Source organism: Acidocella sp. C78 (genome assembly GCF_907164655.1).
In genome coordinates, this window is the sequence record NZ_CAJQZK010000011.1 from 1 (window position 1) to 96,816 (window position 96,816).

Annotated in this window: 84 protein-coding genes, 2 tRNA genes and 4 pseudogenes; 51 read left to right on the plus strand and 39 right to left on the minus strand. The window is 69.7% G+C overall.

Features of this window, described 5'->3' with window-relative positions:
- The 3 genes and pseudogenes from ACIDOCELLA78_RS000000104370 to ACIDOCELLA78_RS000000104380 all read left to right on the plus strand — a co-directional run.
- Window positions 1–705 (plus strand): oligosaccharide flippase family protein (locus tag ACIDOCELLA78_RS000000104370; protein ID WP_283770830.1); only part of this gene is annotated, 705 nt, incomplete at its 5' end.
- Window positions 627–812: pseudogene (locus tag ACIDOCELLA78_RS000000104375) on the plus strand (polysaccharide biosynthesis protein); the annotation flags it as partial. The gene ACIDOCELLA78_RS000000104370 and the pseudogene ACIDOCELLA78_RS000000104375, both read left to right, overlap by 79 nt.
- Before the next feature lie 97 nt (window positions 813–909).
- A complete protein-coding gene (locus tag ACIDOCELLA78_RS000000104380; RefSeq protein WP_249675718.1) occupies window positions 910–1,545 on the plus strand; it encodes a hypothetical protein in 636 nt (211 codons plus the stop codon).
- Between the two features lie 5 nt (window positions 1,546–1,550).
- Here ACIDOCELLA78_RS000000104380 and lipB read toward each other — a convergent pair whose 3' ends face one another.
- On the minus strand, window positions 1,551–2,237 hold the full coding sequence (gene lipB / locus ACIDOCELLA78_RS000000104385; protein WP_201728547.1) for a lipoyl(octanoyl) transferase LipB: 687 nt from the start codon (window positions 2,235–2,237) through the stop codon (window positions 1,551–1,553).
- A 24-nt stretch (window positions 2,238–2,261) separates the two neighbouring features.
- On the opposite strand from lipB, the gene ACIDOCELLA78_RS000000104390 reads away from it, so the two are divergent.
- The 5 genes and pseudogenes from ACIDOCELLA78_RS000000104390 to ACIDOCELLA78_RS000000104410 all read left to right on the plus strand — a co-directional run bounded on the left by ACIDOCELLA78_RS000000104390 (window position 2,262) and on the right by ACIDOCELLA78_RS000000104410 (window position 8,900).
- Window positions 2,262–2,347, plus strand: a tRNA-Leu gene (locus ACIDOCELLA78_RS000000104390).
- 146 nt (window positions 2,348–2,493) lie between these two features.
- Window positions 2,494–4,766, plus strand: a pseudogene (locus tag ACIDOCELLA78_RS000000104395) (NADP-dependent malic enzyme).
- 96 nt (window positions 4,767–4,862) lie between these two features.
- Complete coding sequence (gene acs / locus ACIDOCELLA78_RS000000104400; protein ID WP_201728548.1) at window positions 4,863–6,797, plus strand: acetate--CoA ligase; 1,935 nt, start codon at window positions 4,863–4,865, stop codon at window positions 6,795–6,797.
- Between the two features lie 23 nt (window positions 6,798–6,820).
- Window positions 6,821–7,657 carry an alpha/beta fold hydrolase gene (locus tag ACIDOCELLA78_RS000000104405; protein ID WP_249675721.1) on the plus strand — a complete coding sequence of 279 codons (837 nt, stop codon included), beginning with the start codon at window positions 6,821–6,823 and terminating at the stop codon, window positions 7,655–7,657.
- Between the two features lie 490 nt (window positions 7,658–8,147).
- Window positions 8,148–8,900 (plus strand): HpcH/HpaI aldolase/citrate lyase family protein, encoded by a 753-nt coding sequence (locus tag ACIDOCELLA78_RS000000104410; protein WP_201728549.1) that lies wholly within the window; start codon window positions 8,148–8,150, stop codon window positions 8,898–8,900.
- A 72-nt stretch (window positions 8,901–8,972) separates the two neighbouring features.
- Here the strand turns inward: ACIDOCELLA78_RS000000104410 and ACIDOCELLA78_RS000000104415 are convergent, their stop codons facing one another.
- The 3 genes from ACIDOCELLA78_RS000000104415 to ACIDOCELLA78_RS000000104425 form a co-directional block, all read right to left on the minus strand.
- Window positions 8,973–11,468 (minus strand): TonB-dependent receptor, encoded by a 2,496-nt coding sequence (locus tag ACIDOCELLA78_RS000000104415; protein WP_249675724.1) that lies wholly within the window; start codon window positions 11,466–11,468, stop codon window positions 8,973–8,975.
- A gap of 79 nt (window positions 11,469–11,547) precedes the next feature.
- A complete protein-coding gene (locus ACIDOCELLA78_RS000000104420) occupies window positions 11,548–12,837 on the minus strand; it encodes an adenylosuccinate synthase (protein ID WP_201728550.1) in 1,290 nt (429 codons plus the stop codon).
- A gap of 4 nt (window positions 12,838–12,841) precedes the next feature.
- Window positions 12,842–13,978 carry an ATP phosphoribosyltransferase regulatory subunit gene (locus tag ACIDOCELLA78_RS000000104425; RefSeq protein ID WP_201728551.1) on the minus strand — a complete coding sequence of 379 codons (1,137 nt, stop codon included), beginning with the start codon at window positions 13,976–13,978 and terminating at the stop codon, window positions 12,842–12,844.
- Between the two features lie 150 nt (window positions 13,979–14,128).
- Between ACIDOCELLA78_RS000000104425 and ACIDOCELLA78_RS000000104430 the strand changes: the two genes are divergently transcribed.
- Together ACIDOCELLA78_RS000000104430 and ACIDOCELLA78_RS000000104435 are read left to right on the plus strand one after the other, a co-directional pair.
- Window positions 14,129–15,586 carry an MBOAT family protein gene (locus ACIDOCELLA78_RS000000104430; RefSeq protein WP_201728552.1) on the plus strand — a complete coding sequence of 486 codons (1,458 nt, stop codon included), beginning with the start codon at window positions 14,129–14,131 and terminating at the stop codon, window positions 15,584–15,586.
- Window positions 15,586–16,656, plus strand: coding sequence for a hypothetical protein (locus tag ACIDOCELLA78_RS000000104435; protein ID WP_201728553.1), 1,071 nt, complete (start codon window positions 15,586–15,588; stop codon window positions 16,654–16,656). Before ACIDOCELLA78_RS000000104430 ends, ACIDOCELLA78_RS000000104435 begins: the two co-directional genes overlap by 1 nt.
- On the opposite strand, the gene ACIDOCELLA78_RS000000104440 is transcribed toward ACIDOCELLA78_RS000000104435, so the two are convergent.
- Together ACIDOCELLA78_RS000000104440 and ACIDOCELLA78_RS000000104445 are read right to left on the minus strand one after the other, a co-directional pair.
- A complete protein-coding gene (locus ACIDOCELLA78_RS000000104440; protein WP_201728554.1) occupies window positions 16,550–17,110 on the minus strand; it encodes a nucleoside 2-deoxyribosyltransferase in 561 nt (186 codons plus the stop codon). The genes ACIDOCELLA78_RS000000104435 and ACIDOCELLA78_RS000000104440 overlap by 107 nt on opposite strands.
- Window positions 17,107–19,104, minus strand: coding sequence for a sigma-54-dependent Fis family transcriptional regulator (locus ACIDOCELLA78_RS000000104445; RefSeq protein WP_201728555.1), 1,998 nt, complete (start codon window positions 19,102–19,104; stop codon window positions 17,107–17,109). Before ACIDOCELLA78_RS000000104445 ends, ACIDOCELLA78_RS000000104440 begins: the two co-directional genes overlap by 4 nt.
- Before the next feature lie 296 nt (window positions 19,105–19,400).
- Between ACIDOCELLA78_RS000000104445 and ACIDOCELLA78_RS000000104450 the strand changes: the two genes are divergently transcribed.
- From ACIDOCELLA78_RS000000104450 to ACIDOCELLA78_RS000000104475, 6 genes are all read left to right on the plus strand, one after another.
- Entirely contained in the window at window positions 19,401–21,248 is a 1,848-nt protein-coding gene (locus ACIDOCELLA78_RS000000104450) for a methanol/ethanol family PQQ-dependent dehydrogenase (protein WP_249675729.1), read from the plus strand.
- A gap of 152 nt (window positions 21,249–21,400) precedes the next feature.
- On the plus strand, window positions 21,401–22,285 hold the full coding sequence (locus ACIDOCELLA78_RS000000104455) for a quinoprotein dehydrogenase-associated putative ABC transporter substrate-binding protein (protein ID WP_201728556.1): 885 nt from the start codon (window positions 21,401–21,403) through the stop codon (window positions 22,283–22,285).
- Between the two features lie 42 nt (window positions 22,286–22,327).
- Complete coding sequence (locus ACIDOCELLA78_RS000000104460) at window positions 22,328–23,077, plus strand: c-type cytochrome (protein WP_201728557.1); 750 nt, start codon at window positions 22,328–22,330, stop codon at window positions 23,075–23,077.
- Window positions 23,078–23,299: 222 nt separating this feature from the next.
- Window positions 23,300–23,872: an S-(hydroxymethyl)glutathione synthase gene (gene gfa, locus ACIDOCELLA78_RS000000104465; protein WP_201728558.1), complete on the plus strand. Its 573-nt coding sequence runs from the start codon at window positions 23,300–23,302 to the stop codon at window positions 23,870–23,872.
- A gap of 92 nt (window positions 23,873–23,964) precedes the next feature.
- A complete protein-coding gene (locus tag ACIDOCELLA78_RS000000104470; protein WP_201728559.1) occupies window positions 23,965–25,074 on the plus strand; it encodes an S-(hydroxymethyl)glutathione dehydrogenase/class III alcohol dehydrogenase in 1,110 nt (369 codons plus the stop codon).
- Window positions 25,074–27,179 (plus strand): TonB-dependent receptor, encoded by a 2,106-nt coding sequence (locus ACIDOCELLA78_RS000000104475; protein WP_201728560.1) that lies wholly within the window; start codon window positions 25,074–25,076, stop codon window positions 27,177–27,179. Before ACIDOCELLA78_RS000000104470 ends, ACIDOCELLA78_RS000000104475 begins: the two co-directional genes overlap by 1 nt.
- A 23-nt stretch (window positions 27,180–27,202) precedes the next feature.
- On the opposite strand, the gene ACIDOCELLA78_RS000000104480 is transcribed toward ACIDOCELLA78_RS000000104475, so the two are convergent.
- Window positions 27,203–28,609, minus strand: a complete 1,407-nt coding sequence (locus ACIDOCELLA78_RS000000104480; RefSeq protein ID WP_201728561.1) for an FAD-binding oxidoreductase — start codon at window positions 28,607–28,609, stop codon at window positions 27,203–27,205.
- Between the two features lie 194 nt (window positions 28,610–28,803).
- Here ACIDOCELLA78_RS000000104480 and ACIDOCELLA78_RS000000104485 point away from each other — a divergent pair, with 194 nt between their 5' ends.
- Together ACIDOCELLA78_RS000000104485 and ACIDOCELLA78_RS000000104490 are read left to right on the plus strand one after the other, a co-directional pair.
- Window positions 28,804–30,468 carry a PQQ-binding-like beta-propeller repeat protein gene (locus ACIDOCELLA78_RS000000104485; RefSeq protein ID WP_201728562.1) on the plus strand — a complete coding sequence of 555 codons (1,665 nt, stop codon included), beginning with the start codon at window positions 28,804–28,806 and terminating at the stop codon, window positions 30,466–30,468.
- Window positions 30,468–31,712, plus strand: a complete 1,245-nt coding sequence (locus ACIDOCELLA78_RS000000104490) for a c-type cytochrome (RefSeq protein WP_201728563.1) — start codon at window positions 30,468–30,470, stop codon at window positions 31,710–31,712. Before ACIDOCELLA78_RS000000104485 ends, ACIDOCELLA78_RS000000104490 begins: the two co-directional genes overlap by 1 nt.
- A gap of 85 nt (window positions 31,713–31,797) precedes the next feature.
- Here ACIDOCELLA78_RS000000104490 and ACIDOCELLA78_RS000000104495 read toward each other — a convergent pair whose 3' ends face one another.
- From ACIDOCELLA78_RS000000104495 to ACIDOCELLA78_RS000000104515, 5 genes are read right to left on the minus strand one after another with little or no spacing between them, the layout of a single operon-like run.
- Window positions 31,798–33,471 carry an NADPH-dependent assimilatory sulfite reductase hemoprotein subunit gene (locus tag ACIDOCELLA78_RS000000104495; RefSeq protein ID WP_201728564.1) on the minus strand — a complete coding sequence of 558 codons (1,674 nt, stop codon included), beginning with the start codon at window positions 33,469–33,471 and terminating at the stop codon, window positions 31,798–31,800.
- A gap of 29 nt (window positions 33,472–33,500) precedes the next feature.
- Complete coding sequence (locus ACIDOCELLA78_RS000000104500; protein ID WP_201728565.1) at window positions 33,501–34,184, minus strand: phosphoadenylyl-sulfate reductase; 684 nt, start codon at window positions 34,182–34,184, stop codon at window positions 33,501–33,503.
- Entirely contained in the window at window positions 34,184–35,932 is a 1,749-nt protein-coding gene (locus ACIDOCELLA78_RS000000104505; RefSeq protein ID WP_201728566.1) for a sulfite reductase flavoprotein subunit alpha, read from the minus strand. The genes ACIDOCELLA78_RS000000104500 and ACIDOCELLA78_RS000000104505 overlap by 1 nt, the downstream gene beginning before the upstream one ends.
- A gap of 4 nt (window positions 35,933–35,936) precedes the next feature.
- Window positions 35,937–36,728, minus strand: coding sequence for a uroporphyrinogen-III C-methyltransferase (gene cobA / locus ACIDOCELLA78_RS000000104510; RefSeq protein WP_201728567.1), 792 nt, complete (start codon window positions 36,726–36,728; stop codon window positions 35,937–35,939).
- Window positions 36,725–37,285: a bifunctional precorrin-2 dehydrogenase/sirohydrochlorin ferrochelatase gene (locus ACIDOCELLA78_RS000000104515; protein WP_201728568.1), complete on the minus strand. Its 561-nt coding sequence runs from the start codon at window positions 37,283–37,285 to the stop codon at window positions 36,725–36,727. The genes cobA and ACIDOCELLA78_RS000000104515 overlap by 4 nt, the downstream gene beginning before the upstream one ends.
- Window positions 37,286–37,436: 151 nt before the next feature.
- Between ACIDOCELLA78_RS000000104515 and ACIDOCELLA78_RS000000104520 the strand changes: the two genes are divergently transcribed.
- Window positions 37,437–37,946, plus strand: a complete 510-nt coding sequence (locus tag ACIDOCELLA78_RS000000104520; protein ID WP_201728569.1) for an Lrp/AsnC family transcriptional regulator — start codon at window positions 37,437–37,439, stop codon at window positions 37,944–37,946.
- Window positions 37,947–37,976: 30 nt separating this feature from the next.
- On the opposite strand, the gene moaB is transcribed toward ACIDOCELLA78_RS000000104520, so the two are convergent.
- Window positions 37,977–38,516, minus strand: coding sequence for a molybdenum cofactor biosynthesis protein B (moaB, locus tag ACIDOCELLA78_RS000000104525; RefSeq protein WP_201728570.1), 540 nt, complete (start codon window positions 38,514–38,516; stop codon window positions 37,977–37,979).
- Between the two features lie 98 nt (window positions 38,517–38,614).
- Between moaB and ACIDOCELLA78_RS000000104530 the strand changes: the two genes are divergently transcribed.
- The 5 genes from ACIDOCELLA78_RS000000104530 (at window position 38,615) to ACIDOCELLA78_RS000000104550 (ending at window position 42,282) form a co-directional block, all read left to right on the plus strand.
- Window positions 38,615–39,415 (plus strand): DUF1295 domain-containing protein, encoded by an 801-nt coding sequence (locus ACIDOCELLA78_RS000000104530; RefSeq protein ID WP_201728571.1) that lies wholly within the window; start codon window positions 38,615–38,617, stop codon window positions 39,413–39,415.
- Window positions 39,416–39,483: 68 nt separating this feature from the next.
- Window positions 39,484–40,509, plus strand: a complete 1,026-nt coding sequence (locus ACIDOCELLA78_RS000000104535) for a cyclopropane-fatty-acyl-phospholipid synthase family protein (protein ID WP_201728572.1) — start codon at window positions 39,484–39,486, stop codon at window positions 40,507–40,509.
- Entirely contained in the window at window positions 40,509–41,075 is a 567-nt protein-coding gene (locus ACIDOCELLA78_RS000000104540; RefSeq protein ID WP_201728573.1) for a hypothetical protein, read from the plus strand. Before ACIDOCELLA78_RS000000104535 ends, ACIDOCELLA78_RS000000104540 begins: the two co-directional genes overlap by 1 nt.
- Before the next feature lie 70 nt (window positions 41,076–41,145).
- A tRNA-Val gene (locus ACIDOCELLA78_RS000000104545) sits at window positions 41,146–41,220 on the plus strand.
- Window positions 41,221–41,571: 351 nt separating this feature from the next.
- Complete coding sequence (locus tag ACIDOCELLA78_RS000000104550) at window positions 41,572–42,282, plus strand: EAL domain-containing protein (protein WP_201728623.1); 711 nt, start codon at window positions 41,572–41,574, stop codon at window positions 42,280–42,282.
- A 28-nt stretch (window positions 42,283–42,310) separates the two neighbouring features.
- On the opposite strand, the gene ACIDOCELLA78_RS000000104555 is transcribed toward ACIDOCELLA78_RS000000104550, so the two are convergent.
- The 7 genes from ACIDOCELLA78_RS000000104555 to ACIDOCELLA78_RS000000104585 all read right to left on the minus strand — a co-directional run bounded on the left by ACIDOCELLA78_RS000000104555 (window position 42,311) and on the right by ACIDOCELLA78_RS000000104585 (window position 46,107).
- Window positions 42,311–42,787: a hypothetical protein gene (locus ACIDOCELLA78_RS000000104555; RefSeq protein WP_201728574.1), complete on the minus strand. Its 477-nt coding sequence runs from the start codon at window positions 42,785–42,787 to the stop codon at window positions 42,311–42,313.
- Window positions 42,788–42,833: 46 nt separating this feature from the next.
- A complete protein-coding gene (locus ACIDOCELLA78_RS000000104560; protein ID WP_201728575.1) occupies window positions 42,834–43,601 on the minus strand; it encodes a DUF3047 domain-containing protein in 768 nt (255 codons plus the stop codon).
- Window positions 43,562–43,750 carry a hypothetical protein gene (locus tag ACIDOCELLA78_RS000000104565; protein WP_201728576.1) on the minus strand — a complete coding sequence of 63 codons (189 nt, stop codon included), beginning with the start codon at window positions 43,748–43,750 and terminating at the stop codon, window positions 43,562–43,564. The genes ACIDOCELLA78_RS000000104560 and ACIDOCELLA78_RS000000104565 overlap by 40 nt, the downstream gene beginning before the upstream one ends.
- 191 nt (window positions 43,751–43,941) lie before the next feature.
- Window positions 43,942–44,211, minus strand: a complete 270-nt coding sequence (gene nrtS / locus ACIDOCELLA78_RS000000104570; protein WP_201728577.1) for a nitrate/nitrite transporter NrtS — start codon at window positions 44,209–44,211, stop codon at window positions 43,942–43,944.
- A gap of 190 nt (window positions 44,212–44,401) precedes the next feature.
- Window positions 44,402–45,076: an NrsF family protein gene (locus tag ACIDOCELLA78_RS000000104575; protein WP_201728578.1), complete on the minus strand. Its 675-nt coding sequence runs from the start codon at window positions 45,074–45,076 to the stop codon at window positions 44,402–44,404.
- On the minus strand, window positions 45,066–45,629 hold the full coding sequence (locus tag ACIDOCELLA78_RS000000104580) for an RNA polymerase sigma factor (protein ID WP_201728579.1): 564 nt from the start codon (window positions 45,627–45,629) through the stop codon (window positions 45,066–45,068). The genes ACIDOCELLA78_RS000000104575 and ACIDOCELLA78_RS000000104580 overlap by 11 nt, the downstream gene beginning before the upstream one ends.
- A gap of 235 nt (window positions 45,630–45,864) precedes the next feature.
- The gene (locus ACIDOCELLA78_RS000000104585; RefSeq protein WP_214006279.1) at window positions 45,865–46,107 is read right to left on the minus strand and encodes a hypothetical protein; all 243 of its coding nucleotides are present in this window, start codon (window positions 46,105–46,107) and stop codon (window positions 45,865–45,867) included.
- Here ACIDOCELLA78_RS000000104585 and ACIDOCELLA78_RS000000104590 point away from each other — a divergent pair.
- The 3 genes from ACIDOCELLA78_RS000000104590 to ACIDOCELLA78_RS000000104600 all read left to right on the plus strand — a co-directional run bounded on the left by ACIDOCELLA78_RS000000104590 (window position 46,084) and on the right by ACIDOCELLA78_RS000000104600 (window position 49,110).
- Complete coding sequence (locus tag ACIDOCELLA78_RS000000104590; protein WP_201728580.1) at window positions 46,084–46,368, plus strand: hypothetical protein; 285 nt, start codon at window positions 46,084–46,086, stop codon at window positions 46,366–46,368. The genes ACIDOCELLA78_RS000000104585 and ACIDOCELLA78_RS000000104590 overlap by 24 nt on opposite strands.
- Before the next feature lie 139 nt (window positions 46,369–46,507).
- The gene (locus ACIDOCELLA78_RS000000104595; RefSeq protein WP_201728581.1) at window positions 46,508–47,863 is read left to right on the plus strand and encodes a nicotinate phosphoribosyltransferase; all 1,356 of its coding nucleotides are present in this window, start codon (window positions 46,508–46,510) and stop codon (window positions 47,861–47,863) included.
- Window positions 47,860–49,110 carry a phosphotransferase gene (locus ACIDOCELLA78_RS000000104600; protein ID WP_201728582.1) on the plus strand — a complete coding sequence of 417 codons (1,251 nt, stop codon included), beginning with the start codon at window positions 47,860–47,862 and terminating at the stop codon, window positions 49,108–49,110. Before ACIDOCELLA78_RS000000104595 ends, ACIDOCELLA78_RS000000104600 begins: the two co-directional genes overlap by 4 nt.
- A 16-nt stretch (window positions 49,111–49,126) precedes the next feature.
- On the opposite strand, the gene ACIDOCELLA78_RS000000104605 is transcribed toward ACIDOCELLA78_RS000000104600, so the two are convergent.
- Window positions 49,127–49,270 (minus strand): hypothetical protein, encoded by a 144-nt coding sequence (locus ACIDOCELLA78_RS000000104605; protein WP_201728583.1) that lies wholly within the window; start codon window positions 49,268–49,270, stop codon window positions 49,127–49,129.
- On the opposite strand from ACIDOCELLA78_RS000000104605, the gene ACIDOCELLA78_RS000000104610 reads away from it, so the two are divergent.
- Window positions 49,269–50,228, plus strand: a complete 960-nt coding sequence (locus ACIDOCELLA78_RS000000104610; protein WP_201728584.1) for a ribose-phosphate pyrophosphokinase — start codon at window positions 49,269–49,271, stop codon at window positions 50,226–50,228. The two genes, ACIDOCELLA78_RS000000104605 and ACIDOCELLA78_RS000000104610, sit on opposite strands and share 2 nt — an antisense overlap.
- An 18-nt stretch (window positions 50,229–50,246) precedes the next feature.
- Here the strand turns inward: ACIDOCELLA78_RS000000104610 and ACIDOCELLA78_RS000000104615 are convergent, their stop codons facing one another.
- Entirely contained in the window at window positions 50,247–50,906 is a 660-nt protein-coding gene (locus ACIDOCELLA78_RS000000104615) for a phosphoribosyltransferase (RefSeq protein ID WP_201728585.1), read from the minus strand.
- 329 nt (window positions 50,907–51,235) lie between these two features.
- On the opposite strand from ACIDOCELLA78_RS000000104615, the gene ACIDOCELLA78_RS000000104620 reads away from it, so the two are divergent.
- Window positions 51,236–53,341: a bifunctional diguanylate cyclase/phosphodiesterase gene (locus tag ACIDOCELLA78_RS000000104620; RefSeq protein WP_201728586.1), complete on the plus strand. Its 2,106-nt coding sequence runs from the start codon at window positions 51,236–51,238 to the stop codon at window positions 53,339–53,341.
- A 25-nt stretch (window positions 53,342–53,366) separates the two neighbouring features.
- Here the strand turns inward: ACIDOCELLA78_RS000000104620 and ACIDOCELLA78_RS000000104625 are convergent, their stop codons facing one another.
- Entirely contained in the window at window positions 53,367–53,837 is a 471-nt protein-coding gene (locus ACIDOCELLA78_RS000000104625; RefSeq protein ID WP_201728587.1) for an Lrp/AsnC family transcriptional regulator, read from the minus strand.
- On the opposite strand from ACIDOCELLA78_RS000000104625, the gene ACIDOCELLA78_RS000000104630 reads away from it, so the two are divergent.
- From ACIDOCELLA78_RS000000104630 to ACIDOCELLA78_RS000000104650, 5 genes are all read left to right on the plus strand, one after another.
- Window positions 53,821–53,961: a hypothetical protein gene (locus ACIDOCELLA78_RS000000104630; protein ID WP_214006280.1), complete on the plus strand. Its 141-nt coding sequence runs from the start codon at window positions 53,821–53,823 to the stop codon at window positions 53,959–53,961. The genes ACIDOCELLA78_RS000000104625 and ACIDOCELLA78_RS000000104630 overlap by 17 nt on opposite strands.
- Complete coding sequence (locus ACIDOCELLA78_RS000000104635; RefSeq protein ID WP_201728588.1) at window positions 53,958–56,342, plus strand: transketolase; 2,385 nt, start codon at window positions 53,958–53,960, stop codon at window positions 56,340–56,342. The genes ACIDOCELLA78_RS000000104630 and ACIDOCELLA78_RS000000104635 overlap by 4 nt, the downstream gene beginning before the upstream one ends.
- A 140-nt stretch (window positions 56,343–56,482) precedes the next feature.
- Window positions 56,483–57,670, plus strand: coding sequence for an MFS transporter (locus tag ACIDOCELLA78_RS000000104640; RefSeq protein ID WP_201728589.1), 1,188 nt, complete (start codon window positions 56,483–56,485; stop codon window positions 57,668–57,670).
- A gap of 56 nt (window positions 57,671–57,726) precedes the next feature.
- Window positions 57,727–58,995: a DUF445 domain-containing protein gene (locus ACIDOCELLA78_RS000000104645; RefSeq protein WP_201728590.1), complete on the plus strand. Its 1,269-nt coding sequence runs from the start codon at window positions 57,727–57,729 to the stop codon at window positions 58,993–58,995.
- Window positions 58,996–58,997: 2 nt separating this feature from the next.
- Window positions 58,998–59,978, plus strand: coding sequence for an NAD(P)-dependent oxidoreductase (locus tag ACIDOCELLA78_RS000000104650; RefSeq protein ID WP_201728591.1), 981 nt, complete (start codon window positions 58,998–59,000; stop codon window positions 59,976–59,978).
- Here ACIDOCELLA78_RS000000104650 and ACIDOCELLA78_RS000000104655 read toward each other — a convergent pair.
- Window positions 59,972–60,646: a YggS family pyridoxal phosphate-dependent enzyme gene (locus tag ACIDOCELLA78_RS000000104655; protein ID WP_201728592.1), complete on the minus strand. Its 675-nt coding sequence runs from the start codon at window positions 60,644–60,646 to the stop codon at window positions 59,972–59,974. The genes ACIDOCELLA78_RS000000104650 and ACIDOCELLA78_RS000000104655 overlap by 7 nt on opposite strands.
- Here ACIDOCELLA78_RS000000104655 and ACIDOCELLA78_RS000000104660 point away from each other — a divergent pair.
- From ACIDOCELLA78_RS000000104660 to ACIDOCELLA78_RS000000104695, 8 genes are all read left to right on the plus strand, one after another.
- Window positions 60,645–61,250 carry a thiamine phosphate synthase gene (locus tag ACIDOCELLA78_RS000000104660; RefSeq protein WP_201728593.1) on the plus strand — a complete coding sequence of 202 codons (606 nt, stop codon included), beginning with the start codon at window positions 60,645–60,647 and terminating at the stop codon, window positions 61,248–61,250. The two genes, ACIDOCELLA78_RS000000104655 and ACIDOCELLA78_RS000000104660, sit on opposite strands and share 2 nt — an antisense overlap.
- A 170-nt stretch (window positions 61,251–61,420) precedes the next feature.
- Window positions 61,421–62,692: a porin gene (locus tag ACIDOCELLA78_RS000000104665; protein WP_201728594.1), complete on the plus strand. Its 1,272-nt coding sequence runs from the start codon at window positions 61,421–61,423 to the stop codon at window positions 62,690–62,692.
- 173 nt (window positions 62,693–62,865) lie between these two features.
- On the plus strand, window positions 62,866–63,402 hold the full coding sequence (locus ACIDOCELLA78_RS000000104670; protein ID WP_374223249.1) for a DUF3576 domain-containing protein: 537 nt from the start codon (window positions 62,866–62,868) through the stop codon (window positions 63,400–63,402).
- Window positions 63,403–63,405: 3 nt separating this feature from the next.
- Entirely contained in the window at window positions 63,406–66,000 is a 2,595-nt protein-coding gene (gene leuS, locus ACIDOCELLA78_RS000000104675) for a leucine--tRNA ligase (RefSeq protein WP_201728596.1), read from the plus strand.
- Window positions 65,984–66,505, plus strand: coding sequence for a hypothetical protein (locus tag ACIDOCELLA78_RS000000104680; protein ID WP_201728597.1), 522 nt, complete (start codon window positions 65,984–65,986; stop codon window positions 66,503–66,505). Before leuS ends, ACIDOCELLA78_RS000000104680 begins: the two co-directional genes overlap by 17 nt.
- Before the next feature lie 4 nt (window positions 66,506–66,509).
- Window positions 66,510–67,523, plus strand: coding sequence for a DNA polymerase III subunit delta (gene holA, locus ACIDOCELLA78_RS000000104685; protein WP_201728598.1), 1,014 nt, complete (start codon window positions 66,510–66,512; stop codon window positions 67,521–67,523).
- 72 nt (window positions 67,524–67,595) lie between these two features.
- The gene (gene uvrA / locus ACIDOCELLA78_RS000000104690; RefSeq protein ID WP_201728599.1) at window positions 67,596–70,469 is read left to right on the plus strand and encodes an excinuclease ABC subunit UvrA; all 2,874 of its coding nucleotides are present in this window, start codon (window positions 67,596–67,598) and stop codon (window positions 70,467–70,469) included.
- Window positions 70,469–71,545: a bifunctional 2-polyprenyl-6-hydroxyphenol methylase/3-demethylubiquinol 3-O-methyltransferase UbiG gene (locus tag ACIDOCELLA78_RS000000104695; RefSeq protein ID WP_201728600.1), complete on the plus strand. Its 1,077-nt coding sequence runs from the start codon at window positions 70,469–70,471 to the stop codon at window positions 71,543–71,545. The genes uvrA and ACIDOCELLA78_RS000000104695 overlap by 1 nt, the downstream gene beginning before the upstream one ends.
- A 114-nt stretch (window positions 71,546–71,659) precedes the next feature.
- Here the strand turns inward: ACIDOCELLA78_RS000000104695 and ACIDOCELLA78_RS000000104700 are convergent, their stop codons facing one another.
- A complete protein-coding gene (locus ACIDOCELLA78_RS000000104700) occupies window positions 71,660–73,948 on the minus strand; it encodes an FdhF/YdeP family oxidoreductase (protein ID WP_249675749.1) in 2,289 nt (762 codons plus the stop codon).
- Window positions 73,949–74,269: 321 nt separating this feature from the next.
- On the opposite strand from ACIDOCELLA78_RS000000104700, the gene ACIDOCELLA78_RS000000104705 reads away from it, so the two are divergent.
- The 6 genes from ACIDOCELLA78_RS000000104705 to ssb all read left to right on the plus strand — a co-directional run bounded on the left by ACIDOCELLA78_RS000000104705 (window position 74,270) and on the right by ssb (window position 79,938).
- Window positions 74,270–75,202, plus strand: coding sequence for a LysR family transcriptional regulator (locus ACIDOCELLA78_RS000000104705; RefSeq protein ID WP_201728601.1), 933 nt, complete (start codon window positions 74,270–74,272; stop codon window positions 75,200–75,202).
- 50 nt (window positions 75,203–75,252) lie between these two features.
- Complete coding sequence (locus ACIDOCELLA78_RS000000104710) at window positions 75,253–76,164, plus strand: bestrophin family protein (protein WP_201728602.1); 912 nt, start codon at window positions 75,253–75,255, stop codon at window positions 76,162–76,164.
- 72 nt (window positions 76,165–76,236) lie between these two features.
- Window positions 76,237–76,875 carry a GbsR/MarR family transcriptional regulator gene (locus tag ACIDOCELLA78_RS000000104715; RefSeq protein WP_201728603.1) on the plus strand — a complete coding sequence of 213 codons (639 nt, stop codon included), beginning with the start codon at window positions 76,237–76,239 and terminating at the stop codon, window positions 76,873–76,875.
- Window positions 76,872–78,290 (plus strand): cytochrome ubiquinol oxidase subunit I, encoded by a 1,419-nt coding sequence (locus ACIDOCELLA78_RS000000104720; RefSeq protein ID WP_201728604.1) that lies wholly within the window; start codon window positions 76,872–76,874, stop codon window positions 78,288–78,290. Before ACIDOCELLA78_RS000000104715 ends, ACIDOCELLA78_RS000000104720 begins: the two co-directional genes overlap by 4 nt.
- Before the next feature lie 5 nt (window positions 78,291–78,295).
- Window positions 78,296–79,321 carry a cytochrome d ubiquinol oxidase subunit II gene (cydB, locus tag ACIDOCELLA78_RS000000104725; protein ID WP_201728605.1) on the plus strand — a complete coding sequence of 342 codons (1,026 nt, stop codon included), beginning with the start codon at window positions 78,296–78,298 and terminating at the stop codon, window positions 79,319–79,321.
- A 125-nt stretch (window positions 79,322–79,446) separates the two neighbouring features.
- Entirely contained in the window at window positions 79,447–79,938 is a 492-nt protein-coding gene (gene ssb / locus ACIDOCELLA78_RS000000104730) for a single-stranded DNA-binding protein (protein ID WP_201728606.1), read from the plus strand.
- A gap of 46 nt (window positions 79,939–79,984) precedes the next feature.
- Here the strand turns inward: ssb and ACIDOCELLA78_RS000000104735 are convergent, their stop codons facing one another.
- From ACIDOCELLA78_RS000000104735 to ACIDOCELLA78_RS000000104790, 12 genes are all read right to left on the minus strand, one after another.
- Window positions 79,985–80,758 (minus strand): ABC transporter ATP-binding protein, encoded by a 774-nt coding sequence (locus ACIDOCELLA78_RS000000104735; protein ID WP_201728607.1) that lies wholly within the window; start codon window positions 80,756–80,758, stop codon window positions 79,985–79,987.
- Window positions 80,755–81,519 carry an ABC transporter permease gene (locus tag ACIDOCELLA78_RS000000104740; RefSeq protein WP_201728608.1) on the minus strand — a complete coding sequence of 255 codons (765 nt, stop codon included), beginning with the start codon at window positions 81,517–81,519 and terminating at the stop codon, window positions 80,755–80,757. Before ACIDOCELLA78_RS000000104740 ends, ACIDOCELLA78_RS000000104735 begins: the two co-directional genes overlap by 4 nt.
- Complete coding sequence (locus ACIDOCELLA78_RS000000104745) at window positions 81,516–82,589, minus strand: ABC transporter substrate-binding protein (protein ID WP_201728609.1); 1,074 nt, start codon at window positions 82,587–82,589, stop codon at window positions 81,516–81,518. Before ACIDOCELLA78_RS000000104745 ends, ACIDOCELLA78_RS000000104740 begins: the two co-directional genes overlap by 4 nt.
- A 252-nt stretch (window positions 82,590–82,841) precedes the next feature.
- Complete coding sequence (locus ACIDOCELLA78_RS000000104750; RefSeq protein ID WP_201728610.1) at window positions 82,842–83,285, minus strand: Rrf2 family transcriptional regulator; 444 nt, start codon at window positions 83,283–83,285, stop codon at window positions 82,842–82,844.
- A 31-nt stretch (window positions 83,286–83,316) separates the two neighbouring features.
- The gene (locus tag ACIDOCELLA78_RS000000104755; RefSeq protein ID WP_201728611.1) at window positions 83,317–84,327 is read right to left on the minus strand and encodes a 2Fe-2S iron-sulfur cluster binding domain-containing protein; all 1,011 of its coding nucleotides are present in this window, start codon (window positions 84,325–84,327) and stop codon (window positions 83,317–83,319) included.
- Between the two features lie 64 nt (window positions 84,328–84,391).
- Window positions 84,392–86,065, minus strand: coding sequence for a hydroxylamine reductase (gene hcp, locus ACIDOCELLA78_RS000000104760; protein ID WP_201728612.1), 1,674 nt, complete (start codon window positions 86,063–86,065; stop codon window positions 84,392–84,394).
- Between the two features lie 123 nt (window positions 86,066–86,188).
- The gene (locus ACIDOCELLA78_RS000000104765; protein WP_201728613.1) at window positions 86,189–87,295 is read right to left on the minus strand and encodes an ABC transporter permease; all 1,107 of its coding nucleotides are present in this window, start codon (window positions 87,293–87,295) and stop codon (window positions 86,189–86,191) included.
- A 6-nt stretch (window positions 87,296–87,301) separates the two neighbouring features.
- Window positions 87,302–88,426, minus strand: a complete 1,125-nt coding sequence (locus tag ACIDOCELLA78_RS000000104770; RefSeq protein ID WP_201728614.1) for an ABC transporter permease — start codon at window positions 88,424–88,426, stop codon at window positions 87,302–87,304.
- On the minus strand, window positions 88,423–90,207 hold the full coding sequence (locus ACIDOCELLA78_RS000000104775; protein WP_374223250.1) for an ATP-binding cassette domain-containing protein: 1,785 nt from the start codon (window positions 90,205–90,207) through the stop codon (window positions 88,423–88,425). The genes ACIDOCELLA78_RS000000104770 and ACIDOCELLA78_RS000000104775 overlap by 4 nt, the downstream gene beginning before the upstream one ends.
- On the minus strand, window positions 90,161–91,210 hold the full coding sequence (locus tag ACIDOCELLA78_RS000000104780) for an efflux RND transporter periplasmic adaptor subunit (RefSeq protein ID WP_201728615.1): 1,050 nt from the start codon (window positions 91,208–91,210) through the stop codon (window positions 90,161–90,163). The genes ACIDOCELLA78_RS000000104775 and ACIDOCELLA78_RS000000104780 overlap by 47 nt, the downstream gene beginning before the upstream one ends.
- Before the next feature lie 171 nt (window positions 91,211–91,381).
- A complete protein-coding gene (locus ACIDOCELLA78_RS000000104785) occupies window positions 91,382–91,606 on the minus strand; it encodes a hypothetical protein (protein ID WP_201728616.1) in 225 nt (74 codons plus the stop codon).
- Window positions 91,607–91,775: 169 nt separating this feature from the next.
- Window positions 91,776–92,663, minus strand: a complete 888-nt coding sequence (locus ACIDOCELLA78_RS000000104790; protein ID WP_201728626.1) for a LysR family transcriptional regulator — start codon at window positions 92,661–92,663, stop codon at window positions 91,776–91,778.
- Between the two features lie 109 nt (window positions 92,664–92,772).
- Between ACIDOCELLA78_RS000000104790 and ACIDOCELLA78_RS000000104795 the strand changes: the two are divergent.
- Window positions 92,773–94,270: pseudogene (locus ACIDOCELLA78_RS000000104795) on the plus strand (CoA-acylating methylmalonate-semialdehyde dehydrogenase).
- Window positions 94,271–94,367: 97 nt separating this feature from the next.
- Here ACIDOCELLA78_RS000000104795 and thpR read toward each other — a convergent pair.
- Complete coding sequence (gene thpR / locus ACIDOCELLA78_RS000000104800) at window positions 94,368–94,970, minus strand: RNA 2',3'-cyclic phosphodiesterase (protein ID WP_201728617.1); 603 nt, start codon at window positions 94,968–94,970, stop codon at window positions 94,368–94,370.
- Window positions 94,971–95,091: 121 nt separating this feature from the next.
- Window positions 95,092–96,039, minus strand: coding sequence for an N-acetyl-gamma-glutamyl-phosphate reductase (gene argC, locus ACIDOCELLA78_RS000000104805; protein WP_201728618.1), 948 nt, complete (start codon window positions 96,037–96,039; stop codon window positions 95,092–95,094).
- An 83-nt stretch (window positions 96,040–96,122) separates the two neighbouring features.
- On the opposite strand from argC, the gene secB reads away from it, so the two are divergent.
- Both secB and ACIDOCELLA78_RS000000104815 read left to right on the plus strand, forming a co-directional pair.
- Entirely contained in the window at window positions 96,123–96,623 is a 501-nt protein-coding gene (gene secB, locus ACIDOCELLA78_RS000000104810; RefSeq protein ID WP_201728619.1) for a protein-export chaperone SecB, read from the plus strand.
- 61 nt (window positions 96,624–96,684) lie between these two features.
- Window positions 96,685–96,816 (plus strand): annotated as a pseudogene (locus tag ACIDOCELLA78_RS000000104815) (hypothetical protein); the annotation flags it as partial.

Below are 96,816 nucleotides of genomic sequence, written 5' to 3' on the forward strand. Positions count from 1 at the left end.
CAGGATGTAATCTTCGGGCATGATGATTTGCGGATATCGCGCCCGCGCGGCGGCGAGGGGCGCGGCGTGAGCCTGCAGCGCGGCGCGGCGAGGGGAACGGCGTGGAACCTGCTGACCGTGCTCGGCGAGCGGAGTTTCGGTTTCGCCGTGCTGGTGATCCTGCTCCGCCACGTCTCGGCGCAGGATGTCGGCACCGTCGCCCTCGCCTCGGCGATTTCCGAACTCGCCCGCATGGTCACCGCCGGCGGCGCCGGCGAGCAGGTGGTCGCCGCGCCGGGGGATCGGGTGGTCGAGGCCGGGGCGTTCTGGGCGCAGCTCATCCTTGCCGTGCTGGTCACCATCCTGCTCTTCGCCGCCGCTGCGCCGATCGCCGCCTATTACCGCGCCCCCGCCCTCGGCTGGGTAACCCGCGCGCTCTCGCTCAACATCCTGCTCGGCGCCTTCCTGATCGTCCCGGCGGCGCGGCTGTCGCAGGCGTTCAGGTTCCGCGCCCTCAGCCTCATGTCGGTCGGCAGCACGGTGCTGGGCGGGGCCGTGGCGCTGGCGCTGGTGTTTCGTGGCTATGGCTGGCGGCGCTGTTGGTGCAGCGCATGGTGGGGATCGGGTTTTACGCGCTGGCCGCATCCATCGCCGCCGGATGGCGACCGCCGGCGCCGCCGCGCTGGGCAGCGCTGGCCGCCGCCCTCAGCTTCAACCTGCCGATGATGGGGGCGGCCTTCGTCGATTACCTCGCCCATACCGGCTATGTCGTGCTGGTCGGCATGCGCGTGCCGGTGGTGGCGGTGGGCGAGTTCCGGATCGCCCAGCGGCTGGCCGAGGTGTTGCAGGAACTCGCGATCCTGCCGGCCAGCAAGGTGTTCCTGCCGATTTTTCGTCGCGGTCCGCGAGGACCCGGCGCGGCGCTTCGCGGTGGCATTGGCGCTGATGGACATTCTCGCCATTCTCTCGCTCGGCGCCGCGTCGGTGAGCGGCGCGGTGGCGGGGCCGCTGGTGGTGCTGATGTTCGGCGCGCGCTGGGCCAGCGCGGCGCCGGTATTCGCGGCGCTCAGCCTGATCGTCCCCGCCTCGACCATCTATGCCTTCGTCAAGCCGATGCTGACGGCGCTGCGCCGGCCGGGGCTGGTTTCGGCCTTCGCCGCGATGAATGCCGGCACCATCGCGTTCGCCGCCTGGTTCGCGGCGCCGTTCGGGCTGGTGCCGCTCGGCTGGGCGCTCTCCGCCCGCGGGCTGGTGGTGGCGCTGCTGATGCTGCCGGCGCTGTCGATCGGGATCGGCCAGCCGGCCTGGCCGCTGCTGCGGCTGATGGGCGCACCGGTCGCGGCGCTGATCGGTGCGCGGCTCGGCACCGCCGCGCTGATGGCGGCGCTGGCGCGGGAGTTCGGTCTCGCCTTCGGGCTGCGGCTGCAACTCTTGATTGGCGGCGGCGCGGCGGGGGTGATTTTCCTCGCGGTGATGCTGGCGCTTGCGCCAAGGCGGATGACCGGCATGGCGCGGCGGCTTGCCGCCGCCTTCCGCCGCGCCCCGGCGGTGCCGGTCGCCGGCTGAGCGGCTCAGACCGGCCGCGCCGCGGCGCCGAAAACCCCGGCGAAGGCATCGGCCAGCGCGGCATCGACCGCCTCCATCGGCGCGGCGATGCCGAGTGCGGCGAGCGAGGTAACGCCGTGCTCGCTGATGCCGCAGGGCACGATGCCGCCGAAGCGGCCGAGATCGGGCGCGACATTGAGCGCGATGCCGTGATAGCTGACCCAGCGCGATACCCGCACGCCGATCGCCGCGATCTTGAACTCGCGGCCGGCGGCATCGGCAACCCAGATGCCGACCCGGTCGGCCCGGGTTTCGCCGCGCACGCCGAATCCGGCCAGTGCGGCGATCAGCCAGGATTCGAGCCCGGTGACATAGCCCCGCAGGTCGCGCGGCGGGACCGTGCCATGCGGCCGCGACAGGTCGAGCATGACATAGGCGACGCGCTGGCCCGGCCCGTGATAGGTCCACTGGCCGCCGCGCCCGGTGCGGAAAACCGCGGCATCGCCGGCGCGCAGCAGATCCGCGTCGCGCGCCGAGGTGCCGGCGGTGTAGAGCGGCGGATGCTCGACCAGCCAGACGCGCTCGGCCGCCGCGCCCGCGTGGATCGCCGCCGCCCGGACCTGCATTTCCGCGAGTGCCGCGGGATAATCGGTCAGGCCCGGCGCTTTTGCCCATTCGATGTGGTCATGGGTTGTTGATACGGCGCGCGCCATCGGCTATAGCGCTCCCGCTGCGAGGCGGTCGTGGCGGAATGGTAGACGCGCAAGCTTGAGGTGCTTGTGGGGGAAACCCTGTGGAAGTTCGAGTCTTCTCGACCGCACCAACGCTCCGGGACATGCCCGGAGCGCCCCGAGGGGCCGGAACAGCCCGGTATCTGACAAACTCTTCATCGCTATCCTGCCATGTGAAAGCCCGGTTGTCCGGGCGACCCTGATCGCGCATTCTGGCCCGACCCAGGAGGGACCGGACATGGATGAAGCGTTACGCAAGGCCGCACTCGATTACCACCGCCATCCGCGGCCGGGCAAACTCGCGATCACGCCGACCAAGCGGATGGAAACCTCGCGCGACCTCGCGCTGGCCTATTCTCCCGGCGTCGCGGCGGCGTGCCTCGCCATCAAGGACGATCCCGACACCGCGTTCGACTACACCACCCGCGGCAATCTCGTCGCCGTGATCACCAACGGCACGGCGGTGCTCGGCCTCGGCAATATCGGCGCGCTCGCCTCCAAGCCGGTGATGGAGGGCAAGGCCGTATTGTTCAAGAAATTCGCCGGGATCGACACGTTCGACATCGAGGTCGACCAGCCGGACCCGGACAAGTTCATCGAGGTGGTCGCCGCCCTCGAGCCGAGTTTCGGCGGCATCAACCTCGAAGACATCAAGGCGCCGGAGTGCTTCCGCATCGAGCAGACGCTGCGCGAGCGGATGAACATCCCCGTGTTCCACGACGACCAGCACGGCACCGCCATCATCGTCGGCGCCGCCGTGCAGAACGCGATGATCGTGCAGGGCAAGACGATCGACGATGTCAGGATCGTTACCTCCGGCGCGGGGGCGGCGGCGATTTCCTGCGTGCGCATCCTGATCGCGCTCGGCGCCAACCCCGAGAACATCGTGATGACCGATATCGAGGGGGTGATCTACAAGGGCCGGCCGAACCTGAACGAGACGCTGGAGCCCTTCGCCCGCGACACCGCGGCGCGCTCCCTGCCGGAGGTGCTCGACGGCGCGGACATCTTCCTCGGCCTGTCCGCCCCCGGCGTGCTCAAGCCGGACTGGCTGGACAAGTTCGCCGCCAATCCGCTGATCCTCGCCCTCGCCAACCCGGAGCCGGAAATCCGCCCCGAGCTGGTGGCCGAGCGCCGGCCGGATGCGATCGTCTGCACCGGGCGGTCGGATTTTCCGAACCAGGTCAACAACGTGCTCTGCTTTCCGTTCATCTTCCGCGGCGCGCTCGATGTGGGGGCGACCGCCATCACCGAGGGATGAAGCTTGCCGCCGTCACCGCCATCGCGGAGCTGACGCGGATCGAGGCGTCCGAGACGGTGGCGGCGGCCTATGGCGGCGTCGCGCCGGTGTTCGGGCGGGACTACATCATTCCGAAACCGTTCGACCCGCGGCTGATCCTGCACATCGCCCCCGCCGTCGCGCGGGCGGCGATGGATGAGGGGGTGGCGCGGCGGCCGATCGCGGATTTCGACGTCTATCAGCACGATCTCGAACGGCTGGTGTTCCGCTCGGGCCTGCTGCTGCGCCCGGTGATCGAGGTCGCGCGCTCGGCGAAGGTGCGGATCGTCTATGGCGAGGGCGAGGACGAGCGGACGCTGCGCGCCGCCCAGAGCGTGATCGACGACCGGATGGGCACGCCGCTGCTGGTCGGCCGCACCGCGGCGATCATGCAGCGGATCGCGGCCCTCGGCCTGCGGATGAAGCCGGAGCAGGATTTCCGCATCATCGATTTCGAGCGCGAGCAGGGCCTGTTCCGCCGGCTGCTGGAAAACTACCAGCACATCGTCAATCGCCGCGGCGTGCCGCCGGATGCGGCCCAGCGCCAGCTCTCCCGCCGGCCGACCGTGGCCGCCGGCATGCTGCTCGCCGCCGGCGAGGCGGATGCGGCGATCTGCGGCGGGCTCGGCGACTGGTCGCGCCAGTTCCGCTACGCGATGCCGATCATCCCGCGCAAGCCGGGCATCAAGCGGGTTTCGGCGATGACGGCGCTGATCCTGCAAAGCGGCAACCTGTTCTTCTGCGACACGCATGTGAACGAGGACCCGTCCTCCGAAGACATCGCCGAGATGACGCATCTCGCGGCGGAAATGGTGTCGCATTTCGGGATTGCGCCGAAGGTCGCACTGCTGTCGCACTCGAATTTCGGGGCGTCGAACTCGGCCTCGGCGCGCAAGATGCGCCGGGCGCTGGCGCTGATCCACGCGCAGGACCCGGAACTTGAGGTCGATGGCGAGATGCACGCCGACGCCGCGCTGTTCGAGCCGATCCGCGCCCGCGCGGTGTGCGACAGCCGGCTGACCGGCTCGGCCAACCTGCTGGTCATGCCCTCGATCGACGCGGCGAATATCGGCTTCAACCTGCTCAAGGCGGCGGGCGAGGCGGTGACGGTGGGGCCGTTCCTGCTCGGCCTGTCAAAGCCGCTGCATATCGCGATCCCGAGCGTGACGGCGCGCGGCCTCGTGAACATGAGCGCGGTGGCGGCGATGGAAGCGGCGCTGATGGCCGGTTAGGCAACGGTTTTTTGCAGCGCAATACTTTCGGATGCCGCACAAACATGCCATACCGGTAAAAAAAAATGGCTTAATAAATTTGATGAGGAACCGAGCATGTCGCAGCCCGAAATCATTCCCGTAAAGCCGGAAATCGCCGCCGGCGCGCTGATCAACCGCGCGAAATATGACGACATGGCAAGCCGCGCGGCGGAGAACCCGGAGGCGTTCTGGGCCGAGGAGTGCAAGCGCATCACCTGGATGACGCCGCCGACCCGGATCAAGGATGTCAGCTTCACCGGCAACGTCTCGATCAAGTGGTTCGAGGATGGCGTGCTGAACGCCTCCGCCAACTGCCTCGACCGGCATCTCGCCACCCGCGGCGACCAGGTCGCCATCATCTGGGAAGGCGACGATCCCAGCGAACAGCGGCACGTGACCTATCGCGAGCTGCACGCCGAAGTCTGCCGCATGGCGAACGTGCTGAAATCGCTCGGCGCGCGCAAGGGCGACCGGGTGACGATCTACATGCCGATGATCGTCGAGGCCGCGGTGGCGATCCTCGCCTGCGCGCGGATCGGCGCGATCCATTCCGTGGTGTTCGGCGGGTTCTCGCCGGACAGCCTGGCCAACCGCATCCAGGATTGCGACAGCTCGATCCTGATCACCGCCGACGAGGGCCGGCGCGGCGGCCGCAAGGTGCCGCTCAAGGCCAATGTCGACGCCGCGGCGAAATCCTGCCCGATGCTGAAGAAGGTCGTGGTGGTGAAGGCGACCGGCGGCGCTGTGGACATGCAGGACGGCCGCGACGTGTGGTATCACGAGGCGGCCGCGACCATGCCGCTCGACTGCCCGCCGGAGCCGATGAACGCCGAAGACCCGCTGTTCATCCTCTACACCTCCGGCTCGACCGGCAAGCCCAAGGGCGTGCTGCACACGACCGGTGGCTACATGGTCTGGGCGAGCTTCACCCATCAATACGTGTTCGACTATCACGAGGGCGAGGTGTACTGGTGCACCGCCGATGTCGGCTGGGTGACGGGGCACACCTATATCGTCTACGGCCCGCTCGCCAATGGCGCGACGACGCTGATGTTCGAGGGAATTCCGAACTACCCCGACACCAGCCGCTTCTGGCAGGTGGTGGACAAGCACAAGGTCAACATCTTCTACACCGCCCCGACCGCGATCCGCGCGCTGATGCGCGACGGCGAGGGGCCGGTGAAGAAAACCTCGCGCGCCTCGCTGCGGGTGCTGGGCTCGGTCGGCGAGCCGATCAACCCGGAAGCCTGGCTGTGGTATTACCGCGTCGTCGGCGACCAGCGCTGCCCGATCGTCGATACCTGGTGGCAGACCGAGACCGGCGGCATCCTGATTTCGGCGCTGCCCGGCGCGATCGACCAGAAGCCGGGGTCGGCGACGCTGCCGCTGCCCGGCGTGAAGCCGGTTCTGGTCGATGGCGACGGCAACGTGCTGGACGGCGCGACGGAAGGCAATCTCTGCCTCGCCGATAGCTGGCCTGGGCAGATGCGCACCGTCTATGGCGATCACGAGCGCTTCATCCAGACCTATTTCTCGACCTTCCGCGGCTTCTATTTCTCCGGCGACGGTGCGCGCCGCGACGAGGACGGGTATTACTGGATCACCGGCCGGGTGGACGACGTCATCAACGTCTCCGGCCACCGCATGGGCACCGCCGAGGTCGAGAGCGCGCTGGTGGCGCACGCCATGGTGGCCGAGGCCGCGGTGGTGGGCTTCCCGCACGACATCAAGGGCCAGGGCATCTATGCCTATGTCACGCTCGTCGCCGGCCAGGAGCCGACCGAGGAGCTGCGCAAGGAACTGGTGATGTGGGTCCGCAAGGAGATCGGCCCGATCGCGGCGCCGGATGCGATCCAGTGGGCGCCGGGCCTGCCCAAGACCCGCTCGGGCAAGATCATGCGCCGCATCCTGCGCAAGATCGCCGCCAATGAGACCGACAGCCTGGGCGATACCTCGACCCTCGCCGATCCGGGGGTGGTGGACGACCTCGTGCGCAACCGGCTGGGCTGAGCGGCCGCGCGGCGGTGGGCGGAATGATCGAGCACGAGGCCGGCCGGGTCCATCGGGTGATGGGCTCGGGCGGCGTCGGGCTGCATGTGCGTGAATGGGGGCCGGAAGCGGCGCAGCCCATCCTGTTCATCCATGGCTGGTCGTCCTGCTATCTCGCCTGGCGCGGGCAGTTCGACAGCGCGCTGCGCGAGCGCTTCCGCCTGGTCTGCATGGACCTGCGCGGCCACGGGTTTTCCGACCGGCCGCTCGACCCTGAACTCTACCAGACCGGCGCGCACTGGGCGGACGACATCGCCGCGGTGATGATCGCGCTCGGCCTGCGCCGGCCGGTGCTGGTCGCGGCGAGCTATGGCGGCTACGTCGTCGGCGACTATCTCGCCCGGCACGGCACCCGCAATGTGAGTGCGGTGAATTTCGTCGGCGCCGCGGTGATTTCCTCGAACCCGCCAATGCATATCGGCCCCCGCTTCATCGAGGGCGCGGTGATGGCGGCCAGCGACGATCCGGCGGTGATGATCGAGGGCGCGCGCAGCGTGATCCACGCCACCACCCACCGGCCGCTGCCGGCGGCCGATGCCGAGCGGGCGCTGGCGGGCTTCGCGCTCACCCCGCCGGCGGTGCGCGCCTTCCTGCTGATGCGCACGCTCGACTTCACCGACACGCTGGCCGCGCTCGACCGGCCGGCGCTGGTCACCCAGGGCGAGGAGGACGATATCGTGCTGCCGGCAATGGCGCGGCATATCGCCGAAACCGTGCCGCAGGGGCGGCTCTCGCTCTACCCCGAATGCGGGCACACCCCGCAATACGAATTCGCCGAGCGGTTCAACCAGGAGCTCGCCGCCCTGGCCAGCGCGGCCTGAGCCGCGTTGCTGACATTCCGCGCGGCCTGAGCCGCGTTGCGGACATTAGACGCGGCCTGAGCCGCGTCGCAGACATTCAGGTTATGCGATAAGTTCATGGCGGCTTCATGCCGTCCCCCCTTTTCCGGGGCTCGCGGCGCATTATCTGCATGAGAGACGGGTTCGCCCGCTCAGGAGTTTCGGCAGCGATGCCGTTTGCCATCCGGTCCTGACCGACCGGATAGGGGTCTTCGGATCCCGACGTCTCCCAGACGTGAAGCCTCCCTGTTGACTGCCCCGCCGGTGTTCCGGCGGGGCTTTTTTTGTGTCATTTCAGTGAAATGTAGCCTCATCGATCGCCGATCGCAATCGCGCGATGGCAACCGGCGCGGTTTCGCGACGGAGTGTTGCAGGGCAGACACGCCGCGGATCACGAGGTGGGTGCCGATGCGGTTTGTCTCGCGCGGCCAGCTATGGAATGCTGCCGTCAAATCATGCGGGAGGATATACGATGACGCTGCAACAACACTGGGAGTCCGGCCGTGCCGTGCTGAATGGCTGGCTGTCGGTCCCCGCCGGCTTCGCCACCGAGCTGATGGCGCGGCAGGGCTGGGATAGCCTGACGGTCGACATGCAGCACGGGCTGGTGGACTATTCGGGCCTGGTGCCGATGCTGACGGCGATGGCCGCCGCCGATGTGATCCCGATGGTGCGGGTGCCGTGGTTCGACCCGGGAATCGTGATGAAGTCGATCGATGCCGGCGCGCTCGGCGTGATCTGCCCGATGATCAATTCGCGGCAAGAGGCCGAGGCCTTCGTCTCCTGCCTGCGCTACGCGCCGCGCGGCCGGCGCAGCTATGGCCCGATCCGCGCCGCCCTCGTGCATGGCGCCGATTACGCGCGCCGCGCCGATGACATGGTGACCGGCTTCGCGATGATCGAGACGCGCGCGGCGCTGGAGGCGATCGACGAGATCGTGTCGATCCCCGAGCTGGACGCGGTCTATATCGGGCCGAACGATCTCGCGCTCTCGCTCGGCGAGGCGCCGCGCTTCGACCCGGAAGCCTCGCCCGTCTATGACGCGATCCTGCACATCCTCGCCCGGGCGAAGCATCACGGCAAGCGCGCCGCGGTGCATACGGGTTCGCCCGCCTATGCGCGGAAGATGGTCGCGGCCGGGTTCGATCTCGTCACCGTCGGCTCCGATGCCGCCTTCATCGCCCAGGGGGCCGCCGCCGCGGTGCAGGCCTTCCGCGGCGGCTGAGCGGCGCCATGGCGTATTGATATTCCGAGCATCTTGATCCGATCAGATGACCCCATCTGATCGGATGATGCTCTAGAACTTCACCTTCACCCCCGCATAGCCGGCGATCGGCGCCGCCGTGGAATAGGCGCGGTTGTCGGCGGCATAGGCCGGGCCGAGCACATAGGCGATGCCGGCGGGGTTGGAGAAGCCGCCATAGACGTAATAATGCGCGTCGGTCACGTTATCGACCTCGCCGAACACGGTGATGCGCGGGGTGAGCCGGTAGCTGGTGGTGACGTTCAGCACGACGAAGCCGGGCAGTTGCGGCTGCTGGTTCGACTGGTCGCCATGCAGATACGTGCCGGTCTGCGCGTTGGCCGACAGGCCGAGCGTCCAGGCCGGCGTCGCCTTGTAGTCGGCGCCGAACTTGAAAAGGTTCTCCGGCACGCCGGCCAGACGGTCGCCCGGCCGCACGGTGATCACCCCGCCCACATTCGAGGGGCTGTGCGAGGCGACCTGAAAGCCGCTCCGATAGGTCGCCTCGATCAGCGAATAGTTGAAATACGCATCCCATTTCGCGAAATCGAGCCGCAGGGCGAGATCGGCGCCCTGGCGCAGCACGCCGCCGATATTGGCGAAATAGCCGTTGGTGTTGTTGTTGAGGTCGGTGGCGAGGAACTCGACATCGTCATTCGCGCGGATGTGGTAGTAATCGAAATTGTAGGTCAGCGTGCCGTCACCGCCGACCAGCAGCGCCCCGCGGATGCCGGCTTCGAGATTCTTGGTGACGGTCTGCTTCAGGTTGGGGTCGAAGGTGATGAAGTTGGACAGGGTGCAGGGGTCGGTGGGGTTGGCGCAGGTCAGCTCGGCCGGGGTGGGCGCGGCATTGGCCTCCGAGTAGCTGCCATAGAGCGAGGCGAGCGGGGTCAGCCGGTAGCTGAAGCCGATCGTGGGGTTGAAGTGCTGGTAGTTGTGATGCCCGCTGAGATCCGCCTGGTTCTGCACCTGGCCCGCGGCGAGCACGCTCGCGGCCTCGGTATTGTGCAGGTCGATCTGGGCGATGTTGAGCCGCCCGCCGAGCGTCAGGGTGAGGCGGGGGGTCAGGTCGAGCGAATCCGACAGATAGAGGCCGTAATAGGCGTTGCGGATGGCCTCGGCCGAGGGCAGGGCGCCCGGCTCGTCGGTCTGGTAGCCCTGTCCGCTGCCCGGCGGCGCGGCATAGACGCGGACGGCGTTGAGCAGCCCGTCGAAATTGGTGGCGGTGAAGGTGGTGAAGCCGCCATCGAAGCTCGCGCCGGCGATCAGGTGGTTCTTCAGCCCGAACAGCACGTCCTTGCGGCTGAGCTGGGCGGTGGCGCCGTAGCCATCGGTAGTGGTGCTGTTCACCGCGAGCGAGCCGTAGCCGACATAGCCGGACGGCACCGCGAAATAGGGCACGGTGCCCCCGCCGAGCAGGGTGGCCGGCGTCGTCGAGCCCAGCCCGCAGAGATGGCTGGTCGAGCCGTCGGTGCATTGCGCATCGACCGGCCCGTTGCCGTTGATCAGGTGCTCGCGCAGATGGTCGTAATACAACACCGCCTGCACCGATGTGTGGCTGTCGATCCGGTCGTTCAGCGTCGCGGCGATGCGCGCATAGGTGTCCTCGATCGAGTTCGGCCCGGTATATTCCGCTCCCGGCGCGATCGCGAGCAGCTTCGCCGGCACCGTCGCCGGGCCGTTGAGGAAGGAATGGCCGAACATGCCGTTGATGTGCAGCTCGGCATGCGGGCCGCGCCAGCCGAGATCGGCATAGGCGCTTTCGAGGGCCGAGGATTGCAGGTCGCGCCAGCCGCCCGAGCGCGCGCCCTGCACCGCGATATAGGCGGCGGTGTCGCCGTGGCTTATGCCATACTGGCCGTTGCCGCGCAGCGTGCCGAACGAGCCGCCGGACAGCTCGACCTCGCCGCGATGATAGGTGAAGCCGTTCTTCATCTGCACGCTGAGCGCGCCGCCGAGGGCGTTGAGGCCGAAGAGCGGGTTGGCGTCCTCGACGCTGATATGCGCGATCGCCGCCTGCGGCAGCACGCTCCACAGCGCGAGGTCGCCGAAGGGAACGTTGAAGCGCGCGCCGCCGACATAGACGCTGATGCCCTCCGGCGTGCCCTGGATCGGCGAGAGGGTGAAGCCGTGATAGATGATGTCCGGCTGGTAGGGGTTGGCCTGGCTGTTCTGCAGGTTGACGCCGGAAGCGGAGCGGCCAAGGGCGGCGACGACGCTCGGGTTGCCGGCAACGTTGATCTGCCGGCTGCCCAGTTGCTGCACGAGGGCGGGCCATTTCGCCGCGTTGATCGCCGCACCGGCGAGCGGGGCGACATTGACGCGGATGGTGCGGATGGCGATCGGCGCCTTGGCGCCGGTTGCCCTGGCTTTCGCGTCCCGCGGCTGCGCCGGCGCGAGCGGCGCGACGATGAGGGGCGCCTTCGCCGCGGGCGTTTGCGCAGCCTTCGCCGCGGGCGCCAGCGGCGCGGCGAGCGTGCCCGCCGCCATCGCCGCGGCGGCCCGAAGTGCGAGTCGCCGCGCGTGCGGGATGGCTGATCTCGGTTTCATCGTCGTTTCCTCCATGTCCGGGGCGGTCGTTGCCGCCGCCGCGCCGCCTGTCACGGCGCGGGATTGTGCCGCGTTGCGCTCAGTCCGCGAAGGGGTCCTGCATCAGGATCGTGTCATCCCGCTCGGGGCTGGTGGAGAGCAGGGTGACCGGGCATTCCACCAGCTCCTCGATGCGGCGGACATATTTGATCGCCTGCGCCGGCAGATCGGCATAGGAGCGGGCGCCGCGGGTCGAGCCGGACCAGCCCTCGATGGTTTCATAGACCGGCTCGGCCTTCGCCTGCGCCGCGGCGCCGGGCGGCAGATGGGGCAGGGTTTCGCCGCCGATGCGGTAGCCGACGCCGATCTGCAGCGTCGTCATCCCGTCGAGCACGTCGAGCTTGGTCAGCGCCAGGCCCTGGATGCCGCCGACCTTCACCGCCTGGCGGACAAGGGCGGCGTCGAACCAGCCGCAGCGGCGGGCGCGGCCGGTGACGGTGCCGAATTCGTGCCCGCGCTCGCCGAGATGGCGGCCGATCTCGTTGTCCTGCTCGGTCGGGAAGGGGCCGGAGCCGACGCGGGTGGAATAGGCCTTGGCGATGCCGAGCACCCGCCCCGCCGCGTCGGGCCCGACGCCGGCGCCCGCCGCGATCTGGCCGGAAACGGTGTTGGACGAGGTGACGAACGGGTAGGTGCCGTGATCGACATCGAGCATCACCGCCTGCGCGCCCTCGAACAGGATGCGCGCGCCGGCCTTCTTGGCCTCCGCCAGCCGTTCCCACACCGGCTCGGCGAAGGGCAGGATCTGCGGTGCCAGAGCGAGGAGCTGGTCCATCAGCTCGGCCTTGCCGAAGGTGGGCGCGCCGAGGCCGGCCAGCAGCGTGTTGTGGTGCAGCAGCAGCTCGTCGAGCCGCCAGTCGAGCGTTTCGGGTTCGGCGAGGTCGCAGATGCGGATGGCGCGGCGGGCGACCTTATCCTCATAGGCGGGGCCGATGCCGCGGCCGGTGGTGCCGATGCGCCGTGCGCCGCGTGCCGCCTCGCGCGCGGCGTCGAGGGCGGCGTGCAGCGGCAGGATCAGCGGCGCGTTGTCGGCGATGCGCAGGGTTTCCGGCGAGACGTTCAGCCCCTGCGCGCGCACCCGGCCGATTTCGGCGAGCAGCGCTACCGGGTCGACCACCACGCCATTGCCGATCACGCCGAGCTTGCCGCGCACGAGGCCGGAGGGAAGCAGCGAGAGCTTGTAGGTCTGGTTGCCGACCACGAGCGTGTGCCCGGCATTGTGCCCGCCCTGGAAACGGACGACGACATCGGCGCGGGAGGCCAGCCAGTCGACCACCTTTCCCTTGCCCTCGTCGCCCCATTGCGCGCCGATGATGGTGACATTTGCCATGGCGTTATCCTTCGAGCGGAACGGCGCGGCCCTCGCGCCAGAGATGGGAGCAGGACAGGCGGCGCGCCTCGGCGGCGTCATCCGCCGCGGCGGCGAGGCCGCGAATGGTCGCGAAGCCCTCGGCGCGGGCGCGGGCCCCGGCATCGGCCGGGGTGCCGGCGGGCAGGAACAGGCGCGGGCGCAGGGAAGGGCGCGGGGCGACGGCGAGGATCGTGTCGGGATAGAGGGTGATCCCGGTCGCCGATTCGCCATTGTCGCAGAGATAGCGCCCGCCGCGGCCGAACTCGGCCTGGCGGCCGGGCGCGAAGATCGTGAGGGCGACGCCGGTATGGTAGCGGTAGCCGCGGAACTCGACCGGGTCGATGGTCAGCCGCAAGGCCGGCATCAGCGCGCGAATGGCGGCGACCGTGGCGCTCAGCCGGTCCGCCAGGGCACGAACCGGGGCGGGCAGGTCGATCGCCGCGAGGCGGACGATCGCGGTCTCGGCGGTGCCGGCGGCATCCAGCAGGGCGAGCAGCGTCGGGGCCAGCGCGCCGCCATGCGCCGCGATCTCGGCGGCGTCCTTGCGGTCGAGCGCGCGGACCAGCGCGGTGTGGGCCGAGGTGTCGCCCAGCAAGGCGGGGATCAGCGGCGGCATGGTCAGATCGACGCTGACCTCGCCGATGCCGGTCGCCGCGAGCGCGGCGGCGGCGGTGATGATGATCTCGGCGTCGGCCGCCGGCAGATCCGGCCCGATCAGCTCGATGCCCGCCTGCGCCACCTGCCGCTCGGGGGCGAGCTGCGAGCCGCGCACCAGCAGGCACTGCCCGGCATAGGCGAGGCGCAGCGGCCTTGCGGCGGCGGCGAGCCTTGTCGTGGCGATGCGGGCGATCTGCGGCGTGGTGTCGGCGCGCACGCCCATCATCCGCTGCGATTCGGGGTCCATCAGCCGGAAGGTCTGCTCGGCCACGGCCGCACCGCTGCCGGCGAGCAGCGTGGTCTCGAACTCGACCAGCGGCGGCTTGACCCGCTGATAGCCATGCGCGCCGAAGCTCGCCGTCAGCGTTTCGGTCAACCGCGCCTCGGCCTCGGCGTCCGGCGGCAGCAGGTCGGTGAAGCCCGCGGGCAGCAAAGCGGGGTGGGGCGGCAGGTCGTCGGTCATGTCGATACGGGTTCCGGCGCGGCGTGGGGAAGGCCCGGAGGGGCCGGGCTCGCGCGGCCTATAGCATCCGGTGCCGCCGGGGCCAATTCGGGGTAGAAATCGCCCGCGCCGCGTGGCAAGGTATTTTCAACCTAAGCGAGTATTTTAATCGTGCTTTTCAACGCGGCTCCTTTCGTCTTCGGGTTTCTGCCGGTGTTTCTGGCCAGCTTTGCCCTTGCCGGGCGGATTGCCGGGGCGCGAGCGGCGCTCGGCCTGCTGCTGCTGGCGAGCCTCGTGTTCTACGGCTGGTGGAAGCCGCTGCTGCTGCCGCTGCTGGCCGGATCGATCCTCGGCAATTACGCGCTGGCGGCGGCGATGCGGCGCTCGCCCCGGCCGCGTCGCTGGCTCATTGGCGGGCTCGCGGCGAATCTTCTGCTGCTCGGCTGGTTCAAATATGCCGGGCTGCTGGCGGCGACGGGCGCGGCGCTGCTCGGCCTGCCCGCGCCGGCGATCGTCATCCTGCTGCCGCTCGGCATCAGCTTCTTCACCTTCCAGCAGGTGATGTATCTGGTCGATACCGCGCGCGGCGAGGTGCCCGCCTGCGGCTTTCTCGACTATGCCTGTTTCGTCGCCTTCTTCGCGCATCTGATCGCCGGGCCGATCGTCCGCCCGGGCGAGATCATCCCGCAATTCGCCCGCCATCGCGGCCGGCTGCGGCATGACGACCTCGTGGCCGGCATCGAAATCTTCCTCCTCGGCCTCGGCAAGAAGCTGGTGCTGGCCGACAGCCTCGCCCGCTTCGCCGATCCGGGGTTCGCGGCGGCGGCGGCGGGGCATTCGCTCTCGCTCGTCGAGGCGTGGCTGGCGCTGCTCGCCTATGGCGCGCAGATCTATTTCGACTTCTCCGGCTATTCGGACATGGCGATCGGCCTCGCCCGGATGATCGGCATCGGCTTTCCGCTGAATTTCCGCAGCCCCTGCCAGGCGCGCGACATCTCGGATTTCTGGCGGCGCTGGAACATCACCCTGTCCTGCTTCCTGCGCGACTATCTCTACATCCCGCTCGGCGGCAACCGCTGTGGCGAGGCGCGGCGCAACCTCAACCTGATGATCACCATGCTGCTCGGCGGGCTTTGGCATGGCGCCGCGTGGTCGTTCATGCTGTGGGGCGGGCTGCACGGGCTTTATCTCGTGATCCATCACCAGTGGCGGCGGTTAGGGACGCGTCTGCCCCGGTTGGCGGCGCAGGGGCTGACGCTGCTCGCCGTGCTGCTGGCCTGGGTGCCGTTCCGCGCCGAAAGCCTTGCGGCCTGCCGGATCATGCTGCGCGGTCTCGCCGGCGCCGGCGGGGTGCTGCTGCCGCGCCAGATCATCGCCGCGATTCCCGCGCTCGGCGCGATCGCCCAGCCCGTCGCGGTGCTGCCCTGGCTCGGCGCGGCGCGGACGATGAGCGTGGTGCAGGCGGCGGCGCTGATCGGCCTCGCCTGGGGGATCATGCTGCTGTCGCCCGATATCCACGCGCTCGGCGCGCGCGGCCGCAACGCGGCGCTCATCGCCGGCTTCGCCTTCACCGCGCAGGCGCTGATCTTCGCGCCCTATGCGCGGCCCTTCATCTATTTCCAGTTCTGATGCGCCGTCTGCTTCTCTGCGCCATCGCCTCGCTCGCGCTCTACCTCGCTTCCTTCGCCTTTCTGCTCGACCGTCCGCTCTCGCTCGGCCTGCTGCGGCTGGAGATGCGCGAGAAACTCGCCCGCGGCGCGGCGCTGCCTTCGCCGAAGCTGGTGATCCTCGCCGGCTCGAACGGGCCCTATTCGCATTCCTGCCGGGTGATGGGGGCGATGCTGGGGGTGCGATGCGAGAACGGCGGCATCGCCGTCGGCATCGGGCTCGACGATCTGTTTCGCCGCTGGCTACCCCTGCTGCATCGCGGCGACATCGCCTACCTGCCGATGGAGGTGCAGCAATACGTCGTCAGCCGCGCGGCCAACCGGATGGATGTCGATGGCGCCATGCTGTTCCGTCACGACCGCGCGCTGCTCTGGCGGCTGCCGCCGGGGCGGATTCTGGGGGCGGCCTTCGACAACACCATGCCGGACGGGCTGGAGGCGCTGGCCGAGATGGCGGCGCGGGCGGCGGGGCTTGGCCATCTGCGCGCCCGCCTCGCCCGCGAGGAGGATGCGGAGGGCGACGAGATCGGCACCTCGCTCGCCACCGCCGACCGGTCTTTCCTCGCCGGGCTGCATCGGGTCGAGCCGTCGGCGCGGGAGATCCGCCGCGGCTATGGCGCGGTGCTGATCGCCCGGTTCGTCACTGCCGCGACGGCGCGGGGGGTGATCGTGATCGGCGGGCTGCCCACCGATTTCCGCGATGTGCGCCTGCCGGAGGCCGATCTGCGCGCCATCCGCGCCGTCTATCTGCGCCATGGCGGGCGGTTCCTCGAACTCGCCAACCGCAGCCGCTATCCGCGCGCCGATTTCTACAACAGCGAGGATCACCTGGCGCAGCCCTGCCAGTATTTCCACAGCCTGCTGGTGGCGCGCGGCCTCGCCCGGCTGCTCCATCGCAAGCTGACCGCGCCGGCGTCGGCGATGCTCAGCCTGGCGGCGACCTGCCCGCAAGAAACGCTGCCGCCCGCGCAACACAGCGTTCGAACGTCGCGAGCGAGTCGAACGGCAGATCCTGCCCGTCCGGCGGGGTGAGCAGCCCGCCTTCCAGCGCGCCGATCATCATCAGGTTGTCGCCCAGGCCGAAATCCTCGATCGCGGTGCCAGGCAGCGGATCGGGCTGGGCCGCGACCTGCATGCGGCTGCGGGCGGCGAACGGGGTGGCGGCGTTGGAATAGCCGAAACAGGGGCGGCGGCGGCCGAGGAACCAGCCCAGCTCGACCAGCGTGCCGGCATCGGCCGAGGCGCCGCGAAACGGGGTGAGATGGGCGATGACGATGTCGCTGGCCTCCATCATCGCCACATCCTGGCGGAAGATCGCCTGCCACAGTGCCTCGCCCGGCCGGCATTCCGGGGCCGGCGCGTCGAGCGGAGCGAGCGCCTCGATGCCATGCCGCGCCGCGATGGCGATCCTGCGCGCGGCATGCGCGGCGGCGCCGGGCAGGAACAGGTCCGGCCCGGCGAGATAGGCGACCGGGCGGCGCGTCACTTCGGCTCGTTCATCAGGCCGAAGCGGTGCAGCTTGCGGTAGAGCGTGTTGCGGCTCATGCCGAGGCTGGCGGCGGTGGTGCCGATGCGCCAGTGATGCTCGTCGAGCGCCGCGACGATCCGCGCGCGTTCGGGGTCGGGGCTGGGCGCAGCCGGCGGCGGTGCCGCTGCGGCGGCGTCGAGCCGCTCGGCGATCACATGCGGGAGGTGATGCACCTCGATCCGGCCGGAATCGGCGAAGGCGAGGGCGGTGCGCAGCGTGTTGCGCAGTTCGCGGATATTGCCCGGCCAGTCATAGGCGGTCATCGCCGCCATCGCGGCGGGGGCGATGGTGACCGCGCCGTCCTCGCTTTCCTCGGCGCAGATCGTCTCGATCAGCTGTTGCCGGTCGGCCCGTCCGCGCAGCCCCGGCATGGTGAGGGCGACGCCGTTGAGCCGGTAATACAGATCCATGCGGAACGCGCCGCGCGCGACCATCGCCTCCAGGTCGCGGTGGGTGGCGCTGATCACCCTGATATCGACATTGATCGGCGTCGTGCTGCCGAGCGGGACGATCTCGCGCTCCTCGAGCAGGCGCAGCAGCCGCGCCTGGATGGCGAGCGGCATGTCGCCGATCTCGTCGAGAAAGAGGGTGCCGCCATGCGCCGCCACCGCCTTGCCGCGCGCCCCGCCGGGCCGCGCGCCGGTGAAGGCGCCGGCCTCGTAGCCGAACAGCTCGCTCTCGATCAGCTGCTCGGGGATCGCGGCGCAGCTCATGGCGACGAAGGGCGCGCCGCTGCGGCCGCTGGCGTTGTGGATGGCGCGGGCGAACGTGTCCTTGCCGGTGCCGGTTTCGCCGAGGAGAAGAATGTTGATGTCGCGGTTCATCACCCGCTCGGCGCGCCAGACATTGTGCGCCATCGCCGGGTCGGCGCCGGCGAGGGCGGCGAGCGAGGGCGGGGTGTCGCGGCGCGGCCGGGTCATGGCGGGCAGTTTCCGTGCGGTGCGCGGTTCCACCACCCCCAGCGCGCGGCGCGAGGCGGTGGCGCCGGCGGCAAGGCGCGCGCGGGCGCGTTTCGCCGGCCAGACGCTGGCGAAGCCGTGCCGGTCGTCGCCATGGGCGATCGGCCAGATGGCGAAAGGCTGGGTTTCGGCGTGTTCCATCAGCCGGTCGAGCGAGATGTCGAACACCTCGGCGACGCTGCGGCCAACCAGCGTCTCGTGCCCGCTGGCGCCGAGCATGGCGGGCACCGAATTGTCCACCGCCCGGATCAGCCCGTCCCCGTCGACGGCGAGCAGCGAGTCATAGGGCAGGCCGACGAGTTCGGGGCGCTCGTGAAAGCGCATGATCATGCAGTCGCGGAAACTGTTGGTGAAATGCAGCTGCTCGATGATGCGGGCGGACATGCTGACCAGGGCGATGGTGGGCACCTGGGCGGCGCGGCTGTCATCGCAATCGAGGCAGGTGGCGTCGATCGCGCCGAGCAGCCGGCCATTCGCCCCCCAGACCGGCACCGCCGAGCAGGTCATGTTGTTGTTGCAGGTGAAGAAATGCTCGTCGCGATGAACAACGCGCGAGCGCCGGTCGTGCAGCGAGGTGCCAGGGCCGTTCACCCCGGCATGCGGCTCGTCCCACAGGAAGCCGGGCACCATGTTCGCCGCCTGCGCGCGGGCGGCATTGGCGCTGTCGGTAAAGACGTCGAGCACGGTGCCCTCGGCGTCGGTCAGCATCAGCACGTAGCGCGATGGTGTGGCGGACGTTCCGGTCTGCTGGCCGATCTGCCCGAGCAGCCGGTGCATCTCGACCCGGCCGAGCCGCTCGAACAGCGCGTGTTCCTCGCGGATGTGGCACAGCGCCGCCCCGCCGACATGCACCGCCGCCGGCGGCGCCTCCGGGTTCAGCCCGTACTCGTCGCGGCACCGCCGCCATGCCGCCTCGATATAGTCCTCGTGCCGGAAATCCCGGCCGGGCGGCGCCATCGCGGCATGCACCTGCCCATGTTTCACGTCGGTCATCTTCTGGTCGCTCCCCTGACCGTATCCGCCGCCGTTCCGCATGCCGGTCTTGTGCCGGCTCGTCGTGTGACGACAACGCGAGACAGAGTGTTCCACACAAATTACACATTGTCACCCCGATTTGCCGCGATCCGCCGGCGGCGGAACCACAACCTCCGGATTTGTGCCGCCCCGGCGCGGCCGGCACGATTGGCACGCGAATTGCCTATGCTCATGCCAGCCGGGGGAATCCGGTAACGCGTCAAACGTCCGCAGCCGTCGTCATGTGGCGCCGGCGCGCATTTGGAGGGAGCGTAATGACAAGACTTGGGACGAAATCGCTGAAGCGGTCGCTGCTGGCGGCCAGTTTCGGCATTCTGGGGGCAGGGGCGCTTGTGCTTTCGGCGCAGGCGGCCACGTCGGGCAGCGCCAATGAGTCGCTGCTGCAGATGCAGAAGAACGCCAATGACTGGGTGATGCCAACCGGCACCTACAATAACTGGCGCTACAGCACGCTTGACCAGATCAACGCGAAGAACGCGAAGAACCTGCAGGTCGCGTGGACGATGTCGACCGGGACGGATCGCGGCCTCGAAGGCCAGCCGATCGTCGTCGGCAACATGATGTATTACGAGACGTCCTATCCGAACTACGTCTACGCCATCAATCTGGATCATCCCGACCAGATCGCCTGGAAATACACCCCGCCGCGCAACACGAACGCGCCGCCGGTCGCCTGCTGCGACGTCGTCAACCGCGGTCCGGCCTATGCCGATGGCATGGTCTTCATCGACGCGCTCGACGCCCGCCTCTATGCGCTCGACGCCAAGACCGGCAAGGTCGTGTGGTCGGCCGATAACGGGCATCCGACCGCGGGCCAGACCATGACCGGCGCGCCGATGGTCGTCGGCAACAATGTCATCATCGGCATCGCCGGCGGTGAATACGGCGTGCGCGGCTACATCACCGCCTACAACATCCACACCGGCAAGATGGTCTGGCGCGGCTACAGCGAAGGCCCGTCGAAGGACACGCTGATCGATCCGGCCACCACGATCGACGGCGCGACCGGCAAGCCCGTCGGCCCGCATTCCAGCACCAAGACCTGGCAGGGCGACGAGTGGAAAGTGGGCGGCGGCACCACCTGGGGCTGGTATTCCTACGATCCGAAGCTGAACCTGATCTATTACGGGTCGGGCAATCCCGGCACCTGGAACCCGAGCCAGCGCCCCGGCAAGAACCGCTGGTCGATGACCATCTGGGCCCGCAACCCCGAGACCGGCAAGGTCAAGTGGGTCTACCAGATGACCCCGCATGACGGCTGGGACTATGACGGCGTGAACGAGATGGTTCTCGTCAACGTCAAGGATCACGGCAAGGAAGTCCCGGCGCTGGTGCATTTCGACCGCAACGGCTTCAGCTATGTCATGAACCGCGCGAACGGCAGCCCGATCGCGATCCACAAATACGACCCCTCGGTGAACTGGGCGACCGGGATCAACCCCAAGACCAACGAGCCGATCGTCGATCCCGCCAAGATGACCGAGGCGGGCAAGAACGTGAAGGACATCTGCCCCTCGTCGCAGGGCGACAAGGACGAGCAGCCGGTTTCCTACGATCCGAAGACCGGCCTGTTCTACGCGCCGCTGAACCACCTGTGCATGAGCTACCAGGCGTTCAACGTGAAGTACAAGTCCGGCTTCCCGTTCGTCGGCGCCATCGTGAACATGATCCCGGGGCCGGGCGGCTATCGCGGCCGCTTCATCGCCTATGACCCGATGACCGGCAAGACCAAGTGGCAGATCCACGACATGTTCCAGGATTGGGGCGGCGCGCTGACCACGGCGGGCAATGTCGCGTTCTACGGCACGCTGAAGGGGATGTTCCGCGCGGTGGACATCAACACCGGCAAGATCCTCTACCAGTTCAAGACGCCGTCCGGCATCATCGGCAACCCGATCACCTACATGCATGACGGCAAGCAGTATGTGGCGGTGCTGAGCGGTGTCGGCGGCTGGGCCGCGATCGGCATGGCGGACAACCTGCACAAATCCTCCGCCGGTCTCGGCGCCGTGGGTCTGAACGCCACGCTGACCGACTACACCAACCTTGGCGGCACGCTGATGGTGTTCTCGCTGCCCTCGAAAGTGGCCAGCGCGAACTGAGGCGCGTCTTGACCATCCAGCCCGGGTCGCTCCCCTGCCCGGGCTGGAGCTTTTTCTGCCTTGCCCGCCCGAGCGCCGCCACGCGCGGCGGGTGCCTGCAACGACAGGAACCGGCCCGATATCCGGCCGGCCACGCTGACGGAGTGAAACCCATGAAATCGTCGATGATCCGCTGGATGATGTTCGCGGGCTGTGCCGCCTTCCTCGCCGCCACCCCCGAGGGCAGCGCCGCGGCCAGCACAACCGCTCAGCCCTCCAAGACCAGCCCCGCCGCGAGCGCTCACGTGCTGCGCGTCTGCGCCGATCCGGGCTACCTGCCCTACTCGAACCGCGCCGGCGAGGGCTTCGAGAACAAGATCGCCGAACTCGTCGCCCGGGCGATGGGCCGCAAGCTCGAATACACCTGGGCGAGCTACCGCGCGCATGGCGGCTTCTCGAACTTCCTCGCCCTCAATCTCGACGCGCACAAATGCGACGTCATCATGAACCTGCCAACCGGCGACAACGAGGAACTGGCCACCAAGCCCTATTACCGCTCCTCCTACGTGTTCGTGACCCGCAAGGACAAGCACCTGCATATCCGCTCGATGCGCTCGGTCTCGATGCATTCGGTCAGGATCGGGTTCGAGGCGGAAACCACGCCGGAGACCGCGGTCAAGATTCTCGGCCTGATCCGCAACGCCGTGGTGTTCCACGTCGCCGGCAATCCCGCCGCCTCGCCGCGCGAACTGCTCCAGGCGGTGCAGGATGGCAAGGTCGGCGTGATGGTGACCTGGGAGCCGGCGATCGGCGCCTTCATGAAGGACTACCCCGATCTGCAACTGCGCCGGGTGCCGTCGGAGGAATACGGCCCGGGTCTGCCGGCGGTGCATTATTCCTACGCGATGTCGATGGGCGTGCGGAAGGGCGACACCGCGCTGCGCGCCGAACTCGACAAGGTGATCGCCACCCACAAGGCCGAGATCGCCGCGACGCTCGCGAAATTCAACGTCGGACTGCTGCCCAACCCGCGTCATTACAATTATTCCAACGGCTGAACCCGGCCGCGCCACGATCCGAAGCATGAGAAAGTGATACGCATGACCAAGAGTTCGATTTCATCATTCATTGGCGCGAGCGTGATCGCCGCCGCCGGCGCCGGGTTGCTGAGCGCCGCCGCCTTCGCCGCAGGCGGCGCCGGCGCGATGCCGAAGGGCGAGCAGCTCGCCAAGGGGAGCGACTGTTTCTCCTGCCACGCGATCAACCAGAAGGTCGTCGGCCCCGCTTTCGACGCGGTGGCGCAGAAATTCGCCGGCCAGTCCGGCGCCGAGGACACGCTGGTGAACGCGATCCGCAAGGGGCATGTCGGCACCTGGGGCAAGATCCCGATGCCCGCCCACCCGCAGCTCTCGGAAGCCGACACCAAGGAGATCGTCTCCTGGATTCTCAGCCTCAAGGGCGCGAAGGCCGCGAGCGCGCCCGCCGCCGCCGGCAAGACCTACAGCTACAAGGTCAACGGCAAGACCGTGAAGGTCGATTTCCCGATCTTCCAGCCCGGCACCGACAAGGTGACCAAGGATGTCTTCCGCGGCTACGAGCTGTTCAACTCCTACTGCTTCCGCTGCCATGGCGAGGATGCCGTGGGCGGCTCCTACGCGCCCAATCTGCGGGCGTCGCTCAACAACGGCATGACCGAGGCCGGCTTCACCAATGTCGCGATGACCGGGGTGAAGGCGAAGGGCATGCCGAGCTGGGCCGGGTTCTTCACCCCGCACCAGATCCGCGTGATCTACGAATATGTGAAGGCCCGCGCGGTGGGCGCCGTCGGCACCGGCGCGCCCAAGGAGTGAGGGGGCGGGGCGCGGTCCCGCACCCCGACACGCTGTCCTGTTCCTGAAAGTCCCGGGTGAGTTTCAGGAACAGGCGCGAAACCGGACGACTGATCTCGCGGGTGTCCGGCCTCGATCCGGGAGCGGCCCGAGTGCGGGCTCGCGATACCGGAGCGCCGTCCGCCCGGATGGCGTCGTCTGATCGGCTTAAGGATGATCCAACCAAGATAGGGAGTCAGAAACATGGCCATCTCGCTGCATCCGTCCATCGATAACGGCATCAGGCCGGGCTCGTCCGGCTTCGCCGGCGGCACGCTGCGCTGCCACTGCCCGAGCCACCAGGTGGTGGTGCGGATCGATTCGCAGACCGCGCACAACCACGCCTGCGGCTGTTCCAAATGCTGGAAGCCGGCAGGCGCGAAATTCTCGATCGTCGCCGTCGTGCCGCGGGACAAGGTTCACGTCGTCGAGAACGGCAACAAGCTGCATATCGTCGATCACAACGCGGTCATCCAGCGCCATGCCTGCCGCGAATGCGGCGTGCACATGTTCGGCCGCATCGAGAACAAGGACCATCCGTTCTACGGGCTCGATTTCGTGCATACCGAGCTGTCGTCCGACCAGGGCTGGTCGGCGCCGGAATTCGCCGCCTTCGTCTCCTCGGTGATCGAGCAGGGCACGCCGCCGGCCGAGATGGGCGCCATCCGCGCGCGCTTGAAGGAACTCGGCCTCGAGCCGTATGACTGCCTGTCGCCGCCGCTGATGGACGCCATCGCGACCCATGTCGCGAAGGCGAACGGCAAGCTCGCGGCCTGATCGCCCGGCGGGTCGCACCCGCCAGGACGGCATCCATTGCCCGGCCGGGTGAACGCATCCGGCCGGCTTACGCTCACAGGAGGATAGATACGATGGACGTTCGCGCCGCGATTGCGTGGAAAGCCGGTGAAAAGCTCGAACTCGGCACGGTCCGCCTGGAAGGACCGAAGGCGGGCGAGGTTCTGGTCGAGGTCAAGGCCACCGGCATCTGCCACACGGACGAATACACGCTTTCGGGCGCGGACCCCGAAGGGCTGTTTCCAGCCATTTTCGGCCATGAGGGGGCGGGTGTCGTGGTCGATGTCGGCCCCGGCGTGACCAGCGTGAAGAAGGGCGATCACGTGATTCCGCTCTACACGCCGGAATGCCGGCAGTGCAAATCCTGCCTCTCGCGCAAGACCAATCTCTGCACCGCGATCCGCGCGACCCAGGGCAAGGGCGTGATGCCGGATGGCACCTCGCGCTTCTCCTGCGATGGCGAGCCGGTGATGCACTACATGGGCTGCTCGACCTTCGCCAACTACACCGTGCTGCCGGAAATCGCGGTGGCCAAGGTGCGCGAGGACGCCCCCTTCGACAAGATCTGCTATATCGGCTGCGGCGTCACGACGGGCATCGGCGCCGTGATCAACACCGCCAAGGTGCAGCCGGGCGACAATGTCGTCGTCTTCGGTCTCGGCGGCATCGGCCTGAACGTGATCCAGGGCGCGCGGCTCGCCGGGGCGAACATGATCGTCGGCGTCGATCTCAACAACGCCCGCAAGCCGATGGCCGAGAAATTCGGCATGACGCATTTCGTCAACCCGGCCGAGATCGGCGAGGATCTCGTCCCCTATCTCGTCAACCTCACCGATGGCGGCGCCGACTATTCCTTCGAGTGCATCGGCAACGTGAAGGTGATGCGCCAGGCGCTGGAATGCTGCCATCGCGGCTGGGGCACCTCGATCATCATCGGCGTCGCCGGCGCGGGGCAGGAAATCTCCACCCGCCCGTTCCAGCTGGTGACCGGGCGCAACTGGCGCGGCACCGCGTTCGGCGGCGCGCGCGGCCGCACCGACGTGCCGAAAATCGTCGACTGGTACATGAACGGCAAGATCAATATCGACGATCTGATCACCCATGTGCTGCCCTTCGAGCAGATCAACGAAGGCTTCGAGCTGATGCGCAAGGGCGAGAGCATCCGCAGCGTCGTCGTGTACTGATGTCCCGCCGGCTCCGCCTGCTCGCCGTGTCCCTCCTCGGGGGCACGGCGTTCGCCGCCCCGGCGTTCGGTCAGGTGGCAAAACCGCTGATCGTGCCTTCGCCGGGCGAGATCGCGATCCGCAGGATCGTGGTGAGCGCGACCCGCACGCCGGAGCCGAGCTTCGATGTTCCGGTGTCGATCTACAGTGTCTCCGGCCATCAGGTCAGCCTCGCCAACGAGGAGGAAAACCTCAGCGAGACGCTGAACCGCGTGCCCGGCATCGATGTGCAGAACCGGCAGGACTACGCGCAGGGGCTGCGCATCACCTCGCGCGGCTTCGGCGCGCAGACGCCGTTCGGCGTGCGCAACATCCGCATCCTCGTCGATGGCATGACGCTGACCGGGCCGGACGGGACGACCGATTCCGAGGTGATCGACCTTGGCGACATCAACCGGATCGAGGTGCTGACCGGCCCCTTCTCGGTGCTCTACGGCAATGCCTCGGGCGGCGTGATCCAGGTGTTCAGCAAGGATGGCCCGGCGCGGCCAACGGTGAGCGGCGGCATCACCGCCGCCTCCTATGGCGGCTGGCGCGTCGGCGCGAGCTATGGCGGCACGGCGGGCTTCGGGCGCGGCGGCTCGTTCAACTACATGATGAACGCGTCGGATTTCTACACCGGCGGCTATCGCCAGCACAGCGCCGCCCGGCGCCAGCAATTCTACGGCAAGTTCCGCGTGCAGGTGAACCCGGACACCAGCTACACGCTGCTGGTCGACGGTCTGAACGAACCCTATTCCGAAGACCCCGGCGGGCTGACCGCGGCGCAGTATCACGCCGATCCGACCCAGGCGGGAACCAACACCGAAGCATTCGGCACCCGCAAGGTGCTGCGCCATCTGCAATTCGGTCTCGTCTTCAACCATCGGTTCAACGCGCATAACGCCATGCGCGTCGTCGTCTACGAGGCGACGCATTCGGTGCTGCAGTTCCTGCCCTTCACCGGCAGTTTCGCCGCATCCGGCGGCGGCGTGGTCGATCTCGCCCGCAAGTCCGGCGGGATCGATGCCTCCCTGACCCACAAGGACCGGGTGGCCGGCATTCCCGTCACCCTCGTGAGCGGGGTCGATTTCGGCTACGAGCAGCAGCACCGCAAGGGCTATGTCAACGATTACGGCGCGATCGGCGCGCTGCGCCGCAACGAGCAGGATGTGGCGCGCAACGTCGCCGAATACGCGCAGCTCAACGCACACGTGACCAGCCGCGCGACGCTCGTCGTCGGTCTTCGCCACAGCAACGACTATTTCAGCGTGACCGACAATTACGTGACCAGCGCGCTGACCAACGATTCCGGCTCGGTCAGTTACGGCAATACCAGCTTCGTCGCCGGCGCGACCTATCACCTGACGCCGACGACCAATCTCTACGCCGACTATGGCGAGGGATTCGAAACGCCGACGCTCGACCAGCTCGCCTACCTGCCCAATGGCCAGGCGGGCTTCAATTCCGCGCTGCGCCCCACCAGCAGCCAGAATTTCGAGGCCGGGATCAAGAGCCTGATCGGGGCGGCGACCTATCTCCAGCTCGCTGTCTTCCACATCCACACCAACAACGAGATCGAGGTCTCCTCCTCGAAGGATGCGCGGACCGCCTATTCGAACCAGGGGCAGACGGCGCGCAACGGCGTCGATCTCAGCATCGACACGCATCTGCCGCATCATCTCGAGCTGTACGGCTCATATTCGCTGCTGAAGGCGCATTTCCTCGCCAACCAGTTCGCCGGCAAGGCGCTGCCCGGCGTGCCCGACCAGCGCGTCTATGGCGAGATCGACTGGCATGATCCGGCGAGCGGGTTCTATGCCCAGGCGAACGGCCAGTGGCAGAGCCGGATGTATGTCGATTCGCAGAACTCGGCCTATGCGGCGGGGTATTTCACCGCCGGGCTCGCCGCCGGGTTCCGCGAGGATTTCGGGCCGATCCGCTTCAACGAGTTCGCCCGGATCAACAACCTGTTCAACCGCACCTATGTCGGCGCCGTGGTGATCGCGGCGAGCAACGCCACCTATTACGAGCCGGCGCCGGGGCGGAATTTCGTGATCGGCATGCGCGCGCGCTACCGGTTCTGAGCGGGCGGGCCGACGACTTCAGGTCAGAACAGCTTGCCGGGGTTGAGCGTCGCCGCCGGGTCGAGTGCGGTGCGGATGCGGCGCATGATCTCGCGCTCGGGGGCGGCGCGCCAGTGGGCGAAGGCCCCGGTCTTGACCAGGCCGATGCCGTGCTCGGCCGAGAAGCTGCCGTCCAGCTCCATGACGATGGCGTTGACATCCTCCATCAGCGCCTCGGCGCCGGCCATGAAGGCGGCGGGGTCGGCCCCTTCGGGCTGCAGCGCGTTGAGATGGATGTTGCCGTCGCCGATATGCCCGAACGCGACCATGCGCGCGCCCCGGTGGCGGGCGGCGAGCATGGCCTCGGCGCGCTCCAGCAGGGCGGGCACGGCGGCGACCGGCACCGAGACGTCGTTCTTCACCGAGGCGCCGGCGCGGCGCTGCGATTCGGAGAGATGCTCGCGCAGCGCCCAGAAGGCGGCGCGCTGCCCCTGCGATTCGGCGATCGCCGCATCGCCGATCACGCCATCCTCCAGCGCGTCGGCCAGCACGGCCTCCACCGTCTCGCGCAGCCTGTCGCCGCGCCGCGTGCTGGCGAGTTCGAGCAGGACGTAATGCGCCGCCGGGGCCGCGAGCGGCAGGCGGAAATCGGGCATGTGCGCCGCGTTCACCGCCATGGCGGCGCCGGAGATGTATTCGAAGGCGTAGAGTGCAGCCTCGTCCTCGTCGCGGAAGCGGGCGAACAGGTCGAGCACGGCGGCCACGCTGTCGAGGGCGCAGAAGCAGGTCTGATACTGGCGCGGCGCCCGCGCTAGGCGCAGCACGGCGGCGGTGACGATGCCGAGCGTGCCCTCGGCGCCGGCGAAGAGCTGGCGCAGCGCGTAGCCGGTATTGTCCTTGCGCAGCCGGCGCAGCCCGTTCCACACCGTGCCGTCCGCCAGCACCACTTCGAGGCCGAGCACGAGGTCGCGCGCATTGCCGAAGCGCAGCGTATTGTTGCCGCCGGCATTGGTCGAGATCACCCCGCCGATCGTCGCCGATCCCTCCGAGCCGATCGAGAGCGGCAGCAGCGCGCCGGCGGCGCGCGCGGCCTCCTGGGCGGCGCGCAGCGGCACGCCGGCCTCAAGCTCGATGGTCAGCCCCGCGGGGTCGAGGGCGCGCACCGCGTTCATCCGCGCGAGCGAGAGCACCATCTCCCGCCCCGCCGTGGCCGGCACCGCGCCCGCGACCATCGACGTGTTCCCCCCCTGCGGCACCACGGGCACGCCGGCCTCCGCGCAGAGCCGAAGGGCGGCGGCAACGCCCGCGGCGTCGCGCGGGCGCAGCACGGCGCGCGGCGCGTTGCTGAACAGGCCGCGCCAGTCGGCGCCGTAAGGGGCGATCTCGTCGGCGGCGACGAGCACGCCGCCCGGCCCGAGTGCTGCCGCAAGCTGGTCGATCAGGTCTGGCATGGGCCGACTATATCGCCATTTCCCGGCGGGGAAAGCCGCCGGCGCGTGGCGGCGTTGCTCCGTTTGGGAACAGCGTGTCGCCAAACAGACACGAAAGCTTGATCGTTTCACATCTTATGATAGCGTTATCACGCAGTCGCGGGTGCGCCAGCGCGTCCCGGCACGCAGCCTCATTTTCAACAGGGGAAACGAATATGAAGTCGAATCGGATAAAGGGAGGCCGCGGCCTCGTCGGCGGCGTTGCCGCCGCCGCTCTCGTCGCCGGCATTGCCGGGGTTGCCCACGCGGGCGCCATTTCCAACACCACGCCGACTCCGAAGGACTACGCCAACACCGCCGCCAGCAACTCGACCTGGATTCTCGGCGCGAAGAACTACGACAACAACCGCTATGTCGATATCGGCGAGATCACGCCGGACAACGTCTCCAAGCTGAAGCCGGTCTGGACCTTCCAGGTGTCCGACAACGGCCCGATCGAGGCGGCCCCGGTGATCTGGAACGGCACCGCCTACATCACCTCGGCGCATGACCACGTCTATGCGGTCGACGTGAAGACCGGCAAGCTGAAGTGGCAGTTCTCCGACAACCCCCATGTCATCTCCTTCGCCGCCAACCGCGGCGTCACCCTGCTCGATGGCAAGGCCTATCTCGCGACCCTCGATGGTCACCTGATCGCGCTGAACGCGACCACCGGCAAGAAGGTGTTTGACAAGGTCGAGGTCTCCGACACCGCGAACTCGTTCTACACGATGCAGCCGCTGCCCTACACCAACCCCAAGACCGGCAAGACCGTGCTGCTGCTCGGCATCTCCAACGGCGACTGGGGTGGAATCGGCACGATCCAGGCGATCAACCCGACCACCGGCAAGGTCGAGTGGAAATACGAAACCATCCCCGGGCCGGGCCAGAAGGGCAACAAGTCCTGGAGCGGCGATTCGTGGAAGCGCGGCGGCGGCGCCGTGTGGACGATGATGGCGCTCAACCCCAAGACCGGCATGCTCTACGCCAATGCCGGCAACCCGCAGCCGGACTTCAACGGCCCGGCGCGCAAGGGTGCCAACCTCTATTCGGACAGCCTGCTGGCGATCAACATCTCGGGTGCGAAGCCGAAGATGGTCTGGGCCCACCAGTTCATCCCGCACGACACGCATGACTGGGATCCGGTGATGCCGCCGATCCTGTTCAACGGCAAGGTGAACGGGCAGGAAATGCCGCTGGTGGCCGATGGCGACAAGGCCGGCAATTTCTGGCTGCTGAACTCGCAGACCGGCCAGGTGGTGAACCACCTCGCGGTCAGCATGCAGTATCACCTCAACCTGCCGCCGTCGCTGAAGGGCAACGTGGCCTGCCCGAACACCAATGGCGGTGTCGAATACAACGGCGGCAGCTACGATCCGAAGACCAACATGATCTACCTGCCGAGCTCGAACGAGTGCGGCTTCTGGCGGTCGACGAAGAAGGTGGTCTACATCGCCGGTCAGTTCTACCTCGGTGGCGCGTTCCCGAAATTCGTCGGGCCGAACACCGGGCAGTTCAACGCGATCGACGTGAACACCGGCGTCTTCGCGTGGCGCGACAATTCCAAGCTGCCGATGGCGGGCGGCGCCCTCTCGACCTCGACCGGCGTTGTCTTCACCGGTCTCGAGAATGGCGACTTCAACGCCTATGACGCGACCTCCGGCAAGAAGCTGTGGAGCTATGACACCGGCTCCCCGATCATCGCGCCGCCGGTTGCCTTCACCCAGGGCAACACGGAATACGTCGCGGTCGCGTCCGGCCAGGCTGGCAACCAGATGCTGCCGACCATGCCGAAGACCAACAAGGGCACCATGCTGACCATGTTTGCGCTGGCGAAGTAATGTCAGCGACTGGTTTTGCGCGTAGCCTGATCATCGCGGGGGCGGCATTTGCCGCCCTCGCTCTGCCTTGCGCCCATGCCGCGGCACCCACCTCCGACAAGGCGCGCGCGGCGGCGGTGCTGGCGAATATCCGTTCCGCCGTCAGCACGATCATGACCGCCGAGAACGACGCGACCAACGGCCCCGCCCGCTACAAGACGGCCGCGCATCGCGCGATCAACCTGCTTGTCGGCAACAAGGACGAGGCCTATGACGCCGCCGCCGGCCTGCCCGGCGATCCGGCCGGGGCGATCGGCGAGGTCAACACCCTGCTCGACCGCCGCGCCTCGCCGCCCTTCGTGCCGATGCTGCACGGCGTTCTGGTCAACCTGCAATCCTCCGTCGCGAGCCTGCAGGACGCCACCAACGCGCGCGGCCTCGGCGCTTACGAGGTCGACGTGTCGCAGGCGTTGCAGACGCTGGCGATGGCCGAAGGCCGCCCCGGCGCGCATGACGTCTTTGGCGGCATGCTCGGCGCCATGGCCAATACCGGGCTCGGCGTGCCGTCCGGCGCCCCGGTCGAGAACGGTTGCGCTGCGCCGCGCGCGCCGGGCTATGGCATGTCGCAGGGCTGGCTGGTATGGCGGGCCGTGAAGCTCGGCAGCACCCCCATCGCCACCGGCGGTGCCGCCATGGTCAGGAAGGAAGGTTCCATGCTCGTGCTCTACACGCCCGTTGCCGCGATGGTGCAGCATCTCTGCGCCGCCAAGGCGACCCATCACGCCGCGTCGCAGGCGATGATCCGCCCCGCCGCGGCCCCGGTCGCGAAGGCGCCGGCCGCCCGGCTGATCCGCGTCTCCGCCACCAGCAGCGACGGCGCCGTGTCCTACACCATGGCGCAGGCCACGGCGGGCAAGGCGGTGTATTCCGCGCATTGCGCGAGCTGCCACGGCGCCAACCTCCAGGGCGTCGCCGCTCCGGCGATCGCCGGCAAGGACTTCCTGACCACCGCGACCAAGAACGGCTATTCCGCCTCGATCCTGAACACGATCGTCACGCAGAACATGCCGTTCAACGATCCCGGCTCGCTCAAACCGGCGGAATATGCCGATGTCATGGCCTATCTGATGGCGTCGAACTGCTTCCCCGCCGGCAAGACGGCGTTTCCCACCGATCCGGGCAGCGATTTCGGAACGGTGAAACTTTCGACCCCGCTTCATCCGGCCGGCACGCCGGACAAGTTTGGCGTCTGCGTGGTGAAATAACCACTCCGCGCCGATCACCATGAATTCGACCTGGCCGGAGCAGCCTCCGGCCAGGTTTTTTCATTGCGATGCAGCCGAGGGAAGCTCAGACGATTCCCGCCCGCCGCGTGTAGTCGCCAAACCCCTCGCCCGGCAGCCGGTCCCTGGCATAAGCGGCGATGACCGGCTCCAGCGCGGCGAGGATTTCCGCCTCGCCGGCATTCTCGCGATAGACCGTGTTGAGCCGCGCGCCGTCGGCAGCACCGCCGAGCATCAGGTTGTATTTGCCGGGGTTGCGGCCGACCAGCCCGATCTCGGCGATATAGGGCCGGGCGCAGCCATTGGGGCAGCCGGTCATGCGAATGGTGATCTTCTGCTCCGCGAGCCCGTGATCGGCGAGAATCCCGTCGATCTTCCCGACCAGCGTCGGCAGGTAGCGCTCGCTCTCGGCGAGAGCGAGGCCGCAGGTCGGCAGCGCGACGCAGGCCATCGCCCCTTCCGCGAGGCGCGAGACGTCCTGGCTCACCCCATGCTCCGCCAGAATCGCGTCGATCGCGGCGCGCTCGGCGTCGTTCGCGCGGGCGATGATGATGTTCTGGTTGGTGGTCATCACCAGCGCGCCGGTATCGATGAAGCCGGGCAATGCGGCGATGGCGGCGAGGGCGGATTTCAGGCGCGCATCGCTCCGGTCGGCGATGCGGCCGTTGACGATGTGCAGCGTTAAGTGATGGTGGCCCTCGGCGTCGGTGCTCCAGCCGAGCCGGTCGTGATTGCCCTCGAAAGTGAAGGCGCGTGCGGGCTCCAGCGGCGCGCTCATCCGGCGGTCGACCTCGGCGCGGAACCAGTCGAGCCCGTGGGTGTCGATCGTGTATTTCAGCCGCGCGTGCTTGCGGTTGGTGCGGTCGCCGAAATCGCGCTGGGTCGTCAGCACCGCCTCGGCCGACTCGATCAGCCGATCCGCCGGGCAATAGCCGATCACGTCGCCCACCCGCGGATAGGTTTCCGTCTCGCCATGCGTCGCCCCCATGCCGCCGCCGACCACGACGTTGTATCCCGCGATCACCCCGTTCTCGACGATCGCGATATAGGACAGGTCGTGCGCGAAAACGTCGACATCGTTCGAGGGCGGCACCGCGATGGCGATCTTGAACTTGCGGGGCAGGTAGGTCGCGCCATAGATCGGCTCGGCCTCGGGCTCGCCGCCGAGCACCCGCTCATCGCCGATGAACACCTCGCGCCAGGCGCCGGTGCGCGGCAGGAAATGCGCCGAAAGTACCCGCGCCGCCTCCGCCGCCTCGGCATGGGCGCGGGAGAGATAGGGGTTGGCGGTGGAAATCACGTTGCGGTTCACATCGCCGCAGGCCGCGATCGTGTCGAGCAGGGCGGCGTCGATCGCCTGGAGCGCTGCGCGCACGTTCGACTTGATGATGCCGTGGAACTGCACGGTCTGCCGCGTCGTCACCCGGATGGTGCCGTTGGCCCGCTCATCGGCGATGCGGTCGAGTGCCAGATACTGCCGCGGCGTCAGCACGCCGGCCGGAATTCGCAGCCGGGCCATGAACGAATAGGCGCGGTCGAGCTTGCGCTTCGCCCGCTCGGGGCGGAGGTCGCGGTCGTCCTGGACATACATGCCGTGGAACTTGACCAGCTGGCCGCCATCCTCGGTGAGGCCGCCGAGCGCCTGCTGGCCGAGTTCCTCGACCAGCGTGCCGCGGAGAAAATCGCTCCGCGCCTTGATGTCCTCGTTGCGGGAGAGTTGAATGACGTCACGATCCGCCATGGTGGGCTCTTTCTGTTAGCGTTGTCGGGTCAGGCGGCCTGGCCGGCGCGGTCGAGGAAGATGCCGCATTCGGTCTTGCTGGTGCCGCTCCAGCGGCCGGCGCGCGGCGGCTCGCCGGGGCGCACGCGGCGGGTGCAGGTCGCACAGCCGATCGAGGGGAACCCCTCGGATTCGAGCGGGTGGCGCGGCAGGCGCCGGGCGGCGAAATAGGCGTCGATATCGGTGCGCTCCCAGTCATGCAGCGGGTTGACGATGGTCCGCCCGTCCGGCCCGGTCTCGATCGGCAGAATGCGCGCCCGCTGGTCGGACTGGGTGCGCTTGCGGCCGGAAATCCACGCCTCGAACCCTTCAAGTGCGGCGTCCAGCGGCATGGTCTTGCGGATGGTGCAGCACAGGTCGGGGTCGCGCCCGAACAGCGCGCCCTCCGGGTCCAGCTCGGCGAGATGCGCGGGGTCCGGGCGGATGGTGCGGACATCGTGCAGCCGCAGGCGGGCGATCAGCGCGTTGCGATAGGCGATCGTGTCCGGGAAGAGCTTGCCGGTATCGAGAAACATCACCGGCAGCGCCCGGTCGATCCGCGCCACCATGTCGAGCAGCACGGCGGATTCGGTGCCGAAGGAGGAGACCAGCGCGATCCTGCCGTGATGGGCATGAAGCGCCGCGCGCAGCATGTCGAGCGTCGCCGCCGCGCGCTCCTGAACCTGTTCGCTCATCAATAGACGTCCTTCTTGTAGCGCCCGGCGCCGATCAGCGCATCGAGTGCGGCCTGGCCCTTCGCCGCGTCCTCGCCGCCGAGGATGCGCACGAGCGTCGCATCGACATCGCGGGCCATCGCCTTGGCGTCACCGCAGAGATAGAGCGTCGCCCCCTCGGCGAGCCGGTCCTGCAGCGCCTCGCGCCGCTCCCACAGCACATGCTGCACGTAGCGCTTCTGCGGCTGGTCGCGCGAGAAGGCGAGGTCGATCTCGTTCAGCACGCCGCTCTTCAGCCAGTCCTGGATTTCGAGCTGATAGAGGAAATCATGGGTGAAGCGGCGATGGCCGAAGATCAGCCAGCTCCGCCCGGCCGCCCCCATCGCCTCGCGCTCCTGCAGGAAGGCGCGGTAGGGGGCGATGCCGGTGCCGGCGCCGATCATCACGATCGGCGTCGCGGTATCTTCCGGCAGCCGGAAATGCGGGTTCGCCTTGATATGGACCGGCAGCGTGTCGCCCTCGCGCAGCCGCTCGGCGACCATGCCGGAGGCGACGCCGAGCCGCGCGCGGCCCGCACTTTCATACGCCACCTTGGCGATGGCGAGATGCGCCGCATCCCCCACCAGCTTCTGCGACGAGGCGATGGAATAATAGCGCGGCGGCAGCTTGCGCAGCAGGGCCGCGAGCTGGCCGGCATCGAGCCGGTGCGGAAACGCCTCGAACAGGTCGACCGGCTGCCGCCCGGCGATGAACGCGGCGCGGGCCGCTTCGTCGGCGGCGAGGGCGGCAAGCTTCGCCTCGCCGGTCAGCGCGGCATAGTCGGCGATCAGCTTCGGGGTCAGCGTGGTGATGTCGCGCTCGCGGATCAGCGTCTCGCGGGCCTCGGCATTGCCGGCAAGCCCGGTCGCGCCGAGAATCGCATCGGCGAGCGCCGGGGCGTTGGTGGGGGCTATGCCCAGCGTGTCGCCCGGCTCGTAGCTCAGGCCGGAGCCGGTGAGGTCGAGTTCGAGATGCAGCGTCTCGCTCTCCGAGCGCGACGAGGTGATCGGGTGCAGCGCCGCCACCTCCGCCTCGAACGGGTTGGCCTTGCTGATCTCGACGCCCTCGGCGCGGTGGAAATCGACATGAATGACCGAGCCGGCATCGGCCTGCGGCGCGAGCGCGGTGAACAGGCTGTCGATGAAGCTCGCCGCCGGTGCCTCGTAGTCGAGATCGCAGTCGAGCCGGGGGGCGATGCGGCGGGCGCCGAGCGCTTCCAGCCTCGCGTCGATCTGCCGTCCGGTCTCGCAGAACTGCGCATAGGATGAATCGCCGAGCGCGAGCACCGCGAAGGTGACACCCTCCAGCGCCGGCGCGTCCTCGGCCAGCAGGGCGCGCATGAAGGGGGCGGCGCGCTGCGGCGCCTCGCCCTCGCCCCAGGTCGAGGCGATGACCAGCAGGTTCTCGGCCTCGGCCAGCGCGCCGGGGCCGATATCCGCCATGTCCAGCACCCGCGGGGCGAAGCCGCGCTTCTGCGCGTCCTTCTTCGCGGCGTTCGCCAGCGCCTCGGAATTGCCGGATTCGGTGGCGAACAGAATGGTGAGTTTCGTCTTCGCCGCCGGCGGCGCGGCGGGCGGGGCGGCATCGCCCTTCGCGGCGTCGATCCCGGCGAGGAAGCCGGCGAGCCAGGCGCGCTGCGTGCTGGAGGCGCGGCCGATCACCTTGTCGAGAACGGCGATGTCCTCGGGCGCGAAGGGGGCGGAACGGGGCAGGGCGGCGGTGCGGGTCATGATGTCAACCTTGTGCGGAGCGGATCGAGGGTTCGGCGTCCGGGCGGTGCGGCGCGAGCATCGCGCCGATTCCGGCGACGGGGCCGACGATCACCAGGGTGGCGGCCGGCTTCAGGGTGGCGGCGATGGCGGCGGCGGCGCCGATCGTGGTGTGGACGATGCGCTCGCGCGGCGTCGTCGCGTCGAGCAGGAAGGCCAGCGGATCGGTCGGGCTGCGGCCGCCCTCGATCAGGGCGGCGGCGATGCGGCCGATATTCTGCCGCGCCATGTAGAGCACCAGCGTGTCGGCGGCGCGGCCGAGTGCCGCGAAATCCACCTCGCCGCCGGCCGGCCCGGCCTCGCCGGTGGCGAACGCCACGCTGCGGGCGACACCGCGATGGGTGATCGGCATGTGCGCGGCACTCGCCGCCCCGATGCCGGCGGAAATGCCGGGGATCACCCGGAAGGGAATGCTCGCCGCGGCGAGGGCGAGGCACTCCTCGCCGCCGCGGCCGAACACGAACGGATCGCCGCCCTTCAGGCGCAGCACCCGCAGCCCCTGCCGGGCGAGGGCGATCAGGTCCTCGTTGATCGAGAGCTGCGGCGTGTGGATGCCGCCGGCCCGCTTGCCCGCCGGCACCAGCCGCGTCGCCGCCGGGGCGAGGCCGAGGATTTCCCCCGGCACCAGCGCGTCATGCAGAATCACGTCGGCGGTCTCGATCGCGTGCAGCGCCGCCAGCGTCAGCAGCGCGGGGTCGCCGGGCCCGGCGCCGGCCAGCCAGACGCTGCCGGGGGCGAATGCGGGATGTCGGATCATGCGAGCCAGCCTTCTTCCTCGACGAGAGTGGCGATCCGCCGCGCGGCCTCGGGCATGGTCACGCCCTCCTGCTGCCAGCCGCGGCGCAGCGCGCGGATTCGCGCGACGCGGTCGGCCCATTCCGGGCCGAACCGGGTTTCGAGATCGCGCCGCAGCACGCCGGCAAGCCCGGGGGCGGCGCCGGCGGTGGAAATGGTGAGCAGCAGGTCGCCGCGGCGAATTTCGGCGACCGAGTGAAAATCGCAAAAGGGCAGCACGTCCTCGACATTGACCAGCACGCGCGCCGCCCGCGCCCGCGCCGCCAGCGCTTCCGCTGCCTCGGCCGGCAGATCGACGATCCACAGCACATGCAGCGCCGCCAGCGCCGCCTCGTCCGGCAGGGCGCGGCGCAGATTCGCCCCCGCCGCCTCGACCGCCTCGGCGGCGGGATCGTCGGAGAACAGCAGCGCGCCTTCGGCCCCCGCCGCCCGCAGCGCGCGGTAGCGGCGCAGCGCCAGGGGGCCGTTGCCGGCAACGCCGAGCGAGGTCAGCCGTGGGTCGAGGGCGATCGGGATCATGGTGTCTCCTGCACAAACGAAGTATAGGAACGCGGCCGGGGCAGGAAAACAGATTTCTCCGAAATCGGCTCATTCAGCAGAAAATAAGTTTGATTTTCTGATTTAACTCGACGATATGAAAAACGAATCCAAAACTGAAGGGTATTTTGGAATGACCGACAAAGCCCGGACCAGCCCCGCCCCGGCACCGCCGGCGCCGGTTGCCCCCGCCGCGCTCGACACGATCGACCGCGCGATCCTCCGCCTGCTTGCGCGCGACGCCACCGTGCCGCTCGCCATCATGGCGAAGGAGGTCGGGCTTTCGGCCACGCCCTGCTGGAAGCGGATCAAGCGGATGGAGGAGGCCGGCGTCATCCAGGGCCGGGTGGTCGCACTCTCGCCCGAGCGGCTGGGCTATCCGGTTTCGGTCTTCGTCTCGATCGAGACGGCGGATCACTCCGATGGCTGGATCGCGAAATTCGCCGAGGTCGTCGCCACCATGCCCGAGATCGTCGGCGCCTGGCGGATGAGCGGCGATGTCGACTACCTGCTGCACGTCATGGCGCCGGACATCCCGTCCTACGACGCGTTCTACCGCCGACTCATCGCCGCCGTGCCGCTGCGCAATGTCAGCTCCCGCTTCGCGATGGAGCGGATGAAATCCGGCCCGCCGCCGATCTGACCGGCGGGGGCGCGGCGGCCGGTCGTTCGCTCAGGCGGTCAGGTGTTCCTGCAACCGCGGCATGAGTTCGACGAGGTTGCAGGGCCGATGCCGGGAATCGAGCTGGAAGACGAGAATGTCGTCCCAGCCATCCTTCACCGCACCGGTCGAGCCGGGCAGGGCGAAGAGATAGGTACCGCCCGCCACCCCGCCGATCGCGCGGGACTGGATCGTCGAGGTGCCGATCTTCTGGTAGCTCAGCATCCGGAACAGCTCGCCGAACCCTTCGATCTCCTTCTCCAGCACGCGGGAGAAGGCTTCCGGCGTCACATCCCGCCCGGTGATGCCGGTGCCGCCCGAGGTGATCACCACATCGATCGCCGGATCGGCGATCCAGGCGCGCAGCCGGGCGGCGATCAGGTCCGCGTCGTCGCGGACGATGCCGCGCGCGGCCAGCCTGTGGCCGGCGGCCACGACGCGCGCGGCCAGCGCGTCGCCCGACGTGTCGGTCTCCGCCGTCCGCGTGTCCGAGACGGTCATCACGGCGATGGAGACGGGAACGAATTTGCGGCTTTCGTCGATGCGCGACATGGCGAGGCTCCTTCTGATCTGCCGCGTCATATAGCGATTCGGCGCCGGCGGCGCAGCCCGGCCCTTGACGAAGTGCGGGGCGGATGAATGTCTTGCGCATGGCATATCCGGCACTCGCGCTGACGCTTCTGCTCTTTCTCATGCTGGTCATGGCCGGCGCCTGGGTGGCGCAGCGCGCGACCCGCAATTCCGGCTGGGTCGACGTGTTCTGGACCTTCGGCACCGGCATCGCCGGGGCGGTCGGCGCGCTGGTGCCGCTCGGCACGGCGGCGCCGGCGCGGCGGCTGCTGGTGGCGGCGCTGGTGCTGGTCTGGGCCGGCCGGCTCGGCGGCTACATCCTGCGCCGCACCGCCGCCATCCGCCACGAGGATGCGCGCTATGCGCGGTTCCGCGCCGAATGGGGGGCGGGGTTCGAGCGGCGGATGTTCGCCCTGCTGATGATCCAGGCCGCGGTCGCCTGGCTGCTGGCCCTTGCCGTGACGCTCGCGGCGAGCAACCCTTATCCGCTCGCCCCCGGCCTGACCCTTGCGGGGCTCGCCGTCTTCGCCGGATCGGTCGCCGGCGAGGGGCTGGCGGATCGGCAGATGCACGCCTTCCGCGCCGATCCGGCCAATCGCGGCAAGGTCTGCGCCAGCGGCCTGTGGGCGTGGTCGCGCCATCCGAACTATTTCTTCGAGATCCTGGTCTGGCTCGCCTATCCGCTGATCGGGCTCGCCGGGCCGTGGTGGCCGGGCCTCGCCGGCCTCGCCGCGCCGCTGTTCATGTACTGGCTGCTGGCGAAAATCTCCGGCGTGCCGCCGCTCGAACGCGAGATGCTGGCCTCGCGCGGCGACGCCTATCGCGACTACCAGGCGCGGGTCAGCCCGATCGTGCCGTGGCCGAAGCGGTGGCGCGGCTGAGCGCGGTGCATCCGTATGCCCCACGGCGCCGTAACCCTAGGGTCTGAACCAAGCCCCGGAGCGAACGCATGAACCTCGCCGCCACCATGGCCGGAATGGCCGAGCGCCTGCCGATCCCCGACGCGCTGACCCGCCGCGGCATCGCCGGGCTGGTCGGGCGGACCGACCGCAAGCTCGCCTCGTTGACGGCAGATGCCGAACGCGCCTTCGCCCGCGACATGGCAAGCCTGCCGATCGCCCTGCACACCGATGCGGCGAATGCCCAGCACTACGAGGTGCCGGCGGCGTTTTTCGGTCAGGTGCTGGGGCCGCGCCGCAAATATTCGAGCTGCTTATTCCGCTCTCCGGCCGATACGCTGGAGACGGCGGAAATCGAGGCGCTCTCTCAGACCTGCGAGCATGCCGGCCTCGCCGACGGGCAGTCGATTCTCGAACTCGGCTGCGGCTGGGGTTCGCTCAGCCTGTTCATGGCCGAGCGCTACCCCGCCGCCGCCATCACCGCCGTCTCCAATTCCGCCTCGCAGCGCGCGCATATCGAGGCGGAGGCCGCGCGGCTTGGCCTGGCCAATCTCTGCGTCGTCACCGCCGACATGAACGCATTCATCCCCGAGCGGACATTCGACCGGGTGGTCTCGGTCGAGATGTTCGAGCACATGGCCAACTGGCAGGGCCTGCTCGGGCGCGTCCGCCAGTGGCTCGCGCCCGGCGGCGCGCTGTTCCTGCACGTGTTCTCGCACCGCACAGGCCCCTACCGCTTCGATCACGACGATCCGGCGGACTGGATCGCCCGGCATTTCTTCACCGGCGGCATCATGCCGAGCCACGGGCTGATCGGCCAGTTTTCCGACCTGTTCGCGCTGGAGGCCGACTGGCGCTGGAACGGCACGCATTATGCCCGCACCGCGCGCCTCTGGCTGGAGAATTACGACCGCAACGCCGGCCCGATCGGCGAGATCCTGAGCCGCGTCTATGGTGCCGAGGCCGCGCTGTGGAAGCGCCGCTGGCGGCTGTTCTTCCTCGCCACCGAGGGGCTGTTCGGCCATGCCGGCGGCGAGTCCTGGGGGGTCAGCCACTACCGGCTGCGGCCGGTCTGATGCGCGCCGCCGCCCGCGCCCTTGCCGGTTTCGTCGCGCATGAGGACGGGCTGACCGCGACCTGCAACACGATCGCCCTCGTGCTGGCGGGCAACACGCCGTTCTACCCGCTCTATCTCTGGGCCGTGCTCGGGCGCGATGCCGGCCCGTTCGTGCTGCTCACCCTGGCCTCGCTGCCGTTCTGGCTCGCGGTGCCGCTGCTTGCCCGGCGCAGCGGCTACGCCGCGCGCGCCCTGCTCTGCACGGTGGCGACGCTGAACACCGCATGGTGCAACCACGTGCTCGGCTTCTCCTCCGGGGTGGCGCTGTTCCTCATTCCCTGCGTGATGCTGGCGACGCTCGGCTTCCACCAGTCCGAACGGCGGACGATGTTCGCCCTCGCCGGGCTGCCCTTCCTGGCCTATGCCGCGCTGCGCCTCGCCCCGATGCCGCCGGTCGCGACCTATCCGGCCGCCGCCGCCGCATCGCTCGCAACGCTGAACGGCTTCAGCGTCGCCTGCCTCACATTTTTCCTCGGTCTTGCCTTCGCCACCGTCCGTCCCGCGGTGCCCCCGGCGCGGCGCTGAGCGGAACCGCGCCCCGCCTCTGTGGGGCCTCTTGCCTTCGCCGCGCCGCGCCGCTAGAGACGAGCGGACCGGGTGCGTAGCTCAGCGGGAGAGCATCGCCTTCACACGGCGGGGGTCACAGGTTCAATCCCTGTCGCACCCACCATCCTTTCGCGACGTCGAAACAGGATGGTGCCCGGTTCCCAATATCCGATCGTCACAAATACATTGGCTATCTGCTGAACAGTCCGGCCGTTGGCGCCCTTTTGCGTCGGCTGCGGATTTTCGCAGCGCCGCCGCCACGGGGCAGAACCGCAAGCCCGATGTGCCGGAGCATTTTAGCGTTTCGTTAAATAATTGGTCGCATCCTGCCGAACCTTAAATCTGTCTTTCCGGATGCTTGGCTTGAGGGCGTATCAATGATGACGATGTCGGCATGGGGATGACTGAAACACGTCCCGAAATCACGAAATCCTGCGCCGGCTGCCGGCAGGGGCTGTTCGACCGGCCATTGGCCATGGCGTTTCAGCCGATCGTCGATATCGCGGCGCGATCGGTCTTCGCCTACGAGGCTCTGGTGCGCGGCCCCGCCGGCGAGTCCGCGGCGAGCATCCTGCGCAGCGTCGGCAAGGCCGAACTCTATACGTTCGACCAGGCCTGCCGCGTCACCGCGATCGAGACCGCCGCATCGCTCGGCCTTGGCGGCATGGCGTCCGATCTCTCGATCAATTTCCTGCCCAACGCCGTCTACGAGCCGCGGGCCTGCATCCGCACCACGCTGCAGGCCGCCGCCCGCTCCCGGTTTCCCACCGGCAAGCTCATCTTCGAGATCAACGAGGGTGAGCTTCTCGCCGCCCCCGACCATCTGGCCAACATCGTCGCCGAATACGCGGCGATGGGCTTTCGCACCGCCATCGACGATTTCGGGTCGGGATATTCCAACCTCAACCTGCTCGCCAAATTCCGCCCCGACCTCGTCAAGCTCGACATGGAGCTGATCCGCGGGATCGACACGGACAAAGGGCGGCGGAGCATCGTCGGCCATTGCGCCGCGATGTGCCGCGAAATGGCGATCACCATCGTTGCCGAAGGCGTTGAAACGCGCGATGAGAGCGCCGCGCTGGCCGATCTCGGCATCACGCTCATGCAGGGCTATGTCTTCGCGAGGCCGGGTTTTCGCAGCCTGCCCGCGCCAGACTGGCCCGATCGCGCGCCTCCCGCGTCCTGAACCGCCGCGCCCTTCGGAGGGCCGGGCCTCACGCCGCGCGCGCCTGGCGCGGCTGGCCGAACCGCCCACCCGCGGCGCGCAGCGCCAGCGGCGGAATGGCGAGCCACTGGAGCGTCGGGCCAAGGCCGACGCCGAGAAACGGCAGGCGCGGCATCAGCGCCGCATAGTGCCATGTGCCAAGCCGCAGATGCACCATTTCGCTGCCGATCGTGTAAACCAACCCGATGGCGACGGTCGCCCAGGCGACGGACGGGCCGATGGAGGGCGCGGCACCATCCCTGCCGAACAGGCTGAAGGCGCAGACCAGCGACACGATCGCGATCGGGATATCGCCGCAGGTTCCGGCAAGGGCGATGCCGGCCAGGCGCAGCGCGCCGGCGTGATACCAGATGCGATAGAGCGGGAGCTGCACGATCTCCCACGCGAGATTGCCCGCCGCCACGCTCAGGATATAGCGCCGCAGCGCCATGACACCGAGGCCGTGCGGCTGTCGTTCCGTGACCATGCTGCGGAAATGGGAACCTGCCCGGTGCGAGGCAAGCAGGCCCGCTCTACCCGCCGGCCCGCAGACCGATATCGCCGTACCAGGCACGGCCATGGGTGTGCGAATCGTCGCAATCGGTCATGACCGCGATGGCGCCGATGATGTGCCGATGGCCGCCAAAGGCGCGGGCGAGGTCGGCCTTCACGTTGCGCTGCTCGGCAACCCACTGGCCGGCGCCGGCAGGGCCCTGCCGGAGCGCGACGATCTCGGCCTGCGAGGTATACGGGTCGGGGTAGAAACTCGTGCCGTGCGGCCCGTGCTTCGCCGCCGTGACCGGGCCGTTCGCCCAGACATAGACAAGGCTGCGCAGCGTCCAGGGAAACAGCGGATTGCCGGCGACGACATAGACGCGCGCGGGATAATCGTCGCCGGACTTCGCATGGGGGTCGAGCCCGGGATAGACATGGGCGATCTTCCAGCGCCAGCTCATCACCGGGGTTTCGTCGAGATCGATCCGGTGCTTCCAGATCAGGCCTGAGGCCGAATCGTTGCAGACCGCCCGCAGCACGTCGCCGCCGCGCGCGGCGGCGAGCGCATAATGCGTGACATGGCGGCCATCGAACCGCTTGACCGTCCATCCCGCCAGCGACCCCGAGGAAAACGCGGGCGGTTGCGCCGCCGCGGCGCCGGCTGGCGCCGTGGCGGGCAGGCCGAGTGCCGTCACCAGCACACCAAAAACGGTCAGCGCCGTGATGGCATCGCGCCGGCCGGCATGCGAACGCCTGCGCACCGGGGTCAGCGCCCCGTCTGCGCGGTCGCGCCCGGTGTCGCGCATTTCGTGTGGAACTGCGTCTTGTAGCTGGTATCGACCTTCTGGATCAGCCGGTCGTGCGGGGTGCATCCGGGCAGCGCGAACGCGGTGCCGGCGGTTGCGAAAACCGCGAGCGAGGCCGCGAGAAGAAGCCGGCGATAGGTGCCGCGCATGGCAAACTCCTGTGTCGATGTGTGGCGGCATCCAGCGAGGCCGCTGCTCCGTATTTCGCGGCGACCGACCTGTTGGTTACAGGCGCGAGAGTATTTTTCCCGCCATCGCGAGCGACAGCGTCGCCAGCGCGGCGAGGGGTCCGGGTCTTCCGGCGGTCATCGGCACGCTCCGTGCTTGTGCTGGCTTGGCGTCATTCCGCCCCTCCGCCCTCCCGCATCCGGTACGACACGGCGCCATAGGTCGCCACGCAATAGGGCACGATGAAGGTGAGGATCATCTTCAGCCAGTGCGGCCGGGCGAGGCCGAGCAGCGCATCGCCCTGGTTGATCAGATTGAGGATGATCCCGACCACGATGGCGACGCGCAGCGAGCGCGCCGGAATGCCGTCTGCGAGGCTGAGCCGGATCGCCCGCCGCGCCATCGCGACCATCCCGGGCGGGCCGTCGTCTGCCGGTGCCATCTGCGTCATCTGTTCAGGGTCATGGGCAAGGCGAAGGGAGCATCGGCGCGGTGTACCGGCGCTTCTCTTAATATTTCGTATCCGGTTCGGACGCCGTGTGCATTTCCGACGGCGCCCCGCGCCTCGCGGTTCGGCGCCTCGGCGCGATCGGTCCGGTCACGGGTGGATGCCTGCCCGGCCCGGCGGCGCATCAGCCGGCCAGCTGCCGGCGGCGCGGCGCCCGCGCGACATTGCGCAGGATCGTGCTCGAGATGAACCAGGCGGTGGAGGTGAACAGCATCACGCTTCCCATCTGCCACAGGAGCAGAGTGGCGATGTTGACCGAGCCGTGAAACAGGCGCAGCGCCACGTCCGCCGCCGCGCCCGCGGCGAGCGCGCCGCACAGGCAGGCATGGTCGCGCCGGAACGTCGCGCTGCGGCGCATCAGCGCCACGATCAAGCCGGCCGGAATCACGCCCGCGATGACGATGGCCGGCACGCACATCGGGTCGAGCTGCAGGCGCAGCACGCCGCCGGCGTCCTGCAGGCTCACAACCGCGCATTGCCGTCCAAGATCGCCGAGCCAGACCAGCATCGCCAGCATCGGCGCCCAGAGTTTCCACCCCGGCTGGTCCGGGCGGCCGGCGCAGAACGCGGCATAGGCCGAGACCACCGCCGTGACGACGCCGAGACCCTGCGAAATCACGAACCCCGCCTCGCCGCATTTCCCGGCAAGATCGGGGCGCGGCCCCATCATCAGGGTGATCGCGGCGAGAACCGGAACGCTGACGCCAAGCCAGACCGCCAGCAGCCGCGCGGGCGAGGGCAGGGGCCTGACGGCGCCCAGATCCTGCGCCAGCGACGTGATCAGGTCCTCACTCCTCATCGGTCACTCCCAGTTTCGCCCGCAGGCGCCGGATGGCCCGGAACGTCGCCACCTTCAGCGCGCCCACGCTCATCCCGGTCGCCGCCGAGGTCTCGGCGAGCGACATCTCGCGCAGCTTCAGCATCTCCAGAATCTCCCTGTCGCGCGGCGGCAGCGCGCCCACCGCGGATGACACGCGCCCGGCATCGATCGCGACCTCCTGCGTCTCTTTCGTCGCCAGGGCCGTCGAGGTTACAGGCACATCGTCGAGCGGCGTCTCGCGGACCTGGTGCCGCGCCCGCGTCCGCCGCCGGTCGGCCCCCCGCAGCTTGAGGATCCCGAGCAGAAAAGGCTCCGCCGGCCGGCCCGGATCGTAGAGATGCAGGTTGCGGTGCAGCGCCAGCAGCGTATCCTGCACCATATCCTCGGCCTCGGCCGCATCGGCCCAGGGGAACCGCCTGCGGGCCATGCCGCGCAGCCACGGCAGCGCCGCCCTGAGCAACGCCTCGTAGCTCCGGCGATTCCCGGCCTGCGCCTCGCTCAGCCACCGCGCCCAGTCGCCCTGCTCGCTCATGGCGCAATACCTATCATTCATGAAGCGCGTGTAAATCGGACATTGTTCCCGATCGGCAAAATACCTCCGGGCTGCGGGATGATGCGGAATTCAACAGGCGAGGTCCAGCCCGTGCGTCGTTTCACAAACCGGCTCAAGACACGACGCCGCGCCGTTGATCGCCACCGGCCGGCACGATCGCGGCTACCCGATCGGCCAACCGGTTTTGCGAACGGCCAGATATCAAAACGACTTGTTAACCATCCGCCCCTAATAACAATTCCACCCCCTCTCCCGTGCGGCGCGCCACCGATCGGCGCAGCGCCCGATGCGGGCTGAAAATGAACAGGCGTCGGAAAAACCCGAGCTGAACTAACAAGATCACGAACAACAACATCAACAAAAACAATAACAAGCGAAAATCCTTCCCGAGAAAAAATCTTTTCGTCACATCACCGACTCGATAGGAAACAAGATGAAAAGGTTTATCATCGCGCATCGTCGCATCGCGTCCGCCCTCGTCGTGCTGGCGCCGCTGTCGGGCCTCGGCGCCGTGGCGCTCGCCGCCGGGGGCAGGGTGGTCTCCACCGCGGACGAGGTTGCCATCGCGCCATATCTGCAAGCCCCCGCCGTCTCGCCGGAGTCGGCGGTCAACCTGGCCGGCATCGCCAGGGCCGATCACGTCACCACATGCCGTGGCGTCGTCACCCTGCTGGCCGCGCATTCCGCCTGCCCCGCCGCGCCTCGGCCCGGAAACTGAGCGCGCCACCCCCGCCTCATCCGTTCGGCCGGCAACGCCCGACCGGATGAGGATACGTCCACGATCGGACGGATCGCCCCGCGCCGCCGCTTGACCAGGATCATCGACGCCGGGGCGCGGTCCCGCGCATGGTTCGGCCATGTCGGACCCCAGCCCCCTGCTGACCGACCTCTACGAGCTGTCGATGCTGGACGCCTACGCGGCCGACGGCATGGACGATATCGCGGTCTTCGAGCTGTTCTTCCGCGCGCTGCCGCCCGGGCGGGGCTTCCTCGTCGCCGCCGGGCTCGAACAGGCGGTGGAGTTTCTCGAAACCCTCCGCTTCGGCGCCGACGAGCTAGACTGGCTGCGCGCCACCGCCCGGTTCGACCGCACTTTCATCGACAGTCTCGCCGCCTTCCGCTTCACCGGCGATGTCGATGCGATGCCGGAAGGCACGGTCTTCTTCGCCGATGAGCCGGTGCTGCGCGTCACCGCCCCGCTGCCGCAGGCCCAGCTGGTCGAGACCCGCCTGCTCAACCTCATTCATTTCCAGACCGTGATCGCCTCGAAGGCTGCGCGCATGGTGCTCGCCGCCGGCGGCCGGCAGCTCGTCGATTTCGGCCTGCGCCGCGCGCATGGCGCCGAGGCCGGCCTGCTCGCCGCGCGCGCCGGCTACCTCGCCGGGTTTGACGGCACGGCGACCGTCGCCGCCGGCCGCGCCTTCGGCATCCCGCTCTTCGGCACCATGGCCCATGCCTTCGTCCAGGCCTATGCGGATGAGGCGACCGCCTTTCGCCACTTCGCCCGCAGCCGCCCGGCCGGCCTCACCCTGCTGATCGATACCTACGACACCGAGGCCGCCGCCCGCCTCGTCGCCGCCCTCGCCCCGCGCCTCGCCGCCGAAGGCGTCACGATCGCCGCCGTGCGGATCGACAGCGGCGATCTCGGCGCCCATGCCAGGGCGGTGCGCGGCATTCTCGATGCCGCCGGCTGCGCGGCGATCCGCATCTTCGCCAGCGGCGGGCTCGACGAGGCGAAGATCGCCTCCCTCGCCGGCGCGCCGATCGATGGGTACGGCGTCGGCACCGCGCTCGCCACCGCCGCGGACGCGCCGGCGCTCGACTGCGCCTACAAGCTCCAGGAATACGCCGGACTCCCCCGGCGCAAGCGCAGCGAAGGCAAGGCGACCTGGCCGGGGCGCAAGCGGGTGGTCCGTCGCCATGGGCCCGGCGGCACGATCGAGGCCGATACCATCGCCCGGCTCGACGAGGCGGTCCCCGGCGAGGATCTGCTGCGCCCGGCCATGCGGGGCGGCAGCCGCGTCGCCGGGCTGCCGGGGCTGGAGGCGGCGCGGGGCCATGCCCGCCGCGCCCTCGCGCGCCTGCCCGAAGCGCTGCGCCGCCTCGACCCCGGCCGCGCGGAGGTGACGATCAGCCCCGGCCTGCGCGCCCTCGCGAGGGAGGTCGACCGCGCCCTCGCGGAGCGCCTCGCCCGCGCCGCGGGGCTCGCGTGACCGCGCCACCCGCCGATCCGCTTCCCGCCGATCCGCCCGACCAGCAGGCGGCGATCGCCTTCCTCTCGCGGCCGGCGAGTTACGGCCTCGCCGGCGGGCGGGTCGAGCGCATCGCCAGCCACTGCTCGATCGTCTTTCTCGCCGCCGACCGCGCCTACAAGCTCAAGCGGGCGATCCGCTACGCCGCACTCGACTACACCACGCTCGCCGCCCGCCGCGCCGCCTGCGAGGCGGAGCTGACGCTGAACCGCCGCACCGCGCCCGCGCTCTATCTCGCGGTCCGCCGCATCACCCGCGATGAAGCCGGCCGCCTCGCCTTCGATGGTCCGGGCGAGACGCTCGACTGCGTGGTGATGATGCGCCGCTTCGCCCAGGCCGACCTGCTGGACGCGATGGCGCCGGCCGGCGCGCTCACCCCGGCGCTGATGCGCGCCCTCGGCGCCGGGATCGCCCGCTTCCATCTCGCCGCCGCGCGCCGGCCCGATCATGGCGGCAGCGCCGCGGTCGCCCGCGTCATCGCCGACAACGCCCGCGAACTCGCCCGCTTCACCCGGCCAGCCGATGGTCCCGCGCCTGGCGGTCCCGCGCCTGGTGGCCCCCTGCTCGATGGCGAAGCGGTCGCCGCCCTCGGCCGCCGCGCCGAAGCCTCCCTCGCCTCCCTCGCGCCGCTGCTCGACCGGCGCCGCGCGTCCGGCTGGGTGCGGCGCTGTCACGGCGATCTCCGGCTTGCCAATATCTGCCTCTTCCGCGGCCGGCCGACCCTGTTCGACTGCATCGAGTTCAGCGACGAGATCGGCTGCATCGACACGCTGCACGATCTCGCCTTCCTGCTGATGGACCTCGAGTTGCGCGGCCGGCGCGATCTCGCCAACGCGCTGTTCAACGCCGATCAGGACGCCGCCCCCCGATCCCGACTGGCCGCGCGCCCTGCCGCTCTTCCTGTCCCTGCGCGCCGCGACCCGCTGCTACGCCCTGGCCGGCAAGGCCTGCCGGCAGACCGACCCGGCCGAAATGCCCGCGTTCGCCGCCGCCGCGCGGGCTCACCTTGCCGCTTCGCGCCGGTTTCTCGACCCCGCCCCGCCGCGCCTGATGTTCCTTGCCGGGCCGGACGACGCGGCGACCCGCGCCCGCGCCGCGCGCCGCGCCGCGGCGGCCAGTTCGCCGCCCGGCGCGCGCATCCTTCGTCTCGCCGGGGCCGAGGGGCCGCGCTGGCGCGAGGCCGCGGCCACGCTCGCCGCCGGCGGTAGCGTCCTGCTCGTCGCGTCACCCGGCGATGCGCCCGCCCGCGCCCGCGCCGCCGCCCTCGCCGCGGGGCAGGGCATGCGGCTCGATGCGGATGCCGACACCGACATCGATACCAACGACGCCCCGCCCGCATGACCCCGATGGGTGAAAGGATGCCGCCATGACCCGCGCCCCGCTCTCGCTGTTCGGCCTCCAGGGCAGCGCGCCGCTGGCCGGCCGGGTCGCCGCCCGTCTCGAAATCGCGCTCGCCCGCCACGAGGAGCGCGAGTTCGAGGACGGCGAGCACAAGGCGCGGCCGCTGCAGGATGTGCGCGGCCACGACGCGTTCGTGCTGCACAGCCTGCATGGCGGCCCCGGCGCCTCGCCCAACGACAGGCTCTGCCGCCTGCTGTTCTTCTGCGGCGCGCTGCGCGATGCCGGCGCCGCCCGCGTCACCGCCGTCACCCCCTATCTGTGCTACGCCCGCAAGGATCGCCGGACCAAGCCCAACGACCCGATCACCACCCGCTACGTCGCCGCCCTGTTCGAGGCGGTCGGCATCGCCGGGGTGATCGCGCTCGAGGTGCACAACCTCGCCGCCTTCGAGAACGCGTTCCGCTGCCCCACGATCCACCTGCCGGCGGCGCCGCTCTTCGCCGCGCATTTCGCCGCCCTGCCGCGCCGCTCCCGCGTCGTCGCGGTCTCGCCGGATGCCGGCGGCGCCAAGCGGGCCGAACAGTTCCGCCAGGCGCTCGAAGCCGCCACCGGCGCGGATGTGGGCAGCGCCTGCATGGAGAAACACCGCTCGGGCGGCGTGGTCAGCGGCGCGCTCCTCGCCGGCGAGGTGCGTGGCCGGGCGGCGATCATCATCGACGATCTCGTCAGCACCGGCGGCACCCTGCTGCGCGCCGCCCGCGCCTGCCGCGAGGCCGGCGCCGTCGCGGTGCACGCCGCCGCCGCGCATGGCCTGTTCGTGGGCGGCGCGCCCGAACTCTTCGCCTCGCCGCTGCTCGATGGCATCGTCATCGCCAACACCGTGCCGCCCGGCGATGCCGGCGCGGGGGCGCCGCGCCGCCTTGCCATCATCGATGCCGCTGAAACGATCGCCCGCGCCATCGCGACCTGCCACGACGCGGCATGACCGCGCCGGCCCGGCGCGTCATCCGCGGTTCGCGCCCGGCCGCGCCGCGGCGCGGGCGAGGGTGTCGACCACCTCGTCATCGCCGACCTGCCCGAAATCGGCATACCATTCGCCGACCGCGCCAAGGCTCGCCGGCATCTCGACGCAGACCACCTCGTCGGCCAGCGGGCGCAGCCGCGCGATCACGTCTTGCCCGGCAACCGGCACCGCCAGCACAAGTCGCTTTGGGTGCCGCGCCCGCGCCATTTCCAGCGCCACCCGCATCGTCGCCCCCGAGGCGATCCCGTCATCGACGACGATCGCCGTCCGCCCGCCGATCGCAACCGCCGCCCGCCCGGCGCAATAGACCGACCGCCTGCGCGCCAGCTCCGCCGCCTGCCGCGTTTGCTCCCCGGCGATGTACGCCGCCGGGGCGCCGAGCCGCCGCACCAGCGCCGTGTCGATATACGGCGCCGCCGTCTCTCCCTCGCCGAGCGCGCCGATCGCCAGCTCCGGCTGGTGCGGCGCGCCGAGCTTGTGGACCAGCAGCACATCGAGCGGCGCCTCCAGTGCCGCGGCCACCTCGAAACCGACCGGCACGCCGCCGCGGGGCAGCGCCAGCACCACCGGCCGCGCGCGCCTGAACCGGCGCAGCCGAGCGGCAAGGCGCAGGCCGGCCTCGTGACGGTCCTGAAACATCGTCTCCGCTCCCGCGCCCGGCAATCTCTCCCGGCGCCGGTCCCGAGCGTGGTGGCGTTGCCGGTCAAATGGAATCACCAGATCGGATGATCCTCCGCGGGGAAAGGGAAGGGGAGGGGGATGGTCCAGATCCCGAGGCGACGGTCATTCCTCCCGCGCAAGGTAGGGTCCCGGGGCAAAGCCGTTTCGATAATGTTTCGTTAACCGGATCGTGCATAATTCGTGACGCAGGAGGGCGGTCCCGGCGCTCGCCCGAAACAGTTGAAAGCAATGCCGTCTTGCATTCGAAACCGCATTTCAGCAGACCGACGCCTGCCCGGTAGCATTCCATGTGGACAACCCCGCACCCGAGCCCGGATGCCCCGCCAGACCCCGAGCTTGAGCGGCTGATCCAGCGTGATCGCGCATCGCTGCTCTATTCGATGGGCAGCAGCAGCGTTTTCGTCACCATCGCGGTCTCCGCGATCCTGATCGTCGTGGTGCGAACACCTGAGCTGTCGCCCGGCCTCTATGCGTGGTACGCCGGTATCCTGCTGATCTCGGCGATCCGCTTCGTCGACATGTTCATCCTGTTTCCCCGGCTTCGCCAGCAGGCGTTCGACGGGCGGCGGCAGATCCGCCGGTTCGGCGCCGGCACGATGGCGCTCGCCCTGCTGCTCGGCAGTTTCTCCTGGCTGTTCTTCTGGCGCCTGCCCCCCCTCTCCGAAGCCTATGCCTTCATGGTGTTCTTCGCCATGGCCGGCGGCAGCGTCACGGTGCTGAGCGCGAGCTTCCGGCTGATCGTCGGCTATTGCGCCGCGGTGATGCTGCCGGGCGTCGCCTTCGTGCTGTTCGCGCGGCCGGATGACGGCGGCAGATTCGCGGTATTCGGCATTTTCGGCTTCATCGCCTCCTTCGTGTTCGCCCGGCGCACCTCGCGCACCGTGCTGAACGGGCTCCGGCTCACCCGCTGGAACCAGGTCCTGACGATCCGCGCCGAAGAGGAGCGCAAGACGCTCGAACGGGTCCGGCTCGATCTCGCCGAGGCCAATGCGACGCTGGAGCGCCGCGTCGCGGAGCGGACGTCGGAACTGGCCCACGAGGTTGCCGAGCGCGAACGTTATGCCGAGGCGCTCGGCCGCCTCGCCTCGATCGACCCGCTGACCGGGCTTTCCAACCGCGCGACCTTCAACAGCCGTCTCGCCGCAATGCTTGGCGGCACCGCGCAATCGCCGTCCGGTGTCGCGCTACTCTTCCTCGATCTCGACAATTTCAAGCAGATCAACGACCTGCGCGGCCACGAAATCGGTGATCAGGTGCTGCGCCAGACCGCCGCGCGGGTGGCCGCGGCGGTGGATGGCAGGGGCGACGTGGCACGCTGGGGCGGTGACGAGTTCCTGATCGCGCTTCCCGATTGCGATGGCGACGCGGCGCTGCGCCTCGCCGGAAATCTGATCGACGCGATCCGCCCGCCGATCACCGTCGGCGCCGATATCTGCCGGATCGAGGCGTCGGTCGGGGTTGCCCTCTATCCCGATAACGGCCAGTCCGCCGACATCGTCATCCGCGCCGCCGATGTCGCGATGTATGCCGCCAAGCGCGAGGGCAAGAGCCGGGCCAAGCGGTTCGACCCCGCCCTCGCCGAAGACATGGCGGACCGCTACGACCTCGAGCAGGGGCTGCGGGACGCGATCCGCGACGGCCAGTTCAGCCTGGCATTCCAGCCGATCATCTCCGCGCGCAATGGTGCCTGCACCGCGTTCGAGGCGCTGCTCCGCTGGATGCATCCGCTGCGCGGCGCGATCAGCCCCGCCACCTTCATCCCCGTCGCCGAGCAGAGCGGGCAGATCCAGCGGATCGGCGGCTGGGTGCTCGAACAGGCCTGCCTCGCCGCCGCCGGCTGGCCCGATCCCTCGATCGCCGTCACCGTCAACATCTCGGTCGCCCATGTGCTGGTCGGCAATCTCATGGAGGATGTCGAGCATGCGCTCGCGGTCTCCGGCCTGCCGCCCTCGCGCCTGAAGATCGAGATCACCGAAACCATGTTCCTGCACGACGCCGAACGCTCGGCGCAGCTTTTCGACAGCCTGCGCCGCCAGGGGATCGGCATCCTGCTCGACGATTTCGGCACCGGCTTCTCCTCGCTGTCCTTCCTCGGCAACCTGCCGATCGACGTCATCAAGATCGACCAGTCCTTCGTCCGCGATGCCGGGCGCAACGGCTACGCCACGATCGAGGCGATCCTCTCGATCGCCCGTGCCCTCGGCCTGCAAGTCACGGCCGAGGGGGTCGAGACCACGGAACAGAACCGCCACCTCGTCGAACTCGGCGTCGGCTCGCTGCAAGGCTACCTGTTCAGCCGGCCGATGCCTGAGGAGGATGTCGCCGGCTGGCTGCGCGCCCGGGCAGACGCATTGCCGCGCCTGCCCCCCGTCTCCGCCTTCGCCGGCACCTGACCGGCGCGCCGTTCGCGCCGCCCCTTCAGGCCGCGCGCGACACCCCGGCCTTGACCCGGCGCAGCGGGATCGAACTCTCGATCGAGGCCACACCCCGCACCCGCGTCAGCTGCCCGACCAGGAACTGCTCGAACCCGGCAAGGCTCGTCGTCACCACCCGCAGCAGATAGTCGCGGCTGCCCGTCATCAGCCAGCAATCGACCACTTCCGGAAACGAGGCGATCGCCGCCTCGAAGCGCACCAGCGCGTCGTCCACCTGCTTGTCCAGCTTCACCGAGACGAACACCGAGACATCGTAGCCGAGCGCCGCCTCGTCGATCATCACGGTATAGCCGCGGATGATGCCCTCGCGCTCCAGCCGGCGCACGCGGCGGGCCACCGGCGTCGCACTCAGCCCGACCCGCTCGGCGAGGTCGAGCATGGAGATCCGCGCATCGCTCCGCAGCGTGGACAGAATCTCCCTATCGAAATCATCGATCGTGCCGGATTTCACCATGATCATAAAAATCCATGAAAAATTTCACCACAATATCGCCTTCACGCGCGCGAATCGCAAGGATTCGCTCCGCCCGCCCGCCTACACTCGGCGCACCGCCCTCACGCCGGGAGACCGCGAATGACGCCGCATCTGAAAACCGCCGAACAGCGCCTGCTCTGGCTGTCGCACTGGATGATCCACAACGCCAACCACCTCCGGCCGAAGGCGGACGGCATCAAGATTGGCGGGCACCAGGCCTCCTCCGCCTCGATGGTGAGTATCATGGCGGCGCTCTATTTCACCGCGCTCCGCCCGGAAGACCGCATCGCGGTCAAGCCGCACGCCGCCCCGGTGTTCCACGCGATGCAATACCTGATGGGCAACACCACGCGCGCGCGACTGGAGACTTTCCGCGGCTTCGGCGGCACCCAGAGCTATCCGAGCCGCACCAAGGACGATGACGACGTCGATTTTTCCACCGGCTCGGTCGGGCTCGGCGTCGCCATCACCTCCTTCGCCTCCCTGGTTCAGGACTATATCGCGGCGAAGCCCTGGGGGCGGGATCTGCGGCGCGGCCGCATGGTCGCGCTGATGGGCGATGCCGAGATCGACGAGGGCAACATCCACGAATGCCTCCAGGAAGGCTGGAAGAACGGGCTGCGCGATGTCTGGTGGGTGATCGACTATAACCGCCAGTCGCTCGACGGCGTGGCCCGCGAGGGGCTGTGGCAGCGCATCGAGAAGATCTTCGAGGCCTTTGGCTGGGACGTGGTGCGGATCAAATACGGCGCGTTGCAGCGCGCGGCCTTCGCCGAGCCGGGCGGCGAGGCGCTGCGATGCTGGATCGATTCCTGCCCCAACCAGCGCTACGCAGCACTCACCTTCCAGGGCGGCGCCGCCTGGCGCCGGCGCCTGCTCGACGAGCTGGGCGACCAGGGCGCGGTCTCGGCGCTGATCGCCCGGCGCAGCGATGCCGAGCTGGCCGCGCTGATGGAAAATCTCGGCGGCAACTGCGTGCAGACCATGGCGGACACCTTCGCCGCCATCGATCACGACCGCCCGACCTGCTTCCTCGCCTACACGATCAAGGGCTGGGGCACGCCGATCGCCGGGCACAAGGACAATCACGGCGGGGTGATGACGGTCGAGCAGATGCGGGCCTGGCAGCGCCACATGGGCGTGAGGCCGGGCGAGGAATGGGAGCGTTTCGCCGCGGTCGCGGACGTGGAAGGCTTCCGCGCCTGGCTCGACGCGGTGCCCTTCTTCGCCGCCGGCCGCCGCCGGCACGATGATGCGCACCTGCCGGTCCCCCCCCTTGCCGCACCCGGCGAGCGCGAGATCTCCACCCAGGCCGCGTTCGGCCGCATCCTTGATGATCTCGCCCGCGGCGACAGTGCGCTCGCGTCGCGCATTCTCACCACCTCGCCCGACGTCACCGGCACCACCTCGCTCGGCCCCTGGGTGAACCGCCGCCGCCTGTTCGCCCGCGAGGCGATGGCGGACCTGTTCCGCGCCGAGAAAATCCCCTCGACCGCGCGTTGGGATTTCGCGCCCGAGGGCCAGCATCTCGAACTCGGCATCGCCGAGACCAACCTGATGCTGCTGCTCGCCGCCGCCGGCCTCGCCCGTTCGCTGTTCGGCCGCCGCCTCATCCCCATCGGCACCGTCTACGATCCGTTCATCGCCCGCGGGCTCGATGCGCTGAACTACGCCTGCTACCAGGATGCCCGCTTCCTGCTGGTCGGCACGCCCTCCGGCGTCACCCTCGCCCCCGAGGGCGGCGCGCACCAGTCGATCGGCACGCCCGCGATCGGCATGACCCAGCCCGGCCTCGCCGCCTTCGAGCCGGCCTTCGCCGACGAGCTGGCCGTCATCATGGAATGGGCGTTCGAGCATCTCCAGCGCGACGGCGGCGAGATGACCGATCCGGCCACTGGCCTTGCCGATGCGGCGGGCGGCTCGGTCTATCTGCGCCTGTCCACCAACCCGGTCGAGCAGCCGGGCCGGCGCGGCGCCGCCTGGCGGCAGGGCGCGACCGACGGCGCCTACTGGCTGCGCGAGCCGGGGCCGAACGCCGAACTCGTCATCGCCTATCAGGGGGTGGTGGCGCCGGAGGCGATCCGCGCCGCCGGGGCGCTGGCGGAAAGCCGGCGCGATATCGGCGTGCTCGCCATCACCTCGGCCGACCGCCTGCACGCCGGTTGGAGCGCGTCCCAGCGCGCGCGCTGCCGCGGCGCGGCGGCGAGTTCGCTCGCCGAGCGCCTGCTCGCCCCGCTCCCGCGCGGCTGCCGCATCGTCACGGTGATCGACGGCCATCCCGCCACCCTGTCCTGGCTCGGCGGCGTCGCCGGCCATGCGGTGCTGCCGCTCGGCGTCGAGCGCTTCGGCCAGACCGGCACCATCGCCGATCTCTACCGCGCCAACGGCATCGACGCCGCCGCGATCATCGAGCGCGTCGGCGCCTTCACCAGCGGCCGCCCGGTGCTGGCCTTCCCGGCCCGTCCCCGCGCCGCCGCCGGCTGAGCCGGCCGGGCTGACCAGGGCCGGGCTTGGCATCGTCCCGCAGATCGTCCTACCTGCGGATCAGGAGGACCGGCGATGACGGATTGGGCCTGGCGGCGCCCGCGCGGGCGGCACGACGCCTCGACTGACGCGCGGGCGGCATGAGCGCCCCGGCCGAATCGGGCCTTGCGCGCCCGCGCCTGCCGCGCGCCATCTGGGCGCTCGGCTGCGTCAGCCTGCTGATGGACATCTCGTCCGAGATGGTCCACGCGCTGCTGCCGGTCTTCCTCGTCGTCACGCTCGGCGCCGGCACCGAAATGGTCGGGCTGGTCGAGGGGCTGGGCGAGGGCACGGCCTCGATCGTCAAGATGTTCTCCGGCTGGCTGAGTGACCGGCTCGGCCGGCGCAAGCCGCTGGCCATCGCCGGCTATGCGATGGGCGCGCTGTCGAAGCCGGTCTTCGCGCTGGCGCCGGTGGCGGGCGTGGTGCTGGGCGCGCGCGTGTTCGACCGGATCGGCAAGGGCGTGCGCGGCGCCCCGCGCGATGCGCTGGTGGGCGACCTCGCGCCGCCCGGCATGAGCGGGGCGGCGTTCGGCCTGCGCCAGTCGCTCGATACGGTCGGCGCCTTCGCCGGCCCGCTGCTCGCGATCGCGCTGATGGCGGCGAGCGGCGACAATATCCGCCTCGTCTTCTGGCTGGCGCTGCCCTTCGGCCTCGCCGCCGTGCTTCTGCTCGCGGTCGCGGTGCGCGAACCGCCGCCGAAGCCGGATCGCCCGCCCGCCCGCCTGCCGCTGCGCGCCCGCGAATTCGCCGCCCTCGGCCCGCACTTTCGCGCCGTCGTGCTGGCCGGCGCGGTGCTCACGCTCGCCCGCTTCGGCGAGGCGTTCCTCGTCCTGCGCGCCCGCAGCCTCGGCCTGCCGCTGGCGCTCACCCCGGCGGTGCTGGTGGTGATGAACGTGGTCTACGGCCTCGCCGCCTATCCGGCCGGCCGCCTGGCCGACCGGCTGGATCGGCGGGGCGTGCTCGCCGCCGGGTTCGGCGTGCTCATCCTCGCCGATCTCTGCCTCGCCTTCGCCCCCGGCCTCGTGGTCGGCCTGCTCGGCATCGCCCTGTTCGGCCTGCATATGGGGCTGACCCAGGGCGTGCTCTCGGCGCTGGTCTCCGATGCCGCACCCGCGGCCGCGCGCGGCACGGCGTTCGGCGTGTTCCACCTCGCCGGCGGTCTCGCCCTGCTGGCCGCGAGCCTGATCGCCGGCCTCGCCTGGAGCGTCGCCGGCCCGGCGGCGACCTTCCTCGCCAGCGCCGGTTTCGCCGCGTCCGGCCTCGTGCTCCTGCGCCTGCTGGGCTGATCCCGCGCCGTGGCGCACGGGTTGCCCGCCGCGGCGGATCGGGCCACACCAGCGCCATGACCACACCCGACCCCGACGCCGCACTCCGCCGCTCGCTGTTCCGGCACCGCGCCTTCGCGACCGGCCTGCTCGCGCTGATGGCGGCGCTGATGGCGGCGGGATACGCGCTGAAGCCCGGCCCCGCCGCCCTGTTCCTGCGCGATGCCGCCAAGGCCGGGCTGATCGGCGGCCTCGCCGACTGGTTCGCCGTCACCGCGCTGTTCCGCCACCCGCTCGGCCTGCCGATTCCGCACACCGCCATCCTGCCGGCGCAGAAGGAGCGGCTCGGCGCCGCGCTGGGCCGCTTCGTCGCCACCCATGTCTTCACCGGCGCCGACGTGACGCGGTTTCTCGCCGGGCTCGACATTCCGGCCCTGCTCGGCCGCTTCCTCGCCGATCCGGCGATGTCGGCGCCGTTGGCGGAAGCCATCGCCGGGGCACTGCCGCGCCTGCTCGATTCGGTCGAGGATGGCCGCGCGCGGCGGGTGCTCGGCCGCCTGCTGCCGCGCATGGCGGGCGGGCCGACCGCCGGCCGCCTCGTCGCCCGCGCGCTCGCCTCGCTGGTCGAGAGCGGACGCCATCAGGAGGTGTTCAGCTTCATCCTCGGCCAGCTCCGCCTGCTGCTGCAAAGCCGCGAGGCCGAGCTGAAACAGGCGGTGCGCGAGCGCGTGCGCGAGCAGGGCGGCGCGCTGGTCGGCTGGGCGGTCGGCGCGAATATCGCCGCGCGCGTCGTCACCGCGCTCAACACCGAGCTGGAGCGCGTCGACCCCGATGGCTCCGAGCTGCGCGCCGCCTTCGATGAATGGGTCCGCCGCGAGATCGTCCGCCTCACCGATGATCCCGCCCGCGCCGCCGAACTCGGCGCCGCCCTGCGCGGCGTGGTCGGGCATGAGAGCGTGCGCGCCTGGGGGGCGGATCTGTGGGCGCGGCTTCGCGCGGCGATCGCGGCGGACGCCGCACGGCCGGGCGGCCACGCGCAGCTTCTGATCGCCGGCGCCCTCGCCAATTTCGGCGCCCTGCTCGCCGAGGACCCCACGATGCGCGCGCGCATCTCCGCCGGCGCGGGCATGGTCGTCACCCGCCTCATGCCCGGCGCGCAGGCCGAGATCGCCGGCTTCATCGGCCGCGTCATCGGCAACTGGGACGCCGCGACGATCACCGAACGGCTCGAACTGCGCGTCGGCAAGGACCTGCAATATATCCGCGTCAACGGCACGCTGGTCGGCTTCCTCGCCGGCGGGCTGATCTTCCTTCTCCTGCATTTCGGATTTCACCAGCCGGGGTAAGCATGCACATCCACATCCAGGAATTCGCCGACAGCCCCTATCTCAAGCTGACGGCGCCCGAATTTCACGAGGCCGCCGCCCTCGCCGGCGACATCGGCGCGGGCCACACCCTGACCGTGGGCGAGACCGAGGCCGATTTCGCCGCCGCCGCCCCCGGGATCGAGGCGCTGATCGCCACCCCTGCCGCCATCCGCCGGCTCGATCTCTCGATCGCGCCAAAGCTGCGCCTGATCCAGTCCACCTCCGCCGGCGTCGACCCGCTCGCCCCGTTCGACATGATCCCCGAGGGGGTGATGCTGCTGAACAATCGCGGCGTGCACGCCGACCGCGCCGGCGAGTTCGCGATCATGGCGATGCTGATGCTGGCGACCCACATGCCCGCCTTCGCGACCGACCAGCGCGCCCATCGCTGGCAGCGCCGCGCCTCCGGCACGGTGGCCGGCATGCGCGCGACGATCGTCGGCGTCGGCGGGCTCGGCGGCGGCGCGGCGCGCCGGGCGCGGCAATTCGGCATCCATGTCACCGGTGTCCGCAACGGCGCCGCCCCGCATCCCGATTGCGACGCGACCAGGCCGGTCGCCGATCTCGACCTGATCCTGCCCCACACCGATTTCCTGCTCCTCGCCTGTCCGCTCACCGCGGCGACGCGCAACCTGCTCGATGCGCGGCGGCTGGCGCTGCTGCCCGCGCATGCCGGGGTGATCAACATGGGCCGCGGCGCGCTGCTCGATCAGCCCGCGCTCTGCGCCGCGCTGCGCGATGGCGCCATCGCCGGCGCGGTGCTCGACGTCTTCGCCACCGAGCCGGTCCCGCCGGACGATCCGGTCTGGGACACGCCCAACCTGATCATGACGCCGCATATCTCGTCGGACGATCCGGCCCGCTACAACGCGGCGACGCTGGCCAGCTTCTTCGCGTCGCTGCGCACACTCGCCGCCGGGCGCGTCCCGCCCACGCTGGTCGATTTCGCCGCGGGCTATTGAGGCGCGTGGCGCGCGCCGAACAGCGCCGAGCCGACCCGCACCTCGGTCGCCCCGCAGGCGATCGCGGTCTCGAAATCGTCGGACATGCCGATCGAGCGCACCGCCAGCCCGTGCGTGTCGGCCATGGCGACGAGGGTGCGGAAATAGGGCGCGGGATCGGCGCCGAGCGGGGGAATCGCCATCAGCCCGTGCAGGCGCTCGCCGAACCGGGCGCGCATCGCGCGGATGAAGCCATCCGCCTCGGCCATGCTCACTCCGGCCTTCTGCGTCTCGTCGCCGACATTCACCTGCACCAGCAGCCGCGGCATCCGTCCGGCGCGCGCCGCCGCCGCCTCCAGCGCATCCGCCAGCTTCGGCCGGTCGAGCGAATCGATGCAGTCGAACAACTCCACCGCCTCGCGCGCCTTGTTGGTCTGCAACGGCCCGATCAGGTGCAGTTCGAGGCCCGGATGCGCCGGGCGCAGCAGTGGGAACTTCGCCGCCGCCTCCTGCACCCGGTTCTCGCCGAACACGAGTTGCCCGGCGCCGAGTGCCGCCTCGATCGCCGCGACCGGCTTGGTCTTCGACACCGCGATCAGCGTCACCGCGCGTCCCTGCGCGGCGCGGGCGATCCGCGCGCGGATCGAGTCGAGGGCGGGCCTGATCGTCTCGGGGCTGAATTCGCTCATGGATGAACAACTGATCGCGGCGACGCGGGCGGTCAAGCGCCGCCGCCGCGCCCGCCACCCCACGCTGTGGCTGTTCACCGACCCCGCCCGCCTGCCCGACCCGCTGGCCGCGATCGCGGCGCTCCCGCCCGGCCTGTCCGGCGTGGTGCTGCGCGATGAACCCGTGGCGGCGCGCGCCGTCGCCATCGCCCGGCTCTGCCGCGCGCGGCGGATCGCGCTGGTGGTCGCCGCAGCGCCCGGCCTCGCCGCGCGCCTGCATGCCGGGGTGCATCTGCGCCGCGGCGCGCGCGCGCTCCCCGCCGCCCCCCGATCCCCCGGCGGCGGCTGGATTACCGCCTCCGCGCATGACCGGGCGGAGCTTGTCCGCGCCCGCCGCGCCGGCGCCGATCTGGTGTTTCTTTCGCCGGCCTTTCCCACCGCGAGCCATCCCGGCGCGCCCGCCCTCGGCCCGGTGCGCTGGGCGGCGCTGGCCCGCGGGGCGGGGCTGCCGGTGATCGCGCTCGGCGGCGTGTGCGGCCGCCGTCTGCGCGCGCTCGGCCCCTCCTGCGCCGGCGGGGGCGCCATCGGAGCGCTGGCAATTCAGCGCCATACACTGTGGCCTTGATACAACAGCGCACCTAAATAGCCCGGCTCCGGCCGCGCGCATGTTGCTTCCTGAGACTGAAATGCCTTTTATCCGCTTGTCCGCTGCCCGGCCGCGATCAATCCCGGTTTCTGATACGGCACAGGCGGCGCAGGGTTCACGCCGGTTTCGCCGGCACAATGGAGGTTTGAATGCGCAAGTATCTTCTGGCGTCTGCCGCGTCGCTCGGCTTGATGGTCGCGGCGTCCGGCGCCGCCCACGCCCAGGCTGCCAAGGCTCCGGCCCCGGGCTCGATCCACGTCTATCTCAACGGCCTGATCAACGACCAGATCAACATGATCGGCGCCTCCGGCGACAGCGTCCAGGGCGGCACCAAGCTGAACCCGGTCGGCATGTCCGGCTTCATCCGCCTGTATCCGGGCTTCGACGGCACCACCGAGAACGGCATCCAGTACGGCGCGCACATCGAGCTGCGCACGGCCTACAGCAATGCCGGCACCGGTATCGTCGAGAACAGCGCCAGCGGCAGCCTGACCGGCCTCGCGATCCGTCGCGCCTTCGCCTATGTTGGCACGCCGCAGACCGGCTTCGTCCGCTTCGGCCAGACCGACGGCATCTGGTGGCTGCTCTCCACCGGCGAATACTACAATTTCGGTGACGGCAACCTGTGGAACTCCGATGGTGGCGTCGGCGCCGCCGTTCCCTCGCCGGACGCTCCCTCGGGCCTCTTCACCTCGACCGGCGCGCTCTACACCACCAACAAGATCGTCTATATCTCGCCGAAGATGGCGGGCTTCCAGGCCGGCTTCGACTATGAGCCGAACTCGAACGGCTTCAAGCAGGGCGAGATTTGCGCCATCGGCAGCACCAACTGCGCCACGCTGGCGAGCGCTGCTGGCGATGCTTCCCGCCGCAAGAACACCGTCACCGGCGGCATCGAATACTCCGGCGAGTTCAACGGCGTCGGCGTCACCCTCGCGTATGACTACCTGCACGCCGCGCCGATCGGCAACAGCACCGGTCTCGGCTTGAACTACAAGTCGATGGGCATCAACGAACTGTCCGGCCAGGTCAAGTATGCCGGCTTCACCCTCGGCGTGAACGCGAAGTCCGGCCAGGTCAACAACGGCATGCACTTCCTGATGGCCGGCCAGCGCGACCTGACCTTCTATGAAGTGACTGGCATCTACGACATGGGCCCCTACACGGTCGGCGCCTACTACTTCAACAACCAGTCCGCTGGCGCCTACACGATGGGCTCCGGCCTCGGCCGCACCGAGACCGACTACGGTGTTGCCGTCGGCGCCAACTACGCGCTCAGCAAGAACCTCGGCCTGTATGCGACCTACCTCTATGGTCACCGTCACCAGGCTGGCTACACCTTCGCGTCGAACAGCACGACGGCTCTGAAGAACAACGTGCAGTCCCAGGCGATCAGCCTCGGTGCCGCTCTGAAGTGGTAATCTGACCCGCAAGGTGTTCAGATGGGGCGGCGGAGCGATCCGCCGCCCTTTTCTTTTGCCCGGCCCCCAGCGCCGCCCAGCCCTTGGCGCGGCCGCGCCGCAGGGTTAAAGACCATCGTTGCCGGCCGGATCCTCCGGTCCGAACTGCGGAGACGAATGTGCGCTTTCCAGACATGACCTGCCCGAACCATTTCCTGCGGACCGCCCTGAAAGCCGCGTCGCTGGCCTCCGCCCTGGCGCTCGTGGCGTGCAGCAACGCGCAGCAGCCCAACCTGCCGAGCATGCAGTCCTACCGGGTGCCCCAGGCAATGGCGTCGAGCGGCAATGGCGGCGGCCTCGGCTCGCTGTTCAGCCTCGGCGGCAAGAGCCCGGCCGGGCAGACCGGTGTTGCGGTCAATGCCTATCTCTGGCGCGCCTCGCTCGACACGCTGAGCTTCATGCCGCTCGCCTCGGCCGATCCCTTCGCCGGCGTCATCATCTCCGACTGGTATTCCCCGCCCGGCACCACCGGCCAGCGCTTCAAGGTCACCGCCTACGTGCTCGGCACCACCCTCGCCGCCAACAACCTCAAGGTCTCGGTGTTCGAGCAGGGCCGCAGCGGCGGCGCCTGGGTCGATCAGCCGGTGGACCCGGCGGTCGCCAGCGGCATCGAGGACCGCATCCTCGCCCGCGCCGCCCAGCTCAAGGCCGCCGGCCAGCTGAACGGCTGATCGATGGACCAGACCACGCACGAGTCCGGCGCCTACGATTTTTCCGCCGCCGAGGCGCGCTGGCAGGCCGAATGGGAGGCGCGGAACAGCTTCACCACCGCCGACGCCCCGCAGGGCGGCCGACGCAAATGCTACGTGCTGGAAATGTTCCCCTATCCGTCGGGGAAAATCCACATGGGCCATGTCCGCAACTACGCGATCGGCGACGTGATCGCCCGCGCCCGCCGCGCCCAGGGCTACGACGTTCTCCACCCGATGGGGTGGGACGCGTTCGGCCTGCCGGCCGAGAACGCGGCGCGCGAGCGCAATGTCGATCCCGCCAAATGGACCCGCGACAACATCGCGGCGATGAAGGCCGATCTCAAGCGCGTCGGCCTCTCGGTCGACTGGTCGCGCGAATTCGCCACCTGCGACCCTGAATATTACGGCCACCAGCAGAAGCTGTTCCTCGATCTCTGGCGCGCCGGCCTCGCCTATCGCCGCGAATCGGCGGTGAACTGGGACCCGGTGGACATGACCGTCCTCGCCAATGAGCAGGTGATCGACGGGCGGGGCTGGAAATCCGGCGCGCTGGTGGAAAAGCGCAAGCTGCGCCAATGGTTCTTCCGCATCACCGACTTCGCGGACGACCTGCTCGCCGGGCTCGACACGCTGGAGAACTGGCCCGAGCGGGTGCGCACCATGCAGCGCAACTGGATCGGCCGCTCCGAAGGCGCGGAATTCTCGATCCGCCTGACGGAACCCTGCGCCGGGATCGAGAGCGTGCCGGTCTACTCCACCCGGCCGGACACGCTGTTCGGCATGAGCTTCGTCGCCCTCGCGCCGGATCATCCGCTCGCCGCCGCCATCGCCGCCACCAATCCCGAGGCCGCCGCCTTCATCGCCGCCTGCCAGAGTGCGGGCACCTCCGAAGCCGCGATCGAGGCGGCCGAGAAGCGCGGCTTCGATACCGGCCTGCGCGTCGTCCACCCGTTCGACCCCGCGCGCACCCACCCGGTCTGGATCGCGAATTTCGTGCTGATGGATTACGGCACCGGGGCGATTTTCGGCTGCCCCGCGCACGACCAGCGCGACCTCGATTTCGCCCGCAAATACGGGCTGGACGTTACCGTCGTCGTAGCACCCAAGGATGATCCCGGCATGGCGGTGGGCGATGTCGCCTTCACCGGCGATGGCGCGATCGTCAATTCCGGCTTTCTCGACGGTCTCGCCGTCACGGCGGCGAAATCCCGCGCCATCGCCGAGCTTGAGGCGCGCGGCGCCGGCAAGGGCGTGGTCAACTGGCGCCTGCGCGACTGGGGCGTCTCCCGCCAGCGCGCCTGGGGCTGCCCGATCCCGATGATCCATTGCGAGGTCTGCGGCACCGTTCCCGTGCCGGAAAAGCACCTGCCGGTGCGCCTGCCGGAGGATCTCCCGTTCGACCGGCCGGGCAACGCGCTCGACCATCACCCGAGCTGGAAACACGTCGCCTGCCCGCAATGCGGCGCCGCCGCCCAGCGCGAGACCGACACGTTCGACACATTCGTCGATTCCTCGTGGTATTTCGCCCGCTTCTGCGCGCCGCACGCGCCCGTGCCGGCCGATCCGGCGGCGACCTCGCACTGGATGCCGGTCGATCACTATATCGGCGGCATCGAGCACGCGATCCTGCACCTGCTCTACGCCCGCTTCTTCACCCGGGCGATGCACCGGCTCGGCCAGGTCGGCGTCGCCGAGCCCTTCGCCGGCCTGTTCACCCAGGGCATGCTGACGCATGAGAGCTACCGCACCGAAGACGGCAAGTGGCTCTACCCCGAGGAGGTGATCCGCCACGCCGACCACGCGACGACGCTCGATGGCCGCAAGGTCATTGTCGGCCCGATCGAAAAAATGTCGAAATCGAAGCGCAACACGGTCGATCCCTCGGCCGTCATCGCCCGTTTCGGCGCCGACACCGCGCGCTGGTTCGTCCTGTCGGACAATCCGCCCGAGCGCGACGTGGAATGGACCGAGGCCGGCGCCCAGGGTGCGTTCCGCTATGTCCAGCGTCTGTATCGCCTCGCCCGCAGCGTCGCCGCCGACCGGGCGGACGACGTGGCGCTGGAACGCGCCGAGGGCGCGGCCCGCACGCTGCGCCAGGCGACGCATCGCACCATCGCCGCGGTGACCGAGGCGATCGACGGCTTCGCCTTCAACGTCGCCATCGCCCGGCTCTACGAGCTGGCCAACGCCATCGCCGAGTCCGAGGGCCGCACCGCCCCCGGCCTTGCGGCGGCGCGGCGCGAGGCGATGTCGGCGCTGATCCGCCTCGCCGCCCCGATCATCCCGCATGTCGCCGAGGAGGCGAACGCGCTGGTCGCGCCGGAGGCCGGGCTGGTCGTCAACCAGCCCTGGCCGGTGGCCGACCCCGACCTGCTCAAGCGCGATTCGGTGACGCTGGCGGTGCAGATCATGGGCAAGCTGCGCGGCACGATCGAGCTGCCGCCGGGGGCGGATGCCGAAACCGCCATCGCGCAGGCGCTGGCCGAGCCGCGAATCGCGCAACTGCTGGCGGGCGCGACCATCGTCAAGCGCATCCACGTGCCCGACCGGATCGTGAACTTTGTCGTCCGGCCCTAAAATCCTGGCCTTCGCCGGGCTGCTCGCGCTCGCCGGCTGCGGCTTCCGCCCGCTCTACGGCGGCGGCCCCGCCGGCGCCGCGGTCTCCGCCCAGCTCGACCAGATCGATGTCGGCCTCCTGCCGGACCGCCAGGGCCAGCTCCTCCGTCAGGCGCTGGAGGCCGATCTCCAGCGCGCCGGCGCGCCCGGCTTCTACCGCTACCACCTCAAGGTCAGCTATGGCGGTTGGTACGGCCAGCCGATCGGCGTCCAGCCCGACAGCTCCAACACCCGCAACCGCTATATCGCCTCGGCGCGCTGGGTGCTGACGGCGGAAGGCAACCGCGCCAGGGTGATCGCCCGCGGCTCCGCCCAGGCGATGGACGCGCTCAACATCATCGACAACCAGAACTTCGCCGCCACCCTCGACCAGGGCGTGCTGCGCCACCACTTCGCCCAGCGCCTCGCCCGGCAGATCACCGAACAGCTCGCCGCCTATTTCCGCAATCACCCCGACCGGGGCTAGGCGCTTGAAGATCGACGCCCGCAACGTCGAGCGGTTTCTGGCCGATCCCGGTGCGGCGCGCTTCGTCCTCGTCTATGGTCCCGACACCTCGCTCGTCGCCGAGCGGGCGCGGCGCCTTGCGAAACGTGTCGCCGGCGCGCTCGACGATCCGTTCCGCCTCACCGAACTCGATGCCGACACCGCCGAGCGCCTGCCCGAAGAGGCCGGAGCGCAGGCTTTCGGCGGCGGCCGCCGCGTGGTGCTGCTGCGCGATGCGGCCGACCGTCAGGCCCCGATCGTCGAGGCGGCGCTGGAGGGCAGGGGGGATGCGCTGGTGATCGGCATGGCGGCCGATCTCGCCGCCCGCTCGAAGCTGCGCGCGCTCGCCGAAAAACACCCCGAAGCCGCCGCCATCGCCTGCTACCCGCCGGAGGGGGCGGCGCGCGGCCCGGCGCTGGAAGCCGCCTTGCGCGCCGCCGGTGTGGGCATCGGCCGCGAGGCGCTGGCGCTCGCCGCCAGCCGGCTCGGCGGCGAAACCGGCGCGCTGCGCGACGCCGCCGAGCGGCTCGCCCTCTATGCCGGGCCGGGCGGCGCGGTCGATCTCGCCGCGGTCGAGGCGGTGCTGGACGATCAGGGCTCAGCCTCGATGCAGGATGCGATCGATGCGGCGCTCGCCGGCAACATCGCCGCCGCCGACCATGCGATCGGCCTCGCCCTCGAGGAAGGGGCCGCGCCGGTCGCGGTGATGCGGGTGCTGCTCTCCGAGCTTGCGGCGCTGCGCCTCGTCGCCGAGGCGATCGGCCGCGGCGCCAGCCCGCGCGATGCGCTCGCCGCCCGCCGCCCGCCGGTCTTCTTCAAGCGCCAGCCGGCCGCCCTCGCCGCCGCCGCCCGCTGGCGCGAGCCCGCCATCATGGCCGCGATCGAGCGCGTCCTGCGCGCCGAGGCCGATTGCAAGCGCACCGGCGCGATGCCCGAGCTGATCGCCCGGCAGACGCTGCTCGGCCTCGCCCAGCGCGCCGCGCGCGGGGCGTCATCCTGATCGATCGCCTCTTTCCAGCCCGCGCCGGCGGGGCCATATCCGGCAACACAAACGGGGTCTCAGAGGCGGTTCATGGCAGGGTCGGGCTACATCACCGTGCGCGGTGCGCGCGAGCACAATCTCAAGAATATCGACGTCCGCATCCCGCGTGACCAGCTCACCGTGATCACCGGCCTGTCCGGCTCCGGCAAATCCTCGCTCGCCTTCGACACGATCTACGCCGAGGGCCAGCGCCGCTATGTCGAGAGCCTGTCCGCCTATGCGCGGCAGTTCCTCGAACTGATGGGCAAGCCGGATGTCGACAGTATCGAGGGACTTTCCCCGGCGATCTCGATCGAGCAGAAAACCACCTCGCGCAACCCGCGCTCCACCGTCGGCACCGTCACCGAAATCCACGACTACATGCGCCTGCTCTGGGCCCGCGCCGGCGTGCCCTATTCGCCGGCCACCGGCCTGCCGATCGAGGCGCAGACGGTGAGCCAGATGGTCGACCGGGTGATGGCGATGCCGCCCGGCACCCGCCTGCTGCTGCTCGCCCCGGTGGTGCGCGACCGCAAGGGCGAATACCGCAAGGAACTCGCCGAATTGCAGCGCCGCGGCTTCACCCGCGTGAAGGTCGACGGCAAGCTCCACGAAATCGCCGAGGTGCCGGCGCTCAACAAGAAGATCAAGCACGAGATCGAGGCGGTGGTGGACCGCATCGTCGTGCGCGAGGGCGCGGAACAGCGCCTCGCCGATTCCTTCGAAACCGCGCTCGCCCTCTCGGATGGCATCGCCTATGCCGAGACCGCCGACACCGGGGAGCGCACGGTGTTCTCCGCCCGCTTCGCCTGCCCGGTCTCCGGCTTCACCATCGAGGAGATCGAGCCGCGCCTGTTCAGCTTCAACTCGCCGCACGGCGCCTGCCCCGAATGCGCCGGCCTCGGCACCGAAACCGTGTTCGACCCCGCGCTGATCGTGCCCGACGAGCGCCGCCCCCTCGCCGGGCAGGCCATCGCCCCCTGGGCCAACGCGCAGTCGCCTTACTACGAACAGACGCTGGCCAGCCTCGCGAAGCATTTCCGGGTGAAGCTGACCACGCCCTGGGAAGAGCTGCCCGAAACCGTGCGCGAGGCGATCCTGTTCGGCGCCGGTGCCACCGAAATCGAATTCTCCTACAAGGATGGCGTGCGCGCCTACGCCGTCTCCCGCCCGTTCGAGGGGGTGGTGCGCAACCTCGAACGCCGCATGCGCGAGACCGACAGCGTCTGGGTGCGCGAGGAGCTGGCGCGCTACCAGGCCGAGCGGCCCTGCCGGCGCTGCCACGGCGCGCGCCTGCGCGACGAGGCGCTGGCCGTCCGCATCGCCACGAAAAACATCGCCGAGGCCTCGGATCTCTCGATCCGCGACGCGCGCGACTGGTTCGCCACCGTGCTCGACACGCTGACCCCGCAGCGCCAGGACATCGCCCGCCGCATCCTCCGCGAGATCAACGAGCGGCTGCAATTCCTCGTCGATGTCGGGCTCGACTATCTTTCGCTTGCCCGCGGCTCGGCCACGCTCTCGGGCGGCGAGAGCCAGCGCATCCGCCTCGCCAGCCAGATCGGCTCCGGCCTGACCGGCGTGCTCTATGTTCTCGACGAACCCTCGATCGGCCTGCACCAGCGCGATAACGAGCGGTTATTGGGCACGCTCCGCCGGTTGCGCGATCTCGGCAACACGGTCCTCGTCGTCGAGCATGACGAGGACGCGATCCGCAGCGCCGATCACGTGATCGATATCGGCCCGCGCGCCGGCGTGCATGGCGGCGAACTGATCGCCGAGGGCACGGTGGCGGACATCGCGGCCAATCCCCGCTCGCTCACCGGCGACTATCTCTCCGGCCGCCGCGCCATCGCGGTGCCCGCGCGGCGCCGGCCGGTCGATCCCGCGCGGATGCTCAAACTCGTCGGCGCGCGCGGCAACAATCTCAAGACCGTCACCGGCGAATTCCCCCTCGGCGTGTTCACCGCCATCACCGGCGTCTCCGGCGGCGGCAAGTCCACCCTGGTGATCGACACGCTCTACAAGGCCGTCTCCCGCCGCCTGATGGGCTCGGGCCAGGTGCCCGCGCCGTTCGACCGGCTCGACGGGCTCGACCTGCTCGACAAGATCATCGAGATCGACCAGTCGCCGATCGGCCGCACCCCGCGCTCCAACCCGGCGACCTACACCGATCTCTTCGCCCCGATCCGCGACTGGTTCGCCGAACTGCCCGAAAGCCGCGCCCGCGGCTACAAATCCGGCCGATTCTCCTTCAACGTCAAGGGCGGCCGCTGCGAGGCCTGCCAGGGCGACGGCGTGCTCAAGATCGAGATGCACTTCCTGCCCGACGTCTTCGTCACCTGCGACACCTGCAAGGGAAAACGTTACAATCGCGAAACGCTGGAAATCCGCTTCCGCGACAAGTCGATCGCCGATGTGCTCGACATGAATGTCGACGAGGCGATGGGCTATTTCTCCGCCCAGCCCCGCATCCGCGACCGGCTCGAACTGCTCGGCAAGGTCGGCCTCGGCTACATCAAGCTCGGCCAGGCCGCGACCACCCTTTCCGGCGGCGAGGCGCAGCGCATCAAGCTCGCCAAGGAACTCGCCCGCCGCGCCACCGGCCGCACCCTCTATATTCTTGACGAGCCGACAACAGGACTGCACTTTGAGGATGTCAGGAAACTGCTGGAGGTCCTCCATGCGCTGGTCGATGCCGGCAACACCGTGATCGTCATCGAGCACAATCTGGAGGTCATCAAGACCGCCGACTGGATCATCGATCTCGGCCCCGAGGGCGGCGATGGCGGCGGCGAGATCGTCGCCGCCGGCACGCCCGAGGATGTCGTGGGCGTCGCCCGCTCGCACACCGCCCGCTTCCTCGCGCCCCTGCTGCCGAAGCCGGCGGCGCGAACCCCCGGTCGCCGCCGCAAGGTCGCCTGATGCTGCCGGCCTGGAAGCAAACATTGCTGCGCCTGCCGCCGCTGGCGCGCATCGCCGCGCGCGAGGGCGCGCTGCACAACCGCGTCGCGGCACTGGAATCCGAGCTTGCCACCCTGCGCCCGCCGCCCGCGCCATCCCTCCCGCTCGTCCACGCGGTCGAGCATTTCTGGTGCGACGCCTATGGCGTCCATGTCTGCGGCTGGGTTCACGCCCACGCGGTGAAGGTGCGCGCGCTCTCCCTTCGCGTGGGCGACCGCCGGACCGATCCGGTGCCGCCCGCGCCCCGCCCGGATGTGCAGTCCCACTACCCCGACATCGCCGATAGCGGCTTCGCCCTCTATCTCGAAACCCCGCCCTTCCAGCCCGCCTGCCTCGACATCGAGACCGATGCCGGCACAATCTCCCTCCCGCTCGCGCCGCCGCCGCTGCTGCCGCCGCCGCCGTCGCGCCGCGTGATCCAGCCCTTCATCGACGAAATGCGCCAGCGGCGCGGCCGGGTGCTGGAAATCGGCGCCCGCATCGTCGGCCCCGAGAGCTATGCGCGGATCGGCGAATTCGCGCCCGACTGCCATTATGTCGGCTGCGACATCCACCCCGCCCCCGGCGTCGACCTGGTGGCGGATGCGCACACCCTCTCCGCCGCCACCGGCAGGGCCGCCTTCGAGGGGATCTTCTCGATCGCGGTGATGGAACACATCGCCGAGCCCTGGCGCGTCGCCGCCGAAATCAACCGCGCGCTCAGCCAGGGCGGCCTGACCTTCCACATCACCCACCACACCTTCCCGCTGCACGAGACGCCGAACGATTTCTGGCGCTATTCGGACGAGGCGATGCGCATCCTGTTCGGCCCGGCGCGCGGCTTCGAGATCGTCGATGTCGGCATGCGCAACCCGGCGAACCTGGTGCGGCTGTTCCCCGGCCGCGGCCTTGCCGACATGGAACTGACCCGCCATCACGGTTTTGTCGGCACCTGGGTGCTGGCCCGCAAGGTCGCCGAAATCCCCGACGACGCGCCCGATACCGCGACGATCGAAACCCTCGCCGCGCGCAGCCGCGCCTATCCGAACCGCGGTTGAGTCGAGAGACGCATCCGATCAGACGAACACCATCTGATCGGATGATGCTCTATGATATTTATAATCAGAGCATCTTTATCCGATCAGACGAACACCATCTGATCGGATGATGCTCTATGCCCCGGCCGCGCCCGGCGCCACCGTCACCGGCACCGATTTGTAAGTCGGCGTGCCGCTCTGCCGGTCATGTCGGGCCAGCGGCATCAGCACGTTGGCCTCAGGGTAATAAGCCGCGACCGAGCCTTCCGCGATGTCGTATTCGATGGCGGTGAACCCGGCGAGGCGATGCGCCCCGTCCTCGGCATGGGCAACGTCGATGCGCCCGCCATGCTCGATGCCGAGCCGCTCCATGTCAGCGCGGTTCATGAACACGACGTCGCGCCGGCCGAACACGCCGCGATAGCGGTCATCCATCCCGTAGATCGTGGTGTTGTACTGGTCATGGCTGCGGATCGTGGTCAGCAGCAGGGTCCCCTGTTCCGCGCCGGCGCCGCCCGGCGGCATGAACTCGGCGCGGCCCGATTCGGTGCGCCACACCCGCTCGGCCGGCGGGATCGGCAGGCGGAAGCCGCCCGGCACGGCCACCCGCGCGTTGAAATCGGCGAAATCGGGGAACACCGCCTCGATCGCGTCGCGGATCAGGCTGTAATCGGCCACCATCTCGCGCCACGGCACGGTGCTGCGGGGCAGGGTGGCCATCGCCATCCCGGCGACGATCGCCGGCTCCGAGCGCAGCAGCGGCGAGGCCGGCGCGAGCCTGCCGGCCGAGGCATGCACCATCGACATCGAATCCTCGACGGTGATCGCCTGCGGCCCGCTCTCCTGGATGTCCTCCTCGGTCCGGCCGAGGCAGGGCAAGATGATCGATTCCCGGCCGATCAGCAGGTGCGAGCGGTTGAGCTTGGTGGCGACATGCACCGCCAGATCGAGCCGCCGCATCGCCGCCGCGCAATTCTCCGTGTCCGGCATGGCGATGGCGAGATTGCCGCCGAGGGCCAGCAGCGCGCGGGAGTCGCCGCGCAGCATCGCCTCCATCGCCGCGACCGCGTCATGCCCGTGGGCGCGCGGCGGGGTGAAGCCGAAGCGCTGCGCGATCCGCTCCAGCATCGCCTCGCCCGGCTTCTCGGTAATCCCCACGGTGCGGTCGCCCTGCACGTTGGAATGCCCCCGCAGCGGGCAGATCCCCGCGCCCGGCCGGCCGAAATTGCCGCGCAGCAGCAGCAGGTTGGCGATCTGCCGCACATTCTGCGTGCCGGTCGAGTGCTGGGTGATGCCCATGCCATAGGTGACGATGGTCGATTTCGCCCGCGCGTAATGCTCCGCCACGGTGGCGAGGTCGGCGCGCGACAGCCCGCTCGCCGCCTCGATCCGGTCCCACGGCGTCGCGCGCAGGTCGGCGGCGAGGTCCTCGAACCCGTTGGTGTGTGCTGCGATGAAGTCGCGGTCGATGATGCCGGCCTCCGGCCCCGCCTCGGCGTCGCGTTCGAGCAGCGCCTTCATGATGCCCGAGAGTGCGGCGGCATCGCCGCCGACCCGCACCTTGAGATAGGTCGAGGCGATCGGCGTCGCCCCCATCGTCGCCATCTCCACCGCGTTCTGCGGATCGGCGAAGCGCTCCAGCGCCCGCTCGCGCATCGGGTTGAACACGATGATCGGCACCCCGCGCCGCGCCACCTCGTGCAGCGTGCCCATCATCCGCGGATGGTTGGTGCCGGGGTTGTGCCCCATCGCGATGATCAGGTCGCAATGGTCGAAATCATCGAGCGAGACGGTGCCCTTGCCGAACCCGATCGACTGCGGCAGCCCCACGCTGGTCGCCTCGTGGCACATGTTCGAGCAGTCGGGGAAATTGTTGGTGCCATATTCGCGGGCGAACAACTGATAGAGAAACGCCGCCTCGTTCGAGGCGCGGCCGGAGGTGTAGAACTCCACCATGTTGGGGTCGGGCAGGGCGCGCAGCACCGCGCCGATGCGGGCGAAGGCGTCGTCCCAGCCGATCTCGCGATAGGTGTCGCTCGCGTGATCATAGGCCAGCGGGTGGGTCAGCCGCCCGGCATCCTCCAGCGCGTGGTCCGACCAGCCGAGCAGCTCGCTCACCGTATGGGCGGCGAAGAAATCGGGGCCGACGCGCTTGCGCGTCGCTTCCCAGGTCACCGCCTTGGCGCCGTTCTCGCAGAACTGGAAGGTCGAGGTATGTTCCTTGTCCGGCCAGGCGCAGCCGGGGCAGTCGAACCCGGTGGGCTTGTTGGTGCGCAGCAGCAGGCGGGCGGCGTCGCCGGCATCCATCTGGGTGCGGATCGCCTTGGCGGTGGCGCGCAGCGCGCCCCAGCCGCCGGCGGGCGCGCCATAGGGCCGGATGCCCTTCAGGTTGTGATCGGGCACGATGCGACGTCGCGTGGTCATGGGCTGCATCTCCGCTAGAGCGCCATCCGGTCCACCCGGACCGGCCCTGGTCTCTATGATGGTGTTCATTAAGGCAACGTTACCGCGCCGGATGTTTACATCCGCGCGGGTGATGCCGTGGTCTGGTCGCGCCGGCCCGGGACGCCCTGCGCGCCTCGCACGTGAGCCCGCGCGCCTCGCGCCGCAACCCCTCTGGCGGCAAAACATTTGTGCAGCGCGGGGCAGGGCGCGCAGCCCCTCTTGCGGCGCGGCGGCGCAAGGCCGACATCACGCCTGATCGGCGTCTGCTGCAGGGCGTCGCCCCGCGCCGGAGGTTGCAACGTGGATTACCTGGGAGCCTTGCGCCTGTTCGGCCGCGCGGTCGAGCTTGGCAGTTTCTCGAAGGCGGCCGAGGCGCAGGGCGCGAAAGTCTCGACCGTCTCGCGCGCCGTCGCCGGGCTTGAGGCCGATCTCGGCGTCGCCCTGTTCCATCGCTCGACCCGCCGCCTCCACCTCACCGAGCCGGGCGAGCAGTTCTACGCCCAGGTGCAGGCCATCCTCCGCAATCTCGACGAGGCGCGCGATTCGGTCGCGGCGTTGCAGGCGCGGCCGCAGGGCCTGCTGCGGCTCAACCTGCCCGGCGCCTTCGGCCGCCGCCATGTCGTGCCCTTCATCCCCGACTTCCTGAAGCTCTATCCCGGCCTCAGGCTCGAACTCTCCTTCACCGATGTGCGGATGGACCTGCTGGCCAGCGGCGCCGACCTCGCCATCCGCATCGGCCCGCTGATCGACTCGACACTCATCGCCCGCAAGCTCGCCGGTCATCGCCGCGTCGTCTGCGCGAGCCCGTCCTACCTCGCCGCCGCCCCGCCGCTCGCCGCCCCGCGCGACCTGCTGCGCCACAACGCGCTGATCTACACGCTGCAACCGACCGACCGCTGGTTCTTCCGTCGCGGCGCCGAGGCGGGCGAGCCGGAGGAGGAGGTGCCGATCGCCGGCATCCTCCGCTCCGACGATTCCGAGGCGCTGCTCGATGCCGCGCTGGCCGGCGTCGGCATCGCCCTGCTGCCGGTCTGGCTGGTCGGCGAGGATATCGCCCGCGGCCGGCTGGTCCGCCTGCTGCCCGACTGGTTCGCGATGATCTCGACCCGCCCCGGCGGCATCTATGGCATCTATCCGCCGCATGCCCGCATTTCCCCCAAGGTGCGCGCCTTCCTCGACTTCATCGAGGCGAAATTCGGCCGCCCGCCTTATTGGGATGCCGAGGCCGGCTGACCCGGCCCGCCCGCCCCACCCGAGACAAACATGCCCGCGAAAGACAAGCCATGATCGTGCGCGACCGTGCCACCACGCTGACCCTGCTGACCACGCTGCGCGGCTCGATCCTGCAGCGCGTCGCCCCCAGGCTGCTGGCGCTCTTGCTGCTCTCCCTCGGCGTCACCCTCGTCCACGCCACGCACAAGCTGCCGGACTGGCCGCTGGCCACCGTGCCCTTCACCCTGCTCGGCCTCGGCCTGTCGATCTTTCTCGGCTTCCGCAACAGCGCCTGTTACGACCGCTGGTGGGAAGGGCGGCAGCAATGGGGGCTGCTGATCGCCGAGTCGCGCGCCCTGATCCGCGAAATCACCGCGCTCCTGCCGGATGATCCGGCGCTCGCCCAGCGCCTCGGCGGCCGCATCGCCGCCTTCGCCCACCTGCTGCGCGACCATCTGCGCGGGAGTTCGGGGGCGGATTGGCAGGACTGGCTCGCCCCGGCCGAGCGCGCCTGGATCGCCGGCCAGCGCAACCGGCCGGATGCGGCGCTGCGCCGTCTCTCCGCCGAGCTTGCCGGCCTCGTCGCCGCCGGGCGGCTGAGCGACATGCTCTACCGCATCCTCGCCGAGCGCATCGCCGCGATGACCGGCATCCAGGCCGCCTGCGAACGCCTGCGCTCGACGCCCACACCCTTCACCTATTCCCTGCTGCTGCACCGCACCGCATGGCTGTTCTGCATCTTCCTGCCCTTCGGCTTCGTGCAAACGCTCGGCCTCGCCACACCCATCGTCACGGTGATCCTCGGCTATGCGTTTTTCGGCCTCGACGCGCTGGGCGACGAGCTTGAGGAGCCGTTCGCCCTCTCGCAAAATGCCTTGCCGCTCAATGCTTTCGCGCGAACGATCGAGATCGCGGTGCTCGAAGCCCTCGGCGCCGCCGAACTGCCGCCGCCGCTGTTGCCGGTCGATCACGTCCTGTCGTGAGCGCCCGCCGCCGGGTTGACATGGCCGCGTCGCTGGCTACTTGGATTTCAGAAATTTCTGAAAGTTCAGGCAATGCCGCTCACCCCCATCATCGAGGCCTTCGTGCTGCATTTCGGCGAGATGGGCAGCCATTGGGGCATCAACCGCACGGTCGGGCAGATCTACGCGCTGCTCTACGTGTCCGACCGTCCGCTGCCGGCCGACGAGATCGCCGAAACCCTCGGCTTCTCGCGCTCGAACGTGTCGATGGGGTTGAAGGAGCTGCAATCCTGGCGCCTCGTGCGGCTGCAACACCTGCCGGGTGATCGGCGCGAGCATTTCTCGACCCCGGACGACATCTGGCAGATCGTCCGCACCCTGGCCGAAGAGCGCCGCCGCCGCGAGATCGACCCCACCCTCACCGTGCTGCGCGACCTGCTGATGGAGCCGCCCCGCTCCGAGGCGGACCGTCTCGCCCAGCGCCGCCTCGCCGAGATGCACGACCTGATCGAGCTGCTGATGCGCTGGTCGGAAGACGTGCAGAAGCTCGACAACAAGGATCTGGTCCAGCTCCTCCGCCTCGGCGGCCGCGTCGTGGCGCTGCTGGAACTGAAGAACCGCCTGCCGCTGCTCGGGCGCGGCAAGGCCGGCCGCTCCCGGCCCGAGACCACCGAAGCCGACGCCCTCGCCGGCGCCGACGCCAACGACAACAACGATACGGACAGAGAATGACAAGCATGCATGCCGGCGGGCTGGCGCTCGTGCTCGCACGCGCCCAGTTCGGTTTCACCATCGCGTTTCACATCATGTTCCCGGCCTTCTCGATCGGGCTCGCCGCCTATCTGACGGTGCTCGAACTGATGTGGCTGGTCAGCGGCCGCCCGGTCTATCTCGATGCCTACCGCTACTGGCTGAAGATTTTCGCCGTCATCTTCGCGATCGGCGTCGTCTCCGGCCTGGTGATGGCCTACGAGGTCGGCGCCAACTGGGCGGGCTACTCGGAAAAGGTCGGGCCGATCCTCGGGCCGCTCCTCGCCTGGGAGACGATGACGGCCTTCTTCCTCGAGGCCGGCTTCCTCGGCATCATGCTGTTCGGCATGTCGCGCGTCGGCCCGAAACTGCATTTCGCGGCGACCGCCCTGGTCTCGATCGGCACGCTGATCTCGGCCTCGTGGATTCTCGCCGCGAATTCCTGGATGCAGACGCCCCGCGGCTACGCCATCGCCCCGAACGGCGATTTCGTGCCGAAGAACTGGCTCGCCATCATCTTCAACCCGACCTTCCCCTATATGTGGCTGCACATGGTGCTCGCCGCCTTCATCGCGACGGCGCTCGCCGTCGGCGCGGTCGGCGCGTTCCACCTGCTGCGCAACCCGAAGAACCCGGTCAGCCGGCTGATGTTCTCGATGGCGATGTGGCTGCTGACCATCGCCGTGCCGGTGCAGGGCTTCGTCGGCGATGAAGCCGGCCGCGCCACGATGACCGACCAGCCGCTGAAACTCGCCGCGATGGAGGGCGACTTCCACACCCGCGCCGGCCAGGCGCTGCACCTCTTCGGCTGGCCCAGCCGCAGCCTCGGCCGTCTGCTGTATGACGTCAAAATCCCCGATCTCGGCTCGCTCATCATCACCCACGACCTGCACGGCGTGGTGCAGGGGCTGGATGCCTTCCCGAAATCCGACTGGCCGGTGCTGATCCCCACCTTCTGGGGCTTCCGGGTCATGGTCGGGCTGTGGTCGCTGATGCTGGTCCTCGCCCTCGGCGCGCTGGCCCTGCGCCGCGGCGGACGGCTCTATGAAAACGCCTGGTTCAAGCGCTTCGCGGTGGCGATGGGTCCGGCCGGCTTCCTCACCATCATCGCCGGCTGGGTGGTCACCGAAACCGGCCGCCAGCCCTGGACGGTCTATGGCGTGCTGCGCACCGTGCAGAGCGTCTCGCCGCTCACCCTGGGCGAGATCGTCTGGTCCTTCGGCGTCATCATCGTGCTCTACACGCTCGTCTTCGGCGTCGGCATCCGCTACGTGCTCGGCCTGATGGCGCAGGAGCCGAGTATCGGCGAACCGCCGCTGCGCGACGACAAGCCGCTGCGCAGCCACGGCCCGCACCGCCTGCACGATCCCGCCGCAACCCCCAGCCCGGCGGAGTAGGCGCCATGCTCAACGCCCACACATTGCCGATCATCTGGGGCTGCATCATGGCCTTCGTGATCTTCGCCTATGTCGTGCTCGACGGGTTCGATCTCGGCGTCGGCATCCTGTTCGCGGCCGAGCGCGGCCGCACCGAGCGCGACGTGATGGTGAACTCCATCGCCCCGGTCTGGGATGGCAACGAAACCTGGCTCGTGCTCGGCGGCTCCGGCCTCTACGGCGCCTTCCCCGAGGCCTACAGCGTGATCCTGCCGGCGGTCTATCCGCTGGTGATCACCATGCTGATCGGCCTGATCCTGCGCGGCGTCGCCTTCGAGTTCCGCTTCCGCGCGCATACCGAGCGGCACCGGCTCAACTGGGATTACGGGTTCTGGTTCGGCTCGGTCATCGCCGCCTTCTGCCAGGGCGCGATCCTCGGCGCCGTGCTGCACGGCACGAAGGTCGCCGGCGGCCAGTTCGCCGGCGGGCCCTTCGCCTGGGTCTCCGCCTTCTCGCTGTTCACCGGCCTCGCCGTGGTCTGCGGCTACGCGCTGCTCGGCGCCGCCTGGCTGGTCTGGCGCACCGAAGGCGGGCTGCAACTGCGGATGCGTCACGAAACCGCCCGGCTCGCCCTCGGCATGCTCGCCTGCATCCTCGCCGTCAGCGTCTGGACCCCGCTGCTCGACCACGCCTACGCCGTGCGCTGGTTCACCTGGCCCGGCCTCGCCGTCACCGGCCTCGCCCCGCTCGCGGTGGCAGCACTCGCCTTCTTCCTGTTCCGCGCCCTGCGCCGCGGCGCCGCGGTGCATGACAGCACCGCCTTCCTCTGCGCGCTCGGCCTGTTCCTGGTCAGCTTTCTCGGCCTCGGCTTCTCGCTGTTCCCGAACATCATCCCGCCTGGCGTGACCATCTGGCAGGCCGCTTCCCCCGTCGGCTCGCAGGAATTCCTGCTGGCCGGCGCGGTGGTGATGATCCCCGTCATCATCGCCTACAACGCCTTCGCCTACCGCGTCTTCCATGGCAAGGTGGATCACGCGGCCTTCGATCACTGAGCCCGGCGCCCGGCCCGCATTGCGGGTCCGGGCGGATGGCTGGACAGCATCGCCAAGCCGTGTTGATACGATGGTCCGCCGCGGCAGAACGCCGTGGCGCGGTCTCGGAGCGGAAAGGTTGGACAATGGCGGGTAGTGTGAACAAGGTAATCCTGGTCGGCAATCTCGGGCGCGATCCCGAAACGCGGACGACGCAATCCGGCATGAAGATCGTCAATCTCGCCGTGGCCACCTCGGAAACCTGGAACGACAAGGCGAGCGGCGAGCGCCAGGAGCGCACCGAGTGGCACCGCGTCGTCATCATGAACGACCGGTTGGCCGATGTGGCGGAGCGTTATCTGCGCAAGGGCTCCAAGATCTATCTCGAAGGCAAGCTGCAAACCCGCAAATGGACCGACCAGTCGGGCCAGGAGAAATACACGACCGAGGTGATGCTCGGCCGGATCGGCGCCGAGCTGGTCCTGCTCGACCGCGCCGGTGCCGGCGCCAGCGGCGGCGATGACATGCCCCGCCCCGCGCCGCGCGCCCCGGTCGCTTCGCCCGCCTCCAGCCCCGCGCGCGGCGGCGGCTGGGATTCCGGCCGCGCCAGCGATCTCGACGACGAAATCCCCTTCTGAACCACGCTAATTCCCGGCCGGATGATGCCATCCGGCCGGATACCGCTCAGATGCCCGCGCCCCCGATGAACGTCTCCCCGAGGGCCCGGCGCAGATCGCTCACATAGCCATCGAGCCCGTTGCGCGCGCGCGGATGCGGCGTGCGGATCGCCACATCCCGCGCGATCCGCGCCGGGCTGCCGGCCAGCAGCACCACCCGCTCGGCCAGATAGGTCGCCTCGTCCAGGTCATGCGTCACGAACAGGATCGTGGTCCCGGTCTCCCGCCAGATCCGCAGCAGCTCGTCCTGCAACGCCTGCCTTGTGATCGCGTCGAGCGCGCTGAACGGCTCGTCCATCAGCAGCAGGTCGGCCGAAACGGCGAGGGCGCGGGCAATGCCCACGCGCTGCCGCTGGCCGCCGGAAAGCTGCCCCGGCCAGCGCCCCGCCGCATCCGCGAGGCCAACGAGCGCGAGCGCCGCCTCGGCCCGCCGCCGCCGCGCCGCCGCGTCCAGCGCCAGCCCCTCCAGCCCGAACTCGACATTGCCGAGCACCCGCCGCCACGGCATCAGCCGCGCGTCCTGAAACACCAGCGCCGCCGTCCTGCGGTCGGGCGCCGGGCGGGCCAGCAGCCGCACCTCGCCGCGCCTTGCCGCGACCAGCCCCGCCACCACCCGCAACAGGGTGGACTTGCCCACGCCGGACGGCCCGACAATCGCGGTGAACCCGCCCCGCTTCAGGCTCAGATCGAGCCCCTCCAGCACGTTGCGTCCGCTCGCATCGCCCGGATGGCCGAAGGCAAGGCCGCTCAGCTCGACGATCGGCTCCCTCGCGCCGCTCATGCCCGCGTCCACGCCAGAAACCGCCGCGTCACCCGCTCGAACGCCAGGTCGGTCATGCCGTAGAGCAGCGCGATCGTCAGCATGTACAGCACCAGAACATTGGTCGCGAGCACCCCGGCCGCCTCGTTCATCCGCTGGCCGATCCCCGGAATCCCGAACAGCTCCGCCGCCACCACCGCCATCCAGCCCTGGCCGAGCCCCGAGCGCACGCCCGAAAGCATCCCCGGCAGCGCCGCCGGCAGGATCACCTTGACGAGCCGGCGGGCGAACCCACCCTGGCCGAACGCCGCCGCGAGTTCCACCAGCCCCTCATCGACCGCCTCGACGGCGGACCACGTCGCGAAATAGTTCAGCCAGAACACGCCGACGCCGATGATGAACGCCGCCGCCGCCTGGCTGGGGCCGAACCAGATCAGCGTGAAGGGTATCCACGCCAGCGGCGGAATCGGCCGCAGCAGCCGGGCGACCCAGGCTTGCGCCGCGGCGAAGCGCGGCAGCAGCGCCACCGCCGCCCCGGTGACGATGCCGAGCAGGCTGCCAAGGCCGACACCGATCAGGTAATGCCCGAGGCTTTCGCCGATCGCGGTGAACCAGTTGCCATTGCGAATCTCGCCGATCAGCGCCTGCGGAATGGCACTCGGCGCCGGCACGAAATTCGCCGGCAGCACCCCGCCGCGCACCGCCGCCTCCCAGGCGCCGAGGAAAACCGCGAGTCCTGCCGCCGAGAGCAGCGCCGGCCGGCGTGGCGTGACCGGCCTCATCCGGCCGATTTCACCGCGTGCATGTAGAACGAGGCGTCGAACATCGCCCCCACATCCGCGACCTTCCCGATATGGTCGATCTTCGCCTGATAGGCGTTGAGCTTTTCCGTCGCCGCGATGATCCGGCGCGGATCGGCGATCGGGTTGAGCGAGGGCGATTGCACCGCCCGCAGCAGCGTCGCCTCCGGAATCAGCCCCTTGCCGAGCGTCTTGGCCAGATCGGCGGCGGCGCGGTGCGGATGCGTGCGCAGGAAGCGCGTCGCCCGCACATGCAGATCGACCATGGCCTGCACCGCGGCCGGGTTTTCATGCGCGAGGCGCTGCGTCACCGCCAGCACCGCCCCTGGCTGGCCGGGGAACATCGCATCGCCGCGCGCCAGAATCCGCGCATCGGGCTCGCGCTCCTGCACGATCGTCAGGGTCGGCTCCAGCGTCGATGCGGCGTCGAGCGACCCCGAGAGCAGCGCCTGCTGCAACGCGCTGGCGCCGAACCCCATCACCTCGACCGCATCCCGCGGCACATGCGCGACCTCGTTGAGCCAGTAGCGCAGCACCGTATCAGGCACCGAGCCGCGGGGCAGGCTGCCGATCCGCGCCTTGCGCCCGGTCGCCTTGCGGAAGGCGGCGAAGGCGGCGGCGGGGGAGGCGGCGTGCGGCCACATCCCGGCGAGCTTGCCGCGCCCGAGCAGGGCGATCTGCCCCTCGCCATTCGCCGCGACGATCCGCAGATCGACGCCATGCGCCTGCGCCACCATCGCCGGGCCGATCCCGATATAGGCGACGTCGAACCGCCCGGAGGCCAGCGCCTGCACCATCGCCGGGCCCGAGGAAAAACTGGTGCCGTGCAGCGCCAGCCCCGCCTGCCGCGCCCAGCCCTCCGCCTCGATGACGAAGAGCTGCGCCATCGGCAGGATCGGAATATAAGCGACCCGCAGCGCCGTCGTCCCCGCCGCCAGCGCCGGCCGCGCGCCCCGGCCGCCGCGGCCAGGGCTGCGGCGCCCGCCATCATCTGGCGTCGTGATGTCAAAACTCGGTCTGTCTGCGGCATCTTGCTGTCCCGGCTCCGTCAAAAACCCCGCCCGGCGCGGCGCGCCGGCGTCACGTCTAGCGTAACAGGAGAGGCTCCCGCTTCACAATCGCCGCCGCCGCGCGGGGTGAAATGCGCCACACCGCGTGTATGACCTTCCGCGCGTCACCGCGCGTATGGCTTCCCGCGCGTCACCGCGCGTATGGCTTCCCGCGCGTCACCGCGCGTATGGCTTTCCGCGCGTCACCGCGCGTATGGCTTTCCGCGCGTCACCGCGTGTATGGCTTTCCGCGCGTCACCGCGCGGGCTCGCCAAGCCCCAGCCGCGCCAGCAGCCTCGCATCCCCGGGTGTTACGACATCCGCCAGCGTGTAGCGGTCGAACACCGCCAGCAGCGCCGCCTGCGCCTCGTTCATCACCCCCTGCAACCCGCAGCATCCGCCGATCGCGCAGGCGCCGCCCTCCTGGCAGGTCACCAGCGCCAGGCTCGGCTCCATCGCCCGCACCACCTCGCCGAGCCCGATCTTCGCCGCCGGCCGGCCGAGGCGCATGCCGCCCTTGCGGCCGCGAATGGTCTCGACCAGCCCGCTCTGGCCGAGCGCGTGCGCCACCTTGGTCAGATGGTTCTCCGAAATGCCGTAGGCCGCCGCCACTTCCGGGATCGACGCCTGGCCGTCCGGCCGCAGCGCCAGCAGGATCAGCGTCCGCAGGCCGTAATCGGTGAACATTGTGAGATGCATTCACCATCCCTAACGCTGCCGCCGCGCCGGATCAACGCAATTGCACATGCTCGGCGAGAATCTGCGCCTCCGGCACGCCATGCCGCCGCGCCGTCGCGATCACCGCCTCCACCAGCCGGGGCGGGCCGCACACATAAATGTCCGGCGCGCCGGCGGCGCTGGCCAGAAGCCGGTCGAGCGCCTCCGCCGCGGTGCCGGCAAACCCGCGCCACGCCGCCTGCGGATGCCAGATCGCGGTGGTCACCGTAAGGCCGGGCAGTTGCGCGGCAAGCGCCTCGATCTCCGCGGTCGCGAACAACTCGTCCTCGCGATTGGCGCCGAAAATCAGGTGCGTCTCCTGCATGTCCTGAAATTCGGCGAGGTGCCGCAGCATCGCGAGCAGGGGCGCGAGGCCGCAGCCCCCGCCGACGAGGCAGCGCGGCCGCGGACTCGTCTCATCGAGGGTGAACCGCCCGAGCGGGCCGCGCAGCGAGAGCGCGTCGCCAGGCTTCGCCACGGTGCCGAGCCAGGTCGAGAACGCCCCGCCCGGCACGAGCCGGATCAGGAACTCCAGCCGCCCGTCCCAGTTCGGCAGGTTGGCCAGCGAATAGGCGCGGCGGATATCGGTGCCCGGAATCGCCACCTCCATATATTGCCCGGGCACGAAATCGGCGGCCTCGCCGCGTTCCGCGTCGGGGCGCAGGCGCAGGCCGAGCGAAACCGCGCTCGCCCCCGCCGGCGCGATCCGCTCGATCACCGCCTCGCGCGTCGGCGCGCGGTGCCGCAGGATCGCCGCCTCGGCATAAGGCAGCGCCACCGTCATGTCCGAGGTCGGCCGGCACTGGCAGAGCAGCACGTCGCGCGTGATCGTCTCGCCCGTCCGCCCGCCCGCATCGTATTCGCCCGCCGTGATTTCGGCCCGGCACAGGCCGCAACTGCCCTCATGGCACATCGAGGGCAGGAACAGCCCGGCGGCTTCGGCGGCGGCGAGCACGGTCTCGCCCGGCGGGCAGCCAACATCGAGACTCGCGCCGTCGCGGGTAAGCAGGGTGATATCGTTCATCGCTCGGGTCCAGGTTCGGATGCGGGAGCCGGGGCGGCGGGTGCGCGCCCCGGCATGGATAAGCTCAGGCCGCCGCCTTCGGCGCCAGCGCGTCGGCAAGGTCGGCCGAAGCCGAGGTGATCGGCCGCACCCCGAAGCGGGTCACCAGAATGTCGAGCAGCGCCGGCGTCAGAAAGCCCGGCAGCGTCGGCCCGAGCCGCACATTCCGCACCCCGAGGGCGAGCAGCGTCAGGAATACCGCCGCCGCCTTCTGCTCGAACCACGAAACCACCAGCGACAGCGGCAGCTCGTTCACCCCGCAGCCAAACGCGCCGGCCAGCGCCTGGGCGATCACCAGCGCCGAATAGGCGTCGTTGCACTGGCCGATATCGAGCAGCCGCGGCAGCCCGCCGATCGTGCCGAACTCATGCGTGTTGAACCGGTACTTGCCGCAGCCCAGCGTCATCACCACCGTATCCGCCGGCGCCTGCTCGGCGAACTCGGTGTAATAATTGCGCCCCGGCGCCGCGCCGTCGCAGCCGCCGATCAGGAAAAAATGCCGGATCGCGCCGGATTTCACCGCCCCGATCACCTGCTCCGCCGCCCCCAGCACGGCCGCGCGCCCGAAGCCGGTGGTCACCGTCCGCTCCGGCTCGCTGCGGGTGAAGCCCGGCAGCGCCTTCGCCGCCTGCACCACCGGCGCGAAATCGCCATCGGCGATATGCCGCAGCCCCGGCCAGCCCACCGGCCCTGCGGTGAAGATGCGGTTGCGATACAGCGGCTGCGGCTCGATCAGGCAGTTCGAGGTCATCACGATCGGGCCGGGGAAGGCGGCGAACTCGATCTGCTGGTTCTGCCAGGCGGTGCCGTAATTGCCGGCGAGATGCGGATAGGCGCGCAGCTTCGGATAGCCGTGCGCCGGCAGCATCTCGCCATGGGTATAGACGTTGATGCCGGTATCCCTCGTCGTCTCCAGAATCGCGTGCAGGTCGCGCAGATCGTGCCCCGACACCAGGATCGCCTTGCCCTCGACCGGCGTGATCCGCACCGGCGTCGGCGCCGGCGTGCCATAGGCGCCGGTATTCGCCGCATCGAGCGCTTCCATCACGGTGAAATTGACGCGGCCGAGCGCCAGCGCCTCCTCCAGCATCGCCTCGAGATCGACCGGCTCGCCGGCCAGCAGGTCGAGCACCCTCGCCACCCCGTCGGCGATCGCCGCGCGGGTCTCGCCCAGCACCTCGGCATGATGGGCATAGGCGGCAACCCCCTTGAGCCCATAGAGCAGCAGCGCGCGCATGCCGATCACGTCCTCGCCCACCGCCTCCGCCCCGGCGCGCACGCCGGCGAGATTCGCCTGCGCCAGCAGCCCCACCAGCGAGTCGGCGGGGACGAACGAAGCCGGCCCGCCCAGCGCCTCCGGCGTCCGCCCGGCCTCGCGCGCCGCCTCGGCATAGGCGTCGCGCAGCCGATCGCGCAGCCGCGCCGCCGTGGCGATCATCTCGACGAAGCGGGTCCGGTTGAAATTCACGTTGGTGAGCGTGGTGAACAGGGCATACAGAACGAAACTGTCCGCCTCGGCATCCCGCCGCCCCAGCGCCTGCAACCGCACGGCGTACTGGCCGATGCCCTTGAGCTGATGGATCAGCACATCCTGCAGATCGGCCGTCGCCTCGTCCTTGCCGCACACGCCTTTCGGCCCGCCGCAACCGGCAGCCCCCGTCTCGGAGCGCATCGTCTGTTCGCACTGAAAGCAAAACATGAATCTGAAATCCCTTCGCTGGTGGTCCTCCCGCGCGGGGCCGTCGGGCCGGCGTCAAAAGGTGTATTTCAAATGCATGTTAGAATTCCGGGCCGCCTTGATCTGGATCATGCGGGCGGAAAATCATGTGCTCCGCTTGCGGAACAGCCAGGCGGCGAGGCCGAGATTGACCGCGCCGATCGCCGCCATCGGCCAGAACTGGCCGGCGAGCGTCGCGAATCCGGCGCCTTCGAGAAAGGTGGCGCGCACGATCACCAGCATGTAGCGCAGCGGATTGACCAGCGTGATCCGCTCGACCCAGAGCGGCATGTTGGCGATCGGTGTCGCGAAGCCCGAGAGAATGACCGAGGGCACCATGAACAGGAACGCGCCGAGCAGCGCCTGCTGCTGGGTTGCCGACACCGCCGAAATCGCCAGCCCCACCCCGGTGACGGCGGTGACGAACAGCAGCAGCCCGGCATAAAGCGCGCCGATGCTCCCGCGCAGCGGCACATGGAACCAGAACACCGCGGCCAGCACGATCACGCTCGCCTCCACCATGCCGATCAGCAGCCCCGGCACGCTCTTGCCGATCAGGATGTCGAGCGGTGTGAGCGGTGTCACCAGCAACTGGTCGAACGTCCCCGCCTCGCGCTCGCGCGCGACCGACAGCCCGATCACCACGAGTGTCACCACCTGGGTGAGCAGCGCCACGATCCCCGGCACGACGAACCATTGCGAGCGCAGCGCCGGATTGTAGCGCGCCCGCATCACCAGATGCGCCGGCGGCCCCCGCCCGCCGCGCGCCGCCCGCCAGTCATCGCCGAAGCGGGTGAGAATCGTGTTCGCATATCCCACGATGATCAGCGCGGTGTTGGAATTCCGCCCATCCACGATCACCTGCACCGGCGCCGCCCGCCCGCGCAGCAGATCGCGGGTGAAATGCCGGCCGATCACCAGCACCATCTGCACCGCGCGGGAATCGATCAGCGCGTCGATCCGGCGGTCGGAGCGCAGCGTGTCCGCCAGCGCGAAGGCGGGCGCGCCGAGAAACCGCGCCACCAGTTGCCGCGAGGCCTCGCTGCCATCCTGGTCATAGATCGCGACCGGCACGCGGTTGAGGTCGAAGGTCGCGGCATAGCCGAACACCATCAGCTGGATCAGCGGGGCGGCGAACAGCACCACCCGTCCCCTGCGGTCGCGCAGGATCGCCTGCAACTCCTTGACGATGAGGGCGATGATGCGCGCCATGCGTGGCTAGTCCAGCCGCTTGCGCGACAGCGCCCGCGCGAGCGCGAGAAAGATCGCCGCGAGCAGTGCGAGTGCCGCCGCGTTCGGCAGGATCACCGCCCAGACATCGCCGGCGAGAAAAACAGATTGCAATATCGCAATGAAATATCGCGCCGCCACCACATGCGAAATCGCCTGCACGAAGCCCGGCGTGCTGTGCAGGTCGAACACGAAGCCGGACAGGATGAAGGCCGGCAGGAAGGTGGTGATCAGCGCGAGCTGCCCGGCGACGAACTGGTTGCGCGCCACCGTCGAGATCAGCAGCCCCATGCCGAGGGCGGCGAGCATGAACAGCGCGGCGCAGAAGCTGAGCACCAGCATCGAGCCGCGCAGCGGGACGCCGAACAGGAACACCGCGATGCCGACCGAGCCGAACATCCCGCCCATGCCGAGCGCGAAATACGGCACCAGCTTGGCGATCAGGATGTCGCGCAGCGTCACCGGTGTGACCATCAGCGCCTCCATCGTCCCGCGCTCCCATTCGCGGGCGATGACGAGGGCGGTCAGCAGCGCGCCGGTCAGCGTCATGATCAGCGCGATCAGGCCGGGGATCAGATAATGCCGGCTGTTGACCGAGGGGTTGAACCGCACGCGCGGGCGGATGTCGAGCGGCAAGGCGTCGCGCTCGCCCTGCCGCGCCGCCGCCGCCGCGACCCATCCGGCCCACACCTGCTGGACATAGCCCTCGACCAGCCGCGCGGTGTTGGCATCGACCCCGTCAATGACGACGCCGACCGGCGCGCCCCGCGCCGTGCGCGCCTGCCGCCCGAAATCGGCGCGCAGCCAGACGATGCCGCTCGCCTTGCCCGCCGCCATCGCCTGCTCCGCGTCCCGCCCGCTCAGGTAGCGATGCGGCGCGAAATAGCGCGAGCGGTCGAACCCGGCGGTGAAGCTCGCCGCCAGCGCGCCCGGCCGCTCCACCACAATGCCGAGCGGCACCCGCCGCGCATCCAGCGTCACGCCATAGCCGAACAGCCAGAGCAGGATCGCCGGCAGCAGGAAGGCGATGGCCAGCGCCGACGGATCGCGCCAAATTTGCACCGCCTCCTTGTGCATCAGCCCGCGCACCCGCCGCCACGCCGCGCCGTTCATGCGACCGTCTCCGCGGCTACGGCCCCACTCGCGGCCCCGATCACGGCGACAAACGCGTCCTCCATCGTCGGGTCGGGCCGCGCCGCATCCGCCGCCCCGGCGCGGATCTCGCCCGGCGCGCCTTCGGCCAGAATCCGCCCCTGCGCCATGATCACCAGCCGGTCGCAATACTCGGCCTCTTCCATGAAATGGGTGGTGACCAGCACCGTCACCCCGTCCTCCGCCAGCGCGCCGATCCGCCGCCAGAACTCCCGCCGCGCCAGCGGATCGACGCCCGAGGTCGGCTCGTCGAGAAACAGGATGTCCGGCGCGTGCATCAGCGCCGCGGCAAGAGCGAGGCGCTGGCGATAGCCGAGCGCGAGGTCGCGCGCGGCGGCCTCGCGCATCCCGCCAAGCCCGAATTCCGCCAGCGCCCAGCCGATCCGCGCCGCCCGCCGCCCGCCGCGCAGCCCATAGGCGCTGGCGAAGAACGCCAGGTTCTGCGCCACGGTGAGGTCGCCATAGAGCGAGAATTTCTGCGCCATGTAGCCAATCCGCCCGCGCGCCGCCGCCCGCGCGCGCCGCAGATCGTAGCCGGCGACGTCGAGCCGCCCGCCGCTCGCCGGCAGCAGGCCGCACAACATGCGGAACGTGGTCGATTTTCCCGCCCCGTTGGCCCCAAGCAGGCCGAAAATCTCGCCCCGCCGCACCTCGAAACTCACGGCATCGACCGCGGTGAAATCGCCGAACCGCCGCGTCAGCCGCTCCACTGCGATGACGGTCTTCGCTGGCTCTGGGGGCGGCGTCGGCGGGGCAGGGGAGGTGGCCGAAGGCGTTGCCGCCCCCCCGCGCAGGCGAAGCAGTTCGTCGACGAACCCGTCCTCGAAGCGCGGCGCCACCGCCACCGCCTCGATCCCCGGCGGCGGCGTCCAGGGGGCGGCTTCGCTCACCACCCGCACGAACCGCCCCTCGATCACGGTGTCGATCACCCCCGGTGCCGCGGCGAGCCGCGCCTGCAGCCGCCGCCGCCCGCTCTCGGGCGCGGCGACGCGAAAGGTCCGCCCCGCCATCGGCGCGGTGAAGCGCGCCGGCTTCCCCTGCGCCAGCAGCCGCCCCTCATGCAGCAGCAACACGTCGCGGCAGCGCGCCGCCTCGTCGAGATAGGCGGTGCTGAACAGCACCGTCACCCCCTCGTCCGTGGTCAGCCGGTCGATGATCTCCCACAATTCCCGCCGCGAGACCGGATCGACGCCCACGGTCGGCTCGTCGAGCAGCAGCAGGCGCGGCGGCTGCACCAGCGTGCAGGCCAGGCCGAGCTTCTGCTTCATCCCGCCCGAAAGCCGCCCCGCCCGCCGCGCGGTGAAGGGTTCGAGCCCGGTCATCGCCATCAGCCCGGCATAGCGCGCCGCCCGCGCCGCCGGCGCAACCCCGTGCAGATCGGCGTAGAGGTCGAGATTCTCCCGAACCGTCAGCTCCTCGTACAGCCCGAAGCGCTGCGGCATGTAGCCGATGCGCCCCTGCACCGCGAGCGGATCGCGCCGCACATCGATGCCGAGCACCTCGATCGCGCCGCGATCCGGCCGCAGCAGCCCGGCGATCAGCCGCATCAGCGTGGTCTTGCCCGCGCCATCGGCGCCGATCAGCCCGGTGATCCCGCCTTGCGCGACCACGGCGCTGACCTCCTCCACCGCCGCGATTTCCCGCCCGCCGGCGCTGAACCGCCGGCAGACCCGGTCGAGGCGCAGCGCCGCCCCGTCAGTCTCCGCCGTCATCCCCGCCCCCGCAGCCGGCCGCGCCGGCATCGGGCGCCGCCGGCCCGATCCGCACCGTCGCCGGCATGCCCAGCCGCAACTGCCCGCGCGGATCGCAGACGAACACCCGGATGCGATAGACCAGCGCCGTCCGCAGGTCCGGGCTTTCGATCGTCCGCGGCGTGAACTCGGCGGTGGGCGAGATGAACCCGACCCAGCCGCGATAGCGCGTGCCCGGAAAACTGTCGGTGCTCACGGTGGCCGCCATGCCGGGGCGCAGCCGCCCGAGTGCCGTTTCGGGCACATAGGCGCGCACCCAGAGCGGGGAGGGCAGGGCGATGGTGAAGACGGGCGTGGCCGGCGAGGCCATGTCGCCCGGCTCCAGGATACGATCCTCGATCACGCCGTCCGCCGGCGCATGCAGCCTGGTCTCGTCAAGGTTGCGCCGCGCGAGAACGACGGCGGCGCGCGCCTCCCGCAGCCCGGCGCGGGCGGCGGCGATGTCCTCGGCGCGCGGCCCCTTCACCGCGAGAATATAGGTCTGCACCGCGGCCCGATACTGGTCCCGCGCCGTACGGAACGCGGCCAGCGCATTGTCGCGGTCCTGCACGCTCGCGGCGCGCTTGCGGCTCAGCGCCGCCAGCCGGCGATACACCCTGTCATCGTTGTCCGCCTGCGCCTTCAGCGCGTCCATCGTCGCCCTGGCCTGGGCGATCTCCTCCTTGCGGGAGCCGGCGAGCAGCCGCGCCAGCGTCGCCGCCCGGCTGGCCATCGCCGCTTCGGCCTGCGCCAGCGCCGCCGCGTAGCTCCGGCCGTCGAGCGTGGCGAGCGCCTCGCCCCGCCGCACCCGGTCGCCCTCCTGCACCAGCAGCCGGCTCACCCGCCCGCTCACCTCGAAGGCCGGCATCGTCTCGCGGATATCGACATTGCCGTAAAACACCAGCGCGGTGTCGCGCCGCCGCCGGTCGAGGCGGAGCAGCAGGGTGGCAAGGGCGGCAGCCAGCAGCACCGCCGCAAAAGCGAGGCGGGCGGTTCGCGGCGGCGGTTTCGGCACCTTGCGGCTCCTTCAGGGTGGCATGTCGTGACGCCGATCCTGCGAGCCCCGCAGCACGCCCGCATTGATCCCGATCAACGCGCGCGCCCCACACACGAAAAAGGCGGGCGTGGCCCCGGCCACGTCCGCCTTTCGTCGGTCTCCCGGCCCTGGACGGGCCGGGACGGGGCGTCAGTTACCCGCGAACGGGGTGAAGCCCGGCGAGGTCGTCACCGGCGTCTGGGTGCCGGCCGGGGTGCCGGCGGTCGCGCTGGTGCCGAACGTCACGGTGCTGTTGTGCGAGGCCTCGGAGGCGATCGGCTGCCCGTTCACCTGCATCTGGCCAGCCATCGCGCTGCCCGCCGTCATCAGCGTCAAACCTGCAACCGCCGCCATGATCTTCATCGTCTTTGTCATTGCTCTTCTCCATGTCGCGGACGGCTCATCGGCCGTTCCGTCGGTTTCCGCCGGCAGGGAGCAGCCGGCTTACGGAGATGCAGATGGGCCTTTGTGACGCTTCGATGAACATGCTGGTTGTCCATAACATTCATGCGCGAACTGTATCGGTCCGCGCTCTTGCGCCGGATCAGGGCGACACCAGTTCCGCGCGCGCCGCCGCGAGCCGCGCGCCGATATGCCGCGCCACCTCGCTCACCCGCCGCGTCCGGTAGGTATCGGGATGGGCGATCAGCCAGTAGCTGCGGGTGAAGCGCAGCTCCGGCACCAGCCGTCGCAGCTCGGGAAACCCGGCGGCGGCGTAGTCGTGCAGGATGCCGATGCCATGCCCCGCCCGCACCGCCTCCATCTGGCCGACCACGCTGCCGCACTCGAAATGCCGCTGCATGATCCGCCCCAGCGTCGCCGCGTAGTCGAGCGCCGGGCTGTAGGCCAGCTCCTCGACATGGGTGACGAACAGATGCCCGGCGAGGTCCTCCTGCCGCAGGATCGGCGCGCAGCGCGCGAGATAGGATGCGGCGGCATAGACGCTGAGCGTATAGTCCGCGAGCTTGCGCACCACGAGCCGCCCCTGAACCGGCCGCTCCAGCGTGATCACCAGGTCCGCCTCCCGCCGCGACAGCGAAAAGGTGCGCGGCAGCGGCACCAGCTGGATCGTCAGTTCCGGGTGCAGCGCCGCCAGCGCGCCCAGCTCGCGGGCGAGGAAATAATTGCCGAGCCCGTCCGGCGCGCCGACGCGCACCACGCCCGAAACCGTCTCCGCTGTTCCCGCCAGCGCGGTGCCGACGCGCAGGAACTCCGACTCCGCCCGCTCGGCGGCGACCAGCAGCGCCTCGCCCGCCCCGGTCAGCGTGCAGCCGCCGGTATGCCGCTCGAACAGCGTCGCCCCCAGCTCCGCCTCCAGCGCCGAAAGCTGCCGCCCCACCGTCGCGTGGTTGAGCCTGAGCTGCCGCGCCGCGCCGAGAATCTGGCCCTGCCGCGCGATCGCGAGGAAAATCCTGATCCGGTCCCAGTTCATGGCGCCGGACGTTATTTCATGCACATCGATGCCGCAATCCTGCGCGTTGATATGCGGAATTCGAAGCGCGAAAACACCCTCGCCATCAAATCAACCGGAGGACCATCCCATGCCGACCGAGATCCAGCATTTCATCGAGGGCCGCCTCGTGCCGGGCCAGAGCGGCCGCACCGCGCCGGTCTACAACCCCGCCACCGGCGAGGTCGCCGCCCAGGTTCCGCTCGCCTCCGAGGCCGAGATCGCGTCCGCCATCGCCGCCGCCGCCAGGGCGTTTCCCGGCTGGTCCAAAACCACCCCGCTGCGCCGCGCGCGCATCCTCAACCGCTTCCTGCACATCCTTGAGGAGCGCATCGACGATCTCGCCGCGGTCATCTCCGCCGAGCACGGCAAGGTGATCTCGGATGCGAAGGGCGAGGTGCAGCGCGGCATCGAGGTGGTCGAGTTCGCCACCGCCGCCCCGATGCTGCTCAAGGGCGAGGTCACCGAGAATGTCGGCACCCGGATCGACAGCCACTCCATCCGCCAGCCGCTCGGCGTCGTCGCCGGCATCACCCCGTTCAATTTCCCCGCGATGGTGCCGATGTGGATGTTCCCCGTCGCGCTGGCCTGCGGCAACTGCTTCATCCTCAAGCCCTCCGAGCGCGACCCCTCGGCCGCCCTGCTGCTCGCGCAATGGCTGAAGGAAGCCGGCCTGCCGGATGGCGTGTTCAGCGTCGTGCATGGCGACAAGACCGCGGTTGACGCGCTGCTGACCCACCCCGACATCGCCGCCGTCAGCTTCGTCGGCTCCACCCCGATCGCCCGCTACATCTACGAGACCGCCGCCCGCCACGGCAAGCGCGCGCAGGCGCTGGGCGGGGCAAAGAACCACATGATCATCATGCCGGACGCCGACATGGACCAGGCGGTCGATGCGCTGATGGGTGCCGCCTATGGCTCCGCCGGCGAGCGCTGCATGGCGATTTCGGTCGCCGTCCCGGTCGGCGAGGCCACCGCCAACGCGCTGGTCGAGCGCCTCGCCCCCGCGTGCGCGACCTGCGCATCGGCCCGGGCACCGATCCCGAGGCCGAAATGGGCCCGCTCGTCACCCGCCAGCATCTCGACAAGGTGCGCGGCTATATCGACGAGGGTGTCGCCGCCGGCGCCGAACTCGTCGTCGATGGGCGCGATTTCCGCCGCCAGGGCTACGAGAACGGCTTCTTCATCGGCGGCACCCTGTTCGACCGCGTCACCCCGGAGATGAAGATCTACCGCGAGGAAATCTTCGGTCCGGTCCTCTCGGTGGTCCGCGCCGGCAGCTTCGACGAGGCGGCGGGCATGATCAACGCCCATGAATTCGGCAACGGCACCTCGATCTTCACCCGCGACGGTGATTCGGCCCGCGAATTCGCCCACCGCATCCAGGTCGGCATGGTCGGCATCAACGTGCCCATCCCGGTGCCGATGGCGTTCCACTCCTTCGGCGGCTGGAAGGCCTCGCTGTTCGGCGACCACCACATGCACGGGCCGGAAGGCGTGCGCTTCTACACCAAGCTCAAGACCATCACGACCCGCTGGCCACCGGCATCCGCGCCGGCGCCGAATTCGTGATGCCCACGATGAAGTAACCGGGCACCCGCCCAACCCCGAACGGTCCGGATCGCCCGATCCGGGCCGTGCGGGGCAACGCCGCGCCCGAGAGCGTCTTTGTCGATATCGCGTGCTCTACCGCGCGTCCTCGTCCCGCCCGTCGGGCTCCCTCTCGTCCCAAACCGGCTCCGCCCCCGCCGCCACGGCGCCGAGCGGATATTCCACCTCCGCCGTATAGGCCGGGTGGTCGTCGCTGAGCTGCGAGCTGAACAGCGTCATGTGCTCCACCCCGATCGGCGGCGAGCGATAGAGATTGTGGCTCTGGACGAATTCGGCGAAGCGCGGCCCCACCGGCAGGTCCATCCGCGCCAGCGTCACGTGCGGGGCGTAGCGCCGCCGCTCCGGCGCCAGCCCGATCCGCCGCAGCGCGGTCTCGATCTTGGTCTGCAAATGCAGCAACGCGGCGCTGCGCTCCACCCCGATCCAGAGCGACGTCGCCCGTCCCCCCTTCTCGAACCAGCCGGCGCCGGCCAGGGTGAGCGGAAATCCCGGCGCGCGGATCGCCGCGAGCGCATGGTCGATCTCCTCCGCCTCGATCCGCCCGGTCTCGCCGATGAAGCGCAGCGTGATGTGCATGTTCTGCGCCGGCACCCAGCGCGCCCCCGGCAGGTTGAAGGCGAAGCCGGCCAGCGTCTGCCTGATCTCCCAGGGCAGGTCGAGGGCGATGAACAGTCGCATGGGAATGCCCTCCTCTCGGCGCCCATGGTGGGCGGCCCGCCGTGACGGGTCAAGCGCGGCCATCGCCGCGACGGCTCAAGCGCGGCTATCGCCGCGACGGGTCAAGCGCGGCCATCGCCGCTCAGGCCCGGGCGTGTGCCGCCGCCTGCCGCGCCTCCAGCCCGAGCATCAGGCCGATATTCTGCACCGCCGCCCCCGCGGCGCCCTTGCCGAGATTGTCGAGCCGCGCCACCAGCACCGCCTGGCTCTCCGCCTCGTTCTCGAACACGAACACCTCCATCAGGTCCGATCCCTCGGCCACCGCCGCCTGCACGCGCTGCTCGCACGGGGTGCGGCGCACCACCACCTGCCCGCCGCCGTCATAGCGCTCCATCAGCGCCGAGCCGATCTCCCGCGCCGTCGGCCGGCCGGGCAGGGCGTCGAGATGCAGCGGGATCGACACCAGCATCCCCTGGCGGAAATGCCCGACCGAGGGCACGAAGATCGGCCGCCGCGCGAGCCCGGCATGGGCCGCGATCTCCGGCAGGTGCTTGTGGTTGAGCGACAGCGCATACAGCTCGAAAGCCGGCCCGCCCTCACGTTCATGATCGGCGATCATCGCCTTGCCGCCCCCCGAATAGCCCGACACCGCGTTGATCGCGACCGGATGATCCTCCGGCACGATCCCGGCATCGACCAGCGGGCGCAGCAGCGCGATCGCGCCGGTGGCGTAGCAGCCGGGATTGGCGACGCGCGGCGCCGCCGCGATCGCCGCCGCCTGCCCGGGGGCCAGTTCGGCGAAGCCATAGGTCCAGCCGGGCGCGACCCGGTGCGCGGTGCTGGCGTCGAGCAGCCGCGGCGCCGCGCTGCCCATGCCCTCGACCAGCGAAGCCGCCTCGCGCGCCGCCTCGTCCGGCAGGCACAGCACCACGAGATCGACCGCTTCCATCATCGCCCGCCGCGCCGCCGGGTCGCGGCGCCGCGCGGGGTCGATGCTGCGCAGCGTCACCCCCGGCAGATGCCGCAACCGCTCCACGATCTGCAGGCCGGTGGTGCCGGCCTCGCCATCGATGAACACGCTCCTGTCCATGGTCCATACTCCTCGTCCGGGCATGCTGGCACCAAACGCGCCCCTGTGCTAGGCGGGCCACAATTCAAACGGAGCCATCCCCCATGTCTGAATCGCAGATCGCACCGCTTACCCTCAACATCCAGTACACCAAGGATCTGTCCTTCGAGGTGCCCGGTGCGCCCTCGATCTACACGCTTCTCCGCCAGGCCCCGAACGTGAACATCAACCTCGACGTCCAGGTCCAGCGCCTGCAGGACGATGCCGACGTCTTCGAGGTCACCCTGACCACCCGCGCCGAGGCGACCCATCCCGCCCCCGCCGAATCCGGCAACGGCGCCGAGGCCGGCAAGGAAATGACCGTCTTCATCGCCGACCTCTCCTATGCCGGCGTGTTCACCCTCACCGGCATCCCGGAAAACCAGATCGAGCCGGTGCTGCTGGTCGAATGCCCGCGCCTGCTCTTCCCCTTCGCCCGCAACATCCTCGCCGATGTCACGCGCGATGGCGGCTTCCCGCCGGTGATGCTCGGCCCGGTCGATTTCGTCGGCCTCTGGCAGGCCCGCCGCGCCGAGGCCGAGGGCCAGCCGGCCGCCAACGCCTGATCCGCAGCGGCGCCGCCCGCGCGGCGCCGCACGCTGACGCTTTTCCAGGAACGACCTGCCGATGCGCTACGTCTCCACCCGCGGTGCGGCCCGTCCCGCGATTTCGACGGCGTCCTGCTCGCCGGACTCGCCGAGGATGGCGGGCTGTTCGTCCCCGAGACCTGGCCGGTCTTCTCCCCGGCGGAATGGCGCG

Bases quoted from the DNA above. Each gene is read 5' to 3' on its own strand.
- lipB (WP_201728547.1), bottom strand. From the start codon at position 2,237: ATGGCGCGCGCCGTATCAACAACCCATGACCACATCGAATGGGCAAAA.
- acs (WP_201728548.1), top strand. From the start codon at position 4,863: ATGTCGCAGCCCGAAATCATTCCCGTAAAGCCGGAAATCGCCGCCGGC.
- ACIDOCELLA78_RS000000104405 (WP_249675721.1), top strand. From the start codon at position 6,821: ATGATCGAGCACGAGGCCGGCCGGGTCCATCGGGTGATGGGCTCGGGC.
- ACIDOCELLA78_RS000000104410 (WP_201728549.1), top strand. From the start codon at position 8,148: ATGACGCTGCAACAACACTGGGAGTCCGGCCGTGCCGTGCTGAATGGC.
- ACIDOCELLA78_RS000000104415 (WP_249675724.1), bottom strand. From the start codon at position 11,468: ATGAAACCGAGATCAGCCATCCCGCACGCGCGGCGACTCGCACTTCGG.
- ACIDOCELLA78_RS000000104420 (WP_201728550.1), bottom strand. From the start codon at position 12,837: ATGGCAAATGTCACCATCATCGGCGCGCAATGGGGCGACGAGGGCAAG.
- ACIDOCELLA78_RS000000104425 (WP_201728551.1), bottom strand. From the start codon at position 13,978: ATGACCGACGACCTGCCGCCCCACCCCGCTTTGCTGCCCGCGGGCTTC.
- ACIDOCELLA78_RS000000104435 (WP_201728553.1), top strand. From the start codon at position 15,586: ATGCGCCGTCTGCTTCTCTGCGCCATCGCCTCGCTCGCGCTCTACCTC.
- ACIDOCELLA78_RS000000104445 (WP_201728555.1), bottom strand. From the start codon at position 19,104: ATGACCGACGTGAAACATGGGCAGGTGCATGCCGCGATGGCGCCGCCC.
- ACIDOCELLA78_RS000000104450 (WP_249675729.1), top strand. From the start codon at position 19,401: ATGACAAGACTTGGGACGAAATCGCTGAAGCGGTCGCTGCTGGCGGCC.
- ACIDOCELLA78_RS000000104455 (WP_201728556.1), top strand. From the start codon at position 21,401: ATGAAATCGTCGATGATCCGCTGGATGATGTTCGCGGGCTGTGCCGCC.
- ACIDOCELLA78_RS000000104460 (WP_201728557.1), top strand. From the start codon at position 22,328: ATGACCAAGAGTTCGATTTCATCATTCATTGGCGCGAGCGTGATCGCC.
- gfa (WP_201728558.1), top strand. From the start codon at position 23,300: ATGGCCATCTCGCTGCATCCGTCCATCGATAACGGCATCAGGCCGGGC.
- ACIDOCELLA78_RS000000104470 (WP_201728559.1), top strand. From the start codon at position 23,965: ATGGACGTTCGCGCCGCGATTGCGTGGAAAGCCGGTGAAAAGCTCGAA.
- ACIDOCELLA78_RS000000104475 (WP_201728560.1), top strand. From the start codon at position 25,074: ATGTCCCGCCGGCTCCGCCTGCTCGCCGTGTCCCTCCTCGGGGGCACG.
- ACIDOCELLA78_RS000000104480 (WP_201728561.1), bottom strand. From the start codon at position 28,609: ATGCCAGACCTGATCGACCAGCTTGCGGCAGCACTCGGGCCGGGCGGC.
- ACIDOCELLA78_RS000000104485 (WP_201728562.1), top strand. From the start codon at position 28,804: ATGAAGTCGAATCGGATAAAGGGAGGCCGCGGCCTCGTCGGCGGCGTT.
- ACIDOCELLA78_RS000000104490 (WP_201728563.1), top strand. From the start codon at position 30,468: ATGTCAGCGACTGGTTTTGCGCGTAGCCTGATCATCGCGGGGGCGGCA.
- ACIDOCELLA78_RS000000104495 (WP_201728564.1), bottom strand. From the start codon at position 33,471: ATGGCGGATCGTGACGTCATTCAACTCTCCCGCAACGAGGACATCAAG.
- ACIDOCELLA78_RS000000104500 (WP_201728565.1), bottom strand. From the start codon at position 34,184: ATGAGCGAACAGGTTCAGGAGCGCGCGGCGGCGACGCTCGACATGCTG.
- ACIDOCELLA78_RS000000104505 (WP_201728566.1), bottom strand. From the start codon at position 35,932: ATGACCCGCACCGCCGCCCTGCCCCGTTCCGCCCCCTTCGCGCCCGAG.
- cobA (WP_201728567.1), bottom strand. From the start codon at position 36,728: ATGATCCGACATCCCGCATTCGCCCCCGGCAGCGTCTGGCTGGCCGGC.
- ACIDOCELLA78_RS000000104515 (WP_201728568.1), bottom strand. From the start codon at position 37,285: ATGATCCCGATCGCCCTCGACCCACGGCTGACCTCGCTCGGCGTTGCC.
- ACIDOCELLA78_RS000000104520 (WP_201728569.1), top strand. From the start codon at position 37,437: ATGACCGACAAAGCCCGGACCAGCCCCGCCCCGGCACCGCCGGCGCCG.
- moaB (WP_201728570.1), bottom strand. From the start codon at position 38,516: ATGTCGCGCATCGACGAAAGCCGCAAATTCGTTCCCGTCTCCATCGCC.
- ACIDOCELLA78_RS000000104530 (WP_201728571.1), top strand. From the start codon at position 38,615: ATGGCATATCCGGCACTCGCGCTGACGCTTCTGCTCTTTCTCATGCTG.
- ACIDOCELLA78_RS000000104535 (WP_201728572.1), top strand. From the start codon at position 39,484: ATGAACCTCGCCGCCACCATGGCCGGAATGGCCGAGCGCCTGCCGATC.
- ACIDOCELLA78_RS000000104540 (WP_201728573.1), top strand. From the start codon at position 40,509: ATGCGCGCCGCCGCCCGCGCCCTTGCCGGTTTCGTCGCGCATGAGGAC.
- ACIDOCELLA78_RS000000104550 (WP_201728623.1), top strand. From the start codon at position 41,572: ATGGCGTTTCAGCCGATCGTCGATATCGCGGCGCGATCGGTCTTCGCC.
- ACIDOCELLA78_RS000000104555 (WP_201728574.1), bottom strand. From the start codon at position 42,787: ATGGTCACGGAACGACAGCCGCACGGCCTCGGTGTCATGGCGCTGCGG.
- ACIDOCELLA78_RS000000104560 (WP_201728575.1), bottom strand. From the start codon at position 43,601: ATGCGCGACACCGGGCGCGACCGCGCAGACGGGGCGCTGACCCCGGTG.
- ACIDOCELLA78_RS000000104565 (WP_201728576.1), bottom strand. From the start codon at position 43,750: ATGCGCGGCACCTATCGCCGGCTTCTTCTCGCGGCCTCGCTCGCGGTT.
- nrtS (WP_201728577.1), bottom strand. From the start codon at position 44,211: ATGGCACCGGCAGACGACGGCCCGCCCGGGATGGTCGCGATGGCGCGG.
- ACIDOCELLA78_RS000000104575 (WP_201728578.1), bottom strand. From the start codon at position 45,076: ATGAGGAGTGAGGACCTGATCACGTCGCTGGCGCAGGATCTGGGCGCC.
- ACIDOCELLA78_RS000000104580 (WP_201728579.1), bottom strand. From the start codon at position 45,629: ATGAGCGAGCAGGGCGACTGGGCGCGGTGGCTGAGCGAGGCGCAGGCC.
- ACIDOCELLA78_RS000000104590 (WP_201728580.1), top strand. From the start codon at position 46,084: ATGAAAAGGTTTATCATCGCGCATCGTCGCATCGCGTCCGCCCTCGTC.
- ACIDOCELLA78_RS000000104585 (WP_214006279.1), bottom strand. From the start codon at position 46,107: ATGCGCGATGATAAACCTTTTCATCTTGTTTCCTATCGAGTCGGTGAT.
- ACIDOCELLA78_RS000000104595 (WP_201728581.1), top strand. From the start codon at position 46,508: ATGTCGGACCCCAGCCCCCTGCTGACCGACCTCTACGAGCTGTCGATG.
- ACIDOCELLA78_RS000000104610 (WP_201728584.1), top strand. From the start codon at position 49,269: ATGACCCGCGCCCCGCTCTCGCTGTTCGGCCTCCAGGGCAGCGCGCCG.
- ACIDOCELLA78_RS000000104605 (WP_201728583.1), bottom strand. From the start codon at position 49,270: ATGGCGGCATCCTTTCACCCATCGGGGTCATGCGGGCGGGGCGTCGTT.
- ACIDOCELLA78_RS000000104615 (WP_201728585.1), bottom strand. From the start codon at position 50,906: ATGTTTCAGGACCGTCACGAGGCCGGCCTGCGCCTTGCCGCTCGGCTG.
- ACIDOCELLA78_RS000000104620 (WP_201728586.1), top strand. From the start codon at position 51,236: ATGTGGACAACCCCGCACCCGAGCCCGGATGCCCCGCCAGACCCCGAG.
- ACIDOCELLA78_RS000000104625 (WP_201728587.1), bottom strand. From the start codon at position 53,837: ATGGTGAAATCCGGCACGATCGATGATTTCGATAGGGAGATTCTGTCC.
- ACIDOCELLA78_RS000000104635 (WP_201728588.1), top strand. From the start codon at position 53,958: ATGACGCCGCATCTGAAAACCGCCGAACAGCGCCTGCTCTGGCTGTCG.
- ACIDOCELLA78_RS000000104640 (WP_201728589.1), top strand. From the start codon at position 56,483: ATGAGCGCCCCGGCCGAATCGGGCCTTGCGCGCCCGCGCCTGCCGCGC.
- ACIDOCELLA78_RS000000104645 (WP_201728590.1), top strand. From the start codon at position 57,727: ATGACCACACCCGACCCCGACGCCGCACTCCGCCGCTCGCTGTTCCGG.
- ACIDOCELLA78_RS000000104650 (WP_201728591.1), top strand. From the start codon at position 58,998: ATGCACATCCACATCCAGGAATTCGCCGACAGCCCCTATCTCAAGCTG.
- ACIDOCELLA78_RS000000104660 (WP_201728593.1), top strand. From the start codon at position 60,645: ATGGATGAACAACTGATCGCGGCGACGCGGGCGGTCAAGCGCCGCCGC.
- ACIDOCELLA78_RS000000104655 (WP_201728592.1), bottom strand. From the start codon at position 60,646: ATGAGCGAATTCAGCCCCGAGACGATCAGGCCCGCCCTCGACTCGATC.
- ACIDOCELLA78_RS000000104665 (WP_201728594.1), top strand. From the start codon at position 61,421: ATGCGCAAGTATCTTCTGGCGTCTGCCGCGTCGCTCGGCTTGATGGTC.
- ACIDOCELLA78_RS000000104670 (WP_374223249.1), top strand. From the start codon at position 62,866: ATGACCTGCCCGAACCATTTCCTGCGGACCGCCCTGAAAGCCGCGTCG.
- leuS (WP_201728596.1), top strand. From the start codon at position 63,406: ATGGACCAGACCACGCACGAGTCCGGCGCCTACGATTTTTCCGCCGCC.
- uvrA (WP_201728599.1), top strand. From the start codon at position 67,596: ATGGCAGGGTCGGGCTACATCACCGTGCGCGGTGCGCGCGAGCACAAT.
- ACIDOCELLA78_RS000000104695 (WP_201728600.1), top strand. From the start codon at position 70,469: ATGCTGCCGGCCTGGAAGCAAACATTGCTGCGCCTGCCGCCGCTGGCG.
- ACIDOCELLA78_RS000000104700 (WP_249675749.1), bottom strand. From the start codon at position 73,948: ATGACCACGCGACGTCGCATCGTGCCCGATCACAACCTGAAGGGCATC.
- ACIDOCELLA78_RS000000104710 (WP_201728602.1), top strand. From the start codon at position 75,253: ATGATCGTGCGCGACCGTGCCACCACGCTGACCCTGCTGACCACGCTG.
- ACIDOCELLA78_RS000000104715 (WP_201728603.1), top strand. From the start codon at position 76,237: ATGCCGCTCACCCCCATCATCGAGGCCTTCGTGCTGCATTTCGGCGAG.
- ACIDOCELLA78_RS000000104720 (WP_201728604.1), top strand. From the start codon at position 76,872: ATGACAAGCATGCATGCCGGCGGGCTGGCGCTCGTGCTCGCACGCGCC.
- cydB (WP_201728605.1), top strand. From the start codon at position 78,296: ATGCTCAACGCCCACACATTGCCGATCATCTGGGGCTGCATCATGGCC.
- ssb (WP_201728606.1), top strand. From the start codon at position 79,447: ATGGCGGGTAGTGTGAACAAGGTAATCCTGGTCGGCAATCTCGGGCGC.
- ACIDOCELLA78_RS000000104735 (WP_201728607.1), bottom strand. From the start codon at position 80,758: ATGAGCGGCGCGAGGGAGCCGATCGTCGAGCTGAGCGGCCTTGCCTTC.
- ACIDOCELLA78_RS000000104740 (WP_201728608.1), bottom strand. From the start codon at position 81,519: ATGAGGCCGGTCACGCCACGCCGGCCGGCGCTGCTCTCGGCGGCAGGA.
- ACIDOCELLA78_RS000000104750 (WP_201728610.1), bottom strand. From the start codon at position 83,285: ATGCATCTCACAATGTTCACCGATTACGGCCTGCGGACGCTGATCCTG.
- ACIDOCELLA78_RS000000104755 (WP_201728611.1), bottom strand. From the start codon at position 84,327: ATGAACGATATCACCCTGCTTACCCGCGACGGCGCGAGTCTCGATGTT.
- hcp (WP_201728612.1), bottom strand. From the start codon at position 86,065: ATGTTTTGCTTTCAGTGCGAACAGACGATGCGCTCCGAGACGGGGGCT.
- ACIDOCELLA78_RS000000104765 (WP_201728613.1), bottom strand. From the start codon at position 87,295: ATGGCGCGCATCATCGCCCTCATCGTCAAGGAGTTGCAGGCGATCCTG.
- ACIDOCELLA78_RS000000104770 (WP_201728614.1), bottom strand. From the start codon at position 88,426: ATGAACGGCGCGGCGTGGCGGCGGGTGCGCGGGCTGATGCACAAGGAG.
- ACIDOCELLA78_RS000000104775 (WP_374223250.1), bottom strand. From the start codon at position 90,207: ATGCCGGCGCGGCCGGCTGCGGGGGCGGGGATGACGGCGGAGACTGAC.
- ACIDOCELLA78_RS000000104785 (WP_201728616.1), bottom strand. From the start codon at position 91,606: ATGACAAAGACGATGAAGATCATGGCGGCGGTTGCAGGTTTGACGCTG.
- ACIDOCELLA78_RS000000104790 (WP_201728626.1), bottom strand. From the start codon at position 92,663: ATGAACTGGGACCGGATCAGGATTTTCCTCGCGATCGCGCGGCAGGGC.
- thpR (WP_201728617.1), bottom strand. From the start codon at position 94,970: ATGCGACTGTTCATCGCCCTCGACCTGCCCTGGGAGATCAGGCAGACG.
- argC (WP_201728618.1), bottom strand. From the start codon at position 96,039: ATGGACAGGAGCGTGTTCATCGATGGCGAGGCCGGCACCACCGGCCTG.
- secB (WP_201728619.1), top strand. From the start codon at position 96,123: ATGTCTGAATCGCAGATCGCACCGCTTACCCTCAACATCCAGTACACC.